We start from the raw sequence: 115,343 nt of genomic DNA on the forward strand, positions 1-115,343 counted from the left end.
AGGAACGTCATCACGAGCGCCGCCGCCCGGGCGGCGGGCGACCGGGGCCGCTCCTCGGTGGCGGTCTCGTAATAGGCGGAGACCGAGGTCTCCTTGCCGCTGATCTCCGGGCGGCGGACGAAGTTCGTCAGCGAGATCGCCGAGGCGATCACCGCGACCCCGACGACGCCGGCGAGCAGGAAGCGCGGATCTCCGCCGGGCCAGCGGCCGCCGTCCAGCCCGAGGCCGCCGGCGCTGAAGAGGCGCATCGAGAGCGCGCCCGAGAGGAGCACCGCCTTGAGCTCGTCCGTGAAGAAGTCGAAGAGGTGGCCCTCCTTCGACGCGAGCTGCTTGTGGCGCGCCAGCATCCCGTCGGCGCAGTCGAGCAGGTAGCTCAGCTCGAGCACGGCGATGGCGACGATGCCCCCCGCCGCCGTGGGCAGCGCGACGAGCAGCGCCGCCGCGACGACGAACACGGCGAGGTTGAGCAGCGTCACCTGGTTCGGCGTGATCGCGGTCCGCGCGAGGAGCGCGACCACGCCGCCGGCGAGCGGGCGCATCAGGTAGGTGTTGAAGAGCTGATCGTGCTTCTTCCGCGTGGCCAGGTAGATCCGCTTCGCTTCGCCGAGCATGGCCGGCGCATCTTAGCCGAGCGGCTCCCGTCTTGCTCGGGCGGCAGCGGCGCTTTCGCCCCGGCTGGCGGACCGCCCGCCGCCAGGTCAGCGCCGCGCCGGGCGCGAGGCGGGCGCGCCCGCGTCCAGCGGCTCGTCGCTCCAGTCGACGGCGATCGAGTCCTCCTTCGCGGCCTCGGGGCGCACCCACTCCTTGGTGATGGATCCGCCGCTCACGGGCGGCTCGTCGCTCCAGTCGACGGCGATGCCATCGAGGGAGATCGACACGCTCGCGGGGTGCACCGGGATCGTGGGGGGCCCGCCCTCGTCCGCGGCGCCCCGGGGCGACGGCTGCTCTCGCAGCGTGATCGCGTCCGGAGCGAGCGCGTGCGCGAACCGCGACGCGCGCGGCGGCGGCTCGCTGCGCAGGAGGGCGCGCACGTCCTCCAGCATCTGGCGCGCGTCGGGGTAGCGCTGGTCGCGGTCGAAGGCGAGCGCGCGATCGACGACGAGGCACACGTCGCGCGGCGCGTGCGGCGCGCGCTGCGCGAGCGGCGGCGCCGGCTCCCTGCCCATCTTCAGCAGGAGGTCGAAGTCGGTGCTCGCCTCGTGGACATGGCGGCCGGCGATCAGCCGGAACATGGTGGCGCCGACCGCGAAGAGGTCGGCGCGGGTGTCGATGTCGCGGCCCTTCGCCTGCTCCGGCGGCATGTAGGGCGTCGTGCCGAGCACCAGGCCCATCCGCGTGAGCTCCCCCTGGAGGCTGGAGTCCTGGCGGATCCGCGCGAGCCCGAAATCGAGGACCTTGATGCGCGGGACGCCGCCGCGCGCGGGCGTGTCCGCTGCGCCGTCGCCGACGACGTACAGGTTGGGCGGCTTGATGTCGCGGTGGATGATCCCCTGCGCGTGCGCCGCGGCGAGCGTGTCGAGCACCTGCGCGGTGAAGCGGAGCACCTCGGCCAGCGGGAGGCCGCCGAGGCGGCGCTCGCGCTCGGCGAGCGACTCGCCCTCGAGGAGCTCCATCACCAGGAAAGGCGCCCCGTCCTCGGCGACGTCGATGTCGCGGATCTCGACGGCGCCCGGGTGGCGGAAGCGGTTCGCGGCCTGGGCCTCGCGCTCGAACCGGTCGCAGATCTCCTTCGATTTCGCGGCCTGCGGGTGCAGGATCTTGAGCGCGTCCCGGCGGCCGATCCGGTGGACGCCGACGTAGACGGCGGCCATGCCGCCGGCGCCGAGCAGCCGCTCCAGCGTCCACTTGTTGCGGATCGTGGTCCCCACGCGTTGTGAGGCGGTTTCGCTGCTCATGGGATCCTTGCCTTCATGGAAGCGGCGCGGCCGCACGCGGTCAAGCGTATGCTCCCCGCGGTCGCGAGGAGAGCGATGGTGAAACCGGGCAAGCCGAGCGGGCGGCAGTACACCGAGGCCGAGGTGCGGGCCATCCTGGAGCGCGCCCTCCGGGATGCGCAGACGCGCGAAGTGAGCCATGACGAGCTGGTCGCGGCGGCCGAGGAGATCGGCATCTCCCGGGGCGCGATCGAGGCCGCGTCGCGCGACATCGAGCATGTCCGGGGCGAGGAGGCGGCGCGCGAGGCCATCCTCGCGCGCCGGCGCAAGGGGTTCCGCACGCACCTGTTCTCGTTCCTCCTCGTGCAAGCGTTCCTCTTCGCGGTGAACGCGCTCACGGACGGGCCGTGGTGGTTCTTCTGGCCGCTGCTCGGGTGTGGCCTGGGGCTCGCCTTCCACGCGCTCGGCGCGCTCTCCAGCGACGTGTCCCCTCGGCAGATCCGCCGGGAGCTCGAGCGCAGCGCCGCGCAGGCGCGGAAAGAGCAGCACCGGCGGCTGCAGGAGCAGCGCCGGGCCGAGCGCCTCGAGCGCAAGCAGCGCCTCGAGCAGAGCGCGGCGGACCTCGGGCACGCCGTCGAGGAGGGGGTCGCGACGGTGCTCTCGCGGATCGCGCAGGAGATCCGCGGGAGCGCGCCGCCGCCGGCGCCGGTCGAGGGCGCGTCGAAGAGGTCGCGGATCGCGCCGCTCGACGCGGACGAGGCTGAGTCGGAGGAGCTCGGCGAGGAAGAGGCGGATCGCGCGGCCCGGCGAGGCCGCGGCGGGCGCTGACGGCGCCGCACGGCTGGTGTGGCGGTAACCTTCGCGGCGCAGGCCGACGTACGTCACGGTCGTGCGCGCCAGGAAGCGGTGCGGCACGGTCGTCCTCGTGATCGCACCGGACGCCGGCGTGGCCGACTGGGCGGCGGAGAACATCGACCTCGGCCTGGGCCTCGGCAACGTCGAGCCGCTGGTGCTCGGTCCGGCCGTCGTACCCGAGATCACCGACCCAGCCGACGCGGAGAAGGACACCGAGCTGGCGGTGCTTTCGGCGGTGGCGCACGGCAACGGGCCGAACGGGCTCACCGTGGTCCGGGCGGCGCTCGTTGCCCTTGGCCGGCTCGACCAGGAGCACGCCATGGTCTATTTTCAAGTCATCTGGAGCGGGTCGCGTGAGCCCATGCGGCGGGCTCTGGAGGCCGTTGGTCATGGAACGGCAGATCGAAGGCGAGACGACTTTTCCGTTCGTGCGGGAGCTCATGGATCGCGTCAAACTCGCGGGCCTACGTGAGGGCAAGCTCGAGGGCCTGCGTGAGGGCAAGAGGGACACGCTGCTTCGGCTTCTTGCGCGTGCAGGGATCGTGCTCACCGAGAGCGAGAGCGCGCGCGTCCAGGCATGCACGGACATCGCGACCCTCGACCGCTGGATCGATAACGTCCTTGGGGCGAAGACCGCCACCGACGTGCTCTCGTGACCGTCGACGGATGCGGCCCAACAAAGCGATGAACCAAACGGGCTTTTCCCGCTGAACATCGCCAGGGCGTCCGGAGGGCAGACGTCGCGCCGAGGTCGGCTGGCGAGAGTGGTCACCGAACCACGAGAGCTCGCCGCCACGCTCGAAGCTGTTCCTCACGCGGAGCGTCTGCCGTCACCACGATGCGGACATACGGGCCATGGAGGCGCTCGTCATGGAGAGCGACACGGACTGGGCCGTGCTCCGCGCACCACGTCTCCTCAATAATCAGATCACGGGCGCTCGCGGAGGGTGAACTGCCCGCAGAGCATCTCTTTCTTGAAGCTCAGCTCGTCCAGGCCGATGGCAACCTCCAGGCCGGCCGATCTCGCGAGCTTGTTCATGTCGAACGCGACGAGCCGGATGTTGGAGGCGAAGCGCGCCACCTGGTCCAGCACGGCGTCCAGCAGGGCGTCGATGGTCTTGTTGAGCGACTTGCGGGCGAAATCGAGCGGGCCCCAGCTCCCATCGAGCTTGATGTCGATGTCTGAGCGCTTCACGTCGAGGTTGATGGCCACCTTCGCGTCTCCGTCCAGGCGCTCTAACCTCACGACGGGCCTGAGCACGCACTCTCCTTCCAGCTTGATGGACTCGCCGATGCCGGCCACTTTCCCCGAGACCTTGGCGTACGCCTTGACGCGGAGCGTGCACGTGGCCTTGCCCTCGGAGATCTCGAGGTTGGGGGAATAGACGGTCGCCTTCACCTCGGCTTCGCCCGAGAAGACCGAGTAGCTGGCCTTCTCCTTCTCCTTCCAGGAGGGGTCCTTGACCAGCTCCTCGAAGGCCACATTGATGGCGTCCTCGCGCACGACGAGCCGCACGCGCCCGGCCCCCTCGATCGGCGCGAGGTCCGTGCGCGGGATCGCCATTCCAGGTGCCGTGGCCTGGTTCCCGCCGAAGACCCGTGCATACCCGTTGATCTGATCGTCCTCCACCTGCGCGCTGATCAAGGTCGCCCGGATGTCGCCGAGCCCCTGCGTCAGCTCGGGGATCAGGAGGCGCTCAAGCCACTTGACCAGCGCCGGCACCACCACTTTGTCGAGCACCTGGGTCGCGACAGGATCCACCTGGCCCTGCGTGGTGGCCACGGCCTTGTCCACCTTCATGATCAGCCGCGGACCGGCCACAACGCACGTCGCCAGGATGTCGGCCCTGGCGATGAACTCCACCTTGCGGTCCGGGAAGGTGAGGGCGAGTCGGATCGTCTCCACCGTGCAGAGCGTGTTGGACCTGCCGGCCTGGACCTGGGGCGGAAGCGGCGCCAGGTTGAGCCTCGGCGACTCCGGGATGGAGTACAGATAGCTCACGCCGAGCTCCGGCAGCGTGCCCTCCTGCTCGAAGTACTCGTCATAACGCCGGTAGTAGTAGTCGACGACGAGCTGCATCAGCGACTCGTCGGCCGCGAGGTACACGGCCTCGGTGCGCTGGGGCTGGATGTTGGGGAGCTTCACTTCCGCGGTGGTAGGGGTAGGCATCGAGTTCTCCTCTCGGGGTTGGAGAGAGGCCTTCCGTGCGCCTCGCTCCGGCAGCATGAGCGGTCTCGGGGTGCGTCTCACCCCGCACTCCGCGCGCTTCACTCCTTCATCCGGAAGGCCAGAAAAGAACCCGACAGGCATCTGTCGATTTCTTTCGTCGAGCGCTCGCCCAGGTCGCCGCGGGCCTTCGCCCAGCGCCGCTCCCTCACGCCAACCGCCGCCCCTCTCGCTTCCGCCTCTCCCCCCGGCGGGCTACCCTCGACGGGATGTTTCACCCCGTCGTCGACCGGTGGTTTCGTGACCGCTTCGGCGCCCCCGCCCCCGCGCAGGAGCGCGCCTGGCCGGTCATCGCGGCCGGCCGCGACGCGCTGATCAGCGCGCCGACCGGCGCCGGCAAGACGCTCGCGGCCTTCCTCTTCTGCCTCGACCGGCTCGTCCGCGACGCGGCGCGTGGCGCGCTCCAGGACCGCACGGACGTCCTTTACATCTCGCCGCTGAAGGCGCTCTCCCACGACGTCCACCGCAACCTCGAGCAGCCGATCGCCGAGATCTCCGCGGCCATGGAGGCCGCGGGCCTGCCCGCGCCGGGCATCCGGGCCCTCGTGCGGACCGGCGACAGCCCCGCGCAGGAGCGGCGCGCCATGGCGGCCCGGCCGCCGCACGTGCTCGTCACGACGCCGGAGTCCGCGTTCATCCTGCTGACCAGCGCGTCGGGGCGGCGCGCGCTCTCCGGGGTGCGCACGGTGATCCTCGACGAGGTCCACGCGATCGCCGGCGACAAGCGCGGCGCCCACCTCGCGCTCTCGCTCGAGCGGCTCGAGGACCTCGTGGTCGGCCAGGGCGGCGCCCGGCCGCAGCGCGTGGGGCTCAGCGCCACGGTCCGCCCCATCGAGATCGCCGCCCGGCTCGTCGCCGGCGCCCGCGAGCTGCCCCAGATCGTCGACGTCGGGCAGCGGCGGGACCTCGATCTCGCCATCGAGGTGCCCCGCGACGAGCTCGGCGCGGTCTGTACGCACGAGCAGTGGACCGAGATCTACGACCGCATCGCGGCGCTCGCCGAGGGAGCGCGGTCGACGCTGGTGTTCGTCAACACGCGCCGCCTCGTCGAGCGGGTCGCGCACGCGCTCGGCGCGCGGCTCGGCGAGGACGTCGTGGCGGCCCACCACGGCAGCCTCTCCAGGGCCCGGCGCCTCTCGGCGGAGCGGCGCCTCAAGGCCGGGGAGCTCCGGGTCGTCGTCGCGACCGCTTCGCTCGAGCTCGGCATCGACGTCGGCGCGGTCGACCTCGCCTGCCTCGTCGGCTCGCCGCGGTCGATCAACGTCGCCCTCCAGCGCATCGGCCGCTCGGGCCACGCCCTCGCCGCGACGCCGCGCGGGCGGCTCTTCCCGCTGACGCGCGACCAGCTCGTCGAGTGCGCGGCGATCGTGCGTGCGGCGCGCCGCGGCGAGCTCGATCGGATGGCGTCGCGCGAGGGGCCGCTCGACGTGCTCGCGCAGCAGATCATCGCCGCGTGCGCCTGCGAGGAGCGGGACGAGGAGGGGCTCTACGCGCTCGTCCGCCGGGCCGCGCCTTACGAAGGCCTCTCGCGCCGCGACTTCGACGCGGTGGTGGCCATGGTCTCGGGCGGCGCCGCCGCGGCGGACGACGGCGCGTCCGCGGCCCGTGGCGCGCGGCAGCGGGCCGGGTCGCTCGTCTACCGCGACGCGATCGGCGGCCGGCTGCGCGGGCGGCGCGGCGCGCGGCTCGCGGCGCTCACCTCGGGCGGGGCGATCCCCGACATCGCGGCCGTCGATGTGGTGCTCCAGCCCGACGGCACCAAGGTCGGCACGCTCGACGAGGATTTCGCGATCGAGTCGTCCGGGGGCGACGTCTTCCTGCTGGGCAACACCTCCTGGCGGGTGCTCCGGCTGGAGGGCGGCCAGATGTGGGTCGAGGACGCCCACGGCGCCGCGCCGACGGTGCCGTTCTGGCTCGGGGAGGCGCCGGCGCGCACGCCGGAGCTCTCGGCCGAGGTCGCCGCGCTCCGCGCCGAGGTCGCCGCGCGCCTCGACGAGGAGCGGGCCGATGGGCCGCGGCCGGCGGCCGAGCGGGGTCAGGGCGGCGAGGAGGCGCGGGCGGCGTGGTCCCGGGCGGCGCGCTGGCTCATGGAGGCGTGCGCGCTCGACGCGCGCGGGGCGCTGCTCGTGCGCGACTACATCGAGGCGGGGCGCGCGGCGCTCGGCGCGGTCCCGGGCGGCGCGACCGTCGTGGTCGAGCGCTTCTTCGACGAGGCCGGGGGGCAGCAGATCGTCGTGCATACGCCGCTCGGCGGCCGCGTGAACCGCGCGCTCGGGCTCGCGCTGCGCAAGCGCTTCTGCCGCTCGTTCGACTTCGAGCTCCAGGCGGCGGCGACCGACGACGGCGTGCTGCTCTCGCTGTCGGCGGAGCACGGGCTCCCGATCGACGAGGTGCTCGATCTGGTCCGCCCCGAGGGCCTCGAGGAGGTGCTCGTCCAGGCCGCTCTCCAGGGCCCGATGTTCCGCACGCGCTTCCGCTGGGCCGCGTCCCGCGCGCTCGCGCTGCTCCGGTTCCGCGGGGGCCGGCGGGTGCCGCCGGCGCTCCAGCGCATGCGCGCCGACGACCTCCTGCTCTCGATCTTCCCCGAGCAGCAGGGCTGCCAGGACAACCACGGGCTCTTCGCGCACGTCGATCCGCCGGATCACCCGCTCGTCCGCGAGGCGCTGCGCGACTGCCTGACTGAGCTGATGGATGTCGAGGGGCTGCGCGCGCTGCTCGTCGGCCTGCGCAGCGGGGCGATCCGCGTCGTCGCGCTCGACACGCCGGAGCCGAGCGTCTTCTCGCACGAGATCCTGAACGCGAACCCCTATGCGTTCCTCGACGACGCCCCGCTGGAGGAGCGCCGCGCGAGGGCGGTCCGGGTGCGGCGCGGGCTCCCGGCGGAGGTCGCCGAGCGGCTGGGCGGGCTCGATCCGGCGGTCGTCGCCGAGGTGGTCGCCGAGGCGCGGCCGGACGTGCGCGACGCGGACGAGCTGCACGAGCTCCTGCTCGACCGGGTCGCGCTCCCCGCGGAGGAGGGGATCCGGAGCGGCCTCGCGAGGCACTTCGAGGCGCTCTGCGCCGCCGGGCGCGCGGCCGAGGTGGGCGCTGCTCCGGGCGCGGGGGCCGGCGCGCCGCGCGCGCCGCGCTGGGTGGCGACCGAGCGGCGGCCGCTGGTCGAGGTGATCTGGCCGGAGGCGGTGTTTGCGCCCGACGTCGCGGTGCCGCCCGCCGTGCGCGGGGCCGCCGGGGCGGTCGATCGCGGCGCCGCGATCACGGCGCTCGTCCGCGGCTTCCTGAGCGCCGCGGGGCCGATCTCGACCGAGGATCTCGCGTCGCGGCTCGACGTGCCCGCGTACGAGGCGCTGTCCGCGCTCGCGCGGATCGAGCTCGCCGGCGGCGCGCTGCGCGGGCGCTTCCTCCCGAGCGCGCCGTCGCGGCCGGCGCAGCCCGCCGCGGGCGGCGCAGGCGATCTGTCGACGGAGTGGTGCGACCGCCATCTCCTCGCCCGCATCCACCGCCGCACCGTCACCGGCCTGCGCAAGGCGATCGAGCCCGCGACCGCGGCGGAGCTCCTCCGGTTCCTCCTTGCGTGGCAGGGCGTGCGGCCGGGCACGCAGGCGCGCGGGCCGGGGGGCCTCGGGCGGGTGATCGAGCAGCTGCAGGGCTTCGAGCTCGCCGCCGGCGCGTGGGAGCAGGCGGTGCTGCCCGCGCGCGTGGCCGGCTACGACGAGGGGTTGCTCGACGCGCTCTGCCTGTCCGGCGAGGTGGCGTGGGGCCGCGTGGTCCCGCGCGACGCGGCGGCGCCCACGCGCGCTGCGCCGATCACGCTGGCGCTGCGCCGCGATCTCCCGTGGCTCCTCGCGCCGCGGGAGGCCGAGGGTGCGCCGCCGCCGGCGTCGCTCTCCGAGGCGGCGCAGGGCGTGCTGTCGTTCCTGACGCGCGCGGGCGCGTCGTTCTTCGACGACCTCGCCGTCGGCGTGGGCGGCGTGGGCGGCGCGGGCCGCTCCCGGGACGAGGTCGAGGAGGCGCTCTGGGAGCTCGTCGCCGCGGGGCTCGTGACCGGCGACGGCTTCGCGGCGCTGCGCTCGCTGCTCGGCGGCGGCGCGGCCGTCGCGCTGGGCGCGGGCCGCCTGCGCGGCGGGGCGCGCCGGGGTGGCCCCGTCGCGTCGGGCAGGTGGTCGCTCCTGCGAGCGCGCCCGGACGCGTTCGCGCCCGCTGCCGGTGAGGGCGCCGAGGGCCCCGACGCCGTCGAGGCGCTCGCGCACCAGTACCTCCGCCGCTACGGCGTGGTCTGTCGCGAGCTGCTCGCGCGCGAGCCGCGGCCGCCCGCGTGGCGCGACCTCCTCCGGGTCTACCGGCGGCTCGAGATGGCGGGTCAGCTCCGGGGAGGGCACCTCGTCGCCGGCTTCGTGGGCGAGCATTTCGCGCTGCCCGAGGCGCTCGACGCGCTCCGCGCCGTCCGGCGAGAGCCCCTGTCCGGCGAGATCGTGCAGCTCTCGGCGTGCGACCCGCTGAACCTGGTCGGCATCGTCACGCCGGGGCCGCGGGTGCCGGCCGCGCTCGGGAACGTGGTCATCTACCGCGACGGCGTGCCGCTCCTGCCTGTGACTGCGGCCGCGCCGGGCGGGCCGGGACAGGCGATGTCCGCTCCCGCGGGAGCAGCGATGTGAGGGCGACGGCCCCAGCTCTCTCGTCTCGAGCAAGGAAGCCTGGGATGGACTCCGTTCACCTTTCGATCGACGACGCCAGGGATATCCCCTCTATCCGGACCAGCCATCATCGCTGCGGGAAGTCGGGCGACGAAGCGAACCGCCATGACGCCGAGGGCGCCAGGGAACGAGCGGAGTAGGCGCGGAAGACGCCGTGACGGGATCTTCCCCTCTTCTCTTGGCGGCCTTGGCGTCATGGCGGTTTTCTGCTGCACCGGGTGTAGCCGGCGCCCTCGGCAGGCCGGCAGCACGCGCCCTTGACGCTCGACCGCATGGCGCGAGCTGCCGTACGCTCACGCCGATGGCCAGCGAAAAGAAGAAGAAGAAGTCACGAACCGAGGCCGCCTCGGACGCGGACCCGCAGGGCGAGAAGCCCTCCGCGGAGCCGCAGCGCGGCGGCAAGAAGAAGTCGACGCTCACGGCCGCCCAGCGGCAGGAGCTGCTCGATCTCGATCCTGCCTATGAGGCGCCGATCGACCACCCCGTCTCCGATACGTTGCAGGAGGCGCGGGAGCTCGAGGTCGCCTTGAGCAAGCTCGGCAAGGAGATCTACAAGAAGAGCAGGCTCTCGAAGGAGGTCGGCACCTCGATCTCTGCCCGGCGCGACCAGCTCGCCGCCGCCGAGTCCGCCTGGACCGAAGTCCGCACGCTCCCGCTCTCCTCGGACCTGCGGGCGCAGCGCAAGGACGCGGAAGCCCTCAAGCGCGACGCCATCGCGGCGCTCCGTTATTTCCTCGCGGCGGACGAGGACGTGGAGCGGCGCGTCGACGGGATCGTCCTTGGCGCCGGCGTCGCCGATCTGGTGAGCGATCTGAGCCAGCTCGCCGAGCTCCTCGAGCAGCACCGCGACGCGCTGGCCAGGGCCGATCTTCCGAAGCGCGCCCCGGAGCGCGCCCGTGAGCTCGCCGCGGCGCTCAGCAGCGGCGCGGCGGAGCGCGCCGTCGATCCCCACGGCGACGCCGCGATGGCACTCCGGAATCGCGCCTTCTGGTGGCTGCGCGAGGCCATGGACGAGATCCGCGCCGCAGGCCGCTATGTCTACCGCGACGAGCGCAAGGTGCTCGCGCTCTTCCGCACGTCGAGCGCGCGTGCCCGCGCGCGTCGGCGCGCGGTGAAGCAGGATGAGCCCGAAACGACTGTATCGAGCCCGACACCGGCAGCGCCTGAGCCTGAATCGACCTGACGGCAGCGCGATCGGACATGCCGGTAGCCCGATCCGACATGGCAGGAGCGCGATCGGACACGCCGGGAGCGCGATCGGACACGCCGGGAGCGCGATCGGACACGCCGAGAGCGCGATCGGACACGCCGAGAGCCGATCCGATAGGACGGCAGAGCGATCCGACACGTCGAGAGCCCGATCCGAGCCGCTTTCGCGAAGCGGACACCGCTGCGGCGTGCCCGCGCGCACGTTGCGCTCCAACCCTGATGCCGTCAGTATCCTGCGGCGAACACGCGCTCGGGGGGGCGTTCCTGGTCATCTGAGGCCGCCGCCATGTGGACTGTCCTTCCCGAGCTTCGCCAGCCCGAAAACTCCCGTCACCGCGCCTCCGGCCCGCCAAGGGTGCTCTGGACATCGGCGGTCGCGTTCGCGGCCGCTCTGCAGTGCCTCGCGTGCAATCAGGGAGCGTCCCAGCCCGGCGGCGCGAAGGCGGAGAAGCCTGCGGCCAGCGTCAAGGAGGTGACGCTCGCCCCCGTGACGGAGCTCGTCATGGAGCAGGCCGTCGACATCTCGGGGACGCTCGACGCCGACGAGCAGGTGACGCTCGGGGCCAAGGTGGCCGGGCGCCTCGCCTCGATCTCGGTCGACCTGGCGAGCCCGGTCCAGCGAGATCAGGTCATCGCTCAGCTGGAGGCGCGGGACTACGAGCTGCGCATCGAGCAGGCCACGGCCGCGCTGGCGCAGAGCCGCGCCCAGCTCGGTTTGCCCCCGGACGGGCCTGACAGCGAGCTCGATATCGAGGGCACGGCGGTGGTGAGGCAGGCCCTCGCGACGTTCAAGGAAGCGCAGGCCAACCAGGTCCGGGCGCGGGGGCTCGCCAGGGAAGGGCTGATGTCGGGCATGGACCTCGACGCGGCCGAGGCGGCGGCGGTCCGCGCGGAGACCGCCGTGCAGTCGGCGCGGGAGGAGGTGCGCATCCGCGAGGCCGCCGTCCGCCAGCGGCGCTCCGAGCTGCGCATGGCGCGGCAGCAGCTCGCCGACACCCTGGTGCGGTCGCCGCTCGATGGCGTCGTCCAGGTGCGGAGAGCGAACGTCGGCCAGTACCTCGCCGCGGGGGCGTCGATCGTGGACGTCGTCCGGATCGACCCGCTGCGGCTGCGCGTGGCCATCCCCGAGCTCGAGGCGGCCAGCGTGCGCGCGGGCCAGCCCGTGCGCGTGACCCTCCAGGGCGACAGCGCCACCTATCCGGGGACGGTCGCGCGCCTCGCGCCCGCGATCGACCCGCAGAGCCGCACCCTGCTCGTGGAGAGCGACATCAAGAACCCCGGCCACCTGCGGCCGGGGAGCCTCGTCAGCGCGCAGATCGTCGTGAGCTCGAGGCCGGTGCCGACCGTGCCGGCGACCGCCGTCGTCCGGTTCGCCGGCCTCGCGAAGGTCATCACGGTCGAGGACGGCAAGGCGAAGGAGAAGCTGGTCACCACCGGAAAGACGTCGGGGGATCGGGTCGAGATCGTGTCCGGCGTCGCGGTGGGGGAGTCCGTGGTCGCCCGGCCCGGGTCGCTCCAGCAGGGGCAGCCGGTGCGCGTGGTGGAAGGGGGCTAGGGTGCAAGCGCTCGCCAGGATCTGCATCCAGCGCCCAGTGTTCGCCGCCATGCTGACGCTCGCCCTCGTGGTGGTCGGCGCCGTGGCGTACTTCAAGCTGGGCGTGGATCGCTTCCCCGCCGTGGACCTGCCGACGGTCTCGGTCCGCACCACGCTCCCCGGCGGCGCGCCCGAGGACGTCGAGTCGGAGATCTCCGAGGAGATCGAGGAGGCGGTCAACACCGTCGAGGGGATCACCGAGCTCCGCTCGATCTCGACGAGCGGAACCTCCGTCGTCGTCGCCACCTTCAACCTCGACCGGGACATCGACTCGGCGGCGCAGGACGTCCGCGATCGCGTGCAGGCGGCGCTGCGCCGGCTCCCGGTGGGCACCGAGCCGCCCGTCATCGCGAAGCAGGACAACGACTCGACCCCGGTCATGTCGATCGCCCTCTCGGCCGATCGCTCGATCCGGGAGCTCACCGAGGTGGCCGACAAGCTCGTGCGGGTGCAGCTCGAGCGGTCGTCGGGCGTCGGCGAGGTGCGCGTCGTGGGGGGGCAGGAGCGCGCCATCAAGATCTGGCTGAACGCCGACCGCCTCGCCGCGTACGGCCTGCCGATCACCGCCGTCCGCGACGCGATCGTGCAGCAGAACGCGAACATCCCCGCGGGGAACGTCACGGGGAAGGAGGAGGAGCGGACGCTGCGCACGATGGGCCGCATCGAGGACGCGGGCGCGTTCAACGATCTGGTCGTCGCCACCGTCGACGGGCGGCCCGTCCGGGTGCGCGACATCGGCCGCGCCGAGGACGGCACCTACGAGCAGCGCTCGCTGGCCCGCCTCGACGGCAAGCCCACCGTCGTCCTCGACGTCGTGCGGCAGTCGGGCGCCAACACCGTCGCGGTGATCGAGGCCGTGAAGGCCAACCTGGCGAAGCTCTCCGAGCAGATGCCCGAGGACGTGCGACTAGAGGTGATCCGCGATCAGTCGGGCTACATCTACACGGCGCTGCACGAGATCAACGTGCACCTCGTCCTCGGCAGCCTCCTCGCGTGCGCGGTCGTCCTGCTCTTCATGCGGTCGTGGCGGTCCACGATCATCGCGGGCGTCGCCATCCCGACGTCGGTCGTCGCGACGTTCGGCATGATGTGGCTGCTCGACTTCACGCTGAACAGCGTGACGATGCTGGCGCTCGTGCTGATGGTGGGCATCGTCATCGACGACGCCATCGTCGTCCTCGAGAACATCTTCCGCTTCGTCGAGGAGAAGAAGATGGACTCCTTCGAGGCGGCCAGGGCCGCGACGCAGGAGATCGGGCTCGCCGTGCTCGCGACGACGCTGTCGCTCGTCGTCATCTTCGTCCCCGTCTCGTTCATGTCGTCGATCTCGGGGCGGTTCCTGTTCCAGTTCGGGATCACGGCCACGGTCGCGATCCTCGTGAGCCTGCTCGTCAGCTTCACGCTGACCCCGATGATGAGCGCGCGCCTGCTCCGCGAGGAGGGCGCCCGCGCGCACGGGCCGGGCGGCGGGGGCGAGGCGGCGACGCGGGAGGGCTTCTACGGGAGGCTCGAGGCCAGGTACACGCGCGCCCTCGCGTTCGCGATGCGGCACCGGGCGCTCGTCGCCGTCTCGGGCGCGCTGGTGATGGCGTCGGCCGTGCCGCTCTACGGGCTCGTGAAGCAGGAGTACATCCCCTCGGGCGCGGACGACGCGCAGTTCGAGATCCGCGTCACGGCCCCGCTCAGCGCGAGCATCGGCGCGATGGACGACGTGATGCGGCAGATCGGCGACGACGTCCGCGGGGTGCGCGGGGTGCGGAGCGTGCTCGCCACCGCGGGCGGCGGCTTCGTGGGCGGCGTCAGCGCGGGCGAGGCCTTCGTGCGGATCGCCCCGCACGACGAGCGCACGTTCTCCCTGACACGGCTGCTCCGGGAGACGTTCTCCGGCCATCCATGGCGCGCCTTCAAGGACAACTACTCGCAGAAGGACGTGATGCAGGAGGTGCGGCGCAAGCTGCGCAAGTACTCCGATCTCCGGATCTCGGTGCGCAACGTGCCGTCGTTCAACATCGGCGGCGGGAACTTCGAGATCGACTTCGCGATCCAGGGCCCCGACATCGAGCAGCTCGAGCGTTACGCGAACGAGCTCCGCGACCGCTCCGCGCAGCTCGGCGGCATCGTGGACGCCGACGTGACGCTGAAGATCGACCGGCCGGAGCTCCGGGTGCTCATCGAGCGCGATCGCGCGGCGCAGCTCGGGGTCCGGACGCAGGACATCGCGACCGCGCTGCGCCTGATGGTGGGCGGAGATCAGGCGGTCTCGCGCTTCCGGGACGAGGCCGAGAACGAGAACTACGACGTGCAGCTGCGCCTCATCGAGGAGGATCGCGATCGGGTGGCGGCCGTCCGCCGCCTGTACGTGCCCCGGACGGCGCGCTCGCCGGCCGCGCCGTCGCCGGGCGGCGCCGGCGGCGTGACGGCGCCCTCGGCCGGGACGCCGCTGCTCCGGGGCGACCTTGTGCGCCTCGACAACCTGGTGCGCATCGAGGAGGCGAGGAGCCCGTCGCGCATCGACCGGCTCGATCGCCAGCGGGTGTCGAGCCTGCGCGCCGGCGTCGCCCCCGGCTACGCGCTCGCCGACCGGCTGGAGGCGCTGCGCGGGGCCGCCCGGGAGATGGACATGCCCGCGGCGTACACGACCAGCGTGCGCGGCCGCGGCGCGGAGCTCGAGCGGACGTTCGGCGAGTTCATCTGGGCGTTCCTCCTGTCGATCGTGCTCATGTACATGATCCTGGCGTCGCAGTTCGAGAGCCTTGTGCACCCGGTGACGATCCTGCTCTCGCTGCCGCTGTCGGTGCCGTTCGCGCTGCTCAGCCTGTGGGCGACCGGGAACACGCTGAACCTGTACTCTGCGCTCGGCTTCCTCGTGCTGTTCGGCGTGGTGAAGAAGAACTCGATCCTCCAGGTCGATCACATGAACAAGCTGCGGGGCGAGGGCGTGCCGCGCGAGGAGGCGATCCTCCAGGCGAACCGCGATCGGCTGCGGCCCATCCTGATGACCACGCTGGCCCTGGTCGCGGGCATGCTCCCGCTCTGGCTGGGCACGGGGCCCGGGGCCGAGGAGCGCCAGACCATCGCCGTGGTGGTCATCGGCGGCCAGTCCCTGAGCCTGCTGCTCACCCTGATCGTCACGCCGGTCTCGTACTCGCTGCTCGACGATCTCGCGCGCAGCGAGCGCTGGGGGCGGGTGCGGTCCCGCGTGGCATCCCTCCGCGAGCGCGCGTCGGCGCGGTTCGGCCGGCTCTTCGCGCGCAGGACGACGTAGGCGCGGCGGCGCCCGCTGCCGGGCGCCTCAGCCCTTCGCCATCCCGAGCGCGGCCACGGCCACCGCGCCCCAGCCCGCGAGCAGGAGCAGCCCGCCGAGCGGCGTGACCATGCCGAGGACGCGGACGCCGGTCACGGTCATCACGTAGAGGCTGCCAGAGAAGAAGAGCACGCCGCCCGCGAAGCAGAGGCCGGCGACCGTCGCCGCGACGCCGCCGGTGCGCGCGGCGAGGTGGGCGGCGAGCGCCAGCGCGAGCGCGTGGGCGAGGTGGTACTGGGCGCCCGTTTGCCACCAGGAGAGGCGCAGCGCGCCGTCCGGCGCCGCGTCGAGCGTCGCCTTGAGCCCGTGGGCGCCGAAGGCGCCGAGCGCCACCGCGAGGAACCCGTAAACGCCCGAGAGCAGGAAGAAGAGACGTTCCATCGGGCGCGGAGCTTAGCCGATGGCCGGAGCGCGTCACGGGGGCGCTCGGCCGAGCGCGCCGCGCGTCAGCCGCCCGCCGCCCTTCGCCGCGGGAAGATCGTCCCCCGGATCTCCGCCATCGACGCGCCGAACGTCGTCGCGAGCCGGCCGAGGACGAGGCGGTTCAGCCGGCCGTCCGGCGGCGCCTTGACCGCGATCACGAACGCGACGTCGACGGGGGTGCCGGCGTGCCTCGCCGCCCGCTCCGCGAGCGCCGCCGCGGCGACGTCGGACAGCTCCTCACGACGCGCGACGCGGATCTTCACGTAGAGCGCCGCCCGCATCAGCGCGTGATAGCCGTGCATCCAGGCCATCCAGCGCTCCTCCGGGCCCCCGGCGAGGGCCCGTGAGAGCGCGTCGCGGCGCCGCTCGATCTCGTCGAAGGGCAGGTTGTCGAGCTCGTTCAGCGCGCCGGGGAACTCCCCCGCGAGCGCGCGGAACACCTCCTTGCCCGGGATCGGCTCCCCGGCCGCCCGCGCGCGCCGGAGCTCCGCGAGCGTGAGGTACTTGCGGGCAAGCTGCGACAGGACCTCCGGTGAGAGGCGCGTGTCGTCGTCGGGGACCTCCGCGCCGGTCACAGCCAGCCGTGAGGGAACGCGAGGACATCGCCGATCGACGCGGCGCCGAGGCACAGCGCGACGAGGCGATCGACCCCGAGCGCGTTGCCCGCCGCGGGTGGCATCCCCTCCTCGAGCGCGTCGAGGAAGCGCTCGTCGATCGGATAAACCGGCTTGCCCTGGGCGGCCCGCGCGGCCTGATCGGCGAGGAGCCGCGCGCGCTGCTCGACCGGGTCGGTCAGCTCGCCGAAGCCGTTGCAGAGCTCGACGCCCGCGACATACAGCTCGAACCGCTCGCAGACCCGCGGATCGCTCGGCTTGAGCCGCGCGAGCGACGCGAACGGCGCGGGGAAATCGACCAGGAACACCGGGTGGGGCAGCGCGGCGATCGCCGGCTCCACCGCGTCCACGAGCAGGCGGAAGAACCGCTCCTCGTCGCTCGACGCGAGCGCGATCGCGTCGTCCGCGGGCACGCCCGCCCAGCGCGCGAACGCCTCGCCGATCGAGATCCGCGGGAACGGCCGCTCCAAACGTACCTGCTTGCCGGACGTCGAGATCGTGCCATCCGCGCCGAGCGCGCCCGCGACGCGCTGCACGATCGCCTCGGTGTCGGCCATCACCTCGTCCACGCCGGCGAAGGCGCGGTACCATTCGAGCATCGTGAACTCCGGGTTGTGCCTGTCCCCGAGCTCTCCGCGCCGGAAGCAGCGCGCGAGCTGGAAGCAGCGCGGGACGCCCCCCGAGAGCAGCCGCTTCATCTGGTACTCCGGGCTCGTGATCAGGAACGTCGGGCGCGCCGCCTGCACCGCGAACGCGTCGAGGTGCAGATCGAGCCCGGGGGAGGGGACCATGCTCGGCGTCTCCACCTCGAGGAAGCCGCGCTCGGCGAACAGCGCCCGCACCGCGGCGAGCGCCGCCGCGCGCTGCGCGAGCGCCGCGCCGCGCCCGCGATGGATCGCGCGCTCCGTCTCGCTCGACGGCGGCGCCGCGGCGCCCGCGCGCGCCCGCGGCGGCCTCCGGGGCGTGATCCGCTCGACGAGCCGCGCGGACGCGAGCGTGCAGTCGGTCGGCGTCGGCGCCGGCGCGCCCTCGATGATCGCGAGATCGCCGACCTCGAGCGGCGGCGCGGGCGCGCCCTCGAGCGCGACGCGCAGCGCGCCGAACGCGTCGCCGAGGACGACCGCGCCCTCCGCGACCTCGAGCACGCGGCCGCCGACGCGAACCCTGCTGGGCAGCGGCGCACCGGAGGGACCGGCGGGGCGCGGGGAACAGGCGGAGACGATGTCGCTCGGGGCGAACGTCGCCGGGAATCCAATGGAGGTGTTTGTTTCAGAGAGAGCCACGGCAGCCTGCGTTGAAGGTGCCGGAGACATACCACGCAGGTTGACCAGGGAGGTCACGTAACGAGGCAATCGCGGCCACAACTCCTTGATTTTCCGCGAGGACGCCGCGTCGCTTCTCCTTGATGAGCCAGCGCAACTCGTTACGTTGGTCGCGCTCGTCGGTCCGGCCCTGCCGCGCCTCACGCGAGCGCTGCTTGCAGAAAGCCAGCAGAAATCCAGCCGGAGAGATGAACCCATGAGACGACTGCCGCTCTTGCTTCCGTTGACCGCACTCGCAGCCTTGGCCGCTGCGGGGCCCGCCGCCGCGTCGGAGTGGCACACGCTACCGAAGGGCTCGCCAGCAACGGCGCTGTCCTTCCGCGGCACGGATGGCGCGCGGGGCGCGGCGGAGGCGGCGCTGAAGCACGCCGCTTCAGACCTCCGCCTCCAGGGCGTCTCGCTGCGTTACCAGAGCGAGCTCGTGGATGGCGATCACCGCACTGTCCGGTTTGCGCAGGTCCACGCCGGACTGCCCGTGCTCGGCGCCGCGGTGGCGATCGATCTCACCCGGGAGAACCGCGCGGAGGTCGTGGTGCTCGACGTGGCGCGGGACCTGTCGGTCGCGACGACGCCGACTCACGGGGAAGAGGCCGCGCGGCGCGCGGTCGAGGCGACCTACGGAATGACGCTCGCGGAGCGGCCGAACGCGGCGCTCGCGGTGTTTCCCGAGGCGGAGACGGGCGGTAAGCTCGTCTGGGTCGTCGATGTCCGGTCGGATCGCGGCGGGGAGCGCTACCTCGTCGACGCGCACACTGGCAAGCTCGTCCACAGGCGCTCGCTGGCCGTGCACGCGCGAGGGCGCGTTTACCCCATCAGCTCGGCGGTCACGCCCGAGGTCCAGGATCTCGAGCTCAGCAGCCTCGACGCGGCGGATCCCCAGACCTTGAGCGGCTGGAACGGCAACTTCAAGGTGGTGAATTACGTGGACGGCGACCTCACCGCCGGCGTCCCGCTCACCCTGGAGCAGAGCGTCGAGCCGAACACAGGGGAGGACTTCCTCTACGATCCGCCCACGAGCGCGGAGGATGCGCACGACCAGTTCGCGCAGGTCGGCATCTATTACCACCTCACCCGGATGCGCGATTACTTCGTGTCGACCCACCAGATCGACATGGGGGCGCCTGGCTGGAAGCTCGTCGCGGTCGCCAACATGCTGGAGGCGGGCCGGCCGATGGACAACGCGTTCTTCTCGGGAGAGGGCGTGGGCGAGCCCTTCCGCGCGCCGAACCTCATCGCCATCGGCCAGGGCTCGTTCTTCGATTTCTCGGACGACTCCGACGTGTTCCTCCACGAGTTCACCCATTACGTCTCCGCCAACGCGGTCGGCTACAATGGAGGCCAGTTCGCGATCAACGAATACGGGCTCTCCCCCTGGGCCGGCAGCATCGATGAGGGCATCGCGGACTATTTCGCCTGCACCGTGAACGGCGACTCCACGCTCGGCGAGGCGACGCTGGCGCCCTTCGGCATGGCGCGCGACCTCGCGAAGGACACCAAGACGTGCCCCGGCGATCTGGTGGGCGAGGTGCACGAGGACGGCGAGCTGATCGGCAGCCTCGCGTGGTCCTTGCGCGAGAAATTCGGGGCCAAGGTGGGCGACAAGCTCGTCTGGGGCACGGTGACGCTGCTGACCCCCAACGCCTCGTTCGGCGATTTCGCCAAGGCGCTGAAGCGGGCGACCGGCAAGCTGGTGACCGCCGGCGAGCTCACGGAGGCGGACGCCGGCGCCGTCGACGCGCTGATCGAGAGCCGGGGCCTCGACGACTGCGAGGAGGTGCTCGATCTGAGCGGGGGCAAGTCGCAGACGACGAACATGTTCGGGATCGACTCGCTGGTCTTCGGCTCGGGGGCGTCGTGCGCGGATTACCGCTCGCAGCTCAGCCTGCAGAGCCTCTTCCACTTCAAGAGCAAGCCGGATCGGGCCGCGAAGGGCGTCCGCTTCACCGTGGAGCTCGATCCCGACCGCGGCAACGACGTCGAGTGGAGCATCTACGTGAGGACCGGCCGGCACGTCGGCTTCACGCTGGGCGAGCTGCTGCCGGAGGCCACGAACTACGATTACAGCGTCGAGGGGATCACGGAGACGAGCGGTGAGCTCGTCATCGACGAGACCTCCGATCCGCCGTTCGATCCCACGCAGACGTACTACCTGGTGATCGGTCACAAGAACTGTCCGTCCTCGTCCGTGACGGTGGAGAGTGACGATCTCGGGGTGGAGCCGCCGGTCGATCCGACGGAGCCCGTCGAGCCGGAGCCCGCCGGCTCCACGGGCGGCGCGACGCCGGATCCGACGGATCCGGTCGAGGATCCCGAGCCGGAGGCGACGGTCGTGGGGTGCGCTTGCCGCGCTGGTGAGCCGAGCGCGCCCGTCGCGCCGTGGACGGCGCTCGCCGGGGTCGCGCTCGCCGGAGCTGCCGTGCTCAGGCGGCGTGCGCGGGCGCGTCGCGCGCTGGGCTGAAGTGACGGCCTGAGGGCCTGATGCCGCCGGCGTCACGCGGCGGGCGGCGCATCGACGCGCGCCGCTTGCCCTCCACGCGAGCGCGAGGCCTGGAGCGCTCGCGCGTGTCGCTTCCGTGGGTGTGATGCGGGGGGGCGGGCGCTGCGCTAGCGCCCGCCCGCGCCGCCGGTGCCGCCCGCGCCGCCGGTGCCGCCTGCGCCGCCGGTGCCGCCCGCGCCGCCACCGCCTCCGCCCGTACCACCGGCGCCACCGGTACCGCCCCCGCTTCCGCCCTCGCCTGTACCGCCGCCCCCGGCCGTCCCGTTGCCGCCGTCGCCACCGCCGCCGCCCGTGCCGCTCGCGCTGGTCGTGCCGCTCGCGCTGGTCGTGCCGCTCGTCGTCGGATCCTGGTTGGGATCGCAGACCTGCGTGATCGCATTCGGCCTGCAGCAACGGTGTTGTTGCTGCTGCTGACCGATGCCCATGCACTCGAGGCCATCGGCGCAGTCATCGTTGCCGTTCGCGATCTCGCAGGGCTCGCCCTCTTGCTGCCGGCTGCAGCTCGCGGCTGAGGCGACGATCGCCGCGGCGAGAGCGGCCAGGAGGAGCGCGGGGCGCAAGGCGTTGCGCGATGTCTTCGGGGCTTTCACGCGCGCTGGTCTAGCAGAACCAGGCGGGCTTGCCTATTGCCCATCTACTGCGGAGGGGCCGGCCGGTTCTTGGCGTCGATGGCGTCGATGAACAGGCCCATGTACTGCGCGGCGCTCGTGATCGAGAAGACGAGCGATAGATAGATGAGCAGCCGTCCGACGTGCACCACGTCGACCTCTCCGAAGTCGACGCCGAGGTGGATGTGGTACGGGTAGCCGAGGATCAAGCAGACGATCCCGATCATCTGCAGCGCTGTCTTGATCTTCCCGCCGTCGCCCGCCGCGATGACGAGCCCCTCGGTCGAGGCGATGGATCGGAGCGCCGTGATCGTGATCTCGCGCGAGATGAGCAGCACCACCGCCCACGCCGGGATCCGGCCCATCGGCACGAGCCACACGAGCGTGGCGGCGACGATGAGCTTGTCGGCGAGCGGATCGAGGAACTTGCCGAGCACGCTCACGAGGCCCTGCCGCCGCGCCAGGTAGCCGTCGAGCATGTCGGTGATCGCCGCGAGCGAGTAGACGCCCGCGGCCCAGAAGCAGTCCCGCGGTGCGCCCCTCGACAGGAGCACGAGGACGGCCGGGATCATGAGGACCCGGGCGAACGTGAGCAGGTTCGGGAGGTTCCGCGCGTCTTCCCAGAGCGTGCGCCGCCGCTGCGCCTTGGTGCCCCGCAAGGACGTGCCCGCGCTAGCGACCATCGATGAGGACCATCCCCTCTCCGCCGAACGTCACGAAGCCCTGCATCCCTCCAGGCGCCTCGGAGGCGGGCAGCGTGCGCGGCAGGAGCCGGCCCATCCACCCGAGCACCGCGGTCGCGCGCGTCGACGTCGGCCGCGACGGGGTGATCTCCAGCGCGGCGGCGCGCTCGGGCACCGACAGGACCATGTGGCCGCGGCCGCGGAGCTGCACCATCGCGACCGCCTCGCCCTCGCCGGCCGGCAGGCGGCCGTTCTCGTAGCCGATCGGCAGATCGAAGCCGACGAGGACGTCCTCGCGCAGGTAGATGGACTCTTCCCCGAGCGTCACCGGGTGGAGCCGCCGCCCCTCCGGCGCGCCGAGCACGAGCTCGCAGCGCCCGCCGATCTCGATGAAGGGCGTGCTCGGCCCGCCGAGCGGCTCGTCGAAGATGCGCCCGCGCGCCTGCCGCTTCAGCACGTGCGTGGCGGTCCCGGAGTGCACGCTCATGGTGCGCAGCGCGTCGAGCCGGGCGACGAAGCCCTTCGTCGACTGCACGAGCACGACGCCGGTCGGGTGCCGCGTGACCGCGGCCTCGCGCGGGAAGACGAGCAGCCGCTCGCGCGCGAGCGCCGAGAGCGTCTCCAGCGGCGGCGTCGCGGCCGGCGGCGTCGCGGCGGGCGCCGCCGTGGGAGGCGGCAGCGAGGACGACGACGGCCGCCCCGCCGCCTTCTTGCTCGCCGCCGCCGCGTCCGCCGCCGCGGGGACGGCGATCGCGAAGCGGCCCGTCGCGGAGGGCTCCTCGGGCGCCACCGTGCTGCGGCGCACGGTCGGGGCCACGCTCCCTCCCGGCGGCGCCTGCACCGCCGGCATCGACGGGACCGTCGGCGCCGCGCCGACCCTCGGGCCGGGAGCCTTGCCCGCGCCGAGCGGGTTCGTCGGGCCTCCCGCGCGGCCGTCCGCCCCGAGGCTCTTGAACGACGGCGGCGCCGGGATGGTCGGCATCATCTCGCGGCCAGGCTCGATGGCCGACCATGTCCCTGACGGGATGCGCGGCAGATCCGAGTCGTGCCGGAAGCCCGCGCCGGCGCGATCGAGCGCCTGCACCGCCTCGCCTGCGGCGCGCTGCACCTCGGCCTTGGCCTCGACCGGCGGCTGATCCTCGGTGTCGGGCGGCTCCATCGAGTAGCGGCCCGTGGTGCTGCCCGTCATGTCGAGAAGGCGGCGCGCCATCGCGTCGTGGCCGCCCGCCGCGAACGCGTGGCTCGCGCGCTCGTAGTCGCCCATGCGCTGGAACGCGAGCCCCAGGTAGCCCCACGCGCGCTGGTGCTTCGGGTTCTGCTCGAGCGCCTTCTCGAGCTCGGACCGCGCCTGCGCCGGCTGCCCGGTCTTGAGGTACGAGAGCGCGAGGTTGATGCGCGGCTCGACCGCCTCCGGGTGGGCCTGGATCAGCCGCTCATAGATCGCGATCGCCCGCGGGTAGAGCCCCAGCCGGAAGTAGACGATCCCGAGCAGGTCTTGCCCCTTGGGATCGCTCGGCTGGAGCGACAGCGCGCGCTCGAGCTCCGCCTTCGCGGCGTGGACCCGGTTGTCCTGCAGGAGCTCGCTGCCCCGGTGCAGGTGAAACAGGAACTCCTCCGCCGCGACTTCGCGTGTGGAGGGCCGTGGGTCGTCGCGCTCGTGCATTGTCGGGGGGATCGTACACGAAAACGCACACACGCCGTCAGGCGCTCGCCGCCTCGATCGCCTCGGCGAGCGTGAAGGCCCCCTCGTAGAGCGCGCGGCCCACGATGACGCCGCTGACGCCGGGGATCTGCGCGAGCGCGCGCAGGTGAGCGAGCGATCCGACTCCGCCGGAGGCCAGGACGGGGAAGCCGCACGAGGCGGCGAGCTCGCGGGTGGCTTCCAGGTTGGGGCCGACCTGCGTGCCGTCGCGGGAGACGTCGGTGTAGAGGAGCGCCGCGACGGGGGCGCCGGCCAGCGCGCGGGCGACGTCGAGGGCGGTGACGGAGGAGACCTGCTCCCAGCCCTGCACGGCCACGCGCCCGTCCTTGGCGTCCACGGCGACCACGACGCGCCCCGGGAAGCGGCCGGCGAGGTCGCGTACGAGCGCGGGATCGTTCACCGCGGCGGTCCCGAGCACGATGCGATCGGCGCCCAGCGCGAGGTAACTCTCGGCCGCGGCGGCGGAGCGGATGCCGCCCCCCACCTGCACGCTGCCGCCCTCCGCGCCGAAGGCCGCGATGACGGCGCGGACGGCGTCGGCCTGGACGGGCAGGCCGGCGCGGGCCCCTTCCAGGTCGACCACGTGCAGCCGATCGCAGGCACGGCGGAGGCGAGCGGCGAGCGCCGCCGGGTCCTGGTCGTAGACGGTGACCTGATCGTAGCGCCCTTGATGGAGGCGCACGGCCTGGCCTCCGAGGAGATCGATGGCGGGGATGAGCTGCACGCGGCGGGTCTAGCGCGCCTCTGCGCCGGTGGGTAGAGGCGGCGAAGGCGGCGAAGGTCCGTTGCCCCGCCGCGTCACCACGACCCGCTCGCCCCGAGCACGACCCCTTCCGGGCCTGCCGCGAGCACCCCTGCGCGGATCCGCCTTGACGTCGTGCCGGCGGTCATGTCGCTCTGCTTCGGCTCGGTCAGGTAGAGGACCGCCGCCGCCCCGAGCCCGGCCAGCCCCACGCCGAAGCCGATCGTGCTCACGAGCCCGGTGGTGCTCGCGCTCTCCGCCGCGTCCAGGCCCGTCTGGTCGCAGGCCGTCGGGTCGCTCAGGCCGATCCCGCTGCCGCAGTGCTCGCGGACGACGCTCTTCTTGCCGAGCGTGAGCGCGCCCGTCACCCCGCCCAGCACGAGCCCCGCGACGCCGACGCCGCCGGCCGCGTACACGGCCGCCCGCCGGCCTGAAAGGCTCTCGGCGGACGGCGCCGGGGCGCCGCTCACCTGCAGATCGACGCGCTTCTTCTCGCCGTGAGCGAGGTGGATCCGCGTCTCCTGGACAGGCCCTCCCGGCGCCTGCGTCGACACGACGTGCTCTCCCGGATCCACCGGCACGCTCGCGCCCAGCGCGGCGCCCTCCACCGCGCGACCGTCGCGCTTTACCACCGTCCCTGTGGGGGCTCCGGGCGGGAGGGAGAGCGCGAGCTCCGGCACGAGCGGGGCCAGCTTCTCGCGCTCCTCCCGGGCGACCTTGGGCCGCTCTCCTTGCCGGCGCTTCTGCTCCGGCGTCAGCTGCTCGTGGAGCGCAAGGTACTCCCCGAAGTGGGCGAACGCGCTCGCGACGCGGCCCCACCTCGACTCGCAGATGGCCAGCGTGAAGAGCGCCCCCGGCTTGGGCTCGAGCCGATGGCTCTCGGCGATCGCGTTGCAGCCGGTCTCGTACTGGCCCGCCTCCATCTCGGCGAGGCCCCGGTTGAAGAGGGCTTCCGCGGCCGCGCTGTCCTGCGCCGCGGCGGGCGTCGCGGCGGCGAGCGGCCAGAGGACGAGAGCGAGAGCGAGAGGAGCCATCCGGCGCAGGCGACGTGTCATGTTCTGGGGTATCCACAGGCGAAGGTGTCGACCGGTGTCGGCGAGGGGCGGACCGGCAGCGCGGCGGACATCGGTCTCAATCTCGTCCGAGCAAAGGGACTTTGGGGCGAGCGGCGGCGCCTGTTCGCCCGGTCGGAGCGGGCCTCGGCGTCGCCTTCGGGGGAGCGCCCGCCGCCCCGCGCGCGGCCGGCCTCGCGCTGGCGCTCGCGCTGGTCGCGGGCTGGGTGGGCTCCGCGGCGAGCGCTGGCGCGGAGGCGCTGGGCGTCGGCGCGGACGGCTCTGCCGGCGGCGTCGCGCTCGGCGCAGCGGTGGCTGCGGCGCTCGCCGAACCGGCGTCCGGCGCAGCGGCCGAGGGCGGCGCAGGGGCCGAAGGCGGCGCGGCCACCGCCGGATCGGCCTGGGCCCCGGCGCGGATCAGGAGCCAGGTCCCTGCGCCAAGCACCCCGAGCCCGAGGACGACCGCGGCGGCGACGAGCGGGGCTCGGCTTGGCGCGATCGGTGTGATGTTCCCTGAAGGGACGGACGTCACCGACGTCTCCATGGTCGCCGCGAGGGGCACGACCGGGGAGCGAGACGGGTGCTCCGGCCCCATCGGGCCGATGCTCGTCGCCACCGGCGGCATCATCGAGGGCGCGGTGATCGCCGGCACGGTGAGCGCTGGCGCGGTGAGCGCGGGCGCTGGCGTGGCGAGCGCGTGCGCCGAGGGGCTCGCCAGGGCCCAGGGCGGCGTGGTCGGGCGGGGCGAACGCCCGCTGCTGGACGGGGCGAGGACGAGCAGCTCGGAGAGCGCCTGCGCCGCCTCGCTCGCGAGGCGGAACCGCGTCGCTGGATCGACGGCCGTGGCCCGAGCGAACCAGCCATCGAAGCTCTGCGGCAGCACCACCCGCTGCGACATCGCCCGGTGGACCGGCGGCTCCTGCGGCCCGTGGACGACCACGAGCGCGAACGCGATCACGTCGTTCGCGCTGAGCGCCTCCGGGCTCCAGTACGGCGTCCCCACGAGCAGCGTGTACGCGATCATCCCGAGCGCGTAGATGTCCACGGCGCTGGTGAGCTTCGTGTCGGTGCGGAACTGCTCGGGCGCCATGTAGATGGGCGTCCCGAGGCTCCGCGTGATGCCGGCCGCCGTCCCGCCCTCGGCGAGCAGCTTCGCCACGCCGAAGTCGAGGATCTTCATGCGGGGCGTCCCGTCGTCCCGCTGGGTGACGAACAGGTTCTCCGGCTTGAGATCCCGGTGGATGATGGACGCCGCGTGGGTCCGGTCGAGGGCCGACGCGGTCTGCTGGAGGTACGTCGCGACCTCGCCGGGAGGCAGCCTGCCGAGGCGCTTGAGGCGCTGGCCGAGCTCCTCGCCGCGGAGCAGCTCCATCACGAGGAACGGCATGCCCGTCGCCTCGTCGATGCCCGCGTCGAAGACGTCGACGATGTACTCGCTCTCGATCTCCGCCGTGATCTGCGCCTCGCGCTTGAAGCGGCTGCGCATCTCCTCGCTCTGGAAGAGGTACGCGTGCATCACCTTCAGCGCCCGGCGGCGGTTCGTCTCGATGTGCACCACCTCGTAGACGGACCCCATCGCGCCCACGGCGAGGAGGCGCGCCACGCGATAGCGGTGCGCGAAGACCGTTCCGTCCGCGAGCGTGCCCGACACGGCGGGAGGGTCGCGCGCGGCGGCTGTCGCGTCAAGGTTCCAGGGACGCCCGAAGGGCGGCGCGCGCTGCGCGGAGCGGCGGCCGCGACGCCGCGACGCCGCGACGGCCAGCTGCGCGCATCACCGCGCCCGTGCGCACCGCAGCCCCGCGCCGGCGAAGTGGCCGTTCGGCGGGCGCTCCTGGAAGGCGGAGGTGAGCAATGTCTCCTTCCCGCTGCGCCAGCCCCCGCCCCAGATCATGTGGTTCGTGTCGGGGGTGAGGACGGCGCAGTCATCGCACGCGATCGGGTCGTCCGCCGCGAACGAATCCAGCACCCACTCCCACACGTTTCCCCCCAGATCCGCGTGTCCCCACCGCCCGTCTCCCCGCGGCGACCTCGACCCGCCGGGCTGGAGGTCCGCGATCTCGCACGACCCGTCGAGGCCGCAACCGTACACCGCGTAGCTCTCGTCGGGCTCCGGCGCGCTCTCCGGGCTCGACCATGGATGCGTGCGCTGCTCGTCCCCGCCGGCGGCCGCGTAGCGCCGCTCTGCTGACGTGGGCAGCCGACCGCCGTCCCACGCGCAGAACGCGAACGCCACGTACCAGCTCACGCAGGCCGCGGGCAGGAGCTCGTGCTCGCCCACCTCGTCGGTCCACGAAAAATAGGGATCTTCGCAGTGAAGCGACGCCGACAGCGCCGCCCGGTCCACGGGCAAGTTGGCGTCCCACGCGGCGCGCCACCCGCTGTCCGGAATCTTCGGGTGTGCTCCTGCCCCCACCGCTGGCCAGCTCGCCGGGTACTCGGACAGGAACGCCCGGAACCGCCCCACCGTCACCTCGAATCGATCCAGCCGGAGGTCGCTCACCGTCGCCAGCCGCGGCTCGGCGTCGCCCCGATCGAACGTGCCTCCGGGCACCACCAGGCTCCCGCAGCAGCCCTCGTCTCCGCGCGGCCCGCAGATCGCGTCCATCTTGGCGCAGCTCCGAGGGACGATGCAGCGCCCGTCGTCACACAGGGGCGCCTCCGCCGGGCACTCGGGTTCGTCCTGCCACGCTCCGCCTTCGTCGCACGTCTGCGGCCTGTTCTGCGCGCACCGCACCTCCTCTGGCGTGCACGTCTCGGCTCCACCTCCACCTCCGCTTCCTCCCCCCGCCAGGTGGTACGGCTTGTCCACGCCCACGATCGCCGTGCAGCCCCCGATCACGAGGCATGCCCCCGTCCACATCGTCACGGCAGACGCTGCGATCTGCATCAGCGCCACGCTCCGAGGCGCTCGACCAGCGCGGACCGGACCGCGCGCAGCGGACGCCAAGCCTCCATCCCAAGAATCTCCATGCGCGGGATTCTACTGACATTTCGCCTCGCGAGAGGGCCCGCTCGACGCCGCTCTGCCGCCGTTGGGGAGGGAGGTGCGACCGGCGCCCTCCTCCGCAGCGCCGGGCTCTGCCGCGCGTGTCCTGATGCATCGCGGCTTCTGTCCTTGCGCGCCGGCCGACATCCGCGCCGACATCCGCTCGGGGCGAGGCGCTCCGGCCCGGCGGGCGCTGGTTGCGCGAGGTCGTCGGGCAGATACCATCGCTCGCTGAAGATGGCTGTACTCACGCTCGAGCAAGCGGCGATCCCGCTCCGGCAGGCGTACCGGGAAGGTCGCCTCATTCCCTTTCTGGGCGCGGGCTTCTCTGCCCCGCTCCGGCTGCCGATGTGGAAGGAGCTGATGGGGTGGATGGGCGCCGCGCTCGGGTTCGAGCCAGCGCTCTTCGAGCTGCACGGCTTGCCCCCGCAGCTCGCCGGCTTCTTCGCCCGCGAGTGCGCGGGCGGCCTCGACAGCTTCATCGCCGAGATGCGCGCGCGCTTCCACGCGCGCGAGGTCGACGAGCGGCGCAGGAGCTCGTGCCAGCACAAGGCCCTGGCGCGCCGCGACTTCTCGACCATCTACACGACCAACTTCGAGCACCACATCGAGGAGGCGCTGCGGGACGCGGGAAAAGAGGCCGTGGCGCTCGCCAGGTTCGACGACTTCGCGCGGTGCCCGGCGCAGGGGGCGTGCCACGTCATCAAGTTTCATGGAGATCTCGACTGGCCCGAGACGGTGGTGCTCACCGAATCGCAGTACTTCGGCCGCCTCCGGCTCGAGGCGGCCCCCGATCAGCGCCTGCGGGCCGATCTGCTCAGCAACAGCTTCCTCTTCCTCGGCTACAGCTTCGGCGACGTCGACATCCGGTACATCTGGTACCGCATGGAGCAGATGCGCATCGAGGGCAGCCCGCAGCTCGCGAGGCGCGCGTCGAACCGCCGCGGTTACTGGGCGACCTTCGGCGCCGGGCTCGTCCAGCCGGCGCTGCTCGAGGACTGGCACATCGACGTGATCGAGCTCGACCCGAACGACAAGACGAAGAGCGTCGTCGACCTGCTCGACGCTTTGGACGCGTGAGGGGACGGGTGAGGGCGATGGTCATGGTCTATTTCGTCTCCTCGAACCACCGCAAGCTCGCGGACATGACCTATGTGTGGAGGGACGCCCCGACGCCGCTCCGCGTCCTCCGGCTCGACGTGCCCCAGATCCTCTCCTCGGATCTCGACACCGTCGTACGCGAGGAGGCCCTCGCCGCCTACCGGCTCTCCCTCGTGCCGCTCTTCGTCGAGCACGGCGGCCTCTTCATCGAGCACCTGAACGGCTTCCCGGGCCCGCTCGTGATGCCGTTCTGGGAGCGGCTGCAGGACCGGATTTGCTCCCTCATCCCTCCGGGGCAGTCGCGCGCGGCGCACGTGGTCCAGAAGGTGTGTTATTGCGATGGCCGGACGCTGCGTGTCTACACGGGCAGCGTCCCCGGCGAGATCGCCGTCGAGCGGCGGGGAGACGAGGGCATCCACTGGGAGCCGATGTTCATCCCGGCCGGGCACACGCGCACGCTCGGGCAGATGCCGCGTGACGAGCGCCTCCGGTGCTCTGCGAGCGCGGAGGCGCTGCGGGCGTTCCGGTTCGATCTCGGGCTGTGATCGCGGAGCGCGGCGCTCGCGCTCGTCGACGCGACGCGCGCGGCCGCGGCGCCCCTCCGGCGGCGCCGGCTCCTCCTCGCGCCGCCGGGACCTCGCGCCAGACGGGCCGTGCTGGCGGGCCGCTGCGACGCTCCCCGCAGCTCCGCGCGCTGGCCACGGTGGTGCTTGACTTCCGGATCGCTTTGGAGTTCCTAACCGTCCACGACCGCGGCAAGGGGGCGAGAGCCTGATGTCCGGCGCTCCTCCCCCCGCGCTCAGAGGTTGTCCCCATTTGGCGCGGAGGCGATTCATGGAGTTCAGACAGCTCGGCGGGTCAGGGTTCAAGGTACCGGTGCTGAGCCTCGGGACCGGGACGTTCGGTGGCTCCAACGAGTTCTTCCGGGGGTGGGGCGCGAGCGACGTGGCCGAGGCGACTCGGCTGGTCGACGTCTCGCTCGAGGCCGGGATGAACATGTTCGATTCGGCCGACATCTACTCCGACGGGCTCGCCGAGGAGATCCTCGGCCACGCGATCAAGGGCAGGCGCGACAAGGTCATCATCTCCACCAAGGCGACCTTCCGGAGCGGCAAGGGCCCCAACGACGTCGGCTCGTCGCGGTATCACCTGATCCGGTCGATCGAGGGGAGCCTGCGCCGGCTGCAGACGGATCATATCGATCTCTTTCAGCTGCACGGCTTCGACGCGGTCACGCCGCTCGAAGAGACGCTCGGCACGCTGGACGATCTCGTGCGAGCGGGGAAGATCCGCTACCTCGGATGCTCGAATTTCTCCGGCTGGCACCTGATGAAGTCGCTCGCGGTGTCGGAGAAATATGGTCTCTCTCGGTACGTGGCGCACCAGGCGTATTATTCGCTGGTGGCGCGCGACTACGAGTGGGAGCTGATGCCGCTGGCGCTCGATCAGAAGGTCGGCGCGGTGGTCTGGAGCCCGCTGGGCTGGGGGCGGCTCACGGGGAAGATCCGGCGCGGGCAGCCGTTGCCGGAGGTCAGCCGGCTCCGGAACAAGCTGTCTGTCGAGGGGGGGCCGCAGATCGACGACGAGTACCTCTATGGTGTGGTCGACGCGCTCGACGCGGTGGCGAAGGAGACGGGCAAGACCGTCCCGCAGATCGCGCTCAACTGGCTGCTGCAGCGGCCGAGCGTCGCGAACGTGATCATCGGCGCTCGTAACGAGGAGCAGCTTCGACAGAACCTCGGGGCGGTCGGCTGGAACCTCGCGCCAGAGCACATCGCGAAGCTGGATGCTGCGAGCAAGACGAAGCTGCCATATCCCTACTTTCACCAGGTCGGCGCGTTCACGGAGCGCAATCCGTTCCCTGTCGCGCTCTGACGGTCGCGGCTTGGCCGCGGCCGGCGGCTGATCCTCCGCGGAGGCCCGGCTCGGGGGCGCGCACCGCACCCGAGCCGTGGATGGCGATCCCGTGGCGAGGGCCGGTCAGGGCAGCACGCCGGTGGCGTCCGGCGTGGCGGCGTGCAAATCAGCGGTCGTGCTCATTCTTTGCGACTTCGACGGGACCATCACCTGCGACGACCTGACGAACCGGATCTGGGACGCCCACCTTCGCTATGACTGGCGGCAGGCGCTGCTCGCGCCTGCCGCCTCCGGCGAGCTCACGCCGTTCGAGCTCCTCCGCCGCGGCTACGCCGACGTGGATCGCCCGGCCGCCGAGCTCCTGGCCGAGCTGCGCCCGCACGCCGAGCTGCGGTCGGGCTTCGCGGATCTTCTGGCCCTGTGCGCCCGCCGGTCGTGGGTGTTCCACGTGATCAGCCACGGCCTGCCGTTCTACATCCGCGAGTTCCTGCCGCCGGGCACCGCGTTCTCTTGCTTCGATGCCGCCTTCGATGGGCGCTGGCGCGTGACCGTGCCGGAGACGGTGCGGCTCGGTCCCGGCGAGGACTTCAAGATCCGCGTGCTCGACCAGCTGAAGGCGGCCACCGGCGAGACCTCCACGGTCTACATCGGCGACGGCCGGCTGGACTACCCCGCGGCGCGGTGCTGCGATCGCGTGTTCGCGGTGCGGGACAGCGCCCTCGACGTGCTCTGCTCCCGCGACGGGATACCGTGCACACCCTTTGACGGCTTTGCCGAGATCTGCGCGGCGCTCGAGAGCAGCGGCACCCCTGACGGGGAGCGCGCGCAGCGCGCGGCCGACGCTACGCCGACACCTGGCTGATCCATCCGAGGTTCATCCAGCCCAAGGACCCTCTCGCCTCGGGTTGCGCCTGCTCGATCGCCGCCATAAGCGCGGCGTGGCTCAGATGTGCTTCGGCGGGTTCAGCTTGTCTTCCGCCGACCTCCGCTGGACGAGCGCCTTGGCCTTCTCGTAGAGGACCCGCAGCCGCCCGCCCTCGGGCTCCCAGTACTCGGCGCGCTCGACATAGAGCTTCAGGAGGGCCGCGTGAGGGTGGGTGGGGCCGGCCGGCAGCCACGCCTTCCACGAGGGCTTCCAGAGGCTCCGGATCTTCTCCTCGTTCCTCTCGATCGTCGCGCGCGCCGAGATCGAGATGTACGCCCGATCCCGCGGCCTGTAGCAGCAGACCGCCACCTGGTGCTCGCGGGCGATCTCGCCTGTCTTCGCCGCCTCGTCCTCCGTCACGAACCAGAGATCGCAGTCCATCAGCTCGGCCGGCTCCTGGATCTCCATCGGCCGCCCCCGCATCAGCCCCTCGGGGGTCATCGTGACGAGCATGGCGGTGTCGAACTCCCTGAGGAGCGCGTGCAGCTCGCTCATGGAGCCGCGGACCTGAGCCCTGGCCCCCGGCTCCACACTCCGGTGTTGCTCTCCACTCTGGTGTTGCATGCGGACAAAGCTGCTCCGCGGACCCTGGCCCGCAAGCAGGGGTGCGCCCTGACCCGTGTACCGCAGCAGCCTGGCGGCGCTCCGGCGTGACCCGAGGCGCCGCGCGCTGCAGAACGGTCCAGGCGGCTCGGCTCAGACTCGCGGGGTTTTGCGCAGTGGACGGCGCGATGCGACGCCTTGACGCGCGTCCGCTCGGCAGATCGGGCGCTCTCCTGCCGCCAGAAGTGCCAATCTGCGGGCCCTCGCGGGCGGCACACTCCATGCGTTTGCGGGCGCGGGGGCACACCACAACTCCGCCCAGCAGGCTCTGCCATGACCGCGTTTTTGGACGACGTCGACCCTCGTATCCCCGCTGTCCCGATCCGGGACGACACCGCCCGGATCCGGGAGGATTTCCTCGTGCTCGCCGCGCACGAGATCAGGACGCCCGTGACCTCGCTCCTCCTGCAGCTCCAGCTGACGAAGCGGATGAGCCAGCGGGAGCCGGAGAAGACCCCGGCGTGGGCGGCGGCGATGCTGGCCGTCTTCGACCGTCAGCTCGGCCGTCTCGCCCGGCTCTGCGACGACATGTTCCAGGCGAGGCACGGCGGCCTGGCCCGCGGCGCCCCGACCCGTGAGCCGGTCGAGCTCGTCGGGCTCATCCGCGAGGTGCTCGCGACGGCGGTCGCGCACCGGCCGGCCGCGTACGGCGCCATCTCGGTCGCGGCCGAGGGCCCGGTGATCGGCTGGTGGGACCGGTCTCACATCGAGCGCATGGCGTTCCACCTGATCAAGAACGCGCTCACCTTCGGCGAGGGCAAGCCGATCTCGATCGAGGTGCGCGCGACGCGCGCGCGGGCGCGGCTCATCGTGCGCGACCGCGGCATGGGGATCGCGCGGGAGGACCAAGAGCGGATCTTCGCGCGTTTCGAGCGGGCCGTCCCGGTGGAGCGCTTCGGCGGCCTGGGGCTCGGCCTGTACATCGCGCACGTCGCGGCGCGCGCGCACGGCGGCGCGATCCGCGTCGAGAGCGAGCTCGGCTGCGGCGCGGCGTTCATCGTCGATCTCCCGCTCGCCCCGCGGCGGCCGCAGCGGGTGCGGGCGGCGCGGCGCTCCTCGTCGATCTCCTCGCCGATTCCCCCCTCGCGCCCGGCGCGGGCGCGGCGCGGGCGCGGCGCGGGCGGGGCGCGCGCGCCCGAGCTTCCCCTGGGCGCGCACCTCAAGCTCGCGCAGGTCAAGCAGGTGCACCAGCGCCTGCTGCGCCCGCACTGACGCGCGCGCGGGCGGGTCAGCCCTCCAGGAAGCGGGCGAGCAGGCGCAGGCCGGCGGCCTGGCTCTTCTCGGGGTGGAACTGCGTCGCGGTGACGTTGTCCCGCTCGATCGCGGCGGTGATGCGGTGCGGGCCGTGCTCCGTCGTCGCCGCGACCAGCGCGGGATCGATCGGGACGGCGTGGTAGCTGTGGACGAAGTAGACGAAGGGGCGCTCGCCAGCGAACACGCCGAGCGGGCCCGCCACCTCGCGCGCGAACGCGATGCGGTTCCAGCCCATGTGGGGGATCTTGATCCCGACCCAGGGCTGGCCGGTGACCGCGTCCGCCTCGGCCGCGCTCGGCTGTGGGGTGAGGCGCTTGACGGTGCCGGGGAACACGCCGAGCCCGCGCGCGCCCTCCGCCTCCTCGCTCCCGTCGAAGAGCGCCTGCATGCCGAGGCAGATGCCGAGGTAGGGCGTCCCCTTCCGGATCTGCGCGCGCAGCGCCTCGCCGATGCCGCTCTGCAGCGCCGCGGCGCAGTCGCGGAAGGCGCCCTGGCCGGGCACCACCACCTTGTCGGCCCGGCCGATGATCTCCGGGTCGCCCGTGCGCGTCACCGCGCACGGCGCGCCGGCGTCCTCGGCGGCCTTCTGGAGCGCCCGCTCCACGGAGCGCAGGTTGCCCATCCCGAAATCGACGAGCGCGATGGCTTGCATGGCTCAGAGGCTCCCCTTGGTGGACGGGATGCCGGCGACGCGCGGCTCGATCCGGGTCGCCTTCATCAGCGCCTTGGCGAACGACTTGAAGCAGATCTCGACGATGTGGTGCAGGTTGTCCCCCTCGATGAGGCGGACGTGGAGGTTCGCGCCGACGCCGCGCGCGAAGCCCTCGAAGAACACCGGGGCGAGCTCGACGTCCCAGGTGCCGAGCTTCGCCTTGGGCAGCGGCACCCGCCAGACGAAGTAGGGCCTGCCGGAGAGGTCCAGCGCGCACTGCGCGAGCGCCTCATCCATGGGGAGCGTCGCCTCGCCGTAGCGGGCGATGCCCGCCTTGTCGCCGAGCGCCTTCTGCACGGCCGTGCCCAGGGTGATGCCGCAGTCCTCGGTCGTGTGGTGGCCGTCGATCTCGACGTCGCCCTCGGCGTGGATGGCGAGATCGAACAGGCCGTGGCGGGCGATCTGATCGAGCATGTGCGTGAGGAAGGGGAGCGGCGTCTTGATCTCCGAGCGGCCCTGGCCGTCGAGATCGATCTCGATGCGGATGTCGGTCTCGCGCGTCTTGCGCTCGACACTGGCGATGCGGGGCATGGCGCGTAGGGTAGTCGCCCTTCGCGGCAAGGGAAGCGGCGTGATCCCGATGACGTCGCAGGTAACGCGGCAATGGCCTTGGACGCGAGCGCCGGATCGCATAAGGTGGCCCCTGGATAACGTGGCGGTGGTGGCGCCCTGGAGGCAGCCCCAGCGCGGGAGCGTTCGTGAGCTCACCGGTCACCGAAGGTCAAGTTCTATCGGGGAAATACCGGGTCGAGCGCATCCTCGGGCAAGGGGGCATGGGCGTCGTCGTCGCCGCGTTGCACGAGCAGCTCCAGCAGCGGGTCGCCATCAAGCTGCTCCATCCCGGCGCCAACGACGAGATGGTGGAGCGCTTCGTGCGCGAGGCGCGCGCGGCGGTGCGCCTGAAGAGCGAGCACGTCGCGCGCGTGCTCGACGTCGGGACGCTCGAGACGGGCGCGCCGTTCATGGTGATGGAGTACCTGGAGGGGAGCGACCTCCAGGAGACGCTGCGGCGGCGCGGCCCGCTCGATCTGGAGGAGGCCGTGGGTTACGTGCTCGAGGCCTGCGAGGCCATCGCCGAGGCGCACGCGGCCGGCATCATCCACCGCGATCTCAAGCCGGCGAACCTCTTCCTCACGCGCGCGGCGGACGGCAGCGGCATGGTGAAGGTGCTCGACTTCGGCATCTCGAAGGCGCTCGCGGACCCGTCGACGGCGGGGGCCGAGCCGGAGCTCGGACTGACGAAGACGGCGATGGTGCTCGGCTCGCCGCTCTACATGGCGCCCGAGCAGATGCGCTCGGCGCGCTCGGTCGACGCGCGCGCGGACGTCTGGTCGCTCGGCGCCATCCTCTACCAGCTGCTCACCGCGCGTGTCCCCTTCGACGCGAGCTCGCTGTCCGAGCTCATCCTGATGATCAACACCGAGCCGCCGCCGCCCCCGACCACGTTCCGGAGCGACCTGCCGCCGGGCCTCGAGGCGGCGATCCTGCGCTGCCTCGAGAGGGACGTCGCGAAGCGCTTCAAGTCCGTCGCCGAGCTCGCGGGCGCCATCGTCGATTTCGGGCCTCCGCTCGCGCTGGCCTCGCTGGAGCGGATCGAGCGGACGCTGGGGCTCGTCCCCGCGGTCTCCTTCCGGGACCGGGCGAGCTCCGTGCGCGAGCGCATGAGCACGCCGCCCCCCTGGCAGACGTCGCAGGAGCGCGTGAGCGGCGTCCCCGCGGCGACCGCGCGGCACAGCGCGGCGCCGCCTGCCGGCGCGACGGCGGGCGGCGCGGTCGGCGCGGTCGGCCACACGGCTGGCCCGGCGGGCACCGCGCCTGGCTGGACGGCCGGCGGCGCCGCGCCCGGGGCGCGCTCGCGGAGCGGCGTCGTGCTCGCGCTGGCCGTGGTGGGCGCCGCCGTGGTGCTCGGCGGGATCCTGCGCTTCGTCACGTTCCATGGCGGCGCGGACGCTCCTCCCGCCGACCCGTCGGCCGTTGCGGCGACCGCCTCCGCCGAGCCCTCGGCGCCCGCGACGGCGGCCCCGCCCCCGCCGGTCGCGCCTCCGGAGGTGACCGCGGAGCCGCAGCCGCCGGCGACCGCGGCGCCGTCAGCGACCGTGTCCCCGGTGGCGACCGCCGCGCCGGTGGCCACCGCGGCGCCGCTGTCGACCGCCGGGCCGAAGGCGCCGGCGAGCGCGACGCCGGTCGCCACGGGGCCTCGGCCGAAGCCCACCGCCGCGCCCTCGGCCCCACCGGCCGCGACCGCCGCGCCGACCGCGACCGCGACCGCGACCGCCGCGCAGCCGGGGAGCATCTTCGATGTGCTGAACGACAAAGGTAAGCCCAGATGAGTTGGCCAGGAAGCGAACGGCTCCCGCTGTGGAGCAGCAGGAGCCTGCGCGTCGGCGCCGCGGTCGCGCTCGGCGGCGCCGTGCTGACGGCCCTCGCGCCCGCGGGGGCGCAGCCGGCGCCCGCGGGGGCGCAGCCGGCGCCCGCGGGAGCGCAGCCGGCGCCCGCGGGGGCGCAGCCGGCGCCTGCCGCGGGCGCGCCTGCCGTCCAGGGGCCGCTGTCCGCGACGCTCACCGGCGAGGCCAAGGCCGAGTACGAGGCCGCGCGGATCCTCTTCAACGACGGCGACTACCGCAACGCCATCATCAAGTTCGAGCGTTCCTTCGAGCTCTCCGGCGACCCGCGGCTGCTCTGGAACATCGCCCTCTGCCAGAAGAACCTGAAGCGCTACGCGCGCCTCCTCGGGACGGTCGAGAAGCTCCTCAGGGACGCCGGCCCCCAGCTCGGGGAGCAGGATCGGAAGGACGCCGCTGCGCTCATCGAGGCGACGAAGGCGTACGTGAGCCGGCTCGATCTGAAGGCCAGCGAGGCGGGGGCCACGGTCTTCGTCGACGGCGAGGAGGTCGGCCAGACGCCGCTCCGCGAGCCCGTGCTGCTCGACGTCGGCACCCGGAAGATCCGGGTGACCAAGAAGGGCTTCAAGGACGTCGAGGTCTCCCAGCAGGTGGCGGGCGGCGGCGAGGTGACGGTCACGGCCACGCTGGAGAAAGAGGTCCATCAAGGGCGGCTCATCGTCACGGCGGCGCCGGACGCCGTCATCTCCATCGACGGTCGCGTGGTCGGCCGCGGCGGCTACGACGGCCCCGTGCCGAGCGGCGGTCACGCGCTCCGCGTCACGGCGTCCGGCATGGTGACGCACCAGTCCGAGGTGATGATCCAGGACAACCAGACGCGCCGCGTGCAGGTCACGCTGGTCCCGCAGCCCAAGCAAGGGAACGTCGAGACCTGGCTCTGGATCGGCGGCGGTGTGCTGGTGCTCGCGGGCGCGGTCCTGGTCGCCACGGGGGTCTTCGGCCCGGAGCCGCCGGTCGACGGCCGCACGTCGCCCGGCTCGGTCTCCCTGTCCCAAAAGGGCGGCGCCACGTTCACGATCCCCTTCGGGGGTGGCCGATGAGCGCCGTCGCCCGGGCGGCGCTCGCCGCGCTCGTCGCTGTCGCGGCCTGCGGGTGCTCTCCGCCGGACGAGATCATGCTCGCCGTCTCGACGGATCTCGAGATGCCCAAGGACTTCGGCGCCCTCCAGGTGCAGGTGTTCGAGGGCGGCACCCCCAAGTTCTCGGCGACCTACGAGCGGCTCGGCGAGTCCGATGCCGCCGCGCGCCTGCCGGCGACGATCGGCTTCTACTCCTCGAGCGGCGGGGGCGACTCGATCCGGATCAAGGTCAGCGCCCGCATCGGGAACGAGCTCGGCGCGCCGCGCGTCCTGCGCGAGGCGGTCACGAGGATCCCGAAGGACCGCGTCGCGCTGCTCACGCTGCCGCTCAACTTCCTCTGCGACGACTCGGGCGAGATCGAGGCGAACGGCGACGTGGTGAACAAGCACTGCTCGGAGGGGCAGACCTGCGTCGCGGGGGCGTGTGCATCGAGCGAGGTCGATGCTGGCGCGCTCCCCGACTACGCGCCCGCGGACGTTTATGGCGGCGGTGACGGCGACGGCGACGGCGATTGCTTCGACGTGACGGCCTGCTTCCAGGGCACGACGCCTGCGGAGGTCGACGCGGCGTGCTCGATCGCGGGCGAGGGCGGGGTCCCGCTGAACGTGGCGCTGGAGACCGCGGCGGGCGACGGGATCTGCGATGACGCCGAACGTTGCCTGGTGGCGCTCGACGCCGGCAGCGCGGATGGCTTCGGGGTAGCGGAGGACGGGCGGATCCAGCTGCCGACCGCCGTCTGTGATCAGGTGGCCGCCGGCAAGATCGCGGCCGTGGTGACGTCGCCGGTGACGGCCGCGTGCGTCCAGAAGACCGTGGGCCTGCCGACGTGCGGGCCGTGGTCGGCGTCGGGCTCCGTGAATCCGTGACGGAGCGGTCGCATCCCCCGGCGGGATGCGACCACCAGCGCCCGTTGCGGTCGTGGTCGTCAACGGCCGTGGATGTGAACGTGGACGTGGTCGTGGTCGTGGTCGTCAACGGCTCGATCGTGAACGTGAACGACTCGTTGGAATCCGACCGAACATCGCGCGGATGTCGACGCGACCCGGAGCTTGGTTGCGCGGAAGCAAACGGGGGCAGAGACGATCGTCGACCAAGGGACCGGCGGAACGTTCACGTCTACGATGGTGTCGTTGACGACCACGACCACGACCACGACCACGTTGGTGACCGCTGGGGGGGAGGGGGGCTTGGGGCCCTGAGCGCGACCGAACGAGCTTGGTTAACACCCATGCCACCCAACCGAGCGCTCGCCGTCCGGCGTTCCGGCAGGTCGCGATCTGGGCGAGCGCTCGATATCGACGTGCCGTCGAGAGCGTGACCTGACTTGACGCTCGTCGTCCGGCGTTCCGACAGGTCGCGATCTGGGAAAGCGGTCGATAACGACCTGCCGTCAAGGACGTGACCTGGGCTGACGCTCGTCGTCCGGCGTTCCGGCAGGTCGCGATCTGGGAGGACGCTCGAACTCGGGTGTCCCGTCGAGAACGTGACCTGAGCTGACGCTCGTCGCCAGGCGCTCGCCCAGGTCGCGATCTGCCCGAGCGTCGGAGCTCGACGTGCCGGCAAGATCGCGACCCTCCCAGGACCTTGCCGCGAACGCGGTGCCCAGGTCCACACCTGGGCTTCCCTTCAAAATTACGCTGCGCTCCAGATCGGGGCTGCCTTCCTCCGGCTCTTGTGAGCCTCGGCCCATGACGGGCGCTGGTGAGGGCCGTCACGTCACGTCGGTCACCCCGAGGCGCGCCCTGGGGCCGCGCTGCGCGCTCCGCGGTTGCTCCTGTAATCGGGTGTCATCGACAGGACACGAGACCGGCGCTTCCCTGGCACGACGCGCTGTCCCCCACGTGGAGGTCTGTCCCATGTTGAAACACCTGATGATTGAAGAGATGGTCGCCCTCGTTGCTCCGTGGATCGAGGATGCCCAGCGGAAGCGGCTGTTCCTGTCGATCCCGGAGATCGCCGGGCTGCACGACAAGGTGGCCGAGGTCCACGGCGCCGTGCTGGCGGTTCGCCCGAGCAGGACGGGCGTGTCGGCCGGGATGACGGCCTTGAACGACGAGCTCTCGAAGGTCGACGAGCGCCACGATCACCTGGCCAAGGCGGTCTCGTACGGCATCGACGCGCACCGCGAGCACTGTCTGGCGGAGGAGCCGCCGGACGTCGCGGGGGCGGAGGCGTGTGATCGGGCCCAGGCCAGCCTGTTCCCGACCGGGCTCGCCATCATCAAGGCGTCGCCCACCGCGGAGTCGGGCAACACGGCGCGGATCGCCCGGCTCCTCGACGAGGAGCCCTCGACCGCCGCGTTCCTCAAGGCGATCCCGGCGCCGGGCAAGACGACGCTGCTCCACACCGTGCAGCGGTGGATCGCGTCGGGCAAGGAGCTCTCGACGATCGAGCACCGGCGGGACGCGCTCGCCGCCAAGGAGAAGACCGCGCCGGTCGTGAACGCGACGATCCTGGCGGCGCGCAATCAATGGCTCCGCGTCGTCGCTGCGGTGCTCTCCAACCTGGAGATCTCCAGCGCTCCCGCGGAAGCCATCGAGACGATCCGCGGCCCCGTCCTGAAGGCGTCCGAGCGAGCCGGCAGGCGCTACGCCGGCGGCAAGGCCGGGAGCGCCGGCGCCGAAGGGCCTCGCCAGCCGGCGGCAGCGGGGGAGGGGGGCGCCGCCGCCGGAGGCGCGCCCGGGGTCAGCCCGCCTGTGGAGTGACGCGGCCGGGCGGCGCATATCGCATGCCGCAGGCCGCGCGCCGGGATCGAGCGCGGGCCGCCCTGGGGTCACTTCGCGCGAGCACGCGTCGCGCGTGGTCGACGGATCAGGCGCTCGAAACGACGGATCAGCTGGTCGTCGCCGAGCGCGACCTCGAGCTCGCCGAGCAGCTCGCGGACGCGTTCGAGGTCGAGGCGGAGCTGCTCGAGCAGCACCCCGCGCACGTCCTCCAGGTCCTTGGGCCTGCCGGCCAGGACCTTGGTGACGATCAGGTCTTCCGGGCTGATCATCGGCACACGCACGCCCCCGACGTCGACGAGCCTCCGGCGCGCGAGGAACTCCAGGTGCAGGCTGGAGCCCGCGAGCACGACGTCGACGGGCATGGCGGTCGAGCGATGCACCAGCGGCAGCAGGCGAGCGTCGCGCAGGAAGTCCTCGCCGAGGGCGACCCGGAGGTCGAATCCGGCACGCGAGAGCTCGTCGACGAGCGCGAGCGTGCCCAGCTGCTCGATGGCGACGGTGACGTCGACGTCCGCGGTCATGCGGGGTCTCCCGTAGGCCACCGCTGCTTGGGCGCCGAAGACATACCAGTCAAGGCGCCGCCTGCGCATCGCTGCGGCGAAGTCAGCGAGCAACGCGACGGCGGCGGGGCGGGAGGCGATCGAGCGCCTCGAGGACGCGGAGGTGCGTGGCGAGGTCTTCTTCGCGCTCTCCGTCGCTCGGCCACGCTGGCCTTTGCGCGAGGACTTGCTTGCGGAGCTCATCGGCGATCCGGACTCCAGCGGCGGGGCCGTGCTGCTTCTTCCAGTCGCGCCAGTAGAGCTCCTTGTCGCGCTGGGCTGCCGCCCAGTCCTGGCGAGCGAACCGGCGAAGCTCGTCAAGGTCTCGCACCGCGCTCACCGTACCACGGCAGGCAGCGCGCGCGGTACCCACGGGGCCGGCAACGAGGGCCGCAGGCACGCGTGGATCGGCGCATCGCGCGGTGTGCGCTGGCGCCGATCACGTGACGGACGGCCCGTCAGCGCGCGTCACCCGCGCCGCCGCCGCCACCGCGCGAGGAGCGCCGCGGCGGCGAGCCACGCCGCTGCCGAGCCCGCCGCCCCGTCGGCGCCCGCCGCGAGCCCGCAGCCGTTGCCGTGCGCCCGGGGGTCGCCGCGCAGCGGCCTGGGGGTGGCGCCCTCGCCGCCCGAGCCGTCTTCGCCGCCGTGGCCTCCGACGCCGCCCGCACCGGGGTCGCCGCCGCCCGAGCCCGGGTCGCCGCCGCCCGAGCCCGGGTCGCCGCCGCCCGCACCGTCTTTGCCGCCCGCGCCGCCGCCTCCGCTGCCGGCGTCATCGGGCACGCAGCCGCCAGCCACGCAGGTGCCGCCGGGGCAGCGGGCGCCCTCGTTGGGGAAGAGCGCGCACTCGCCGTGCCTCGGGTGGCACTGCGCGGAGGTGCAGGCGTCCCCGGAAGGCGCGCACACGACCGGATCGGCGCCCTTGCAGACGCCGCCGTCGCAGGCGTCGGTCCGGGTGCAGGGGTCGCCGTCGTCGCAGGGCGTGCCGTCGGGCTTCGCCGGCGCGCTGCAGTCGCACGCGTCACCGACGTCGTCGCCGTTCGCGTCCTCCTGCCCTTCGTTCGAGAGGAACGGGCAGTTGTCGCCGGCGTCGGGCGCGCCGTCGCCGTCGTCGTCGTCGTCGCACCGGTCGCCGTAGCCGTCGTCGTCGCCGTCGCTCTGGCTCGGGTTCGCCGTGAGCGGGCAGTTGTCGCCGTCGTCGGGCGCGCCGTCGCCGTCGTCGTCGCCGTCGCACGCGTCGCCCTCGCCGTCGCGGTCGAGATCGGACTGGTCGGGGTTCGGGATGGAGAGGCAGTTGTCCACGCCGTCCCCCACGCCGTCGTCGTCCCTGTCCAGCGCGTTCAGGTCGCACGCGTCGCCCCGGCCGTCCGTGTCGGCGTCGGCCTGATCGGGGTTGGGGACGAGCGGGCAGTTGTCGGCCTCGTCGCCCAGGCGGTCGTTGTCGTCGTCGTCGTCGCACGCGTCGCCGCTGTCGTCCGGCGGCGACTCGTCCTTGTTGTTCTCCTGCGCCGCGTTGGGCGTCGACGGGCAGTTGTCGACGTCGTCGGGCACGCCGTCGCCGTCGTCGTCGGGATCGCAGGCGTCGCCCGCGCCGTCGCCCTCGAGGTCCGACTGATCGGCGTTCGGCGTGAGCGGGCAGTCGTCGTCGCCGTCGAGGACGCCGTCGCCGTCGTCGTCGGGATCGCAGACGTCGCCCGCGCCGTCGCTGTCGGCGTCGGCCTGAGCCGGGTTCGGCGCGGACGGGCAGTTGTCGTCGAGGTCCTTCACGCCGTCGTCGTCGCCGTCGCCGTCCACGTCCCAGTTGACGACGAAGGCCCGCTCGGCCACCGACATCCCGGCGAGCGCCGGCGCCGGGAGCGCGTCGAGGCGGGCCGCACCCGCGTGGGAATCGGCCCGGCTCGCGCGCTGGCCGCCGAAGTGCATGACGACCCGCGTCTCTCCGGGCGGCAGCTGCAGGGTGAACTCGATGACGGGCCCCTGCGTCTCCGCGCAGTCGAAGGTGGCCATCCCGACGCTCCCCGGGGCGATCACCGCGGAAGGCCCGTAGAAATTGAAAAAGAGGCTCGGATCCCCCGCCATGTCGACGGCGTCGTCGGTGGCGAGCCATCGATCCGCCGGCGTGAACTCCAGATCGCCGGTGTGCGACTGCGTGATGGTGGTGGCGCGGTCGGATCCGACGTTCGTCTCGATCCGCACGACCGTTGCCCGCTCTCCGGCGGTGGGGTTGTGGAGGATCTCCAGGAAGCGCGCCCAGCCCTCGTCGGTCGGCACGTACACCTTCCGGGTGACCTCGAGATCGCCGACGAGCGCCGGCCCGTGGACGAACTGCCGCCCGTCCATCTCCTCCACCCGGGCCGAGGCAGGAAAGGCGACCCCGTCCACCCGAAGCAGCATGCCGCTGTCGAAGGCGTCATCGGTCCCGTCGCTGATCACCCCCTCCGTCCCGACGTCCCACCGGAAGTTGAGACCATCGACGAGCGCCTGAACGGGCCCTGTGACAGCGCACTGCGCCGCCGCGCTCCGCGGCGCCGCCGCGAGGGCCAGCGCGGCGCCGACTGCTGTGGCCATGACGGTTCGCTTCATCATCACTCTCTTGCTCCCCGGGCCGCGCCTGACGGCCTGACCGCGGACCGCGCTCGTCAGCGCTCCGACGTCGCCCGCCGGCTACCTCTTCTCCAGGACGAGGAGCTGCACGCGCCGGTTCTTCTCCCGCCCGGCCGCGCTCCTGTCGTCCGAGATCGGCTGGCTCGCCCCGTATCCCTTCGCGACCAGCCGCTCGGCCGCGATGCCCTTCCCGACGAGCCACCGGCGCACGGCCTCCGCGCGAGCGGTCGAGAGCGTCTCGTTGAACCTGGCGTTGCCGGCGCCGTCCGTGTGCGCGGAGACCTCGATCTTCACCCACTCCGGGTGCTGCTCGATGACGTCGCGCACCTCGGCGAGCACCGCCTCGCTCTTCGGATCGATCGGCGCCGGGTCATTCTTCAGCACGCGGAACACGACGGGCTCCAGCAGCACGATCTGCTCGCCCTGCACCCGCACCCGCGTCGGGCAGCCGCTCGCGGGCGCGTCGCCGCTCGCCGGGCCCTTCTCGCGCGGGCACGCGTCGGCGTCGTCGGGCAGGCCGTCGCCGTCCCGGTCCGTGGGCTGGCGAGGACCAGGGGGGCAGCCAGGGCGCGTCGCGCCGCCCGCTGCGTCGCCCTTCTCCGCGGGGCACGCGTCGAGCGCGTCGGGCAATCCGTCGCCGTCCTGGTCCGCGGGGCAGCCGCGCCGCGACGGATCGCCGCCCCCGGAGCCCGCGGCCGCCCGGGGGCAGAGGTCGTCCGGATCGGCGACGCCGTCCTCGTCCTCGTCCTCGACGGGGCAGCCGTTCCTCTTCGCGTCGGCGCTGGCCGGGCCGTGCGCGTACGGGCACGCGTCCCGCGCGCCGGGGATGCCGTCCACGTCCGGATCCGCGTTCGCGCCGGCCTCCGCCGCCGCGCCGGCGGGCGGCGGCGCCGGGGGAGCCCACGCCACCGTCCCCATCGCGCGGAACGACGGCGTGCCGATGGCGTCGCCGATGCCCGGACCGGCGGCCGCCCCGACGACGAGGCCAGCGAGGGGGCGGAGCCGAGCGCCGAGCAGGAGCTCGGCGCTCGTCGTCCTCTCCACCTCGACCCGCTCGCGCGCGGTCAGCGACAGGGAGCCGCCCTGGAGCATCGTCTCGGCGTACACCTCCGGGCCGAGCTGCAGCCGCTCGTCCCAGAGGAGCACGCCCGCGCCGCCGCCATAAGCGAGCGTCGAGGGGCTCTCGGAGCTCCGCATCACCGCGCCGGCCGCGACGCTCCACACGACGCGCGCGATGCGCCCGCCGAGCAGGAGCTGCGGCGTGACGCGGACCGCGCCCTCGCCGACGTAGGCGTCCGAGCTGCCCGTGGGCAGGTGCAGGGACGCGCTCGTGCCGAGCTGGAAGGGGTCGCCGTCGTCGCCGAGCAGCCGGACGCGCACGCCGAGGCGCAGATCCCCGAGCTCCGGGGAAGACGGCGCCTCGGGGGCGCCCGCGCCGGCCGCCGCCGCGGCGCCGTCGCCGCTCTGGGCGAGCGCGAGCGGCAGCGACGCCGAGACGAGCAGCCGATCCCACAGCGAGAGGGAGCCGCCGACGTGGAGGAGCGACTGGCTGCCGACGATCGCCCGCTCCGGCGATGTGCCGCCTCCGAGCGTGAGCGGATCCTCCGCGTGGTCGAACAGGGCGAGCCCGCGCGGGACCAGGTGCCCTCCGATGAACGGCGACGGCACACCGAAGAGCGGATCACCCGCGGGTGTCGGCTCGAACCGGCTGAGCGCGACGGCGCCAGGCCCCTCCGCGCGCGCGGAGGACGGGCCGAGGGCGATGCCGATCAGCGCGCCCGCGAGCGCCGCGCCCACCGTGATGAAGCCTCTCATGGGCGCCGGATGGTATCCCCGCCACCGCAAGCGGAGCAAAGGCGATTTGTCCGAGACGTTTCCAACAGTTGCTCGTGCGGCGCGTGCATCGGATAGCATCGCGGTAATCCGAGGTGGAGAGTCGGAGAGTCGGAGCGCGGCCATCGCGGCGTGCCTCCGCCAGCAAGGAGCATCGATGCGAGGGAAGCACCTGGGCCATTGGGGGCGCGCCATCGCGGCCGCGCTCGGCGTGTGGCTCGCGGCGGGCGTCGCCGCGGCCCAGCCAGCGCCCGCCGTGCCCGCCGCGACGCCGCCCGCGGAGACGCCGCTCGCGGAGTCGCTGACCGGGATGGCCAGGGCGGAGCACGGGGCGGGCGCGGCGCTGTTCGACGACGGCGACTACGCGGGCGCGCTCGCGCGGTACGAGCGCGCCTACGAGCTGTCGCGCGATCACCGGCTGCTCTGGAAGGTCGCGCTCTGCCAGAAGAACCTGCGGCGCTACGCGACGATGCTCGCGACGCTGCGCCGGATCGAGGCCGAGGCGGGCGCCGCGCTGTCGGCGCGCGACAGGCAGGACATCGCCGATCTGCTCAAGGCCGCCGGGATCTTCGTGTCCCTCCTCGATGTCAGGGCGAGCGAGCCGGGGGCCACGGTGTTCGTGGACGACGAGCCGGTCGGGACGACGCCGCTCGCCGCGCCGGTGCCGATCGACATCGGCGAGCGCCGCATCCGCGTGTCGAAGCCGGGCTTCGTCGATTTCGTCCGGCAGGTGAAGGTCGTGGGCGGCGACAGCGTCGCGCTCGTGGCGCGGCTCGACCGGGCGGTGAACCGGGGGCGGCTCGCCATCGCGGCGGGGCAGGACGATCTCATCGCGATCGACGGCAAGGTGGTGGGCAAGGGCCGCTGGGAGGGCTCGGTGCAGAGCGGGACCCACGCGCTGCGGGTGACGGCGCCGGGGATGACGCCGCACGAGGCGCAGATCCTGGTCCGCGACGACGAGCGCCGCCGGATCGACGTGTCGCTGGAGCGCGCCGCGCAGCGGGGCGGCGCGAGCAAGTGGCTCTGGATCGGCGGCGGCGCGGCGATCTTCGCGGGCGCGCTCGTCGCCGGCTCGCTGCTCTTCGAGCCGGGGACGCCGGCGGAGCAGGGCAGCCTGGGCACGGTCCCGCTCGGCTTCGGAGGGAGACGTTGATGCGGATGAAACGGACGAAGCGGACGAAGCGGACGGGACCGATGTCGGCGGTGTTGCTCTCGCTCGCGGCGGCGGCGGGTTCGGCCTGCGGCGGGGAGAAGGGGCAGCTCATGGTCGTCTTCCAGACGGACATGTCGCTGCCGAAGGACATCGATACGGTCCGGATCGAGGCGACGCTCGACGGGTCCGTCGTCTACGACGAGACGTTCGAGCGGCTCGGGAGCGAGGGGTCGATCCTCCTGCCGGCGACGCTGGGCTTCCTCACGCCCGACGACCCGTCGCAGGCGCTCCGGGTGCGCGTCATCGCGAGCCGCGGCGGGAAGGACGGGGTGCGCCTGCTCCGCGAGGTGCTGACGACCGTGCCCGAGGGGCGCACGGCGACGCTGCACATGCCCATCCAGTTCCTGTGCGACGGCTCGGCCGAGGTCGAGCGCGACGAGCAGGGCAACGCGCTGCGCGACGCGGAGGGCAACGTGCTCGTCAAGAACAGCTGCCCCGAGGGCCAGAGCTGCGTCGCGGGCTCGTGCGTGCCGCGCGAGGTCGACTCGCGCGAGCTGCCCGATTACGAGGCGGTGGCCGTGTTCGGCGGCGGGGCAGGCGACGGCGACGGGCTCTGCTTCGACACTCTCCAGTGCTTCGCCGCCGCCACGTCGGCGCCGGTCGATCTCGAGGCGTTCGCCGCGGACGGCACCGTTTGCCGGGCCGCCGCGCCGAGCGGCGACGTGAACGTCGCGCTGCTCACGCAGGGCGGCGGGATCTGCGGCGAGAGCGCGTGTTTCGTGCCGCTCGACGCGGAGAGCGACGCGGGCTTCCGGGTGGAGGAGGGCAACGTGCTCCGGCTGCCGGTCGAGGTGTGCCGGCGGGCGCAGAGCGGCAAGCTCGCGGGGCTCGCGATCGCGGCGGCGGGCGAGGGGCAGTGCCGCAGGAAGGGCACGGATCTGCCGACGTGCGGCCCGTGGTCGGCGCTGCTGGGCGGCGAGTCCACGGAGCCCGACGCGTCGGCGCCCGTCCCCGTGGCGGTGGCGCAGGTCCACCCGGTGTCGCTGCAGGTGGCGGCGGGCGGCGTGACGTGGATCGCGGGCGCCACGTTCGACGGCGAGGGGATGGCCCAAGAGGACGGGGCGCTGAAGACGGCGCCCGTGGACGGCGGCGAGCCGCTGATCCTCGGCGCGACGCAGGCCTCGCCGCGGGATCTCGCGATCGACGAGGTGCGGCAGGTGGCCTTCTGGACGAACGCGGAGGACGGCACGCTGAGGGTGGTCCCGCTCGCGGGCGGCGAGCCGCGCGTGCTGCTCGCGGATCTGGAGCAGCCCGAGGGGCTCGCGCTCTCGGGCGGCGCGCTCGCGTGGACCGAGCTCTGGGGAGGCGGCGTGTTCCGGGCGCAGCTGAGCGGCAGCGGCGCGGAGGTCGCGCTCGGCGCGCCGGAGGAGCTGACGCCGCCCGGCACGGCGTTCTCGTCGCCCTACCGCGTGGCCAGCGCGGGGGACACCGTGTGCTGGACGTACCAGGGCACGCTGGGCAGGACCGACGGGGCGGTGGCGTGCCGCGTGGGAGAGGCCTCGGTGACGATCGCCGCGGAGCAGCTCACCCCGCGGGAGATCGCGCTCGACGTGGACGGGGAGGGGAACGCGGCGGCGGTCTACTGGGCGAGCTTCGAGGGCGGCAGCGTCTTCCGGGCGGATCTGAGCGGGGCGGAGGCCGGCGCGCCCGAGGAGATCGTGTCGGATCAGGGCCAGCTGAACGGCCTCGCGGTGGACGAGGGGCACGTGTACTGGACGCGGCGCGACGCGGGGACGGTCGTGCGCATGCCGAAGGGGGGCGGGGAGCAGGAGGTGCTGGCCTCGGGGCAGGCGCGGCCGGGCGACATCGCGGTGGACGAGGCGACCGTCTACTGGATCAACGAGGGATCGCCGGACGGCAGCGACGGCGCGCCGGTGAAGGACGGGGCGGTGCTGAAGCGCGCGAAGTGACGGGGACGGCGGCGAGCGCAGGGGGCGGCGGCGCGCCGCCTGCGCGCTCGCCGCCGCGTGTGCTATGGCGCGATCCGTGAAACGCACGGCGCTTCTCCTGTTCGCCCTCGCGCTCCCCGCGTGCGGATCGAGCTACGCACAGCAGGGCCCGAGCGACACGCTCCGGGCCTACGCGCAGGCGCTCCAGGAGGGGCGCGTCGACGCGGCCTACCGGCTGCTCTCGGACGAGGCCAAGCGGTCGATGTCGCTCGAGGCCTTCCGGCGCGCGGTGCGGGACAACCCGGACGACGCGCTCGAGATCGCCCGCGCCATCGCGCGGCCCGCGGCCGATCCGGTGGTGACCGCGACGGTCACCATGCCGAACGGCGAGGAGCTCCTGCTCGTCTTCGAGGGGGGCCGCTGGCGGCTCGACGCGGCGGCGGTCGATCTCTACGGTCAGGCGACGCCCCGGCAGGCGCTGGTGGGGTTCCTGCGGGCCTTCGAGCGGAGGCGCTACGACGTGATCATGCGCTACGTTCCCGACGCCGAGAGGGAAGGCCTCGTCGAGCCCGCGGGCGCCGCGCCCGATGAGGCAGGCGCGCCCGGCGAGGCGGGCGCTTCGCGCGCCGGCGGCGAGGGCCCGGCGCAGCCCGCCGGACCTGGAGCCGCGCCGGGGACCGCGGGAGCTGACGCGGCGCAGAAGCCTGGCGGTCGGCCCGGGACGGTCAGGGCCGCGGCCGCCGCGGCGCAGCTGACGCCCGAGAAGCTGAAGAGCGCCTGGGAGGGGCCGCAGAAGGAGCAGATCAACCGGGTCGTCCAGGCGATCAAGGCGGCGCTGCCGACCGCGACCATCGAGGAGACCGGGGACAGCGCGTCCATGGCCTATGGCGCCGGCGGCACGGTCGCTTTCACGCGCGAGCACGGGGTCTGGAAGATCAAGGACTTCTAGCGGCGCGCCCGCGTCATGGCTTCGAGAAGAGCGCTGTACTAGGGTTGTCTGCATGCCGACCGGCGATCCTTCTTCGCGAACGCCCCCCTCGCCCGACGCGGATAGCGTCCCGATCCTCCCGCTGCGCAACTCGGTGCTGTTCCCGATGTCGGTCGTGCCGATCAACGTCGGCCGGCCGCGGAGCGTGCGCCTCGTCGAGGATCTCCTCGGCCGCGAGCGCGCGCTGGTCGGCGTGATCAGCCAGAGGTCGCCCGACGTGGACGAGCCGACGTTCAAGGAGCTCTACTCCGTCGGCACCGTCGCGCGCGTCGTGAAGGTCATCCGGCTCGGCCCGAACAACTACTCGGTCGTGCTGAACGGGCTCGGCCGCTTCCGGGTGAAGTCGGCGTTCTCGCTGGAGCCGTACATGCGCGCGCGGATCGAGCGCATCCCGGAGTCGCTCGTGCGCGACGTGGAGCTCGAGGCGCTCGGCGCGGGCCTGCGCGAGGCGACGCGCGAGGTGCTCGGCCTGATGCCGAACCTGCCGCGCGACACGGCGGGCATCCTCGACAACGTGCGCGAGCCGGGCGCGCTCGCCGATCTGATCGCCTCGAACTTCCCGCAGGCGCAGGCCTCGGTCGGCGACAAGCAGGAGATCCTCGAGGCGTTCGACGTGAAGGCGCGCGTCCGCCTCGTGCTCGCGATGGTCGGCCGCCAGCTCGAGGTGCTGCGGGTCAAGAAGGAGATCTCCTCCATGGTGCAGGAGGAGATGGGCAAGTCGCAGCGCGAGTACATCCTCCGGCAGCAGATGAAGTCGATCAAGGAGGAGCTCGGCGAGGGCGGCGACGACGACGAGATCGAGGAGCTCCGCGAGCGCATCCGGCGCGCCAAGGTGCCGGCGGAGGTCGACAAGGTGGTCCGCAAGCAGCTCAGCCGGCTGCGCTCGATGGCGCAGCAGTCGGCCGAGTTCAACGTGACCAAGACGTACCTCGAGTGGATCGCGGATCTGCCGTGGTCCAAGACGACGGTGGACAAGCTGAGCGTCGAGAGCGTTCGGCGCTGCCTCGACGAGGATCACCTCGGGCTGGAGAAGGTGAAGAAGCGGATCGTCGAGTACTCGGCGATCCGGCAGCTTCGCACCGACAAGAAGGGGCCGATCCTGCTCTTCATCGGGCCGCCCGGCGTCGGCAAGACGTCGCTCGGCAAGTCGATCGCGCGCAGCATGGGGCGCCGCTACGAGCGGATCGCGCTCGGGGGCGTGCGCGACGAGGCGGAGATCCGGGGGCACCGGCGCACGTACGTGGGCGCGCTGCCCGGGCGCATCCTGCAGGCGCTGAAGAAGGCAGGGACCAAGAACCCGGTGCTCGTGCTCGACGAGGTCGACAAGATGGGCGTCGACCTGCGGGGCGATCCGGCGGCGGCGCTCCTCGAGGTGCTCGATCCGGAGCAGAACTCGACGTTCCAGGACCACTACCTCGACCTGCCGTTCGATCTGTCGCAGGTGATGTTCCTCGCGACGGCGAACAACTGGGACGGGATCCCGGGGCCGCTCGTCGACCGCATGGAGGTCATCGAGGTGCCCGGCTACACGCGGACGGACAAGCTGGGGATCGCGCGGGAGTTCCTGGTGCCGAAGCAGCTGTCGGCGCACGGGCTCACGGACGAGCGCCTGGAGTTCACGGAGCCGGGCATCGAGGCGGTCGTCGACCACTACACGCGCGAGGCGGGCGTGCGCGGCCTGGAGCGGCAGATCGCGGCGGTGTGCCGCGCGACGGCGGTGAAGGTCGCCGAGGGCCACGACGTGCGCGAGGTGGCGACGCCCGAGCACGTGGAGCAGGTGCTCGGCCCGCACAAGCACCGCCCCGAGATCGCCGAGCGGACGCTCCAGCCGGGGGTCGCGACCGGCCTCGCGTGGACGCCGGCGGGCGGCGAGATCCTCTTCATCGAGGCGACGAAGATGCCGGGCAAGGGCAACGTGGTGCTCACCGGCAACATGCGGAACGTGATGCAGGAGTCGGCGAGCACGGCGGTGAGCTTCGTGCGCAGCAAGGCCGATCGGCTGCACCTCGATCCGGAGTGGCTCAAGGAGATCGATCTGCACGTGCACATCCCGCAGCACGGCACGCCGAAGGACGGGCCGAGCGCGGGCGTGACGATGTTCGCCGCGGTGGCGTCGCTGCTGCTCGGGGCGCCGGTGCGCAGCGACGTCGCGATGACGGGGGAGATCTCGCTGCGCGGGCGGGTGATGCCGGTCGGCGGCGTCAAGGAGAAGCTGCTCGCGGCCCACCGCGCCGGGATCCGGCACGTGCTCATCCCGGTGAAGAACCGGCGCGACCTCGAGGACGTGCCGCAGGACGTCAAGGAGCAGATCAAGATCACGATGGTGTCGTCGATGGAGGAGATCCTGCCGCTGGTGCTGGAGCCGCCGCGGCGCGCTCCGGCGCAGAACGCGTCGCAGGAGGAGCTCGAGGAGCAGGCGGGGGCGTAGCGGGAGGGCGCTCCACGAGCGCCGTCCCGCCTTCGTTCGATTTCGAGCGCGTTCCGGGGGCCGCGGCTAGCCGTGGCAGGCGCGCACGAAGCCGCAGCGCAGCTTGCGGCACGCCTCGACCGGGACGCCGTCGAAGCGATCCTCGGCCCTCGCCTCGGCGAAGCGCTCGGCTAGCCGGGCGAGCTCGCGCTCGAACCGCGCGTGGTCGTCGTCGATGAGGGTCCCCATGGGGCCCGAGGCCGCGAGCCACACGGGCTCGACCTCGGCGCCGACGAAGAGCACGCCTGCGCGGACGGGGCGGTCGGGGTGGCGCCTCCTGAGCGCGAGCGCACACGCGCGCAGGCGGAGCTCGTACGGCGAGAGATCTGCCCGGGGGCGCGCGCGCTTGTACTCGACGACGTCGATGAGGCCGCCCGGGTGCAGGACGGCGAGATCGATGGCGAGCGAGAGCGCGAGCCTCGCGCCGCGCCGCCGTCCGGCGCGCTGGGGCTCGACGTCGAGCACGAGCGCCTCCTCCCGGAGGAGCGACGCCTCCTCGCCGCGCACCTGCCGCGCGTAGGGGCCGTCCAGGAAGCGCGCGACGCGCTCCGCGGTGCGCAGCACGTCGGGGCCGTGCGGCGGGAACCCCTCGAAGGCGAGGCGGGCGACGACCTCCTCGGCCTCGGTCGGCTCACCCCAGCGCGCGCGCGGCCAGCGCTGGAGCACCCGGTGCACGGCGCGGCCAGGAGGGCGAGGGTCCGCGCCGTCCTCGAGCTCGACGCGCTCCTCGCCCGGGAGCTCGGGCGGGCCCTCGACGTCGAACAGGCCGAGCTGGCCCTCGCCGGCAGGCTCGCCGATCCCGAGGAGGTGGCGCAGCCGGAAGCGGCGCGGGCACGCCTGGAACGCCGCGAGGGACGCCGCCGCGACCAGCACGGTCTGCGCGCGGGCAGGCCCCGTGGCCGGCGGCGCCCGGGGGGCCGGCGCGGCGCGCGCGTACGCGTCGGTGCCAGGCGCGGGCGCCTTCGCCCCGGCGAGCAGCGAGCTGGCGTCGAGCGTCGCGCGGAGGGTGCCGGCGAGCGTGGAGGCCTCGATGCCGAGGTCACCCGCGGTGATGCGGGGCTCGGCGTCGACAGCGGCCGCGGCCCGGGGCTCGGCGTCGACCGCCGCCTTCAGCGTGAGCCACGCCGAGCCGCTCCGCGGCTTCGCCTCGGCGCCGACGAGCACGAGCTCGCGGCGGGCGCGCGTGATCGCGACATACGTGAGCCGCTGCCGCTCGGCGCGCTCCCGAGCCCGCACCTCGGCGCGCGCCGCCTGGAGCGCGGGCGTGCTGACGGGCAACGACGGCCCGCGCGCCGACGCCTCGGCGTCGTGGAGCGAGCCGGTCCGCGACCGCCCGTCGATGACCCGCGCGTAGTGGCGCACGAGCAGGGCGGCAGGCCGGTCCCCGGCGGCGGGGACGTAGCTCAGGCCAGGCTGAGCCGCGCGGGGCTCCGCGTTGAGATCCAGGAGCACGACGGCCGGGAAATCGAGCCCCTTGCTGGCGTGGATCGTCGTGAGCCGCACGGCGTCGTCCTCGGGCGAGAAGACAGCGGCCTCGGGCTCGTCCGCCTCGTCGCGGATGCGGCGGTCGAGCCAGCGGACGAAGCTCGCGAGCGAGCCGCCCCGGCGGCGGGCGATGGAGACCAGGCGATCGACGTTGCCGAGGCGGGCCTGGGCGCGAGGGAGCGCCGCGAGGACGCGGTCGAGATCGAAGGCGGTGACCGCGGCGCGGATCGCCTCGCCAGGCGTCGAGCGGAGCGCCGCGCGGCGCAGGCCGGCATAGCGGGCGCGGAACGCCTCGAGCCGCTCGCGATCCCCCGCGGGGAGGCGCGAGAGGACGGGGAGCGGGCGCCCGTCGTCGAGCTCGGCGTCGTCCGGGGAGGGCGACCAGACCCCCTGCGCCAGCGCGGCGGCGGGCCAGCGGCCGAGCAACGGGACCGCGAGGCCGCGGCCAGGAGGCGCGAGGAGCGCGAGCGACGTGTCGGAGAGCGCGACCACCGGGCCGCGGAGGACGGTCGCCAGGGCCAGGCGATCGCGCGGATCGAGCAGGAGGCGGAGGATCGCGGCCAGATCGCGGACCTCGGCCGCGTCGAAGAGCGCGCGGCCGGCCACCACGTACGGGATCTCGAGGCGCGCGAGCGCCAGCTCGACGAGCGGGATCGTGCTCCTCCGACGGGTGAGCACGGCGACGTCGCGGAAGCGCAGATCGCCGGTCGCGGCGCCGTCGCCGCCAGCGCCGCGGACGCGCCGCGCGATGTAGGCGGCCGCGATCAGCGCCTCGCGCAGCTGCCCGCGCGCGTCCCGGACGAGGGCGTCGACCCCGTCCGGAGCGCCGCCGCCGTCGCTGACGAGCACGACGTCCGTCGGGCCCTCCGCGGCCCTGCCCGGCGCCGCGACGAGGTGCTCGGCCGCGCTGTAGGCGATCTCGAACTCGCGCGGCCAGGCCGCGGGCGCGCCCGCGTCGCCGTCGCCCGCGCCGCGATCCTGGGCGAAATCGCGCGCGGAGAAGGCGTTGATGAACGCGAGCAGCTCGGGCGTCGACCGGCGGCTCTCGCGGAGCGCGACGAAATCGGCGCTCGGGTTCGGCGACCAGAGCGCGGCCGCGAGCTCGAGCGCGCGGCCCGCGGCGGCGCCGGCGAGCTCCGCGCAGACGCGGCAGAAGATGGAGACGTCGGCCCCGCGGAACCCGTAGATGGATTGCTTGCGATCACCGACGAGGAACAGGCCATGACCGGACAGGCTGGCCGCCGTCGGGGCCACGCCGGCCGGGCGCGAGAGGGCGGCGTCGTCCCGCTCGCGCAGGAGGTACACGAGATCGCGCTGCACCGCGCTCGTGTCCTGGAACTCGTCGACGAGCAGCACGTCGACCGAGCCGCGGACCGCCGCGCCGATCGCCGGATCGTCCCGCAGGCCGTCGCGGGCGGCGCGCAGGAGATCCCCGAACCCGAGGCCGCCCTCGGTGCGGCGGATCGCCGAGAGCCGCTCGCGGATCTCCTCCAGCAGCTCGACGATCCGCGCCTCGCGGCGCGACAGCGCCGGGGCCTCGCGGAGGAAGCCGAGCAGCTGCTGCGCCTTGTCGCGGTGGGTCTCGCCCGGCAGCGCCTCGCGGAAGGCGATGAGCGCCTCGTCGGCCGGCGTGGACTTGCTCTTGTGCGGCTTGCGCTGCGTGAGGAGCTCGATGAGCGGGGTGCTCGCTGCGCTCGCGGGGAAGGGCGCGCCGCCGTCCTCGCGGCCGAGCGCCGCCACGAGCGCCGCCGCCGGCGCGCGGAAGGCGGCGCTGCCGAGCGCGGCGCTCTCGGCGGCGAGGCGGCGGAGCTCCCGCGCGAGCGCGCCGGCCTCGGCGGCGTGGTCGGACACGGCGAGCCGGCGCGGCGCGAGGCCGTCCTCGTCGAGGCGGTCGAGCAGCCGCGTGACCTCGCTCCGCGCGGCCTCGACGCCGCCCGTCGCGGCGATGAGCGCGCGCGCGGCCTCGGCGCGCTCGCCCCCCTCGGCGAGCGCGCGGCTCAGCGCCTCGTCGACCGCGAGGTCGCTGAGCGCCTGCGCCTCCTCCTCGTCGAGGATCCGGGCCGAGGGCGAGAGCCCCATCGCGATCGCGTGCCGGTCCACGATCTGCTTGGCGACGCCGTGGAGCGTGTCGATGCGCGCGGCGGGGAGGCGGGCGAGCGCCTCCTCCGCGCGCTTGCGCAGCTCGGCGACGGGCAGCGACGCGCCGGGGAGGCCGGCGATGGCCGCCTGCCGCGCCCGGAGGATGTCGGCGAAGGGGATGTCCGCCTCGCCGTTCCAGCGGGCGATCTCGCGGAGCGAGCGCTCGACGCGGTGGGCGATCTCCCGCGCCGCGGCGCGCGAGAACGTCGTCGCGACGATGCGGTCCGGCGGCACAGGCGGCGCGGCGGACGCTGCGTCGGGCAGGCCGAGGGAGGTGAGGCCGAGCGTGAGCAGCACGTAGAGCGCCGTGAGGCGGTGGGTCTTGCCGGTGCCGGCGCTCGCGGCGACCACGACGTTGCGGCGAAAGGCGTAGATGAGCGCGTCGCCCTCGGCGAGCTCGGCGCCGCGCGGGGCGTCGCTCACGCGACCTCCTCCGCGGCCTCGTCGCTCGGCACGACCGCGGGGCGGCGGCACACGTCGCGCGCGTCGCACCGCGCGCACATCGTCGAGAGCGTCGGCCGCGGCGCGGCCTTGCCCTCCCAGAGCGCGACGACCGCGGCCCGCGCCGTGCGCGCGGCCTCGGCCCAGCCCTCGGCGAGCGCGCGCTGGTCCTCGGCCGTGCGCGGCCACAGCTCGATCAGCCCGCGCTGGCGCACGCCGATGTAGACGGCCCGCACCTCCTCCGCGCCCAGCGCGCGCGCCGCGATGGCGCTGTACAGCGGCAGCTGGAGCGCCCGCCGCCGCTCCTTGGCGTCAGGGAGCTTGCCGGTCTTGTAGTCGACGACCCGCACGACGCGCTGGTCGGTCGATCGATCGAGCCTGTCGATCTGGCCGTCGACCCACAGGCTCGGGCCGCCCTCCTCGTCGGACAGCGGGGGGAGCTCGAGCGGCTGCCAGGGGGGCGGCTCTCCGGCGCCGAAGCGCCGCTCGGCCAGGAAGAAGCGGAGCTCCGGCGACGCGTCCTCCCCGTCTCCGTCGAGCGTGCGGGCCACGACCTCCATCACGTCCGCGATCGCCTTCTCGACCGCCTCGCGGCGGAGCGGGGCCATGGGCGCCGAGGCCCCGAGCGCCGCCTCGGCCGCGGCGCGCGCCGCCGCGAGCTGCTCGGCCGGATCGCGCTCCGGGCCGAGCTCGCGCAGCGCCTCGAACGAGGCCTGCAGGGCGCGGTGGATCAGCGTGCCGCGCTCGCGCGCGTCGGCCGACTCGGCGAGATCCTCGGCGCGGCGCACGTGCAGGACGCGGCGGGCGAACGCCGCGAAGGCGCAGCCCACGGCGCGCTCGATGTGGGTGACGGCGATCGGCCTGCCGGGGTGCGCCCCGCCGATCGCGGCCCTGAGCTGCGCGGCGAGCGCGGGATCGCGGTCGACGAGGACGCGGCCCGTGTGGAGGTCGATCGGCGCGCGCGGATCGAGGAAGAAGTCCGCGCGGGCGCGCTCGATCCGGATCCGCTCCGCGAGGTCCGCCGCCGGCCTCCCGCCGCCCGCGAGGGCGATGAGCTCCGCGTCGCGCGGGCCGAGGGGCGCCGCGTCCGGGGCGACGCGCGAGGCGGGCTCCGTCCGCTGGTGCGCGCCGGCCGCCGCGGCCGCGATGAAGAGCGGGTGCGGCTCGTTCGGCTCGCTGTCGTCCCCGCGCGTGAAGCAGAGGGCGACGCGCCGGGCGCCGGCGAGCGCCCAGCCGAGCTCCGCGCGCTCGGCCGCCTGGCGCTCGCGCCCCGTCGCGGGGCGGCTCGGCGCCGGCAGCCTCCCGCGGAGCGCCTCGCCGAGCAGCGTCTCGTCCGCGCCCGGGCTGCCGCCGTAGGCGCGCGCGTCGAGCCCGGTCACCACCACCACGTCGTGCTCGAGCGCCGTGAACCCCGCGGCGACGTCGATGCGCACCGCGCCGGCGCGGCCGGCGTCGCCGCGCGGCCCGGCGCCCTGCTCGGCCGCGGCCCGCTCGAGCTCCGCGTAGATCTCGGCCGCGGTGGCGGGGCGCTCCTCGCAGCCGAGGTCGTACGCGGCCCGCGCGAGCGCCTCGGCCTGCTCGCGGATCGCGCGCGCGGCCCGCGCGCCCTGGCCCATCGCGCCCATCGCCTCGAGCGCGAGCGCGCCGCCGCTCCGCCGCTCGCCGCGCAGCGCGGCGCGGAGCTCCTCGATCCCGGGCTCGCCGAAGCCCAGCTTGTCGAGGAGCGACAGGAAGCGCCGCACGATCTCGGGCCGCGTCGTCGCCTCGCCGATCCAGCGGGCGCTGGCGAGCAGCCGCTCCAGCGCGTGCGGCATCCACGCCTCGTCGTCGCCGTCCTCGTCGCCGTGCGCGCCGCCTAGCACCGAAAGGCCCAGGGCGAGCTCCGCGTCGCTCAGCGCCTCTTGCGCGGTCGCCGGCGGCGTCCGCGCCGTCCCTGCGCGGCGGTCCGCGCGGCGGGCCGCCACGACCGAGATGAGGCCGTCGATGAGCAGCCGGCCCGTGCGATCCACCTCGACCGGCACGTCGCGCAGCCGGTGGGCGAGGTCGGTCGAGCGCCGCTCCGCCTCGGCGGCGGACGTGCGGTCCATCCAGGCGCCGGCGTGGACCCCGGGGGCGCGGAGGATCTCGATCGCCTGCTCGCGGCGCACCGGCCCGACGGCGAGGCGCAGGATGGCGAGCGCGACGCGCCCGTCGGGGCAGCTCGCGGCGGCGCGGCCGCGCGGCTCCGACGAGCGGACGCCCGCGTCGGCGAGGGCGGCGCGGAGGGGCTCGAGCGCGGCGTCGTCGAGCGCCGGCACGATGAGGGCGATCCGCTCGGGCGGGATTCCGCGGCCGAGCGCGGCGGCCACCTCGGCGGCGGCGGCGCGCGCCTCGCCCTCCGGGGTCCTCGCCGCGATGGCGGCGAGCGGCTCCGCTCCGCCGTCGGGCACCCACGCGATCTCCGGCGCGTCCTCGAGCGAGGCCCAGCGCCGCTCCAGGGCGTCGGCGACCGGCGCCGCGCCGTCGTCCGGCAGCGCGGGCAGCTCGACGGTGACGCCCGCGCCGCCGCGGGCGCGGACCGCGGCGTGGAGCGCCTCGACCCAGGCGAGATCGTCGGGCTCCCAGGCCACGGCGCCGCGGATCGCGACCTTGCGCGGGAGCGGGAGCGCGGCGGACCCGCCGGCCGAGCGGAGCGCCCGCGCGAGCAGGAACCCCGCGCAGCGCGGGTCGACGAGGCGCGCTGCCCGCAGGGCGGCGTCCGCCCGATCGAGGACCTCGGCGATGGCGATCGCGTACGGGGTCCCGAGCGCCCGCAGCTCCGCCGGGGAGGTCCCTGCGCGCCGGAAGCTCCCGAGGGCGCGGTCGAGGGCGTGCGCTAGCGCGACGCGCGCGGCAGGCTCGGCCGGCTGCCGCAGCCGATCCGGCGGCAGGGCGTCGAGGGCGAGCCGGGTGGCGAGGCGGGTGGTGTGAGGGCTCGCTATGGCGGCGTCCGGCGCCAGCAGGGCGAGCGCCTCGGAGACGAAGCTCCACCGTGAGCGGATTTCCTGGTTCGCGGTGCGCGCGTCGCGCAGATCGAGAGAGGCGAGCTCGCGTTCAACGTGCCGCTCGGTCGGGACAATGAGGAGCGATGTTCTGCTCACCACCGCGAGACGGCCGAGCGCCGCTCCCGGGAAGCGCAGGCGCCCGCCACGGCAGGAGGCTGAGAGGGCGCCGGCGCATCTGAATGCACGTCCAGCAAGGGGTACCTCACGGCAGACGCTTTACTTCATGCATCCGTCCCCTCGCAACCTCCGCCGGGGGCGCGCCTTGTTGAAAAAGTCTCGCGGAATGTGGGAATTCTTGTGGGGAAATCGGAATGCGTGTTGAAAAACCTGTTGGAAACCCTGGACGATCTGGGCCGTAGCCTCCGTAGATCTGCGGAATTGCACCCAGCGAGCGCGCGCCGGAGCACGCCCGGGGCGCTCCGGGGTTTTCAACAGGCTCAGCGGTGGGCGGCGGCGATCGGAGGCGACCGGGCGTCACGACGGGGGCGTGAGCCGCCTCGGTAGACCGAGCGGGGAAGGGTGGACGGAAGGAGAGAAGGGGAGGAGGGGTGGCTGGGCGCTCTGTCGCGAGGCGCCCTGTCGGTTGCGTCGGTTGCGGGGGAGAGCTAGCGGCGCGCCACGTCCTTGTCGCGGCGGACGCTTGTGTCGTCGGCCGGCGGCAGATCGGCCACGCTCGCTGGCAGCAGGGCGGGGGCCGCCGTCACGCTGCTCTGGTCGTCGCCTCGCGCGGCGGGAGCGACGCCAGCGGACGCGGCGGCGGACGTGCTCGCTGCGGCGCCCGGCGGAACGTCGGTGGTGGCGGCGGTGGTCGCCCCAGCGCCGGGGGGCGCCTCGGACTGTGCGCGATTCCGTACAGCGGTCACCGCCTTGTCGGCCGCCTTGACGAGCTGTGTCGTCACGACCGAGGGCGGGAAAGGGAGCTTCGGGGCGACGAAGAGCTCGAGCTTCAGGATCGTGTGATGCTCGTCGACGGCGCGGAGCCGCCAGCGGGCGCGGAAGTCGGCGACGTTGCCGCGCTTGTGGCGGCCGGAGATCACCTCGTCGGCGCCGTCCTTGGTGGGCGGCGACATGTCGGCGACCGTCCAGATGTGCGCGGCGCCGTTCAGGATCGGCACCTGGAGATAGACCTCGCTCGTGCCCTTGCGCTTCGTGAGCACGCGGCTCTGGTCGAAGGGGCCGATGAACGTCTTGTAGTTGCCGTAGGAGGTGACGATCTTCCGGACCGTCGGCAGGGGCGCTTTCACGAGGATCGCCGCGCCCCCGGTGTCGATCGCGGCGACGGGCCCGGTGGTCTTCAGCGTGTACCGGAGCGCCTTCCCGAGCGACGCGAGCTTCTCCGACTCGGCGTCGGCGGCGCGGGCTGCGCGCGGCGAGAGGGAGAGGGCGAGGACGGCGAGCGAGAAGGCGATCAAGGACAGGGACCACAGTTTCTTCATGGACTCTCCTGTTCGAGCGACGTCCGTCAGCGCGGGCTCCCCCCCACGTCGCGGACATGCGCCTCGGGCGGCGAGACCGCAGCCCCTCGCTAGATGTAACTCCGTCAGCACGCGGCCGCACGCCTGCGCACTACAGAAAACATGCTTTCTTCGGGCGAGGTCGGAATTCAGCGGTCGGCGTCGGCGCGCTTGACGCTCACCGCGCGCGTTGCGCGCTGTCGTCGGTCGTGGGCGTCGTGGGCGCGGCGCTCGCGGCCTGGCCGGCAGCGTCGGCGTCGGGTTCGGACGATGCCGTGGGCGGCCGCAGGGGCCGCTCGCCTGGCTCCTCGTCGAGCGGGGCCATCTTGCAGGAGCCGTCGAACTGCACGCCACGGTCGATGAAGATGGCGGGCGCGTGCAGGGCGCCGGTCACCTTGGATGGAGCGTAGAGCTCGATGGCATCGCGGGCGCGGATGCTCGCCTGGACCTCGCCGCCCGTGACGATGCACGTCACGACGTGGATCTCCCCGATCACGAGCGCCCCTTCGCCGATCACGAGCACGTCCTCGCCGCGGATCTCGCCGCGGAAGCTGCCGTCGATGCGCACGCGGCCCTCGAAGAAGAGCTTGCCTTCGAAGTGCGTACCGCGGCCTAGGAGGGCGTTGATCTCGGTGGGCCGGTGGCCCCCGCCGTCGTCGCCGCGGGGGCTTCCTGGGGATCGCGGCGAGAGGGGCGAATCCCTGTCGCCCGGGAAGGACATCGGCTCCATCGCCCGCTGGCTTACTTCAGGCATCGTCACATTCGCAACGGGGGTGCGCGTCAGCCCCGTAACGGGCGCGCGGTGGCGGTCATTGTTATTCAATGATTACCAATGCTTGGGCGATGTTTGCGGCAGGGTACGTTTTCTGCACAGGGGGCGGACCGAGCAGGTGCCCCGGCGGGCTGACCGCCGGGGGGGCGCGCGGAGTGTGGCCGACGTTTGGCCAAGCGCGCGGTGGAGCGTGAGGGTCCGAGGCGACCAGGAGAGGGAGTGGAGATGACGTTCCGATCGTTGCTTGTGGCTGCCGGTGTCCTGGGCAGCATCTCGGTAGCGTCCGCGCAGACGCCGCCCGCCCCGCCGACAGCTCCGCCGGTCGATCCCACGCGGCTCCAGCCGACCGAGCAACCGGCCGCCCCGGCGCCGGCGGCGCCCGGCGCTCCCGCTGCTGCGGCTCCCGGCGCTCCTGCTGTGGCTCCCGGCGCGCCGGCTGCTGCGCCGGGCGTCGCTGCTGCGCCGGCTGCCGCTCCGCCCGCGGAGCCAGCGCCCCCCGCGCAGCCTCAGCCTCCGGCGGAGCCGCCGTCACCCCCGGAGCCTCCGCGGCCGGATGCAGCGGCGGTCTCCCAGGTGGTGCAGTGGAATCAGGCCACCGCGGCGGACGCCGTGCAGGAGGAAGACGAAGAGACGAGCCTGCGCTGGCGCGGGACGAGCTTCACCTGGAACCAGGCCGGCAGCACGACCCTCTTCGGCGTCGGCGGCGAGTACACGCCCGACATCCAGGTCTACGGCTGGGATTTCACGCTGCGGCCGAGCTACTACCTGCTCGATCGCCCCAAGGAGAAGGTGTCGCTATCGGCCGAGGTCGGCTGGCTCGTCGAGCTCACGAACAGCGACACCACCGCCACGTACCGGGAGCCGCAGCTCAAGGACATGTCGCTCGGCGCCCGGTACAGCCGCGCGCTCTGGGAGAGCGGCGGCGCGAACAAAGGCGAGTACAAGACGGACGCGGCCATGCGGCTGCGCGTGACCCTGCCGACCTCGCCGCAGAGCTGGAACTCGGGCGATTACTTCACCCTGTCGGTGGGCCCGCAGGTGATCCAGAAGATCAAGTTGCTCGGTTCGAAGGCCGACGGGCTCAACCATGTGACGGCGACGCTCGGCGTGACGTACGCCCACCTGTTCTCCAGATCGATCATGCGGGTGAACCCCGACATCCGACGACTCCGGCAGAACCCGAGCGGTGAGGTCGCGCGCGACGAACAGCTGAGTGGGTATGCTCAGGTCCTCAATCGCCTGACCACGAGCCTCGATCTCGACGTGCCGCTCTACAAGGACCTCTCGCTGGGGGCGAGCTTCGGGCTGCTCAGCCGGTTCAAGCCCGAGCTCGGAGAGGGATGCGTCGAGATCAGCACCGGCTGCGCCCGGTATGGCTCCGACGGGACCACCTACCTCCCGAACACGGCGTTCGACATCAACGTCAGCTACCCGGTCTACGAGGTCGTCGACCTCACGCTCGGCTACAACAACACCACGGGGCAGCTCGGGGAGGACGGCCAGCGCAGGAACTTCTTCTACAGCCCTGACGCTCAGTTCTATCTCGACATCAACGCCAACCTCGACGTCATCTACTCGAAGGTGACAGGCCGCGGGAAGAAGGCCGAGAAGGCGGGCGCCGCCAGCGCTCCGCGCCGGCAGGCGCTCTGACGCGCGCGAGCCGCCTCGGCTCGTCAGCGGCTCGTCAGCGTCCCGTTACGCGCGCCCGCGGCTCTCGCCGGTGGTCAGCCCGCCGGCGATGAGGTGCGCGGCGCGCAGGGGCTCGGGGAGGTGGCCGTTCACCGAGAGCCGCGCGATGAGCGCGCTCGCGTCGTCCAGCGAGATCCCGGCGCGCTGCACGTACACGCCCGCGACCGGCTCCATCGGGCCGGCGCGCTGGATGAGCGCCCACTTGCGGCGCCCCCCCCGGATGCGCGAGAGCAGCGCGTCGCGGATCGCGTCGAGGTCCGGGAGGCGCCGCGCCACCACCACGACCGGCAGGGCGAGGGCGTCGTGCAGCGCCGCGAGATCGACGACGTTGAAGCCCGCCACCGCGATGCCCTGGAGCATCACCACCTGCGCCTGGGCGTAGAAGCGCGAGCCGCGGATCATCGCGGCGATCGCGGGCGTGGCGTTCCGCCCGTCGCGCCTCACGCGGGTGGCGAGGACGCCCTCGAGGCGCAGCCCCGAAAAGACGGTCCCGACGACCTGCACGTCGCCGCGGTGGTCGCGGGCGAACGGCGCGTCGTCGACGCCGATGACGTGCGAGAAGCGTGGAGCGCGGGCCGGCACACGAAGAGCTTACCGTGCTGCCGCCTTTGCCGGGCCAGGCGGTCGTGCTGTACTGCCAGGATGCGACCTTCCGGGCACCTCTCGCTGAGCCTCTCGCTGGCCGTCGGCCTCGCCTCGTCGCTGGCCCTCGCGCAGGGCGCCACGGCCCAGCCGGCCCCGAAGGCCGCCGCGGCGCCGGAGAAGGCCGCGGCCCCGCAGAAGGCGGCGGTGAACAAGCCGCGCGGCGGCAGCGCCGGCGCGCCGAAGCGCCCCGGGCGCGCGCGCAAGCCCAAGAAGGACGCGCAGGCGAGCCTCACCGGGCGGCCGGTCGCCACTTTCCCCGGCTTCCGCATGCTCCCGACCGGCGGCTCGCGCGTGTTCGTGCAGATCCACGGCGGCAAGGTCGACGTCGCCGAGTCGAAGGCCGCCGGACGCCTCGTCTACCGGCTGAAGGGCGCGGGGGCGATCCAGACGAACCGCTTCCCGCTCGTGACGTCGTTCTTCGCGACCCCGGTGACCCAGGTGCAGCTCGTCGGCCAGGGCAACGACCTCGACATGGTGATCGACCTGCGCACCCAGGCCGACGCGACCTACCGCGTGCTCGAGACCGATCAAGGGATGGTGCTCCAGGTCGACTTCCCCCCGTCCGTCCCCGAGCAGCGCTCCGCGGCGCCGGCCGAGGGAGCGCGCAAGCGCTCGGAGCGCCGCACGATCTCGCAGGACCCCGGGAGCGACGAGGAGAGCTCGGATCTCTAGAGCTCCGGCTGGCCGCGGCGGGGGCCCGGGCCGCGGCCGAGCTCACCGCTGGAGGACAACTAGATGGCGACCGCCTCCCGCCGGGCCTTCTCCCCGGGCGGGCCCGCGTCCGCCGCCGAGGCCGACTCGCTCATCGCCGCCGCGGCGAACGTGACGAGGACCATCCACAGGAGATCGGCGAGCAGGAGGTGGACGAGCTGCATCCACACCGGCGCGAGCAAGAAGAGGTTGAGGAGCCCCGCGCCGATCTGCAGCAGCACGAGCGCTCCGGTCGCCGCCGAGAGCCGCGCGACCTCGGGCGAGGGGCGCCGGGCAGCGACGGCGCCGCGGGCGAAGAGGAGGTAGACGCCCACCGCCGCCGCCACGGTCGGGTGCAGCACGCGCAGCTGCAGTAGGAAGTGCGCCGCGGGCGAGAAATCCTGCGCCAGGCCCTCGCGGAGCGACGCCGCGGCGAAGAGCGTGTCCCCGAGCGCGGCGATGGCCCCGGTCACGCCCACCGCCAGGACCCCCGCGAGCCCGGCGCCGAGCAGCGCGCCCGTCACCCCCTGGCCGCGCAAGCGCACGCGCCGGCCCCCGCGCGCCCAGTAGAGGGTGCAGGTCATGGCGCCCACCAGCAGGAACGTGTTGATGAGGTGCACGGCCATCCAGATCGCGCGGGCCGCCGACGCGTCGTGGGCGACGTACTCGAGCAGGACGATCCCGGCGCCGACCGCCGCCTCGGTGATCATGAACAGCATCGACGCGGCCGCGCCGCCGCGCACGGGGTGGCCCGACGGATACGCGACGAAGGCCCAGACGAGCTGCAGCGCGACGAGCAGGAACGCGACGCCCGAGGTGGCGCGGTGCGTGAACTCGATGAAGGTCGCCGCGCTCGGAGCGCGTGGGATGACGTCGCCATTGCACGTCGGCCAGTGGCTGCCGCAGCCGGCCCCCGAGCCGGTCGCGCGCACGAACGCGCCCCACAGGATCACGCCGAGCGTGAAGGCCAGCGCGAGCGCCGCGAGCTTCCAGAACCGCGCCTGAGTCATGCCGGGTCCTTACCGCGAAACCAGCGCGACGGCAGCCCGCGAGAGATCGGCGATGCATGGGCAACTTGCCCGGGCAACTCCTGCGATTGCCTTCGTGATTGCGCGCGACCGCGCGCGACCTTCGGCGAGGCGGCGTCCGCCGCAGCGCGATCTCGTTGCGCCCGGCCCCGGCTGAAGGGAGGATGTGCCGGTGCCGAACAGCGACGAACTCCGAAGCGCTCCGCTCTCCGCGCCGATCGAGCTCCCGAGCGGTCGACCGGCCAGGATCGTCGTCGCGGACGACGACCGCCTCGCGCGCCAGATGCTGGTGAGCATCCTCCAGAAGGCGGGCTTCCAGGTCGAGGCGGTCGACGACGGTCAGGAGGCGATCGAGCTGATCGGGCGGGGAGGGGTCGATCTCGTGCTCCTCGACATCGTGATGCCCCGGCTCACCGGCCTCGAGGCGTGCAGGCTGCTCAAGAGCATGACCTCCGAGTCGTTCCTCCCCGTCGTGCTGGTCACCGTGAAGAGCGACACGGCGAACCGGGTCGAGGGGCTCAAGATCGGCGCCGACGACTACGTCTGCAAGCCGTTCGAGGAGGAGGAGCTCCTCGCGCGGGTCGGCGCGATGCTCCGGATCAAGCGGCTGCACGACCAGGTCGCGGCGCAGCGCGCCTACCTGGAGCAGCTCTCCATCCACGACGAGATGACGGGGCTCTACAATTACCGTTACCTCTTCACGCGGCTCAACGAGGAGTTCAAGCGCGCGGAGCGGTACCACGAGCCGTTCGCCTGCGTGCTCGTCGACATCGATCGGCTGAAGGCGATGAACGAGACCGGGGGGCGCACGCTCGGCGACGCCGTGATCCGGCGCGTGGCCGATGGGATACGCCGCTCCGTCCGGGAGGTGGACGTGGTCGCGCGCTACGGCGGCGAGGAGTTCCTCATCGTCCTGCCGAGCACCCATTTCGCCGGGTCGCTGACGGTGGCCGAGCGGATCTGGCGCGAGGCCGCCGGCAACCCGGTCGAGTTCGGCGGAGAGGCGAGGCCGTGCAGCGTATCGATCGGCGTCGCGCTCTATCCCTCGCGCGACGTCCGCTCCAAGGACGGGCTGATCCGCGCCGCCGAGAGCGCGCTCAACCAGGCGAAGCGCGAGGGCGGCAACCGGATCTGCGTCTTCCAGCAGCACGGCCAGATCTACACGCCGGCGGCGAGCGGCGAGCCGCAGTCCTCGCCGCCGCCAGGGAAGCTCCGCCGCTCCAGCGATCCCGCCTTCGCCGCGACGCACGCGGCGCACACGGCCGCGGACGAGCCGAGGGAGCCGCAGACGCGCCGGGGCACCGACCTCCCGCCCTTCGCCTCACGCAAGCCGCTGTAGCCCCGCCCCGCCGCTCCGCCTCGTGAACGCCGCAGATCGCGCCCGTATCCTCCTCGTCGACGACGAGCCGGCCCTGCGCCGCGGCCTGGCGCGCGCGCTCGTGCGCGACTTCGACGTCCTCACCGCGGAGGACGGCCCCGCGGCGCTCGGGCTGCTCGCGACGACCCGCGTCGAGGCGGTGCTGCTCGACCTCGCCATGCCGCGCATGAGCGGCGCCGAGGTGCTCGATCGGATCAGGGCGACGTACCCCGACGTCGAGGTCGTCGTGATGGCCGGCCACGCCGACCTCGACGCCGCGATCGCGGCCGTGCGCGCCGGCGCGTACGGGTTCGTGACGAAGCCCGTCGACGCGGAGGCCGCGGTCTCGATCGCGATCGAGCGCGCGATCGAGCGCCGGCGGCTCGAGGGCCGCGCGCGGGCCCTCGAGGAGCGGGTCGACGAGCACGAGCAGCTCGGCGAGGTGATCACGAGCTCCGCCGCGATGCAGGACGCCTACAGGAAGGCGCTCGGCGTGGCGGCCGTCGGCGCGCCCCTCCTGCTGATGGGCGAGCGCGGGACGGGCAAGGAGCTCGTCGCGCGCGCCGTCCACCGGCGCGGCCCGCGCGCCGCGCGGCCGTTCGTCGCCGTCGACTGCAGCGCGCTGCCGGGGTCGCGGGCCGAGGTCGAGCTCTTCGGCGAAGGCGGCGATGCCTCGCAGGACGGGCGCGCCCGCGGGGGCCTGATCGAGGCGGCGGACAAGGGCACGCTCTTCCTCGACGAGGTCTCGGCGCTGCCGCCCGCGGCCCAGGCCAGGCTGCTCCGGGTCCTCACGCACAGCGAGATCGCGGGCGAGCCGCGCCGCGTCGACGTGCGCGTGATCGCGTCGACGTGCGAAGACCTCCGCGAGCTCGCCTCCGCCGGCCAGCTCCGGGAGGATCTCGCGTACCGCCTCGGCGTCATCGTCGTCGAGCTGCCGCCGCTCCGGCGGCGCAAGGAGGACGTCGCGCTGCTCGCGAGCCACTTCCTGAACCGGTGCGCGCGCAGGCACGGGCGCGACGTCAAGCGGATCGGCCCCGAGGCGGCGCGCCTGCTCCGCGAGCACGCGTGGCCGGGCAACGCGCGCGAGCTCGAGAGCGCCATCGAGCACGCCGTGATCTCCGCGCGCGGCGAGGCGATCCTGCCCGCGGATCTGCCGCCCTCGGTGTCGGGGCGCTCCGGGCCGCCGCTTCGCCCTCCGAGGGACGCGCTCGTCTTGCCGGCCGAGCTCTGCGATCTCCCCTACGCGGAGGCCAAGGAGCGCGCCGTCGACGCGTTCGATCAGATCTACGTCGGGCGCCTGCTGGAGCGCACGGGCAACAACCTCAGCGAGGCGGCGCGGCAGGCGGGGATGGATCGCTCGAACTTCCGGAGGCTGAAGAAAAAGGTCGCGTCGCGCGGAGACGAGGCAGCGCAGGGGGAGAGCGACGGGGCGGGGCCGAGCAAGGGCGGCGCGGGCTGACGCGCGGGCACGTCGCGCGCGCACGTCGCAGAAGCGCGCGGCCGGCTCGTGCTACGTTGCGCCGAAAATGGCCCGACGCGCTGCACGAGCTGCCCTTGCTGCCGCCGCCGTTTCCCTCGCGGTCCGGCTCGCGCCGCTCCCTGCTGCCGCCGCCGACACCGGCGGGGCGCCCGGGCGGCGAGCGGCGGTGGTCCACGATCTCCCCGGCGTGCTCGCGCTCGCCGACCGCAATCACCCGAACGTCGCCGCCGCGCGCGCGAAGCTCGACCAGGTCCGCGCGCAGCTCGACGAGGCCCGGTACGCCCCGTTCTCGCAGTTCAAGCTGACGGGCGGCGTCGCGCTCGCGCCGACCGTCCGCGGGAACAACGTCTTCAGCCCGAACACCGACGTCTCGCTCACCTCGAGCCTCGGGGTCGGCTGGCGCGTGAACATCGACGGCGTCGTCCCGCTCTGGACGTTCGGGAAGATCACGAACCTCTGGGACGCCGCCGAGGCGAACGTCCGGGTGAACCAGGCGAGCGTCGAGAAGGAGCGGGACGCGGTGCGGCTCGACGTCCGCAAGGCCTATTTCGGCCTCCAGCTCGCGCGCGACTCGCGGAGCCTGCTCGTCGACGTGAGGGCCGAGATGGACAAGGCCCTCCGGCGCCTCGAGGAGCAGGTCGAGAGCGAGGAGGGTGATCCCATCGAGCTGCTCAAGCTGCAGACCTTCGGGGCCGAGCTCGAGGCGCGCGGGGCCGAGGTCGACAAGTACATCTCGGTCGCGCTGGCGGGGCTGCGCTTCTACACGGGCGTCGCGGATCTCGACATCCCCGACGTCCCGATCCGCCCGCCGAACCACCGGCTCGGCCACGTCACCCGTTACCTGACCGCCGCGCGCCTCTACCGGCCGGAGCTCGCGCAGGCGCGCGCCGGCTTCGACGCGAGGTCCGCGCAGGTGCGGCTCGCGCGCGCGCAGCTGTTCCCCGACATCGGCATCGCCCTGCAGGTCGGGGTGAGCGCCGCCCCGGAGGTCGCGGATCAGCTGAACCCGTTCACCAGCGACCCCGGCAACTTCTTCCACTACAGCGCGGCGCTCGCGCTGCAGTGGAAGCTCGACCTCTTGCCGCAATCGGCGCGCATCCGCGCCGCCGAGGCGCAGCTCGAGGAGATGGCCGCGACGCAGCGCTTCGCCATGGGCGGGGTCGCGACCGAGGTCGAGACCGCCTATGCCGAGGTCGTGGAGGCCCAGAAGCGGCTCGACGCCTACACCAAGGCGGCCAAGTACGGGAAGCGCTGGCTCGTGATGGTGCAGCAAGGAATCGACGTCGGCACGATGGCGGACAAGGATCTCATCGATCCAGCCAAGGCATATGCCACGAACCGATTTAACCAGCTGAACGCGACGATGGATCTCGACATGGCGATGTCGCGGCTCGCGAAGGCGACCGGCTGGGACGCCATCGCGCCGGACGGCACCTGAGCGAGGGGGCGGCCGCGCTGAGGCACGCGCCGCGTCGCTCGGCTCCGCGTCACCCCGGCTTGAACGCGACCGTCCTTGGCAGTACGGTGCGCGACAGCATGGGAGCCAACGTCAACGTCGAGCGGGCGCCGCACAAGGTGGCTTTGGCAGCGAACGGTGATGCGGCGCGGCGCGCGACGAGCGGCGCGTCCGCGGGCGCCAGCATCGCGTTTTACGTCCTGCTCGCGGCGTCGGCCCTCGCCGTCATCGGCACTCTCCACTTCGTGGCGTACGTCGTGCCGACCGAGGCCACGATGGGGATCGTGCAGAAGATCTTCTACTTCCACGCCCCCGCCGGGTACGCGATGTACATCGGCGCGACCGTCTGCTTCATCGGCTCCGCCGGCTACCTCGCGCGCGGCACCCAGCGCTGGGATTCGCTGGCGAAGGCCGGCGCCGAGGTCGCCGTGGCGATGGGGCTGATCGTCCTCGTCACCGGCCCGCTGTGGGCCGCCAAGGCGTGGGGCGTGTACTGGACGTGGGATCCGCGCCTCACGACGTCGCTGCTCAGCGTGCTTATCTACATCGCTTACGTCGTGCTCCGCGCCTTCACCGGCGACAGCGACGCCGAGCGCAAGTTCGCGGCGGCCCTGGGCGTCCTCGGCGCGGCCAACCTGCCGATCATCCATTATTCGGTGAAGATGTGGGGCGGTAACCACCCCACGGTCATCACGGGCAAAGGCGGCGGCCTCGGGCACCCTGACATGAAGATGGCGCTCGGCTTCGGCTTCCTCTCGTTCACCCTGCTCACCCTCGCGCTCGTGTGGGCGCGTTACCGCGTCGATCTCGCGTCCGCGCGGCTCGCGGAGCTCGAGCAAGAGGCCCTCGAAGCCGGCATCGGAGAGGACTGACAACGTGAAATCCAATCATTCCTTGTTCTCCCATGCGGCGTTGCAGCAGCCGACGAGCACCACGACGGACGACCGAGCGCAGGCGTTCCGCCCCGTTCAGGGGGGGAACGACATGCAGAGCGGAGAGAAGCTGCTGGTCGAGGCGTACGCCGCGATCTGGCTCATCCTCTTCGCGCTGGTCTTCGTCTCCTGGCGCCGGCAGAAGCAGATCGACCGGCGCATCGACGCGCTCGAGGCCGCCGTGCAGAAGGCGCGGGCTGGAGCGGGCCAGGGGGCGAGCTGATGCCGAACCTGGGGGAGATGACCCCGCAGCACGCGCTCTACATCCCCGTGGTGCTGATGCTTGGGCTGATCGTCGGCTACATTCTGGGCAGCCGCGCCGTGCGCGCCGAGCTCGAGCGACGCAGGCGCAGAATGAAGGAGTGACGGGGGCGCAGGCCCTCGTCCCGCGTAGCTGGCGGGCCCGGTGAGCGCCGTCCCCGCCCCACTAGCCGGAGGTCACAAGGTGGTCGATTTCTCTGTGAGCGAAGAGCACAAGGCTCTCATCGATACGGCGCGTCGCTTCACGAAGGAGCGCATCCTCCCGATCGCGGCCGAGTGCGATCAGAAATCGTACTTCCCGATGGATGTCTTCGTGGAGGGCTGGAACATCGGCCTCGTCAACCCGACCTGCCCGGCCGAGTACGGCGGCCCGGGGATGGGCGAGCTCGAGAACGCCCTCCTCGCCGAGGAGCTCTCGTACGGGTGTACCGGGATCCAGACGAGCTTCCTCGCGAACGGCCTCGCGCTCACCCCCATCAAGCTCGCCGGCAACGAGGATCAGAAGAAGAAGTACCTCGGCATGCTCACCGCCGAGCCGATCATGGCGAGCTACTGCACGAGCGAGCCGGACGCGGGCAGCGACGTCGCGGGCCTCAAGACGCGCTTCACGAAGCACGGGGACGACTACGTGCTGAACGGGCAGAAGTGCTGGATCACGAACGCGAGCTACGCGCGTTACTACGTGATCTTCGCGACGTCGAACCCGGAGCTGCGGCACAAGGGGATCGCGGCGTTCATCGTGGACCGCGACACGCCCGGCGTCCGCGTCGGCAAGAAGGAGGACAAGCTCGGCCAGCGGGCGAGCGACACCGCCCAGGTGTTCCTCGATGATGTGAAGGTGCCGAAGGCGAACCTGCTCGCGCCCGAGGGGCAGGGCTTCAAGCTCGCCATGGAGACCTTCAACCAGACCCGCCCCGACATCGGCGCGGCCGCGACGGGCCTGATGCGGCGCTGCGTCGACGAGTGCGTGGCCTACGCCAAGGAGCGCAAGACCTTCGGCCAGCCGATCGGCAACCACCAGCTCATCCAGTGGATGCTCGCGGAGATGGCGATCCGCGTCGAGGGGACGCGCCTGCTCTACCAGAAGGCTGCGTGGAACCTCGATCACGGGGTGCGCGACCCGATCGTCTCGAGCTTCGCGAAGGCCTACGGCGCTGACAGCGCCATGCAGACCGCCGTGGACGCCGTGCAGGTGTTCGGCGGCAACGGCTACGTGAAGGAGTACCCCGTCGAGAAGATGATGCGCGACGCGAAGGTGCTCCAGATCTACGAAGGCACGAGCCAGATCCAGCGCCTCGTCATCGCGCGCCAGCTTCTAGCGTAGCGCGCCGCGCTCCTCGCGGCGCGGCCTGGGGAGTGCGGTGCTTCGGCCGGACGTGCCGCACTTCGGGGATCGCCAGGCGTCTCGCCGCGAGGGCGGCCAGCGGACGCGACGCGCGGCCAGCGTGTCAGGTCTGCGGGTGCCAGATCAGCGTGAGCTCGGGGCCGAGCGTGAGCGCGAGGCCCTCGGCGGGCACCATCACGCGGCGGACCTTCTGGCCTGCGAACCTCGTCCCGTTCGTCGAGCAGAGATCGAGGGCCATGATCTCCGCGCCGTCCCGCAGGAGCAGCAGGTGGGTCCGCGAGATGTGCGTGCTCAGGACAGAGCGCAGGCCGCGGTCCAGGCAGTTGTCGGCGCGCCCGAGCAGCACGCCGTCGTCGAGCGCTTGCTGGGGCAGCTCGACCGCGGCGCTGCGCTCGCTCGATTGCAGCGTGAGCCGCACGTACCCGCTCTTCGCGCGCGGCGCCACCATCTCCTCGATGTGCGAGACGGGGCGCACCGACGTGATGTGCGAGATCTCCCCGCGGGCGAAGCGGTGGCTGGTCGTGATGCCCTCGGTCGCCGCCGGCGGCGCGGCGCCCTCGATGACGGCCTTGCCCGCGACGCTCTCGAGGCCGCGCGGCGGCTCGCTCATCCCGCACGAGCTCACCTCGAGCACCCTCGACGAGGCGCGCGGCCCGACCGGGAGCCCGCCGACCACGTGCTTGCCGATGCGCACGAGCAGCGGGCCGCTGACGACGATCGACCGCCGCGGCACGTCGTCGTCCACGAAGAAGGGGATCGAGGTCTGCAGATCCATGAGCCGCAGCCCGAAGGCGCCGTCGGGGAGGTTGCAGCAGGTGGCGACCAGGTGGCGCACGCAGACATCGTCGCCCGACGCGAACTTCATGTCGCAGCGCGGGTGCGAGCCGAAGACGGCATATGCGCCGCTGTTCGCGGGCAGGTCCATCCACGCGACGTCACCGCCTGACACCCGGAACAGCCGGTACCCCTCGCTCATCGGCGACTCGGGAGGGTTCAGCGCCATCACCGCCTCGGCGGTGGACAGCGCTCGCCGCATCGTGGCGACGTCGATCCGCGGTTCTACCGTCATCGCGCGCTCCACGAGCGGCGCGAGGTCGCGCGCCCCGCGGTCCGCGTCGGACCGCCGAGCTCGAGCGTGAATGGCCGAGTCGCTTCGCAGGCCTCTGGCAGAGCCGCGGCAGGAGCGAGCGTGGTGGATGTCAGACAGCAGCGAGGCCTCATGCGGTCGAGCCGAATCCTACCGGAATTTTTCGTCTGGGGCTCTTTCGCTGCGCGCCCCGAATCTGCTGTGGCCGGCGGGGCTCGGGTCCAGACGACGGCTGTCCGGTTCAGCTCACGCCGACGCTGACCTCCGCAACGAGCTCGCCGCCCCAGCGCCAGAAGGCCACCGAGCGGCTGAACAGGACGATGACCTCCAGCCCGAGCCCTCCGCCGAATTCGAGCCGAAAGCGCCCGACGTCCACCTCGATGAGTTGCATGCTCCCCGAAGACGCGAGAGTCGGGCCAACCGTGGATCCGTGCGCGTTGCACGCTGGTGTGTCCGCCGGGGGCACGGCCTCGCCTCGGCCGGTGCGCAGGGCGCGCCGGCCCGCGGGCGTCAGCGGGGCGGGGCCAGGGCGAGGCCCCGCTGCGCGCCGCCGCGCCAGGGGGGCAGCGGGGCGGCAACGTGGCGCGCGCTCGCGGCAGGGGGAGGGGCGAGCGCCGGCCGAGCGCCGGCCGAGCGCCGGCCGACGCAGGCGAGCGGGCGTGGAGCCGTCGCGCGGTCGCCGACAGACGCGCCATTTTGACGCCGCCCGCACGGTGTCTATCCTGGTCGCGGTGTCCCGGATCCTCCCACGCTTCGACTATCGCATCGAGTTCGCCGCATCGACCGATGTCGGCCTCGTCCGCCCGAGCAATGAGGACCGGATCCTCTGTTGCCCCGAGCTCGCCCTCTTCGGCATCGCCGACGGCATGGGCGGCCACGCCGCGGGCGAGGTCGCGGCTCAGATCGCCGTCGACACGGTGCGCGGCGAGGTGCTCCGTCCGCCCGCCGCCGCCATCCTCGACGCGTACGTGGCCGACCCGAACATCGAGGCGCGGCGCGAGGTGTTCGCGCTGCTCCGGCGCGTGGGCGAGGCCGCGCACGCGGCCATCCTGGAGGCGCGCCGCACGGAGCCGAGCTACCAGGGGATGGGCACGACGCTCGATTTCGTCGTGCTCGCGCACAGCCGGGCGTTCTTCGCCCACGCGGGCGACAGCCGCGCGTACCTGGTTCGCCCGACGACCACCGTCCAGCTCACCCAGGACCACGCCCTCTACGATACGCTCCGCGCGGCCGGCAACCCGACCCCGGCCAGGAAGCCGCAACGGAACCCGCTCGTGAACGCGATCGGGCTCGCGGGCACCGTCGCGGTCGACACCGTGTTCGTCGATCTGTCGCGCGGCGACCGCATCCTCCTCTGCACCGACGGGGTGCACAACGCGATCGACAGCGAGGCGTCGCTCTCGCGCTTCTGCTCGAAGGGCGGGCCCGAGGAGGTCGCCGCCGGCCTCCTCGGCCACGCGCGCGAGCGGGGAGGCCACGACAACGCGAGCGTGATCGTCATCGACATCAAGGAGCGCTTCGTCAAGCGCGCGGACGACGCCGGCCCGTCCTCGCGCGATCTGTCGGTGCTCTCCGCGTGCCCGCTCCTCGCCGGCATGAGCCCCGCGGCGGTGCTCGGGGCGCTCGCGGCCGGCGTGGAGGTGGAGCTCGGCGCGGGGGATCGGATCCCGCGCGACGTCGCCAGCGATCTGGTCGCTTACCTGGTGCTCGACGGGGCCGTGAATCTGCCGGACGGGCGGCGCGTCGGGTCCTCCGGCCTGCTCTTCCCGGAGTCGCTCGTGGGGGCGCGGCGCAAGGGCGATCTGCCCGTCGCCGCGGCGCGGACGCGGCTCATCCGGATCCGCAAGGACGATTTCGCCGAGGTCTGCGAGCACGACGCCGAGCTCGCGGCCGCCCTGTACCAGCGGCTCGCGCGGTACCTCGCGCTCGGGACCGGATGAGCGCGGCCGCGACGCAGCTCTCCCTGCTCCACCTGGACGATCGCGTCGCGGCCTTCGCGAAGCCGTCCGGGCTGCTCGTGCACCGCGGCTGGGGCGACGCGCCGGTCGTGTTCGTCGACCTCGCCGAGCGCGCGCTGGGCCGGAAGGTCTACCCGATCCACCGCCTCGACCGGGCGACGAGCGGCGTGCTGCTCGTCGCGCTCGACGCCGCCGCCGCCGCGCTGCTCTGCGCGCAGTTCGAGCAGGGCCTCGCGCGGAAGCGCTACCTGGCGCTCGTCCGCGGCGTGCCCCCCGAGCGCGGGTGCATCGATCACCCGATCCCGCGGCGCGAGGGGGGCCCGCGCGTGCCGGCCGTCACCGACTTCGAGCGCCTCCACGCGCTCGAGCGCTACGCCGTCGTCGAGGCGCGCCCGCGCACGGGCCGCCTGCACCAGGTGCGGAGGCACCTCAAGCACATCAGCCACCCGATCATCGGCGACGTGAACTACGGCAAGGGCGAGCACAACCGCCTGTTCCGCGAGCGGTATGCGCTGCACCGCCTCGCGCTCCACGCGGCCGAGCTCGCCGTCGCCCACCCCGAGACGGGCGCGCCGCTGCGCCTCGCCGCGCCGCTGCCCGACGACCTGCGGGGCCCGTTCGATCAGCTGGGCGTGCCGGCGTGGATCGGCGCCGTCGGCGACGCGGCCGCTAGCCCGCCCCTGGAGAGCGGCGCTTCGGGGTGACGCCGTGGCCGGCGCGGATCCCCTCGAGGGAGAGCGCCGGGCCTCGCTGGACGAAGCCGCCGTCGAACGGGTTCTCGGCGAGGAACATGGGCGTGTCGAGATCGACGAACGAGAACCCGCCGAGGCCGGCGGCGAAGCACGCCGACGCCGTCATCGCGAGCACCGACTCGACCATCCCGCCGATCATGAGCCCGAGCCCCGCGGCGCGGGCGACCGCCGCGATGTCGAGCGCCTCGGCGATGCCGCCCTTCATCAGCTTGATGTTGACCACGGTCGCCGCGCGCTCCGCCGCGACGCGGAGGACGTCCTCCGCGGAGGCGGCGCTCTCGTCGGCGGCCACGTCGACGCCCGCGCGCCGCGTGACCTCCTTCATGCCGTCCCAGTCGTCCCGCGGCACCGGCTGCTCCAGCAGCGCGACGTCCGCGCCGAGCCGGCGCGCGTGCGCGACGAGCGCGAGCGCCTCGCCCGCCGTGAGCCCGCCGTTGCCGTCGAGGATCAGCGACGCCCCGGGCGCGGCCGCGTGGATCGCCTCGATGCGCGCGGGGTCCGACGCGGCGAGGCGGCCGCCGACCTTCACCTTGAGCGCGCCGAAGCCCATGGCCGCGGCGCGCCGCGCGGCCTCCTCCGCGCGCTCCGGCGAGCCGGTGGTGATGGTGATGTCGGTCGTGAGAGCCGTCCCGGAGCCGCCGAAGAAGGCCCAGAGCGGCATGCCCGCGCGCTTCGTGAGCGCGTCGAGGATCGCGGTCTCGATCGCGCAGCGCGCCGCGCCGGCGCCGCCCCCGGACGCCTCGCGGAGCGCGCGCGCGACGGCGCGCCACGCGCGCGCGTCCGAGCCGACCACGGCCTCGCGCAAGGAGAGGGCGGCGGCGCGCGACCCGTCCTGCGTCTCGCCGTTGAAGGCGGGCAGCGGCGCCGCCTCGCCGAAGCCGAGCGTCCCGTCGGCGAGCTCCACGGTGACGAGGAGGTTCGCCGCGCGCTCCTGCGCGCCGCCGGCGATGCCGAACGGCTCGTGCAGGGGGATGTCGAGCGCCTCGACCGAGACGCGCCGGATCAGGGTGGGGGTCATCAAGACGAGCGTCGCCTCCTCGGGAGCGTCAAGGGGATCGGCGGCCGCCGTCGGCAGGCGGCGGAGCCGCCGGGCCGAGCAGCGCCTCGACCTCCCGGGAGATCTTGTCCTCCTCGCCGTCCTCGTAGCCCGCGTGGATATGGCGCACGACGCCGTCCCGATCGACGACGAACGCGGTCGGCATCCTCCGCGGCCTGTACGCCTTCTCCGCGCTCTGGTCCTTGTCCCAGAGGATCTTGAACCTGACGCCCGCCTCGTCCGCGAACCCCGCGAGCTGCTCCGTCGAGACGTCCTCGGGCGCATCGAGGGAGACGGCGAGCACGGCGAGATTGCCGCCGAAGCGGTCGACGAGCTCCTGGTACTTGGGGAACGATCTTCTGCAGGGACGGCAGTAGGTCGCCCAGAAATCGACGATCACCACCTTGCCGCGCGCCTCCTTGAGCGTGGAGGGCCCCTCGCCGCTCACGACCTCGGCCGCGAGCTCGGGCGCCGCCGAGCCGATCAGGCCGCCGCCCGTCTCGGGCGCCGGGGGCGCGACGGGCGCGGCGCCGCCGCAGCCGCCTGCGAGCGCGAGCGCGAGCGAGGCGCAGAGGGCCGCGAGGACACGGGCGAACGACGGCGACGGGCTGGGGCTCATGTCGAGATCTCTCTCTCCGTTCAGGGCTCACGATCGACGATGGAAGCGAGCATCTCTCCCTCGGCGCAGAGCGTCCCGTCGACGCTCGCCTCGCCGCGCAGCTTCCAGACGTTCGAGCGGTGGTGCAGCACCTCGGCGTAGAGATCGAGCCGGTCGCCGGGCGTCACGGTGTGGCGGAACTTCGCCTTGTCGATGCCGAGGAAGAACATGAGGTTCGACGTGGCGTCGAACGGATCCGACGCATAGGCGAGGATGCCGCCGAGCTGCGTGAGCGACTCCAGGATCAGCACCCCGGGCATGATCGGCCGCTGGGGGAAGTGCCCCTGAAACCAGGGCTCGTTGTAAGCGACGCACTTGTAGCCGCGGATGCACTTGTTGGCGGTGATCTCCGTCACCCGGTCGACCATCACGAGGGGGTAACGGTGCGGCAGGATCGACAGGATCTGATGGATGTCGAGCGTGACGGGCGCTTGGGTTCGCTCAGGCAAGGCCGGCTCCTTTCCGCGGTGTGGAGCGCGCGGGCGGCGCGCTACTTCGCGTCGTCCTTCTTCTCTGCCTTGTCGCCGCCCGCGTCGTCCTCGCCGCCGCCGGTGTTGTAGAGCTGGATGACCTGCTCCGTCAGATCGAGATCGGCGCGGACGTACGGGGCCGCTTGCTTGTCGAAGATGATCTCGTAGCCCGACTTCTTCGCGATCCTGCCGACGATGAGCATCATCTTCTTGAGGATGGGCCCGGTGAGCTCGCCCTGCTTCTTCTGGAGCTCCTTGTTGTAGTCGACGAAGACGGTCTGGAGCTCGACCATCTGGCGCTGCCAGTCCTCCATCCGCTTCTGGAGCGACTCGCGCGAGAGCACGCGCGACTGCTTCTCGATGTCCTCGCGCGCCCGCTGGAGCTCGGTCTGCTTCGCGTCGAGCTCCTGCTGCCGCCGGTCGAAGAGCTTCTTCAGCGTGGCCTGCGCTCGGATGCCGTCCTCCGTCTGCATGACGGCGTGCTGCACGTCGACGACGGCGATCCGGGTCTCGGCGGCGGCGACGCTCGGCACGGCGAGGGCGAGCGACACGGCGGCGGCGCGGGCGATCCGAGCGAAGAGCGGCGCGGGCCGATGCGCGGGCCGATGGACGGGAGAGCGGGAGACCATTGGAGGCGATTACCCGCCGCGTGACGGACGGTCAAGGTGTGCGGGGGATCAGAGGCACTTGCCCGAGATGCAGCTCTCGCCGTCGGGGCAAGGCTCGTCGAGCGAGCACTCCGGCGCGACCTCCTCCCGCGTCTTGCAGAACCCGTCCTCGCAGCCGACGAAGCGGCTGTCGATGAGCTGGCAGGCCCGGGTGTTCTCGCATGGGTAGTGGCAGTAGCCGTCCTCCATGCACTCCTGGCCCTGCGCCGCGCAGGCCTTGGCGCCGCAGCCGGGCTGAGGCGAGGGGTCGTCCATGCACGCGCCGGTGACCGCGTTGCACACCTCGCCGGGCGCGCAGTCCGCGTGCGTCGCGCAGCCGGTGGTGCAGGCGCCGTCGACGCAGACCGCGCCGCCCTCGCACGGGGCCGCGTCGCCGCACTCGGGGTTCGCGGGGTCGGGGACGCAGACGCCGCGGTCGCAGCGCGTGCCGGGCTCCGCGCAGGGCGCGGCGCTGGAGCAGCCATCGGCGCACTCGCCGTCCACGCACACCCTGCCGTCGCCGCACTCGTAGCTGAACTCGCACGCCGCGATGCAGAGCCCGTCGACGCACCGCGTGCCGTCCTCGCACGCGCTGTCGCCGTCGCAGGGACACGTGGTGAGCTCCGCGTCGCACTCGGCCTCCGCGCCCCCCGCGCCGCCTTGGCCCGCGCCGCCCTGGCCCGGGTCTGCCGGACCCGCGCCGCCCTGACCCCCACTGCTGGCGGCGTCGATGTCCGGCTCCACGGGGCGACACCCGTAACCGTCGCAGAGGAAACAGTTCTCACCATCGGGGTCGCACTGGAGCGACGCATCGCCACAGCCGCCGCAGCCCGTCGCGGTCGCGGTGATCATCAGGAACAGCGCGCCTCGACCCAGGATCTTCGCAAGGGGGGAATGAAGAAGCATCGAAGTCCTCCAGCGGCGGCCGGCACCGGCGCGGCCTTCCCGCACGACTACCATGACGCGCGCTAACACGCAGCGTGCCACGGGGCGGCAGGAGAGGAGCGCCGGGAAGCCCGACGAGGCGCTCATTTTGTGAACCCGCTTGTGAACCTGCGTTCACCTGCGCTCGTCGCGCGAGGTTCACTGATCCGCGGGGATCGTGCGGCGGTGAGGCGGGGGACGGCCGGCGCTCGGGGCCCGGGAGCGATGGGGAAGGCCGCAGCCGGCGCTTCCGGTCGGGGCGAAGGCGCGGGGGCGCTCCCTGCGAGCAGCCCGGCCGGTCACCCCGCGAGGATCAGGAGCGGTACCCCGCGTTCACGTCGACGTAGCCGTGTCCGAGATCGCTCGTGAGGTAAGCGAAGTCGCCGGGGCCGCCGCCGAGCACGAGCTCGATGACGTACGTGTCGCGCGCGAGCACCTCGTTCGCCTTGAGCTCGGCTTCCGCCCCGACCGGCGCGCCGTTCCGCACGATCGGGATCCCGCCGACGAGGATCTGGGCCTCGCGCGGGTCGAAGGGGACGCCTGCGCGGCCCGCGGCGGCGAGCAGCCGCCCCCAGTTCGCGTCCTTGCCGAACAGCGCGGTCTTCACGAGCATCGACGTGGCCACCGTGCGCGCGACGGCGCGCGCACCGTCGCGCGTCGCGAGCCCGCGGACGCGGATCTCGGCGACGTGCGTGCTGCCCTCGCCGTCGGCCACCATCGAGCGCGCGAGCTCGCCGCAGACCTCGGTGAGGCCCGCCGAGAGCTCGTCGCGCGAGACGCGGCGCTGGGACGCGCCGGAGGACAGGAGGAGCACCGTGTCGTTGGTGCTGGTGTCCCCGTCGACGCTGCACGCGTTGAACGTCACGTCGCACGAGGCCGCCAGCGCGTCGCTCGCCTCGCCGGCGTCGATCACGGCGTCGGTGAACAGAAAGACGAGCATCGTCGCGTGGGGCGGGCCCACGTCGGGGTGGATCATCCCGGCGCCCTTGCCGATGCCGAGCAGCGTCGCGCCGGCGCCGAGCTTGCGCTGCGCGAGCTTCGGCCAGCGGTCGGTCGTGCAGATCGCCTGGGCGAAATCGAGGTAGCCTTTCGGCGACAGGCGCGCCGACAGCTCGGGGACACGCTCGATGATCCGGTGCGCGGGCAGGACGGCGCCGATCACGCCGGTCGAGGCGGGGAGCACCTCGTCCTCCGAGGCGCCGATGGACTCGGCGACGGCGCGCGTCGTATCGAGCGTCGCCTTCCAGCCTGCCTCGCCCGTGCACGCGTTCGCGCACCCGCTGTTGGCGACGACGGCGCGAGCGCGCCCCGACCGGACGCGCTGCATCGCGATGTCCACCGGCGCCGCGCGCACCACGTTCCGCGTGAACATGCCGGCCACGATCGCCGGCTGATCGGCCACCGCGAGCGCGACGTCGATGCGCCCGTCTTTCCGGATCCCGGCGCTGACGGCGCCGAAGCGAAACCCTGCAACTGGCTCGAAGCTCATGAGGGCGCCGAGTCTACGCACGAACGCGCGCCGGGAGAAAGCGACAAGCGGAAGGCACGCGCCCCGGGGATGAGACGCCCGGAGGCGGCCGGGCTGAGCGCGGCATTTGCAATGCTCTGCCCCGATGATCGCGGTCCGGATTGTCGACATCAAGGGCCTGTATCTGCCGGGCTTTCCCGACAGCACGGCGCCGCCGGGGACGACGCGGGCGGCTGGATATAAGCCCGGTTACAAGAGCCTCGATAACCGGGGACGCGTCTACATCAACAGAGATCTCGATGGGCAGTGGGCAAAGAATACGCAGCTCGTCGAGATCACCGTCGAGGTGACGAGCTCCGAGGGCGAGCCGCCAGAAGGAGCCCGGATTCGCTGGAGCGCGCGCGATCCAGACGATCCATCGAATGAGCGGCCGGAGGTGCACCCGGACTGGGCTGCCACCCTCGACGAGAACGATTACGACGCCGCGGGGGACTATGTGGCGCCGGCTGAAGACGACAACGAGGGATCGCAGGACAGGGCGCCTGGCTGGGAAGAGGTGGAGGGCTATGCGCTGTCCGAAGCGACGGAGACCAGCGCGAGCACGGCGATCGCCGGGAGGAGGAGCAAGGTCCGGCGCCACATGACCGACATCGCCGGAGACAACCTGATCGTGAGCGCCGAGATCGACGCCGATGGCATCGCCGAGGCGGCCGGCGACGAGACCGGGATCATGACGCTCTGGCGACGGATCGACGTCGAGTACATCCGGATGGAGAGCGCGCCCCCGGTGCCCGTGGAGCAGGCGCCGGAGCACTTCGAGCCCGTCTTCACCCAGCTCGATTTCACCGAGGCCCGCGTGATCCAGGACCTGCAGCACATGGCGCTCGACGCGGGCACGCTCGGCGAGATGGCCTCGCGCTTCGTGAGCGAGCAATTCGAGCACGCCGGGGAGCCTGGCTGGTTCTGCCTGATCGCCGCGCTCGAGCCGCACGCCGTGCCCGAGGTCCGTGGCGAGCCGCTGTTCTCCGGCAGCGTCACGATCCTGGACGGCGGCGAGGGCGAGCGGCGCGGCGAGTACGTGGAGATCCCTGGCGCCCACCCGGACGCGAGCTACGTCACGTTCCGCTGGGACGGCTGGCAGATGAGCTTCTCGGTCGCGAGCGCGGCCATCCTCGGCGACCCGCCGCGGACCCGCCTCTGGATCGCGCCGCACGACATCCAGAACCAGTTCACCGCGGGCGACGGGTCGCTGGCGCACGCGTACGAGCGGCGCCTCTTCTTCTTCCCTCGGGCCCGCCGCAGGGACGGCGCGTGGGAGCCACCGGGCTACGGCATCCCCGCGCGCGTCGAGGCCGACGTGCGGGGCCCAGGGGCCACCTACACCGCCGGCTTGAGCCCCACGATCGACGTCGGGCCGGCGAGGTACTTCGCCGGCAGGACCATCCTGTTCACCCATCACAGGGCGTGGTGGGACCCCGAGGGGGCGCGGCCCCGGCGCGGGTACGAGCAAGCCACGCTCCACACCATCGTCCACGAGCTCACGCACGCGTTCGGAATGCCGCACAAATGCGGCTACTTCGATTACCGGACGCCGCGCCAGACGACGTGTTGCATGAACTATCGGTCCCACTGGATGGTGGACGCCGACCAGCAGCTCATCCCTGGAACCGACGGGCGGGTCGGCAACGACCTGTGCGGGCGCCACGTGAAGGAGACCCGGCGCGTGCGCCTCGAGAACAACAGGGGACTTCGATGGAGATGAGGGGCCGTCATGTCCGATGAACACGCGCGGAGCGCCGGGGACCCGGTCGGCCCGCCTGGGCTGGTGCTCCGTTCGCTCGATCACGATCGCCGCTATGTGCTCGGCTTTCCCCTGCACGTGGCCATCACGCTGTGCGCCGACCGCCCTCGGGCCTGCATCCTGCGGTTGCCGCGCCCGAGCTGGGCGGGCAACGCCGGCGCGATCGGCGTCCGCCTCGCGCGGGCGGGCACCGGCGAGGAGGTCGTGAGGACCGAGCCTGCGCCGGTCGTGCTCCCCGACCACGGCACGCCGGTGTTCCGCCTGTGCCCGGGCGAGTGCAGGCGCATGCTCATCGACGTCTCGTCGTACCTCCCGGCGGGGCTCGAGCCCGGGCAGTACGCGCTGGCGATCGTCTACGTCGGGCCGCCGGACCGCGCGGAGAGCGCGCCGGCGCCGATCGAGCTCGCGGCGCCGAGCCCCGAGGAGCAGCGCGAGCTCGGTCGCCTCGCGCCCGAGGCCGCCCGCGCGGGCTCCTGGGGCCGCTGGACGAGCCTCCCTCCGGACAGCGGCGCGGCGGTCACGAGCCGCGTGGAGCCGGGCGACCCGCTCCGCTTCGACCGCATCCTGCGTTATCTGATGTACGGGCCGCAGCCGCTCGGCGACGTGGACCCGGCCCTCCTCGACGTGCTCCGCGGCGTCTACGAGCCGGAGGCCCACGTGCTCCGCGCCGAGATCTACGCCGCGCGGGGAGACACAGCGCGCTTCGCGGAGGCGGCGGCGTTCATCCGGGCCACCTATCCGGGGCTCACCTGGTGGATCGAGCGGATCGAGGCGGGGCAGAGCGAGATCGGCTTCGTCCGGGCATGCCGGGCGAACCCGTGCGGCGGGTGAGCGGCGGCTCCGGTCCACGCCCGCTCACGCCCTCGCCGCCGCGCCGGCTCCACACGCAGATCACGCGATTGCAACGCGATGTTCACGTTGAGCGGGTTCAATGGTCGCTGAGCGATGCTTGACGCGATGCGAGCCGTGGCGAGGTGTTTCTGCAGGAGGACGGGGGCATGAGCGCGCTGCCGCCCGACGCCGTGGCGTCGCTCCCGGGCGCCGAGGCCGCCGCCGTCTCGTGGCGCACGCAGGGCCAGCGCTACATCACGATCATCGTCAAGGCGAGCTTCGCGTTCACGCCCGGCGCGGCCATGTGGCGGACGGAGCCGCAGGAGATCCTCCGCGCCGAGGTCCATCACGGCAAGAACCCCGCGCGGAGCGTGCGGTTCACCGGCGATCTCGCGCCCTACCTGGGCCGCGCGGACGTGCTCTTCACGGGCGACGCGCACGCCCCTGACGGGGCGCATGTCGAGTGCTTGCCGGTGCGGCTCGCCGTCTTCGGCGCGGGCGGCTGCGCGCTCGACAAACGCCTCCTCGTCCGCGACAAAAAGCCGTTCCAGCGGATGCCCCTCGTGTACGAGAAGGCAGCGCGCGGCGCGAACGGGTGGGAGAACCCCTTCGGCATCGACGCGGGCGACGGTGAGGCCAGGGTCCTCGATCCCCAGGACCCCGCGCGGCCCGCGGGGCTCGGCCCGATCGCGCGCGCCTGGCCCGTGCGCAAGCGGCTGCTCGGCAAGACCCGGCGCGAGACGCTCGAGGGTCCGAACGCGGAGATCCCCGCTGGCTTCGACTGGTCGTACTTCCAGGCGGCGCCCCCGGACCAGCGGACCGAGTATCTGCGCGGCGACGAGTGGATCGTGCTCGAGAACCTGCATCCGGCCGCTCGCCGGCTGGAGATGCGCCTGCCCCGAGCGCGGGGCGTTGCGCGGATCCACGGGCTCGCCGCGCCTCCTGCGACGGGGGGCGACGTCATCGAGCTCAACGCGGACACGCTCCGGATCGACGGCGCCGAGCAGCGGTGCACGGTCGTGTGGCGTCAGATCGTCCCCGTCCCCGACGACCTCGCCCTCGGGGCCGTGCGGATCGCGGCCGGCGTCTCGGTCCACGGCGAGGCGCTCGCGTGGCCCGACCTGCGCCCCGGGCGGGCCTCGGGCGCCGCGGGAGCGGCTCCGGATGCGCTCCCGATCGGCCCGCGAGGGACGGTGCACATCGAGGACGCGCCCGGCCAGGCGCGCCAGCGGGGCGTGGATCCGGGGCGCACCATCCACCTCTCGGACGACGAGATCGAGCTCATCGACCTGATCCAGCCCCCGTCGCCGCTGCAGACGGTCGCGCTCTCCGACGAGCAGGGCGAGGCGGCGGTGCGCGCGCCGGCGCTTCCGTTCGCGCCCGCGCCGGGATCGGCGCGGCAGGGCCGGCCCGAGCCAGCGCGACCGCAGATCGATGCCGTCGCGAGCGCGACGCTCGCGCTGTCGAGCGAGGAGGAGGCGCGCGTCGGCGAGCGGCCCGCGATCCCGTTCTTCTTCGACCCGAGGCCGGCGCCGCGCGTCGAGCTCGGGGCGCCGATCCCCGGCGCGCCCTGGTCTGGCGCGCTCGCTTCACCGGCGCCCGGCCCGTCCATGGGGCTCGCGACCCTCGCGCTGGAGGAGGATGTTCCGCCGCCGTCCGCCGAGGTGTCGCCGCCGCCCATCGAGTCTTCGTCCTCCGCCGCCCCGGCCTCGGGCGTCCTCGCGCGCGAGCCCGAGCGACCCGCCGCGTCCCGCTTCTTTCACGTCCTCCGGCGCGAGGATGAATCGCCCTCCGCGTCGATCACGCCGCTCGGTGACGGCGAAGAGGTGAGCCTCGAGCGGTGCGCCATCGTCACGGCGGAGCTCGCCGAGAAGCCGGTCCCCCGCGCCGACGTGCTCAGGGCGCACGGCCTGTCGGAGGCGCGCTGGGCAGAGGCCGAGCGGCGGTGGAGGGACGCGATGACGGAAGAGACCAGGCGCCGCGAGCGGGCGCTCCGCGACAGGTTCGACGCCGCCTATGTCGGCGCGTGGGAAGCCATCTGTGGCCCGCTGCACGCGGCCGACTATGCCCGGCTGATCGTCGCGACCGAGCGCAGCGGGGGCGCCGCGGCGCTCGGCGACCGCGCGATCCGACGCACCGTGTGGGTGCGCATGAAGCGGCTCTGGGCCAGGCGCCTCGCCGACGATCCGCGCCTCAGGGCCCGCGTCGAGGCCGAGATCGCGAGGCTGCGCGAGGCGCCGCGCCAGCGCGCGCAGGCCGGCGCTCCCGCGGCGTACGCCGTCTGAGCCGCGTCGCGCGCCGTGCCCCTTGACCGCGGCGCCCGGGGTTCCGAACATCATCGCTGGTGCAAGCGATGGTCCGTTCATGATCGACGCGTCGACGCTGGGCAAGGAGCTCGCGGGCCGGTACAGCGTGGAGGGGCTGCTCGGCGTGGGCTCGATGGGCGCCGTCTTCCGCGCGCGCCACCTCGCGCTCGCGCGGGTCGTCGCGATCAAGGTGCTCACCGGGCACACGGATCCGAACGCCGGGGAGCGGATGCTGCGCGAGGCGCGCATCTCGGCGCTCATCAAGTCGCCGCACGTGGTGAGCTGCTACGACTTCGGCTTCCTTTCGAGCCGATCGCCGTTCATGGTCATGGAGTACGTGGGCGGCCCGTCGCTGGCCGCGCGGCTCCAGGATGGGCCGCTGCCGCTCGACGATCTGCGGCGCTACATGCTCCATGCGGCGCGGGGGATGGCCGCCGCGAACGAGCTCGGCGTGATGCACCGCGACCTGAAGCCGTCGAACATGCTGATCGCGCCGTCAGGGGAGCTGAAGGTCGCCGATTTCGGCCTCGCGCGCCTGACCGCCACGACGGGGCCCTCGGCGCTCCGGGAGCAGCCCCTCACCGCGATGGGCACCGTGCTGGGGACGCCATTTTACATGGCGCCGGAGCAGGCGTGGAGCCCGCAGGAGAGCGACACGCGCGCGGACATCTACAGCTATGGCGCGTCGTTCTACCACGCGGCCACGGGCCAGCGGCCGTTCGAGGAGCAGGAACTCCTGCCGCTCCTGCTCGCGCACCGGCAGGACATCCCGGCCCGGCCGCGGGCGCTCCGTCCCGAGCTCGACGAGGACGTGCAGGCTGTCCTGGAGCGCTGCCTGGCCAAGGACCCGAAGGACCGCTTCCAGTCCTTCGACGAGATCGACGCCGCCCTCGTGGGCGCCCAGAGCACCCGCTGGGGGGACCCGCACGATCTGACGCTCCGCGTGTACATGGAGCAGTACAAGCGCTTCCGGCCCGCCCTCCTGTCGGGCGGCCCTGCGGGGCCGGTCACGGCCTTCCAGTTCCACGGGGACAGGACGCTCTCGATCGTGCGCGCGAACATCGCAGGCGTGTCGGCCGACGCGCTCGTGAGCGCGGACGACGGGCAGCTCACCATGTCGGGCGGCGTGGCGCTCGCCCTGAACCACGCGAGCGGCGGCGTGTGCCACATGGAGACGCGCAAGTACGTTCCCGTGCGGCACGGCGGGGTGGTGGTCAGCTCCGCTGGGAGGTTGAACGCGCGGTTCGTGTTCCACGCGATCACGCTCGACTGGGATCACGTGGCGACCTACAGGCCGACGCGCGACCTCATCCTGCGGCTCCTGGAAGGGTGCTTTTATCACGCGGACACGATGAAGCTCCGGAGCATGGCGCTTCCGCTGCTCGGGGCGGGGAGGGCGGGCTTCTCGCCCGCCGAGTGCCTCGACACGATGGTCGAGTTCCTCGTGAAGGCGATGCTCCTCGGCGGGACAGGGCTGTCGCACGTGACGATCGTGCTCCGGGAGGGCGCTGGGGTCTGAGCGAGCGCCCTCCTCGCGGGACTCAGGCGGGTGCGGGGCCAGCGAGAGAATCGTCCGGGAAGCACCAGCAATAATCCACACCGGACGTCGTGGTGCAGCACCGGATCCCATGTAGCCCGTCCTCGACGATAAACGTTTGGGTCCGCACGGCGCTGCGCCGCGGGCCGCCGGTCGTCTGACCCGCCGCGCACGGCGGCGGGCCACGGTGAGGTCAGCCGATCAAACCGCGACGGGGAACGGGTTCCGCTCGTGGAACCCGGTCTGGTGAAAATAGGGGTACGCCAGTCTCGTCTTGCTGGCGGCATCCAGCTTTGCCGCCTGCTCCGGTGTCAAGCTCCACCCGACAGCCCCAAGGTTCTGCCGAAGCTGTTCCTCGTTGCGGGCACCGATGATCACGTTCGAGACGCTCGGTCGCTGCAGTAGCCAGTTGATCGCGATCTGCGGGACGGTCTTGCCCGTCTCCTTCGCCACCTCATCGAGCGCGTCGACCACGCGATAGAGAACCTCGTCGTCCATCTGCGGCCCCCCCTCGACAACCAGCTTGTTCCGGAGCCGGCTGACCTCCGGCAGCCGCTGCCCGCGCCGGATCTTCCCGGTCAGGCGCCCCCAGCCCAGCGGGCTCCAGACCACCGCGCCCACCTTCTGGTCGAGCGCAAGCGGCATCAGCTCCCACTCGTAGTCGCGCCCCACCAGCGAGTAGTAGGCCTGGTGCGCCACGTACCGAGAAAGACCATACTTCTCCGAAACCGCCAGCGACTTCATCAGGTGCCAGCCTGAGAAGTTCGAGCAGCCGAGATAGCGAATCTTCCCCGCTCGAACGAGATCGTCGAGCGTGCCGAGCGTCTCCTCGAGCGGCGTGAGCGCGTCGAAGCCGTGAAGCTGGAAGAGATCGATATGGTCCGTCTGCAGCCGTCGCAGGGCCCCCTCGACGGACCTCACCAGGTGGTACCGCGACGAGCCGACGTCGTTCGGCCCGGAGCCGCTCCGGAAGGTCGCCTTCGTGGAGATGATGACCTGATCCCGCCGGCCCTTGATCGCCTGGCCGAGGATCTCCTCCGCGAGCCCATTGGAGTAGACGTCCGCGCTGTCGAACATGTTCATCCCGGCCTCGAGCGAGATGTCGACCAGCCGGGTCGCCTCGGCCACGTCGAGCGCGCCGCAGCTGTCCCAGAACTCGTTGCCTCCGCCGAACGTCCCCGTCCCGAGGCTCAGCACCGGAACCTTGAACCCTGACCCGCCGAGCAATCTGAACTCCATCGATCTCCTCCGCTAACCTGGGGGTAACCGCGGAACGCAGGAGAGAGGAATGCTGGAGTACAGACTCTTGCTCCCTTGCCCCGGTCGAAGGCGGTAGGAACTTTAACGCGTTCCGAAAGTCAAGCGACTTCGTCGCGGTACGCCTGCGGTACAGCAAACTGGAAGCGGGAACCGCGCTGCACGTTTCGCTCATGTCGGCGAGCGTGCGTGCAGGGGCCGGCGATGGCGCGACCGAGCAGGACGGGCCATCAAGCCAGCTTCTGGATGGCGCGCTGTCGGATGCGCGGCGCGCCTCATCGAACGACGAGCCCGCGCGTCCACGCGTCGTGGGAAGCGCTCGCGTCGCCCTGGATGGGCACCGGCGGCCCCAGGAAACGCGGCCCGCGGCCTGACCAGGTGTCGATGAGCGTCAGCGCCGTGGCGAGGAGCTCGCGCCGCGCGTCGCGGTCGGCGTTCGCGTAGACGCGCCGGTCGGCGGCGTACCCCACCGCGGGGAAGCCCGCCGCGCGCGCCAGGTACAGGGCGCGCGGCAGGTGAAAGCCCTGGGTGCACACGACCGCGTCGCGCACGCCGAAGACGCGCGCGGCGCGCTGCATCGTGTCGAGCGTGCGCAGGCCCGCATGGTCCATGAACACGTCCTCGGAGGGCACGCCCCGGCTGACGAGCCACGCGCGCATGGCGTTGGGCTCGTCGTACCCGACACGCCCGTGGTCCCCGGAGACCAGGACGCGCCGCACCTTGCCGGCGCGGTACAGCTCGAGGGCCGCGGCGAGCCGATCTTCGAGGGCCGCCGACGGCGTTCCGTCCGGCCACACGAGCGCGCCCGGGACGATGGCCACCTCGCCCCGCGGTACGGCGTCGAGCTCGCGGTAGATGCGCGCCGACCGGAGGACCCAGAGGCGCGCGAAGGTCAGGGCAGCGCCCCCGACGAGCAGCAGCGACACCAGGGTCACGAGCGTGCGATAGGCGAGCCGTCGAGGGGTCGACGCGCCGAGGCGGGGCAGGGCCGGGCGAGGCTTCGGGAGCACGCCCGGCTCAACGCGCCGTCCGGCGCGCGTATTCTGGCGCGCCGGAAGGACGTGGCGCGCGATCACGGGTTCATGTGTTCACGCGATCGAAGACCCACGTCGCGCCGGAACGCCCGCACGGCCTCCGCGCTCGCGATGCCGCGCCTCGCACACGAGGCCGCCGTGGCGCTGACGACCAGCAACCTGCACGACCCGAGGACGAACGGAGTCGCGCCACCGGAGCACGCCGAGAAGCTGGCGCGTGGTCAGGTCGAGCTCAGCGAGGTGCAGAGCGCGAGGGCGCAGATGCGCGCGCACGCGGCGTCGAAGCTCTGCAACGTTCTCACCGCGGTATCGCCGAATCGCTTCGATGAGGGCCTGATGGTCAGCGCGCCGTCATTCCGCCGTCGACGCGGTAGTTCACGCCGGTCAACCACTTGCCGCGATCCGATACGAGCAGCGCGACGACCTCCGCGATGTCGTCGGTGGCACCCCAGCGGCCGAGCGGCACCGACTGGAGCCAGGCCTCGGCGGGGACGCCCATCGCGTCGCCGAACGTCTTCCGGAGCGCGTCCGAGCCCACCGACGCGATCGCGTTCACCCCTTCGCTGGTGCGGATGTCGCCGGCAACGAACGTCGCCGCCGCGGGCGTCTCCTCGTTGCGCGACCGCGCGGAGACGACGACCCTGGCGCCGGCGTCGAGAAGACGCTGCGCGATCGCCGCGCCGATGCCGCGCGAGCCTCCGGTGACGAGCGCGCGGCGACCGATGAGTTCCTTCGAGAGATCGAGCTTGCTGGACATGATGTTCCTTTCATCGAGAACGACGCGTGGATGGGCTATTCTTTCCGGAGCAGTGCTCCCTGTATTCGGAGCAGTGCTCCACATATGCGGAGCACTGCTCCTTTTGTCAAGAGAGTCCCATGCGTGCTGACGCCAAGAAGAACTACGACCACCTGCTCGCTGTCGCGCGCGCCGTCGTCAAAGAGCAGGGGGCCGACGCATCGCTGCGCGACGTCGCCCGCAGAGCCGACGTCGGCCTCGGCACGCTGTACCGTCACTTCCCGACGAGAGAGGCGTTGCTCGAGGCGCTGCTTCGCACGAGCCTCGACGACATGACGGCGCAGGCGTCCGAGCTCGAAACTTCGAGCGCGCCGGACGATGCGCTCGTGACGTGGCTACGCGATGCGGTCGCGTTCACGCGCAACTATCACGGCATCACGGCGTTGATGATCGCCGCCCTCGATGACCCGAAGTCCGCCCTCCACGCTTCGTGCGTCGCGGTGCGCGCGGCAGGCACGCGACTCCTCACCCGCGCGCAAGCTGAAGGCAAGGCGCGGAGCGACATCGACGGCACGGAGCTGTTCGCGCTGATCGCGGCCCTGGCGTGGCTCGGCGACCAACCGTCGATCGGCCGACGCGCCGATCATCTCTTCGAGATTGTCACGAGCGCCATCCTGACAGATCGAGCGAGCAGCGGTGGCCAAGCACGACGCCGGCCTCGGGCTCGGAGCTGAAACCTTCGAGCGCGCGTGCGACTCGGCCGACCACGTCCCAGTTCAGCGTGGCGGCGCGGGCCACCGCCCCCAACTCGGCGCGGCTCGCCCCGTCGCGGGCCAGAATCGACATGCGCTCTGGACCGCCTGCACGAAACGGGCGCGTGCGTGGACGTCGGGCGAAGCTGGAAGCTCGCCGCGGCCGGGCACTCGCCTCCGAGGGGGCGCGAGCGGCGCGCCGTCGCGCTCCACGCTCACGGCTACCGCAGCGCCGGACCCCGGCTTCGTCGGCCTGCTCTTCGGAGGTTTCGGCGATGCCCTCGTCGCGCTCGCCGCTTCGATGATGCTTCGATGATTGAACCCACGCATGCAGCGTGACTGTGATCTTGCAAGACTCCGCAGGACGAATCAACCGAGATGAAGAGAGCACCCTTGACTTTTGCCTCATGGTTGTAAGACTGTTCCAAACCGCCCTTGGCGGTCCGGACCTCTCTCAGCCGGGCGCCGCAGTCGGTCGCAGGATCGCTCAGGGGCCGACTCCGAGGGGGGCTACTGCCGGGATCACCTGCTTCTTGAGGCTGCGCGTCCGAGTTGCTCTTGCTTTCTGCGAGCTGGTGCCCGGCACCATCACACGGCGTATTCGCGTGTGAGCGTCTGTTTGACGAGCGTCGTGAGCGCCAGGCATGGGGTCGGCGTCGGCCCACGGGGGAATTCGTGAACACCGGGATCACGAGCGCCCTGGCCGGAAATTCTGAATCTTAACCAATGGATCGAGGGCAAACAGGCGTCTCGATGGTTCATGAATCCATCTCGAGCAGAGGCCCGCGACTCCACCGGACCCTCATGGAGAAACCTTCAATGCGCATCGCTCCCTTGCTTGGCTACTTCGCCGCCTCGATCGGATGCAGCCTGCTGGCGTGCAACGCCGAGCGCATCGTGGACGAGGACCTCAATGTCCTGGACTCCGCGTTGAACAGCTCGGACGGCACGATGTCCGCGGATCTCGCATTTCAGTCTCAGTGGCAGGGTGGCTACTGCGCGAACGTGACGGTCAAGAACACGAGCCAGCAGAACACCACCAGCTGGCGCGTGGTGGTCGGCCTCAACGGCGCCACGGTGGCCAACCAGTGGAACGCGACCTTCGCCTCATCGAACGGGCAGCTCACCGCCTCGAACCTGACTTGGAACGGAAATCTGCGGCCGAATGCCTCGACGACGTTCGGGTTCTGCGCGAACGGCTCCGGCAAGCCTTCGCTCGTATCGGTCGCCGGCAGCGGAGGCTCGAGCACTTCGTCGTCGAGCAGCAGCTCGAGCTCGTCGTCGAGCAGCAGCTCGAGCTCGTCGTCGAGCAGCAGCTCGGGGACAGGCGGCGCCGGCGGGGAGGGTGGGGCCGGCGGCGCACCCGACACGTGCACGACACCCGAACAGCCGGTATGCAGCAATCAAAGTGGCGGCCACTGCGATCTCTTCTATGAACTCTGGAAGGACCAGGGGACCGGATGCCTGACCAACACCGCTGACGGCTTCAGCGTGGAATGGAGCAATATCAATAATTTGCTGGGGCGTAAGGGGCTGAGGCCCGGGTCACGGAATCAGATCGTGACCTATGAGGCCGACTTTCAGCCAGGCGGCAATTCCTTCCTGGGTGTCTACGGGTGGACGAAGAGCCCGATGGTGGAATACTACATCATTGATAGCTGGGGCACCTGGCGTCCCCCGGGCGGACCGGGAACCATGGGCACCGTCACGAGCGACGGAGGCACCTATGACATCTACAAAACCCAGCGAACCATCGTGCTTGCGATTGATGGCATCAACGCCGCTTATCAGTTCTGGAGCGTCCGTAAGGCGAAGCGCACGAGCGGAACCATCACCGTCGCCAACCACTTTGATGCATGGCAGGCGCTGGGGATGAACATGGGGACCTTGAACGAGGTCTCGATGTTCGTGGAAGGATACCAGAGCAATGGGAAGGCTGATGTGAGCGTGTCAATGAGATGAGCCGTCTCCCCGCGCGGCCACGGACACCCGCAGCGCGCCGATCCCGCGCGCCTCGGCCGTGGCGCCGGCGATATCGATGACGAGCTCGTCGCCGGACACGAGCGGCCCCACGCCCTGGGGCGTCCCGGTCGCGATGACGTCGCCAGGCTCCAGGGTCATCACCCGGCTGATGTACGCGACCAGCTCGGCCACTCCCCAGATCATCTGCGCCGTCATGCCGTCCTGCCGCACCTGGGAGTTCACGACTGCCCGCACGCGGAGCGCCGCAGGATCGAGCGCCGTCTCGATCCACGGCCCCACGGGGCAGAACGTGTCGAACCCCTTGCCCCGCGTGAATTGCACGTCCTTCCGTTGCAGATCCCGCGCGGTGATGTCGCCCAGGCAGGTGTACCCGAGCACGTGGTCCAGCGCGTCCTCCGGCCGCACGGCCCGGGCGCGGCGGCCGATGATCACGCCGAGCTCCGCCTCGTGCTCGACCCGCTGGCTCTCCGGAGGGAGCACGATGGACTGGCCAGGACCGATGAGCGCCGAGGGCGGCTTGAGGAAGAGGAGCGGCTCGACCGGGACGTCGTTGCCCAGCTCCTGCGCGTGCGCGGCGTAATTGCGCCCCACACACACGATCTTCGTGGGGGCCACGGGGCAGGCGAGATCGATGTCGGTCCACGCCACGGCCTCCCCCGTGGTCTTGCCGCCGAGCCAGGGCGGAGCGTCCAGGACGAGCGCGGCTGCGCCGTCGAGGCGGGCGAAGAAGGGGGGGCGATCCTGATCGGGAGGCGCGAGGCGAGCGAAGCGCATGGCGCGAGCAAAGCGCGATCTTCGCGTCGCGGCAAGCGTTGGGGACCCTCGCACCGCGACGTACGCGCGCCGGGCGCCCGCCAGCGCGGAGCTCGTGCGTCTTGGTCGTCGCGCGACGTCGGCGGCGGGTCGCCGTCACCGAGGAGGCGCCGCGACGCCCCGACGTCGCGCGACGAGGCGAGCCTCGTGATGCCCTTCCTCGAGCCACCCTTCCTCGTAACGGACCACCTCGAGCGCGTCGCCGAGGAGCGCCGGCAGCTCGCCGTCATCGAGCAGCCAGCGCGCGCTCGGGTGCGCGTGCCGCAGCAGGTTCGACCGCGTCGGGTGCACGACGACGAGGTGGCCGCCCGGGGCGAGCTCCGCCGCGCAGGCCGCGAGCCTGCGCTCGAGGAAGTAGAAGATCAGGAGGAGGTCCCACGGCCCGGCAGGGAGCGGGTCGCGCTCCACGTCGAGCGCCACCGTGCGCAGCGCGAGCCCTTCTCTCGCCGCGGCGGTCCGCGCGATGCCGAGCCCGACCTCGGAGATGTCGGCCAGCGTCACGTCGAGCCCGCGCCGCGCGAGCCACAGGGCGTGACGACCCGCGCCGCCCGCCAGGTCGAGCGCGCGCCCGCGCCGGGGCAGCAGCGGATCGAGCGCCGTGAGCACGGCGGACGGCTCCCCCGGATCGCCGCCGCCCTCGCGGTAGCGGGCGTCCCACCTCGTGCGATCGTCGTCCGACACGCTGTCCTCCTGTCCTCCTGTCCTGTTGGCCGCGCCGGGGCGAACACCGGCGAGCGCCCCTCGCTGGCGCGGAGCGTACCATCCTCCAGCGGGGCCGCTTCGGCGCGGGGCGACGGCCGCGGCCGGCGTCTTCTGGACGCGCGGCATGACCTGGCCTAGCACGCCGGCGGTTTGCCATGCCCGAGTGCCTGACCCTGGCCCCGACCCCGGATCCCCGCCGCTTCCGCGCGCCCGACGGCGCGCTGCTCTCGCCGCCCGAAGGCTGGGTGTGCCTTCCCCCGGGCGACGCCGGGCTCACCCGCCGGGTGAAGCTCGCGGGCCCGTCCTGGATGGTCGTCGAGAAGCGCGGGAGAAAGACGTTCTCCCGGGGTCTCTGGGCGCCGGCCGCCACCATCGAGGCCGCCCGCGCGGCGCTCGAGGCCGAGCGCAGCACGCCCGCGTACGCAAAGAAGCGGGAGGCGGACGCCCGGCGGAGGGAGCGCGACCAGGAGGAGTACGTGCGCGAGTTCGAAGCGGCGGTGGCCGCGTTCCTCCGGTTCTCGCCGCGCTACGCGGCGCTCGCGCGGGCGATCGCGACCAAGGTGACGCTGCACGCCACGCCGGTCGGCAGCGGCACCGTCGCCCGCACCGAGCGGATCCCGGTCGCGCAGCGCGCCGAGTCGGCCGTGATCGCCTGGATGCGGCACCAGACCACGGCCTACGACGCGATGGTCATCCCGCGCGTGAAGGGGATGCGCCGCGAGGTGCGGCGCGAGCTCGCGCAGATCTCCCGCGCCATCCTCGATCTCCATCGCGGCGACGCGCCGCACGCGGGCGCGTCGTGCCCGCTCTGCGCGGCGCTCTGACGCGCGGGGCGGCGCGGGGCGAGCCCGTCACGCGCCGAGCAGCCCCTCGCCGACAAGCCGCGCGCGCAGCCCCGCGGCCCCGTCGAACACGTGCGCGCGCATCCCGACCGCGGCCGCCGCCTCGCAGTTCTCCGCGCGATCGTCGACGAACAGGCACTCGCCCGCGCCGACCCCGATGCGCGCCATGAGCCGATCGAAGAACTCGCGCGCCGGCTTGCGCACGCCCAGGTGATGGCTCGAATAGACCCCCTCGAACAGGACGTCGAGCGCGAACGCCTCGCGCACCTCCTCGACCCACACGGGGTAATTGCTCGCCACGAACCTGAGCGAGCGGCCCTCGAGCGACGCGACGATCTCCCGCACGCCCGGCAAGAAGCGATATCCCGCGCGGCGCACCCGGTTGAACGCGTCGAGGTCGAACGAGAACCCCTCGGCGCCTTCACGAAAGAACCGGCGAGCGAACTCGGCCTCATCGATCTCGCCGATCTCGAACGCAGGCCAGCACGTGGGGTCGCGGTGCTTTGCAATCTCGGGGGGCGCGGCGCGCGCGGCGGGCGCGGCGGACCGGATCGCCGCGGCGAGCGCCTCCCGGTACGGGTCGTAGAGGACGGTGTCCATCAGATCGAAACACACTGCGCGGACCATCAGGCGCGAACCGTAGCACCGGCGCGCGCCTGTGTGCGCATACAGGTCACACAGGCGCACAGGCGTTCGGCCACACGGGTGAGTTGCGCTGAGGGCGCGCGAGCCAGCGCGAACCAGCGCGAACCAGCGCGACCCGACACGATGTCACGAAACTGATACGAACTTTGAGCAAGCGCATCTCGCAATGCGCTGCGCGATGGCTTATACTCGGCATGGGTGGCGAGTTCTCAGGAGCGTGGTCCGGCGATGCGCCGGCTCCTGAGGTCGCGTGTGGCGGTCTGCTTTGCTACCGGCGCGCAGCGCCGGCACTTACTTAAAAAGGAGTCAGGCCATGAGATTGCCTGCGATGGGCATTGCCTTGTTCACGGTCGCCGTGGCCAGCGCGGCGTGCGGCGGCGGTGGTGACGACGCGAGTCTCGATCAGAGCGGCTCGGGCGCCGGGAACAGCTCGGGTAATGGGAGCGGAGGCGACGACAACGGCTTCGGTTCAGGGGGGGTGACCTCGGGCAGCGGCGCCGGCTCAGGCGACCCCAGCAGCGGCGCAGGCCCTTCGACCGGGGCCGGCGAGGCGTGCGCCACGCAATCGGCCCAGGCCGGGCTGCAGCCCGTGTACCTGGCTGTCGCGTTCGACGTGTCAGGCAGCATGGGGATGAACGACAGGCCCTCGCACAGCAAGGAGCTCAAGTGGGATCCCGTCGTCGCCGCGACCAAGCAGTTCTTCAAGGATCCGGCGTCCGCGGGGCTCACCGCCTCGCTCACGTTCTTCCCCGGCGAGCGGCGGATGTGCGACGCCAGAACTTACCGCACGCCGGACGTCGAGATGACGCCGCTGCCCTCCGAGGCGTTCGGCGAGGCGATCGACGATGTCACGCCCGCGCGCGACGAAGACTGGCGCACGAGCACGCCGACGGCGTTCGTGGTCGACGGGACGGTGACCTTCATCGAGGCGCAGCGCCAGGAGAACCCCGGGAAGTACGCGCTCGTGCTCGTGACCGACGGCTACCCGCAGCGCTGCGGCGGGGACGCGGACAGCATCGAGGCCGTCGTCGAGCGCGTCGAGGGGGCGCGCCAGGACAACGTCCCGACCTACGTGATCGGGGTGGCGAACCCGCCGGAGGACGAGCCGGGGAACGTCGACAACCTGCGCGACATCGCCGTGGCGGGCGGCACGGGGAAGGCGTTCATCATCGAGACCGGCAACCCCGACGCGACCGCGACCGCGTTCAGGGCGGCGATCGACGAGATCCGCGGCGCCTCGGTGTCGTGCACGGTCGCGATCCCGGCCGCTCCCGACGGGCGGACGTTCGACAAGCAGCGGGTGCGCGTGACGTACACGAGCGGAGGGGGCGAGCCGAAGGCCGTCGCGTACGATCAGGAGTGCGCGAGCGCCGACGCCTGGCGCTACGACAATCCGTCGAACCCGACGCAGATCGAGCTCTGCGAGAGCGTGTGCGGCGCCATACAGTCCGATCCCGAGGCGTCCCTGGGCGTCGACTTCACCTGCGAGGACGTGATCGACATCCCGCAGTGATCGGCGGCGGGGGCGCTCCCTGATCCGGGCGCGCCCGCCGCTGGCGTGGCGCGTGGCGCGTAGGCCCGCGTCGCGAGCGCTTCCCTCAGGGCGCGCAGGCGGCCTGTGGGCTGAAGAGCGCCGGGGCGAGGCCCCGGTAGTCTTCGTGGGGCACGCCGCCGCGGAGATCGCCGCCGAGCTTGTAATAAAAGCACCGCGAGGCGGGGATCCCGGCGGCCGTGTACGTCGCCACGTCGCTCGGCATGTTGCCGAAGCCGAAGGAGGGCACGATGCCCGTGCGCGCCTTGAGCCATCCGAGCTCGATCGTCTTGTACTCGGCCGCCGCGCCGCCGAACGCACCAGTGACGCCGATGGTGGTGTGGAGGATGCCCGGCGGGAAGCCCTGCTCTCGCAGCCAGACCCGCGTGCTGCCCACGAGCCACTCGGGGCGCGCGGTCACATAGAAAAGGTAGATCCCGCTCTCGGCGAGGGCGCGCATCGCCTCCGCCGCGCCGGGGTGGGCGGCCGGCGGGCCGCCGCCGACGAGCTCGCTCACGACCGCCACCTCGCTCGACGTGAGCGTCCCGTCGACGTCGGTCACGGCCACCTGCGCGCCGGGCGGGAGGATCTCGATGAACAGATCCGCGCTCGTGGCGTCGCCGGCCACGGCGAGGTGGACGCGGTGCCGGCCGACCTCGAGGCGCCGGCCCGCGGCGAGGTCGATGTAGACGCGCCCGCCGGTGTCCGGGATCCCCTCCGTGGTCGGGTGCGGGTGGTCGTCGTCGCTCGTCCGGAAGGTGCCGAGCCGCTCCCAGGCGCCGCTGCAGCCGCGGAGCAGATAGGCCTCGACGTCCTCGTCCTCGAGATCGTCGTCCTGCGGCCCGTACGCGAGCTTCGCGATGGCCCACTGAGGCCCGTCGGCGCGGGCGAAGAGGTCGCGCCCGCGGTGGCGCGGCCACCCGGCCGCGACGAGGCGCGAGCGCGTGTGTCTGAACCCGCGCGGCAGGGCAGCCGGCGGCGGCGCGTCGCAGGCCGGACGGGCCGGGCAGGCGCCCGCCCGGGGCCGCGGCGGCGCGGGAGCATCCGCCTGGCGCGGGGCACCGGCGCAGGCGACGAACGAGGCGGCGGCGAGGACCAGCGGGGCGAGCGGGGCGGGGCGCAACATGTCCACGTATACCGCGTTGGTCGTGGTCGTGAACGTGGTCGTGGTCGTGCGCCGGCCGACGTGAATCGTGGGAGTTGAGAGCGGCGATCTCCGAGTGACGTTCACGTTCACGATCGAGCCGTTGACGACCACGACCACGACCACGACGGTGATCGCTAAGGTTCAGGTCCAGAAGCCGGTCGGTTGCCCCAGGAGCGCGGCGCCGACCTGGCCGAACCAGCCCTCTGCAGCGGCGGCGTGCTGCGAGAAGGTGTGAATGTCCCGGAACCGCCGTTGCACGGGCGAGGCGTTCCGGGCGACTCCGCCTCCACCCGCCTGATAGCAGGCGTCCACGGCCCGGGCGGTCACCTCCGTCACCCAGGCGAGGGCGCCCGAGATCCGCGGCGCCATCGCGAGGGCGGCGCCAGGGTTGTTCACGCACGCGTCCCAGAGCTCGTCCCCCGTGTCGCGCAGCAGGGCGCGCGCCGCGCGGACGCTCGTCTCGGCGCGACCGAGGTTCACCTGGAACAGCGGAGAGTCCGCCAGCAGGGCGCGCGCATACAGCCGTTTTTTGCCCGAGCTCGCGAGCGTCACGACGTCGTCGAGCGCCCCCTGGGCGATCCCCACGGCCACGGCCCCCATGTGGAGCACGAAGTGCAGGACCGGCGCGACGAAGCCCGGCCCGGCCACCAACGGCTGGCCCCGGAAGATATCGAACGTGTTCGCCTCGGGGCAGAAGGCCCCTTCCAGCGCGATGTCGTGGCTGCCCGTGCCACGCAGGCCGAGCACGGACCAGGTGTCGATGATGCGCGCCTCGCTCGCCGGGAACAGCATGCCCCGCATCTCCGGCGCCTCGCCCGCCTCGCCCGCCGGGCCCATCCGCGGGCGGCCGCCGTCCATGATCACGCAGTTCCCGAACAGCCAGCTGGCGTGCTCGCAGCCGCTCGCGAAGCTCCAGCGCCCGGTGACCCGGTAGCCGCCGTCCGTCGCGTGGGCTTCCCCCTGCGCGTTGAAGCCGCCGCCGATGATCACGTCCGGCCCGCCGGCGTAGATGGCGTCGAAGCGCTCGCGCGGCAGGAGCGCGAAGAGGTTCGGGCTCTCCGAGCCGATCATCACGGTCCAGCCGGTGGCCCCGTCCGCCCGGGCGAGCGTCTCGAGGACGTCCATCCCCGTGCGCAGATCGACCTCGTGGCCGCCGTGGCTCCTCGGCACGAACATCCGGAAGCAACCCGCCGCCTTGAGCTGGCCGAGGAGATCCGCGGGGAGGCGCCGCGCCTCCTCGATCTCCGCGCTCCGTGAGGCGATCGCGGGGGCCAGGTCACGGACGGCATGCAGCACCTTCGCGGCGTCTTCGTTCTTCATCGCTCGCTCCTCGAGATGGGGGTGGCGGAGCCCGTGAAGGCTCGGCAAAACGGCTCATCGTACGGCGGTTCTGGCGCTCCGCGCGGACTTTCGGCCCCCCTCCGCCGGGAGGAACGTCATCGCGGGTCGGTCACGCGGCCCATGAACAGCACGGCGCCTGTCGCGACGTCGCGGATCAGGAACACGAACGGGTGATCCGCGCGGAACACCTGGGGCAGCGCCGGGGCCGACCGTGTCGTCATGACGACCCCCGTGGCCGCGGCGGCCTCGGTCCCTTCCTCGTTGACCTCCACGAACGCCTTGTGGCGGACCTGGGAGATGAAGAGCGGCTCCGCCCTCGTGATACCGGTAAAATCGGCCTTCTTGTCGTCGAACGCGAGCGGCATGCCCAGCGCGCTCAGGGTCGCCGACAGCTCGAGCTCGGCGGTCATCTTGAAGCGCGGGAGCGCCACGTCGACCCGCGCCGGATGGAGCGCCTCCACGTACGACTTGAGCTCCCCCGCCGCCAGGCGCTGCTCCACCTTCGCCAGCCCGTCCACCTGCTCGGGCAGGACGACGACCATGGCCAGCCGGCGCTCGGGGCTCTGCGCCTCGTACGCGAGCTCCAGCACCGACGCGTCAGCGGCCTTTCCAAAGCCCGCCAGGAGCGTCTTGCGCATCATCGGCACGGCCGGCGCCGTCCCGGGCTTGACCGTGAACGGCTCGTTCTTGGTGGCCTGCTTGTCGAACGGCGTCGCCCACTTCCCCTTGAAGTAGACGGCGTTCGTGAGGACGAGCCGTGTGAGACCGGTGATGCTGCCGGCGGGCATCAGGTCCTTGATCTTTCCGTTCGTCTGTTGTTCGACCCATTGATTGATGCGCCCCCGCGCCGGCTCGCTCCCGCCCTTGAAGTCGACGAGCTCGATCCCGGCCCCGTAGTGCTGCTGGGTGGTGCTCTGGAACGCGGGCTCGATCGGCAGCCCGGCCTGGCCCCACAGCCGGTTGGCGATCCGGAGCTCGGGCCCCTTGGGCCCGGTCGCCAGCGCCAGCTCCTTGAGGAGCCCGGCGAACGCGGGGTGGAGCGCCTCGGGCGGGAGGGTGAACTCGAGCGTCTTCGCCATCTGAGCCGCCGTCTCGCCGCGGGCGCCGGCGTAGGTCATGGCCAGCGCGGTCGAGATGCTCGCCGGCGAGAAGAAGAGCTTGTCTTTCGTGGCGGCGAGCTTGCCGTAGAGGCGCTGCGCGAACGCGGCGTTCGTGTCCGCGAGCGCCGTGGCCGGCGGCGGCGGAGCCGGCTGCTGAGCGTCCGGCGGGGCGGGCTCGCTCGGCCCAGGGGCCGCCGCCTCGGAGGCCGGCTTCGCGGCGGGACAGACGTGCTCCCACCGGCACGCCCCGCCCTCGGCGCGCGTGCACTGCGGGCTGCCGGTGGAGCCGTCGTCGCAGACGCGGGCGATCATCGCGAGGGGGCCGCAGTCGGCGGGCTGGCACGCGGACGCGCTCGGGGCCGGCGCGGCCGGCGGGACGCTATCCCGGGCCTGACATCCGAGCCCCAGCAACGTGCACAGCGCGGTCGTGAAGAACGAGATCGGTCTGGCCATGGCGCTGCGGTACCAGCGCCCGAGGCCGGTGGGAAGCTCGACCCGCCGCCGCGCGGCGCGCGTCGTCAGAAGTTGTGGATGAACGTGAACCGGCCGGCGAGCTTGTACTTCTCCTCGATCTGGCTCTCCTTCTGCGTCTCGTAGCCGACGTACAGGAGCAGCTTGTTTCCCGTGCCGTAGTTCAGCCCGATCACGCCGCCGACCTGCAGGCTGGCGAGGCCGCTCTCGTCGACGTCCGCACCGGCGGTCAACGGGTCGTCCTCGAGCGTGACCTCGTTGAGGTCGACCGTGGCCTCGAGGTGCGGGCCGATGCCGAAGTCGTCGATGGGGTAGTAGAGCAGGAAGTCCCGCGTGTAGACGTAGTTCTGGACGCTCTCGTTGAACATGCTGGAGAACGACCCCAGGATCCACGACTCGAAGTAAACGGGCTTTGAGTCGACGAAGGTGAACAGCTGCGGGGCGACCAGCGCCGCCGGCTGCATCGTCATGAAGTTGAACGAGAAACCCACCATCGGGTTGATGATGACAGGGCCCATCGTGAAGGCGGGGCCGATGTCGAACTCCGCGGTTCCCTGCGTCGTGAGGTAGATGTCGCTCGAGAGGCTGATGGGGCCGACCTGGTGCGTGGCGCCGGCCCAGAGCTGGAGACCGAGGCTGTCTGCGTCGAAGCGGAACCAGCTCGGGATCTGGCTCGCCTGCGGCGCCGGCGCGGCGGGCTCCGCCGCGGGCGTCGGCGCGGCCGTCGCCCCGGCCGCGGCCGCTGCGCCCGGATCAGCCGAGGGCGGCGCGGGATCCTGAGCCCAGGCGGCCGGCGACGCGAGCAACCCCACGACGCAAGCGAGCGCCGAGCAACATCTCCGCATATCGTTCTCCATCATCGAATTGCCTCCTCTGCGCAGCATGAGGTGAAAGCAACATGAAACGTGAGAGCAACATGAAACGTGAGAGCAACATGAAACGTGAGAGCAACATGAAACGTAGCGGCAGTCGGTCGACACTAACGTAATGGAGAGCGGTTAGGCAAAGCCGATGTGCACGGGAAGCCCCCGAGCGGCGCGCGCGGCGGCGTGGCCTGCCCGCGCCGGCGCACCTCGCTGGCCACAGGCGTCGATCGGGCAGGGGAGCGGCTTGAGCCGTCGGCGGCCTCGACCGGGCGAGGGTGCCGTTCGCCGAGGGCCGCGGGCGCGCAGGGGGAGAGGGCCTGCGCGTGGTTTGAGAGGAGGATCACAGGGGGATGTGCTGGATGCCCGCGGCCGCCCCGAGCGACGCCAGCGCGGCGGCCCCGACGAGGAGCAGCGTCATCTTCAGCAGCGTCCCCTCGATCTGGTCCGTGACGAGGCCGTCGACGCCCTGGGCGAGCTCGTCCCGCACCTTCAGCAGGTCGATGCCGCCTCCCTGGTTGGCCTCGTTGCGGAAGCGCGCCAGCGTCAGCGTCTCGATGGTCCCGAGCAGCTGCGCCTCGATCCTGCGCCGCAGGAACCCCCGCACGCCGCCCCCTGTCGGCGCGGCCTGCACCCTGTGGATCACGGCGAGGCGCAGGCGCTTCACCGCCTCGTTGAGCGGGACGCGCTCCACCGCCTGCGCCATCCGCCCGCCGCGGGCGCCGGCCTCGGCCTGCTCGGAGACGCCGAGCAGCCGCTCGAACACGGAGCTCACGAGCATCCCGCCGAGGCGCTTCGCCCGCACGATCTGCAGGATGCCGGTGCCGAGCGCCCGCTTCCACGACAGCGTGAAGCCGATCACGGCGGAGAGCGCGAGCGCCGCGACGGCCGCCAGCGCCCCGCGCAGCGCCGAGCCGTCGGCCGCGATGGCATACGACGAGGCGGCGAGCACGAGGGCCAGGAACGACATGGCCGCGGCGGTCAGGAAGAAAGAGCGGAGCGCAGGTCCCAGCGCACCGGCGACGCCTTGCGCGAACGGTCGAAGATCCATGACCGCTCAGCTGACCACGCCCGCCGCGCGGCGAAAATGCCGAACGTGGCGGGCGCGCGTCGATCACGTCGAGCGCGGGGAGCGGGCCCGGAGGGCGCTCCTCCCGGCTCACCGGCTCACCGGCTCAGATGACGCCGAACTTCTTGCCGACCTTCTCGAACGCCTCGAGCGCGTGATCGAGGTGCTTGCGCTCGTGGGTCGCCATGTAGCTCGTGCGGAGGACCTGCTGCTTGGGCGGGACGCCGGGCGTGATGAACGGATTCACGTAGAGCGAGTAGTCGTCGAGGAGCGACTTCCACATCATCACGGTCTTGAGATCGTCGCGGATGTAGATGGGGATGACGGCCGTCTCGGTCTTGCCGAGCTCGAAGCCGAGCCGCTGCAGCTCCGTGCGCATGTACGTGAAGTTCTCGCGGAGCTTCTCCTGGCGCCAGGGCTCCTCCTGCATGACCTCGAGCGAGGCCATGGCGGCGGCCACGCAGGGCGGCGCGGCGCTCGCCGCGAAGAGGAAGCTGTAGGCAAAATGCTGAATGTAATCGAGCACCTTTCGCTCACCGACGAGCCAGCCGCCGATCGAGGCGAGCGACTTCGAGAAGGTGCCGCCGATGAGGTCGACCTCCTTCTCGAGGCCGAAGTGCGCGGCGGTGCCGCGGCCCCCGGGGCCGATGACGCCGAGCGCGTGCGCGTCATCGACGAGGAGCCGCGCCTTGTGCTTCTTCACCACCTCGACGATCCCGGGCAGACTCGCGATCTCGCCCTGGGCGCTGAAGACGCCGTCGGTGATCACGAGGGCGCCCTCGGTGTCGGCGAGCTCGGAGAGCGCGCTGTCGAGCGCGGCGGGATCGCTGTGCTTGTAGCGCACCATCCGGGCGCCGGCCGCCTGCGCGAGCCGCACGCCGTCGTAGATGGATGCGTGATCGTCCTTGTCGATCATCGCGACGCTCCGCTTGTTGCTGAGGAGCGCCGAGATGGTCGCGATGTTCACCTGATAGCCCGTCGTGAACACGAGCCCCGCCTCCTTGCCGTGGAAGGCGGCGAGCTTCTGCTCGAGCTCGTTGTGGAGGCGCATCGACCCGTTCACGAGCCGCGAGCCGGTCATGCTGGTGCCGTACTTGTCGATGGCGTTCCGCGCGGCTTCCCGCACCTTCGGGTGGGTCGTCAGCCCGAGGTAGTTGTTCGAGCCGAGCATGATCACGGTCCGGCCCTCGAGCTGCGCCTCGGGGCCGTTGTTGAAGTCGAGCGGGCGGAAGAAGGGGTAGACGCCCATGGCGCGGGCGTTGTCCGCGGTCATGAACTTGTACGCCTTCTCGAACACGTCGCGCCCGCCGATCCGCGACAGCGACGTCCGCGCCGCCATCTGGGTCGCGAGCTGCTGCTCGGCCGCCGCGGCCACGTAGGTGCCGGCGCCGTTCGAGCCCACGCCGTTCACGTGTGTGCGGGCGGCGGCGCGCTCGGCGGTACGCTCGCGCAGCGCGTCGCTGCTCGCCGTGTCCTCCACGACGGACAGCCCCGCGCCCCCCGCGCCGGGCGCGGCGGGCTGGCGGGCCGCCGCGCGGGACGGCGTCGCCACGTGGACGCCGGCCTCGTCGTCGAGCGCGGGATCGATGTTCGGGAGCGCGTGCCCGTTGAGCAGGATGTCCCAGGCCTCCGCGGCCCGCTCCCGGGCGGCGCGCAGGCGGTTCTTCGCGTCCATGACCCCCGTGGCGAGCCGCATCACGCGATCGTTGCTGACGACACGGACGACCACGCCCGACGAGGTGAGCTTCTTTGCTTGGTCGACCAGACGATCCTTCATCCTCATGCCCTGGCTCCTCACGCGATCGAATTAAGGGGGCGCGGTCCCGTCCGCGAAAGCCGCTCCGGCGTGCAGGATCGAGGCCTCTCGGGCCCCAGCTGGTTCCCTGCGCGTGTCGCCGCTAAAGAGCAGCCTGCGCGGGCCGCGTCAACTGCCACCACCGCGTCGTCCTGGCGTGCCGCGAGCGCCGCGAAGCGCCGTCGCCGCGCACGCGCGTTCCGCGTCGCGCAGGGGTGTTCGCGTGGTGCGCGGCGACGTTCGCAGAGCTCGCCCGCCGGGGGCCCGCGCGCGCTGCACCCGACTCCCAAACACCGCGGATGACAGGCTGCGGCAGGGGCAAAGACGCAACTCGTTGCGGAGTGGTGCGCGCCGGTGTAGGAAAAGTTTTCAGGGTGTATGCGCCGTGTCCTAGTCGTTGACGACGAAGAAAACCTGCGCCTCGTGGTGCGCACCTTCCTCAAGCGGGATGGCTACGAAGTCGAGGCGGTCTCGAGTGGCGAGGAGGCGCTCGCGATGGTCGAGACGTTCGGGCCCGACGTCATCCTGACCGACGTGCGGATGCCCAGGATGGGCGGGCTCGATCTGCTGGCGACGCTGAAGGCCAAGGGCAACGAGGCCACGGTCATCGTGATGAGCGCCTACGGCAACGTCGACCTGGCGATCGAGGCGATGAAGGCGGGCGCCTACGATTATCTCCAGAAGCCGTTCAAGGCCGAGGAGGTGCTGCTCACGCTCCGCAAGGCCGAGGAGCGGGAGGCGCTCCGCCGCGAGAACCGCGTCCTGCGCCAGGAGATCCGGCGGGAGAACCTCTTCGAGGAGATCCTCGCGAAGAGCCCGCCGATGCAGGTGATCTTCAAGACGATCGCGAAGGTCGCCGACTACAAGACCACGGCGCTCATCACGGGCGAGAGCGGCGTCGGCAAGGAGCTCGTGGCCCGGGCGATCCACCGGCGGTCGAGCCGCCGCGGCGGTCCGTTCGTCGCGGTCAACTGCGGCGCCATCCCGGAGAACCTGCTGGAGAGCGAGCTCTTCGGGTACAAGCGGGGCGCGTTCACCGACGCGGTGAACGACAGGGCGGGGCTGTTCGAGCAGGCGAACCACGGCACGCTGCTGCTCGACGAGATCGGCGAGCTGCCGCTCCCGCTGCAGGTGAAGCTGCTCCGGGTGCTCCAGGAGGAGACGCTCCGCCGGCTGGGGGACAGCAAGGACGTCAAGGTCGACGTCCGCATCCTCGCGGCGACCCACCGCGACCTGATGGCCGAGACGCAGGCCGGCCGGTTCCGCGAGGACCTCTTCTACCGGATCAACGTGCTCCCGATCGCGATCCCTCCGCTCCGCGAGCGGCGGGAGGACATCCCGATCCTCATGGATCACTTCCTCGCGAGGAACAACGCGCGGTTCGGCATCAACATCCGCGGCTTCGAGCCCGAGGCGAGGCGGCTGCTCCTGGAGTACCGCTGGCCGGGCAACGTGCGGGAGCTGGAGAACACCGTCGAGCGCGCCATGGTGCTCTGCGAGGGCGAGCGCATCGGAGAGGCCGACCTGCCCGAGCGGATCCGCGAGGCGCGCGATCCGATCCAGATGCAGCTGACGAGCGGCGAGCTGTCGATCAAGAAGACGTCCCGCGTCATCGAGGAGATCCTCATCCGGCGCGCGCTCCAGAAGACGAAGGGCAACCGGACCAAGGCGGCCGAGGTGCTGGAGATCAGCCACCGGGCGCTGCTCTACAAGATCAAGGACTACCGGATCGATCTCTGACGACGACGGGCCGGCTGGGAATCGACGGGGACGACGCGACGACTGTATGTTCCAGATCCGGCCGAGTCGAAGGTCGGTATTCTCCAGATGTCCGGGCGAGGCCCGCGCCGATGCATGGGTCAACGCGTGACCGCGCGCGTGACGACAGCCAGGCGCGGGCGGCACAACAGCTCTCTTGCGCCCGTCGCTTCAGGCGGCTACGTCGTCCCGCTCCCCCATGAAGAAGAATTACGTTCTCGACGCGAACGTCCTCCTCCACGATCCGCACGCGATCTTCAGGTTCGAGGACAACGACGTCATCATCCCGATCTACGCGATCGAGGAGATCGATCAGTTCAAGCGGGAGGGCTCCGAGCGCGGGCGCAACGCGAGGACGATCGCCCGGCTGCTCGACGAGGTCCGCGGCGCCGGGACGCTCGCGACCGGGGTGCTGCTCGAGAGCGGCGGAACGCTGCGGATCGCGATCCCGGAGCGGCGGCCGGAGCTGCTCGTGGGGCTGGAGTCCGGATCGCAGGACAACGCTATCCTTCAGACGGCGATCGACATCCGCGATCGGTACAAGGATCGGCCGACCATCTTCGTGACGATGGACACGAACCTCCGGATCCGCGCCGACGCGCTCGGGATCCCGGCGGAGACGTACGAGAACCAGCGGGTGCACGACCCGGCGATCGAGCAGTCGGTGGTGGAGCTCGAGGTGCCCGGCGCCGAGGTCGACGCGTTCTTCCAGAACGGCTTTCTCGCCGGCGCCAACCTCGCGGATTTATTGCCGAATTCTGCGGTGCTGCTCCGCGACGCGGGGGCGCCGAGCCACACGGCGCTCGGCCGGTTCGACGCGGCGCGCGGGCAGATCGTCGCGCTCCGCGTCGGGCGGGAGGGGGTGATGGGGGTCCGGCCGCGCAACAAGGAGCAGGCGTTCGCGCTGGACCTCCTGCTCGACGATTCGGTCCGGCTGATCACGCTGATCGGCAAGGCCGGGACGGGCAAGACGCTCCTCGCGCTCGCGGCGGCGCTCAAGCGGACGACCGAGGACAACGCCTACAGCCGCCTGCTCGTGAGCCGGCCGATCATGCCGCTCGGGCGCGATCTGGGCTTCCTTCCGGGCGACGTGGACGAGAAGCTGAACCCGTGGATGCAGCCGATCTTCGACAACCTCGAGTTCCTGTTCTCGAACGGCGGCACGAGGCCGGGGCGCGACGCGCGCGGCTTCGTGGAGCTCCTGGAGAGCGGGCAGATCCAGGTCGAGCCGCTGACCTACATCCGGGGGCGCAGCCTGCCGCACCAGTACCTCATCGTGGACGAGGCCCAGAACCTCACCCCGCACGAGGTGAAGACGATCATCACGCGGTGCGGCGAGGGGACCAAGATCGTGCTGACCGGCGACCCTCAGCAGATCGACAACCCGTACGTGGACCACGCGTCGAACGGCCTGCTCGTGGTGGCGGAGCGGTTCAGGCGCGAGCGCATCGCGGGTCACGTGGTGCTCGCCAAGGGCGAGCGCAGCGAGCTCGCGGAGCTCGCGGCGAACCTGCTCTGAGGCGGGTGGCGCCGGGCGCGCGGCGCTCTCACGGAGCAGGGGCACACGGGGCGGGGGCGTACTTGGAAGGAGCGGCGGGCCGTGGCGCGGCGTCCTCGAGCTAGATCGGCCGAGCGGCCGGCGCCTCCGGCGTGGGTGCCGGACGCGGATCGGCTCCTCGGCGCCGCGGCGCGGCGGATCCGCGTCGTCGGGTCGAGCACGCCGGTGAACCTCGTCGAGGAGCTCGCGCGGCTCGCCGCCTCCTGGGCTCGGAGCGGCGGGGAGCTCCCGCGGTTCGCCTACGCGCCCGCGCAGGACCACAGCGATCTCCGGAAGGCGATGGAGGCGGCGGTCGAGCGCCTCGTCGGGCAGGGCGAGCTCGGCGCGGTCTACGCCGGCCGCGCGAGCGAGCTCGCCGCGGAGGCCGCCATCTGCGAGGCCGCGGGCGGGGCCGGGTGCTGGGCGGCCGCGCGCCGCCGCTACGCCGCGCGTGACACGTTCGACGAGCAGGCGGACGCGCTCGCCGCGGCCTGGGTCGAGCAGGAGGCGGGCGCCGCGTCGAGCGACGAGGAGCGGGTGCGGAGCGATGACGCGCGCTCGCCCCGGTCGCTCGTGTCGCGGATGCGCCGCGAGATCGGGGAGTGGCGCCTGCCCCTCCGGGTCGTGATCGCCGACATCGCGCCGCTCGCCGCGACGGGCGACGGGGTGATCCAGGTCGCGCGGGGGCGCATGCTCACGCGCGACGACGTCGAGCGCACGGTGCTCCACGAGATCGAGGGGCACGCGGCGCCCAGCGTGCGCGCCGCGGCGCTCCCGCTCGGGATCTTCGCGATCGGGACCGCGAACGGGGGCGACGATCAGGAGGGCTGGGCGCTCGCGCGAGAGCGCGCCGCGGGGTACCTGGTCGGCGCCCGCCGGATCGAGCTCGGGCTGCGCCACCTCGCCGCGCGGAGCGTCGAGCGCGGCGCGGGCTTCGTCGAGACCGCGCGGCTGCTCGAGGCGCGCGGCGCGCGCTCCACGGGGGACGCCCTGCGCATCGCGGCGCGTGTCCACCGGGGCGGCGGCCTCGCGCGGGAGGTCGTCTACCTGCCGGCGCTGCTGCGGGTCGAGGCGCTGCTCGTGGAGCAGCCAGCGCTGGGGCCGGTGCTCGCCTCGGGCCGGGTCTCGGTGGGCGCAGCAGCGTCGCTCTCGTCCTGGGCGAGGGAGAGGTGAGGGATCGTGGCTGCCCAGCTCGACCGGGGTTGCCCGCCTCGATCGGGAGGATGGGAAGCCGGGAACAAAAGTCCGATCCTCGCTGAACTTCGCACCTTCCTGTGAAGCCGATCCCATGAAATGAAGGCATCGCCGGCCGGGTGAGGAGCGGGCGAGAAAGGGGGCTGCGTGAAGGGAAGGATCACTCCAGCCGTGCGAGCACGGCATGGAACGCGCTTGACCTGGTGGCCGGCGGGCGGGCTGCCTCGCGCGTGTGGTCGCATCCGGGTCGACCGCGCGGCGTGCGGCGGCGGTCCTGGGCGCGGATGGGCCGGTGGGCGGAGGCGGGCATGAACTCGAAGAAGGCCATGGAAAGGGAACCCAGACGGCCGCCGAGGGGAGGCGAGGCCCCGACGGTTGTCCTCAAGGGTGACCTCCATGTCCTGGATCTCGGCGCGGGCCTGATGCTCGACGTGTTCATCAACGTCGAGGGGCGCCTGACGACCTTCGTCAGTTTGGATGGCCAGCTCATCGCGGAGCTCCGCGTCACGGGTCTCGCCTGAGGTCCCGGGCCGATCAGGGGCCCGAGAACTCCCGGACGACGCGGAGGATGCCGTCCCCGTAGCTCGAGATCTTCGCCTGCCCCATGCCGCGCGCGAGCGCGAGATCGTCGAGCGACGCGGGCCGGATCCGCGCGATCTCCCGGAGCGTCCGGTCGTGCGCGATGACGTAGGCGGGCAGCGACTTCTCCTTCGCGAGCGCGGCCCTGTGGGCCCGGAGCGCCTCGAACAGCGGCACGTCGCGCTCCTCTAGCTCGACGCCGGGCTCCGCTTGCGCGCGCGAGGCGGGGAGGGGGGCGCCCGGCGCAGGGCGCGCCGCGTCGTCGTGGGTCGCGGCGGACGAGAGCGCCTGCGGGGCCGGCTGCGTGCGCGCCCGCGGGGAGGGCGCGGCCGCCGGCGAGCGCGCGGCGGACGGGCCCGGCGCCGCGCGGCGCGGCCGCCGGCGCGCGGCGGGGACCGGGAGCCGCACCCGCGCGGGCACGTCTCCGCGCATCACGCGCCAGCCCGCCGGCGTGATGAGGGGGACGGGGAACTCGCCGGTCGTGAGATCGATCCACGCGTTGGCGAGCAGCGCGCGAAGGATCGACATCGCCTCGTCGTGGCTCTTCCTCTCGAGGACGCCGAACGTCGAGAGCCGGTCGAGCCCCATGCGTCGGACGCGCTCGTTCGACTCGCCGATCAGCATCGACGCGACCGCCTGCATCCCGGCGCCGCCCTTCACCCGCGCGACGCCGGCGAGCGCGCGGCGCACGAGGTCGTTGTCGCGGGCGAGCGCGGCCGGGTCGCTCGCCTCGAGGGCGTCGACCTCCAGGCAGACGTCGCAGTGGCCGCAGCCGCCGAGCGACTCTGCCTCGTCGCCGAAGTAGCGGAGGATGAAGTCGTGCCGGCACGTCGCGGCGTCGACGTAGCGGAGCAGCTCGCGGAACAGCCCCCAGGCGCGCGCGGCGTCGTCGGCGCTCGCCTCGACGCCCCCCTCGCCGAGCTGGCAGAGCCGGCGGCGCAGCGCGATGTCCGCGGGCGCGAACAAGAGGAGGCCGCGGGCCGGGGCGCCGTCCCGCCCGGCGCGGCCGACCTCCTGGTAGTACGCCTCGATCGACGACGGCGGCTGGGCGTGCACGACGAGGCGGACGTCGGGGCGATCGATCCCCATGCCGAAGGCGTTCGTGGCCACGACCACGGAGAGGCTGCGATCGGCGAAGCCCGCCGAGAGGCGGGCGCGGGACTCGGGGGCGAGCCCGGCGTGGTACGCTTCCGCGTTCCAGCCGGCGTCGCGGAGCGCCTCGGCGAGGCGCTCGGCTCCCTTGCGGGTGGCCGCGTAGACGATGCCCGCCCCGCGGGGCCGGCCGGGATCGCCGAGGGCCTCCAGCAGCGCGCGCGCCGTGCGGCGCCCGGCCTCGCGCGGGCCGTCGACCGCGGAGACCTGCAGGTGGAGGTTGGGCCGGGCGAAGCCGCGCAGGATCACCTTGGGCGGCGGCTCCTCGGGGCCGCGCCCGCTCACCGCATCGCCGCCGCCGTCGCCCGCGCCGTCGGGCGCGGGCAGCGGCCAGCCGAGCCGGCGGATGATCTCATCGCGCGCGTCGGGGGTCGCCGTCGCGGTGCAGGCGAGGACCCGGGGCGGCCGGAGCCGCGCGAGCGCGGCGCCGATGCGCAGGTAGTCGGGCCGGAAGTCGTGCCCCCACTGGACGATGCAGTGCGCCTCGTCGACGGCGACGAGCGAGAGGCGGCTCGCGGCGAGCGCCTCGAGGAACCCGTCGAGGGCGAGGCGCTCGGGCGCGGCGTAGACGAGCTTGTACTCGCCGCGGCGGAGGGCGGCGAGGCGGCGGCCGTTCTCCTCGCGCGCGAGGCTGGACGCGATGAACGTCGCCGGGATGCCGCGCGCCTCGAGGGCGCGGACCTGATCTTCCATCAGGGAGATGAGCGGGCTCAGGACGAGCGCCGTGCCGGGCAGGGCGACGGCCGGGAGCTGGTAACAGAGCGACTTGCCGCCGCCGGTCGGGGCGACCACGAGGACGCGCCCCGCGCCCCCGAGCAGGGCCTCGATCGCCTCGCGCTGCCACGGCCGGAACGCGGCGATGCCGAACCGCTCCGCGAGCACGGCGTCGAGCGACGGCGGCGGGCTCTCCGGCGGGCGCAGCGGGGAGGGGGCGAGGCGCTCGGTCACGATCGGCGAGGGGCGTTCAGCGAGGACCATGGCGGCGTCGTCGAGCGAGCGCCGTGCCTGCCGAGAGCCCTAGCATTTTCGCGCGCTTGCGTCGCCCGGTGGGTGGCGGCGCCATGGCGGTGATCAGGCCTGGACGACGCCGATGCCCTTGGCGAGCGCTTCCATGTCGTCGAAGTGATAGACGTGGCGACCGCCGCGCCCGTCGAGCGCGGCGGCGACCATCGCGCCGGCGACGGTCCTCGCGTCGATGGGCCGGTACCTGCGCAGGCCGCCCTTCATCGTGAACCGGAGCGTCTGCGCCGCCGCGACGCCGATGGCCTCGCCCTTCCTGACCTCGCCCCGCTCGCCGAGGAGCAGGCTCGGCCTGAGGACGTGGACCGCCGCGAAGCTCGCCGCCGAGAGCTCCTGCTCGAGCTCGCCCTTCACGCGCAAGTAGAAGCTGGTCGAGCGCGGGTCGGCGCCCACGGAGGAGACCAGGACGAACTGCTTCACCCCGGCCTTCTCGGCCAGCCTGGCGACGGTGATGGGGTAGCGATAATCGATCTCGTAGAAGGCCTCTTCGGAGCCGGCCTTGGCGATCGTCGTCCCGAGCGCACAGAACACGTCGCTCACGCCGGCGAAGTCCGCGCCTTCGAGCCGGTCGAAGTCGACGATGCGCTGCGAGAGCCGCGCATCCTCGATCGGGGCCGGGCGGCGGAGCAGGGCGACGACCTTCGTGTACGCTGGCTGTTGCACGAGGAGGCGCAGGCAGTGGCCGCCGACGAGGCCCGTTCCTCCCACGATGAGAGCTGTCTTGTCGACCGTCATGTCTTCCATGTCCGTGCGGAATCACCCGCGGAGAGCGCCGCCGCGGGGATCCACAGCCGTACCACGCAGCGTAACGCAAGCGGCGCGCGAACCATAGCGGCCGGCCGTGCAGGGCGCGCGCGGACCGACGGCGCGGCCCCCCCACGCTTCCTTTCCTGGTGTGTCCGGGCGCTACATGCTCTGTCCTTGAAAAGTCAGGCGCCAGTCACGCGCCGCGCTCGCCCGGAGCAGCATAGACGGACGACCGCAGCGCTCCATCGAGCTGCTGGCTCTGGAGATGGCCGTACCCTGAAGGGGGGACGATCGCACATCTCCTGTGATCCCGCGGGCGCCTCTCAAAGCGAGCGTGCGAGATGTGCCTTGAGCGGGGCGCCCGTCGACTGCGCCGCGGCGGCGCTGGGCCACCGCGCGGGTCCTCACGTGAGCGGCGCGCTGGCGACCTTCTGCGAGCGCTTCGCGCGCTGGGCGTGGAAGGCCTTGACCGCCATCGGGATGACCAGCTCCCGGTGCTTGGGTACCAGGTTGTTCGGCAGCTGCTCGACTGGCCACCAGGTGCCCGTCGCCGGGACCTCGGCGAGCTTCGCCTGATGGACCCGGGAGAGCATCCAGCCGCGCGCGGCGGCCGAGAAGTAGTCGCCGACGAACGTGAAGTCGGAGATCGTCATCCCGACCCGGTGGAAGACGTGCTCGGGCTGCTCGCCCGGCGAGAGGACGCTGCCAGGGCAGCACCACTCTCCAGGGCCTGCCGCCGACGCTCCGCGCTGTGTCAGGAGCACCTCGAGGGCGCCAGAGTCCGCGTTCCTCCGGAGGCATACGGCGTCCGCGGCGAGGTGGATGGGGAGCCGGGAAAGAGCGTTGATGAGCGAGCTGCCGAGCGGCTCCCGTGGATCGACGTACCCGAGGAGCCAGCCGGCCATCGACTTGATGAGCCTCATCTGGGCACCCTCCGCGAGCGCGTGCGGCGGGGCCGCTGGAGCACCGCCCGCCGGGCGTTCAGGCGAGCGTGTCGGCGCTGTTCAGGGCTGGACGTCGTGCCAGGATCG

Annotated in this window: 93 protein-coding genes (1 of these 93 cut by a window edge); 44 read left to right on the forward strand and 49 right to left on the reverse strand. The window is 72.6% G+C overall.

Features of this window, described 5'->3' with window-relative positions; genetic code table 11:
- Window positions 1–611, reverse strand: the 5' portion of a protein-coding gene (locus tag WME82_RS15705; protein WP_438043493.1) for a CDP-alcohol phosphatidyltransferase family protein. 148 nt of this gene lie to the left of the window's left edge; only the first 611 of its 759 coding nucleotides appear in the window; it begins with the start codon at window positions 609–611; its stop codon lies beyond the left edge, outside the window.
- An 87-nt stretch (window positions 612–698) separates the two neighbouring features.
- Entirely contained in the window at window positions 699–1,895 is a 1,197-nt protein-coding gene (locus WME82_RS15710; RefSeq protein ID WP_438043494.1) for a serine/threonine-protein kinase, read from the reverse strand.
- Window positions 1,896–1,970: 75 nt separating this feature from the next.
- On the opposite strand from WME82_RS15710, the gene WME82_RS15715 reads away from it, so the two are divergent.
- From WME82_RS15715 to WME82_RS15725, 3 genes are all read left to right on the forward strand, one after another.
- Window positions 1,971–2,702, forward strand: coding sequence for a 2TM domain-containing protein (locus WME82_RS15715; protein WP_438043495.1), 732 nt, complete (start codon window positions 1,971–1,973; stop codon window positions 2,700–2,702).
- Window positions 2,703–2,763: 61 nt separating this feature from the next.
- Window positions 2,764–3,201 (forward strand): hypothetical protein, encoded by a 438-nt coding sequence (locus WME82_RS15720; RefSeq protein WP_438043496.1) that lies wholly within the window; start codon window positions 2,764–2,766, stop codon window positions 3,199–3,201.
- Entirely contained in the window at window positions 3,170–3,385 is a 216-nt protein-coding gene (locus tag WME82_RS15725) for a hypothetical protein (protein WP_438043497.1), read from the forward strand. The genes WME82_RS15720 and WME82_RS15725 overlap by 32 nt, the downstream gene beginning before the upstream one ends.
- 272 nt (window positions 3,386–3,657) lie before the next feature.
- Here WME82_RS15725 and WME82_RS15730 read toward each other — a convergent pair whose 3' ends face one another.
- The gene (locus WME82_RS15730; RefSeq protein ID WP_438043498.1) at window positions 3,658–4,899 is read right to left on the reverse strand and encodes a hypothetical protein; all 1,242 of its coding nucleotides are present in this window, start codon (window positions 4,897–4,899) and stop codon (window positions 3,658–3,660) included.
- A gap of 266 nt (window positions 4,900–5,165) precedes the next feature.
- Between WME82_RS15730 and WME82_RS15735 the strand changes: the two genes are divergently transcribed.
- The 4 genes from WME82_RS15735 to WME82_RS15750 all read left to right on the forward strand — a co-directional run bounded on the left by WME82_RS15735 (window position 5,166) and on the right by WME82_RS15750 (window position 15,715).
- Window positions 5,166–9,608, forward strand: coding sequence for a DEAD/DEAH box helicase (locus tag WME82_RS15735; protein ID WP_438043499.1), 4,443 nt, complete (start codon window positions 5,166–5,168; stop codon window positions 9,606–9,608).
- A 340-nt stretch (window positions 9,609–9,948) separates the two neighbouring features.
- Window positions 9,949–10,830, forward strand: coding sequence for a hypothetical protein (locus tag WME82_RS15740; protein ID WP_438043500.1), 882 nt, complete (start codon window positions 9,949–9,951; stop codon window positions 10,828–10,830).
- Window positions 10,831–11,142: 312 nt separating this feature from the next.
- Window positions 11,143–12,411: an efflux RND transporter periplasmic adaptor subunit gene (locus WME82_RS15745; protein ID WP_438043501.1), complete on the forward strand. Its 1,269-nt coding sequence runs from the start codon at window positions 11,143–11,145 to the stop codon at window positions 12,409–12,411.
- Between the two features lies 1 nt (window position 12,412).
- Complete coding sequence (locus tag WME82_RS15750) at window positions 12,413–15,715, forward strand: efflux RND transporter permease subunit (protein ID WP_438043502.1); 3,303 nt, start codon at window positions 12,413–12,415, stop codon at window positions 15,713–15,715.
- A gap of 27 nt (window positions 15,716–15,742) precedes the next feature.
- Here the strand turns inward: WME82_RS15750 and WME82_RS15755 are convergent, their stop codons facing one another.
- From WME82_RS15755 to epmA, 3 genes are all read right to left on the reverse strand, one after another.
- Window positions 15,743–16,135 (reverse strand): DUF423 domain-containing protein, encoded by a 393-nt coding sequence (locus tag WME82_RS15755; protein WP_438043503.1) that lies wholly within the window; start codon window positions 16,133–16,135, stop codon window positions 15,743–15,745.
- A 65-nt stretch (window positions 16,136–16,200) separates the two neighbouring features.
- Complete coding sequence (locus tag WME82_RS15760) at window positions 16,201–16,752, reverse strand: hypothetical protein (RefSeq protein WP_438043504.1); 552 nt, start codon at window positions 16,750–16,752, stop codon at window positions 16,201–16,203.
- Window positions 16,749–18,074, reverse strand: a complete 1,326-nt coding sequence (epmA, locus tag WME82_RS15765) for an EF-P lysine aminoacylase EpmA (protein ID WP_438043505.1) — start codon at window positions 18,072–18,074, stop codon at window positions 16,749–16,751. Before epmA ends, WME82_RS15760 begins: the two co-directional genes overlap by 4 nt.
- Window positions 18,075–18,309: 235 nt before the next feature.
- Between epmA and WME82_RS15770 the strand changes: the two genes are divergently transcribed.
- The gene (locus tag WME82_RS15770) at window positions 18,310–20,571 is read left to right on the forward strand and encodes an MYXO-CTERM sorting domain-containing protein (protein WP_438043506.1); all 2,262 of its coding nucleotides are present in this window, start codon (window positions 18,310–18,312) and stop codon (window positions 20,569–20,571) included.
- A 146-nt stretch (window positions 20,572–20,717) separates the two neighbouring features.
- Here WME82_RS15770 and WME82_RS15775 read toward each other — a convergent pair whose 3' ends face one another.
- The 7 genes from WME82_RS15775 to WME82_RS15805 all read right to left on the reverse strand — a co-directional run bounded on the left by WME82_RS15775 (window position 20,718) and on the right by WME82_RS15805 (window position 28,284).
- Entirely contained in the window at window positions 20,718–21,200 is a 483-nt protein-coding gene (locus WME82_RS15775) for a hypothetical protein (protein WP_438043507.1), read from the reverse strand.
- 44 nt (window positions 21,201–21,244) lie between these two features.
- A complete protein-coding gene (gene pgsA, locus WME82_RS15780) occupies window positions 21,245–21,901 on the reverse strand; it encodes a CDP-diacylglycerol--glycerol-3-phosphate 3-phosphatidyltransferase (RefSeq protein ID WP_437746308.1) in 657 nt (218 codons plus the stop codon).
- The gene (locus WME82_RS15785; RefSeq protein WP_438043508.1) at window positions 21,891–23,564 is read right to left on the reverse strand and encodes a tetratricopeptide repeat protein; all 1,674 of its coding nucleotides are present in this window, start codon (window positions 23,562–23,564) and stop codon (window positions 21,891–21,893) included. Before WME82_RS15785 ends, pgsA begins: the two co-directional genes overlap by 11 nt.
- A 37-nt stretch (window positions 23,565–23,601) precedes the next feature.
- Window positions 23,602–24,327, reverse strand: a complete 726-nt coding sequence (hisA, locus tag WME82_RS15790) for a 1-(5-phosphoribosyl)-5-[(5-phosphoribosylamino)methylideneamino]imidazole-4-carboxamide isomerase (RefSeq protein WP_437746310.1) — start codon at window positions 24,325–24,327, stop codon at window positions 23,602–23,604.
- A gap of 74 nt (window positions 24,328–24,401) precedes the next feature.
- Window positions 24,402–25,379: a hypothetical protein gene (locus WME82_RS15795; protein ID WP_438043509.1), complete on the reverse strand. Its 978-nt coding sequence runs from the start codon at window positions 25,377–25,379 to the stop codon at window positions 24,402–24,404.
- Between the two features lie 97 nt (window positions 25,380–25,476).
- Window positions 25,477–27,048 (reverse strand): protein kinase domain-containing protein, encoded by a 1,572-nt coding sequence (locus tag WME82_RS15800; protein WP_438043510.1) that lies wholly within the window; start codon window positions 27,046–27,048, stop codon window positions 25,477–25,479.
- 120 nt (window positions 27,049–27,168) lie between these two features.
- On the reverse strand, window positions 27,169–28,284 hold the full coding sequence (locus WME82_RS15805) for a formylglycine-generating enzyme family protein (RefSeq protein WP_438043511.1): 1,116 nt from the start codon (window positions 28,282–28,284) through the stop codon (window positions 27,169–27,171).
- Between the two features lie 336 nt (window positions 28,285–28,620).
- On the opposite strand from WME82_RS15805, the gene WME82_RS15810 reads away from it, so the two are divergent.
- The 4 genes from WME82_RS15810 (at window position 28,621) to WME82_RS15825 (ending at window position 32,203) form a co-directional block, all read left to right on the forward strand.
- The gene (locus WME82_RS15810) at window positions 28,621–29,463 is read left to right on the forward strand and encodes an SIR2 family NAD-dependent protein deacylase (protein WP_044964899.1); all 843 of its coding nucleotides are present in this window, start codon (window positions 28,621–28,623) and stop codon (window positions 29,461–29,463) included.
- Window positions 29,464–29,480: 17 nt separating this feature from the next.
- Window positions 29,481–30,029, forward strand: a complete 549-nt coding sequence (locus WME82_RS15815) for a non-canonical purine NTP pyrophosphatase (RefSeq protein ID WP_438044896.1) — start codon at window positions 29,481–29,483, stop codon at window positions 30,027–30,029.
- A gap of 289 nt (window positions 30,030–30,318) precedes the next feature.
- A complete protein-coding gene (locus WME82_RS15820; RefSeq protein ID WP_437746314.1) occupies window positions 30,319–31,359 on the forward strand; it encodes an aldo/keto reductase in 1,041 nt (346 codons plus the stop codon).
- Window positions 31,360–31,450: 91 nt separating this feature from the next.
- Entirely contained in the window at window positions 31,451–32,203 is a 753-nt protein-coding gene (locus tag WME82_RS15825) for an HAD-IB family phosphatase (protein WP_438043512.1), read from the forward strand.
- A gap of 81 nt (window positions 32,204–32,284) precedes the next feature.
- On the opposite strand, the gene WME82_RS15830 is transcribed toward WME82_RS15825, so the two are convergent.
- Window positions 32,285–32,761 carry a pyridoxamine 5'-phosphate oxidase family protein gene (locus WME82_RS15830; protein WP_012235453.1) on the reverse strand — a complete coding sequence of 159 codons (477 nt, stop codon included), beginning with the start codon at window positions 32,759–32,761 and terminating at the stop codon, window positions 32,285–32,287.
- 381 nt (window positions 32,762–33,142) lie between these two features.
- Between WME82_RS15830 and WME82_RS15835 the strand changes: the two genes are divergently transcribed.
- Window positions 33,143–34,081 carry a sensor histidine kinase gene (locus tag WME82_RS15835; protein ID WP_438043513.1) on the forward strand — a complete coding sequence of 313 codons (939 nt, stop codon included), beginning with the start codon at window positions 33,143–33,145 and terminating at the stop codon, window positions 34,079–34,081.
- Between the two features lie 16 nt (window positions 34,082–34,097).
- Here the strand turns inward: WME82_RS15835 and hisH are convergent, their stop codons facing one another.
- The gene (hisH, locus tag WME82_RS15840; RefSeq protein ID WP_438043514.1) at window positions 34,098–34,775 is read right to left on the reverse strand and encodes an imidazole glycerol phosphate synthase subunit HisH; all 678 of its coding nucleotides are present in this window, start codon (window positions 34,773–34,775) and stop codon (window positions 34,098–34,100) included.
- 3 nt (window positions 34,776–34,778) lie between these two features.
- Window positions 34,779–35,366, reverse strand: coding sequence for an imidazoleglycerol-phosphate dehydratase HisB (hisB, locus tag WME82_RS15845; RefSeq protein ID WP_438043515.1), 588 nt, complete (start codon window positions 35,364–35,366; stop codon window positions 34,779–34,781).
- 167 nt (window positions 35,367–35,533) lie between these two features.
- On the opposite strand from hisB, the gene WME82_RS15850 reads away from it, so the two are divergent.
- The 4 genes from WME82_RS15850 to WME82_RS15865 all read left to right on the forward strand — a co-directional run bounded on the left by WME82_RS15850 (window position 35,534) and on the right by WME82_RS15865 (window position 41,021).
- Window positions 35,534–37,165: a serine/threonine-protein kinase gene (locus tag WME82_RS15850; protein ID WP_438043516.1), complete on the forward strand. Its 1,632-nt coding sequence runs from the start codon at window positions 35,534–35,536 to the stop codon at window positions 37,163–37,165.
- On the forward strand, window positions 37,162–38,277 hold the full coding sequence (locus WME82_RS15855) for a PEGA domain-containing protein (protein ID WP_438043517.1): 1,116 nt from the start codon (window positions 37,162–37,164) through the stop codon (window positions 38,275–38,277). The genes WME82_RS15850 and WME82_RS15855 overlap by 4 nt, the downstream gene beginning before the upstream one ends.
- Complete coding sequence (locus WME82_RS15860; RefSeq protein ID WP_438043518.1) at window positions 38,274–39,182, forward strand: hypothetical protein; 909 nt, start codon at window positions 38,274–38,276, stop codon at window positions 39,180–39,182. Before WME82_RS15855 ends, WME82_RS15860 begins: the two co-directional genes overlap by 4 nt.
- 990 nt (window positions 39,183–40,172) lie before the next feature.
- Entirely contained in the window at window positions 40,173–41,021 is an 849-nt protein-coding gene (locus tag WME82_RS15865) for a hypothetical protein (protein ID WP_438043519.1), read from the forward strand.
- 68 nt (window positions 41,022–41,089) lie between these two features.
- Here the strand turns inward: WME82_RS15865 and WME82_RS15870 are convergent, their stop codons facing one another.
- The 4 genes from WME82_RS15870 to WME82_RS15885 all read right to left on the reverse strand — a co-directional run bounded on the left by WME82_RS15870 (window position 41,090) and on the right by WME82_RS15885 (window position 45,997).
- Window positions 41,090–41,632, reverse strand: a complete 543-nt coding sequence (locus tag WME82_RS15870) for a nucleotidyltransferase (protein WP_438043520.1) — start codon at window positions 41,630–41,632, stop codon at window positions 41,090–41,092.
- A 13-nt stretch (window positions 41,633–41,645) separates the two neighbouring features.
- Window positions 41,646–41,912, reverse strand: a complete 267-nt coding sequence (locus WME82_RS15875; protein WP_438043521.1) for a hypothetical protein — start codon at window positions 41,910–41,912, stop codon at window positions 41,646–41,648.
- Between the two features lie 137 nt (window positions 41,913–42,049).
- The gene (locus WME82_RS15880) at window positions 42,050–44,146 is read right to left on the reverse strand and encodes a thrombospondin type 3 repeat-containing protein (protein ID WP_438043522.1); all 2,097 of its coding nucleotides are present in this window, start codon (window positions 44,144–44,146) and stop codon (window positions 42,050–42,052) included.
- A 96-nt stretch (window positions 44,147–44,242) separates the two neighbouring features.
- Window positions 44,243–45,997: an OmpA family protein gene (locus WME82_RS15885; protein WP_438043523.1), complete on the reverse strand. Its 1,755-nt coding sequence runs from the start codon at window positions 45,995–45,997 to the stop codon at window positions 44,243–44,245.
- Window positions 45,998–46,172: 175 nt separating this feature from the next.
- On the opposite strand from WME82_RS15885, the gene WME82_RS15890 reads away from it, so the two are divergent.
- From WME82_RS15890 to lon, 4 genes are all read left to right on the forward strand, one after another.
- Window positions 46,173–47,168, forward strand: a complete 996-nt coding sequence (locus WME82_RS15890; RefSeq protein ID WP_438043524.1) for a PEGA domain-containing protein — start codon at window positions 46,173–46,175, stop codon at window positions 47,166–47,168.
- Window positions 47,169–47,173: 5 nt separating this feature from the next.
- Window positions 47,174–49,138 (forward strand): hypothetical protein, encoded by a 1,965-nt coding sequence (locus tag WME82_RS15895; RefSeq protein WP_438043525.1) that lies wholly within the window; start codon window positions 47,174–47,176, stop codon window positions 49,136–49,138.
- A gap of 76 nt (window positions 49,139–49,214) precedes the next feature.
- On the forward strand, window positions 49,215–50,066 hold the full coding sequence (locus WME82_RS15900; RefSeq protein ID WP_438043526.1) for a hypothetical protein: 852 nt from the start codon (window positions 49,215–49,217) through the stop codon (window positions 50,064–50,066).
- A 52-nt stretch (window positions 50,067–50,118) separates the two neighbouring features.
- Window positions 50,119–52,533, forward strand: coding sequence for an endopeptidase La (gene lon / locus WME82_RS15905; protein WP_438043527.1), 2,415 nt, complete (start codon window positions 50,119–50,121; stop codon window positions 52,531–52,533).
- Window positions 52,534–52,599: 66 nt separating this feature from the next.
- Here lon and WME82_RS15910 read toward each other — a convergent pair whose 3' ends face one another.
- The 4 genes from WME82_RS15910 to WME82_RS15925 form a co-directional block, all read right to left on the reverse strand.
- Window positions 52,600–56,619: a UvrD-helicase domain-containing protein gene (locus WME82_RS15910; RefSeq protein WP_438043528.1), complete on the reverse strand. Its 4,020-nt coding sequence runs from the start codon at window positions 56,617–56,619 to the stop codon at window positions 52,600–52,602.
- Window positions 56,616–59,756, reverse strand: coding sequence for a PD-(D/E)XK nuclease family protein (locus WME82_RS15915; protein WP_438043529.1), 3,141 nt, complete (start codon window positions 59,754–59,756; stop codon window positions 56,616–56,618). Before WME82_RS15915 ends, WME82_RS15910 begins: the two co-directional genes overlap by 4 nt.
- 509 nt (window positions 59,757–60,265) lie before the next feature.
- Window positions 60,266–61,096 carry an SRPBCC family protein gene (locus WME82_RS15920; protein WP_438043530.1) on the reverse strand — a complete coding sequence of 277 codons (831 nt, stop codon included), beginning with the start codon at window positions 61,094–61,096 and terminating at the stop codon, window positions 60,266–60,268.
- 196 nt (window positions 61,097–61,292) lie between these two features.
- Window positions 61,293–61,868: a bactofilin family protein gene (locus WME82_RS15925; protein WP_437872191.1), complete on the reverse strand. Its 576-nt coding sequence runs from the start codon at window positions 61,866–61,868 to the stop codon at window positions 61,293–61,295.
- Between the two features lie 243 nt (window positions 61,869–62,111).
- Between WME82_RS15925 and WME82_RS15930 the strand changes: the two genes are divergently transcribed.
- Window positions 62,112–63,536 carry a hypothetical protein gene (locus WME82_RS15930; RefSeq protein WP_438043531.1) on the forward strand — a complete coding sequence of 475 codons (1,425 nt, stop codon included), beginning with the start codon at window positions 62,112–62,114 and terminating at the stop codon, window positions 63,534–63,536.
- Window positions 63,537–63,581: 45 nt separating this feature from the next.
- On the opposite strand, the gene WME82_RS15935 is transcribed toward WME82_RS15930, so the two are convergent.
- Window positions 63,582–64,157: a DUF99 family protein gene (locus WME82_RS15935; protein ID WP_438043532.1), complete on the reverse strand. Its 576-nt coding sequence runs from the start codon at window positions 64,155–64,157 to the stop codon at window positions 63,582–63,584.
- Between the two features lie 60 nt (window positions 64,158–64,217).
- Between WME82_RS15935 and WME82_RS15940 the strand changes: the two genes are divergently transcribed.
- Window positions 64,218–64,892: a hypothetical protein gene (locus tag WME82_RS15940; protein WP_438043533.1), complete on the forward strand. Its 675-nt coding sequence runs from the start codon at window positions 64,218–64,220 to the stop codon at window positions 64,890–64,892.
- 59 nt (window positions 64,893–64,951) lie between these two features.
- Here the strand turns inward: WME82_RS15940 and WME82_RS15945 are convergent, their stop codons facing one another.
- Window positions 64,952–65,920 (reverse strand): COX15/CtaA family protein, encoded by a 969-nt coding sequence (locus WME82_RS15945; protein WP_437746335.1) that lies wholly within the window; start codon window positions 65,918–65,920, stop codon window positions 64,952–64,954.
- A 190-nt stretch (window positions 65,921–66,110) separates the two neighbouring features.
- Here WME82_RS15945 and WME82_RS15950 point away from each other — a divergent pair, with 190 nt between their 5' ends.
- The 7 genes from WME82_RS15950 (at window position 66,111) to WME82_RS15980 (ending at window position 72,748) form a co-directional block, all read left to right on the forward strand.
- The gene (locus WME82_RS15950; RefSeq protein ID WP_437872200.1) at window positions 66,111–67,277 is read left to right on the forward strand and encodes a diguanylate cyclase; all 1,167 of its coding nucleotides are present in this window, start codon (window positions 66,111–66,113) and stop codon (window positions 67,275–67,277) included.
- Window positions 67,278–67,299: 22 nt separating this feature from the next.
- Entirely contained in the window at window positions 67,300–68,754 is a 1,455-nt protein-coding gene (locus WME82_RS15955) for a sigma-54-dependent transcriptional regulator (RefSeq protein WP_438043534.1), read from the forward strand.
- Between the two features lie 67 nt (window positions 68,755–68,821).
- The gene (locus WME82_RS15960) at window positions 68,822–70,213 is read left to right on the forward strand and encodes a TolC family protein (RefSeq protein ID WP_438043535.1); all 1,392 of its coding nucleotides are present in this window, start codon (window positions 68,822–68,824) and stop codon (window positions 70,211–70,213) included.
- Window positions 70,214–70,311: 98 nt separating this feature from the next.
- Window positions 70,312–71,103 (forward strand): cytochrome c biogenesis protein, encoded by a 792-nt coding sequence (locus tag WME82_RS15965; protein WP_437746339.1) that lies wholly within the window; start codon window positions 70,312–70,314, stop codon window positions 71,101–71,103.
- Between the two features lie 4 nt (window positions 71,104–71,107).
- Complete coding sequence (locus tag WME82_RS15970) at window positions 71,108–71,386, forward strand: CcmD family protein (protein ID WP_012235482.1); 279 nt, start codon at window positions 71,108–71,110, stop codon at window positions 71,384–71,386.
- Window positions 71,386–71,529 (forward strand): hypothetical protein, encoded by a 144-nt coding sequence (locus WME82_RS15975; RefSeq protein ID WP_012235483.1) that lies wholly within the window; start codon window positions 71,386–71,388, stop codon window positions 71,527–71,529. Before WME82_RS15970 ends, WME82_RS15975 begins: the two co-directional genes overlap by 1 nt.
- 79 nt (window positions 71,530–71,608) lie before the next feature.
- The gene (locus WME82_RS15980; protein WP_437552715.1) at window positions 71,609–72,748 is read left to right on the forward strand and encodes an acyl-CoA dehydrogenase family protein; all 1,140 of its coding nucleotides are present in this window, start codon (window positions 71,609–71,611) and stop codon (window positions 72,746–72,748) included.
- 124 nt (window positions 72,749–72,872) lie between these two features.
- Here WME82_RS15980 and WME82_RS15985 read toward each other — a convergent pair whose 3' ends face one another.
- Window positions 72,873–73,838, reverse strand: coding sequence for an FHA domain-containing protein (locus tag WME82_RS15985; RefSeq protein WP_438043536.1), 966 nt, complete (start codon window positions 73,836–73,838; stop codon window positions 72,873–72,875).
- 259 nt (window positions 73,839–74,097) lie between these two features.
- Window positions 74,098–74,247, reverse strand: a complete 150-nt coding sequence (locus WME82_RS15990) for a hypothetical protein (protein WP_157906681.1) — start codon at window positions 74,245–74,247, stop codon at window positions 74,098–74,100.
- A gap of 322 nt (window positions 74,248–74,569) precedes the next feature.
- Here WME82_RS15990 and WME82_RS15995 point away from each other — a divergent pair, with 322 nt between their 5' ends.
- Both WME82_RS15995 and WME82_RS16000 read left to right on the forward strand, forming a co-directional pair.
- Window positions 74,570–75,796 carry a protein phosphatase 2C domain-containing protein gene (locus tag WME82_RS15995; RefSeq protein ID WP_438043537.1) on the forward strand — a complete coding sequence of 409 codons (1,227 nt, stop codon included), beginning with the start codon at window positions 74,570–74,572 and terminating at the stop codon, window positions 75,794–75,796.
- Complete coding sequence (locus WME82_RS16000) at window positions 75,793–76,518, forward strand: pseudouridine synthase (protein ID WP_438043538.1); 726 nt, start codon at window positions 75,793–75,795, stop codon at window positions 76,516–76,518. Before WME82_RS15995 ends, WME82_RS16000 begins: the two co-directional genes overlap by 4 nt.
- Here WME82_RS16000 and WME82_RS16005 read toward each other — a convergent pair.
- From WME82_RS16005 to argJ, 6 genes are all read right to left on the reverse strand, one after another.
- Window positions 76,484–77,584, reverse strand: coding sequence for a dipeptide epimerase (locus WME82_RS16005; RefSeq protein ID WP_438044897.1), 1,101 nt, complete (start codon window positions 77,582–77,584; stop codon window positions 76,484–76,486). The genes WME82_RS16000 and WME82_RS16005 overlap by 35 nt on opposite strands.
- 28 nt (window positions 77,585–77,612) lie before the next feature.
- A complete protein-coding gene (locus WME82_RS16010) occupies window positions 77,613–78,221 on the reverse strand; it encodes a TlpA family protein disulfide reductase (protein WP_438043539.1) in 609 nt (202 codons plus the stop codon).
- A gap of 20 nt (window positions 78,222–78,241) precedes the next feature.
- Window positions 78,242–78,709 carry a 3-hydroxyacyl-ACP dehydratase FabZ gene (gene fabZ / locus WME82_RS16015; RefSeq protein WP_012235490.1) on the reverse strand — a complete coding sequence of 156 codons (468 nt, stop codon included), beginning with the start codon at window positions 78,707–78,709 and terminating at the stop codon, window positions 78,242–78,244.
- A 41-nt stretch (window positions 78,710–78,750) separates the two neighbouring features.
- Entirely contained in the window at window positions 78,751–79,359 is a 609-nt protein-coding gene (locus tag WME82_RS16020) for an OmpH family outer membrane protein (RefSeq protein ID WP_437746345.1), read from the reverse strand.
- 48 nt (window positions 79,360–79,407) lie between these two features.
- Complete coding sequence (locus WME82_RS16025) at window positions 79,408–80,283, reverse strand: hypothetical protein (protein WP_438043540.1); 876 nt, start codon at window positions 80,281–80,283, stop codon at window positions 79,408–79,410.
- Between the two features lie 331 nt (window positions 80,284–80,614).
- A complete protein-coding gene (gene argJ / locus WME82_RS16030; protein WP_438043541.1) occupies window positions 80,615–81,790 on the reverse strand; it encodes a bifunctional glutamate N-acetyltransferase/amino-acid acetyltransferase ArgJ in 1,176 nt (391 codons plus the stop codon).
- A 124-nt stretch (window positions 81,791–81,914) separates the two neighbouring features.
- Here argJ and WME82_RS16035 point away from each other — a divergent pair, with 124 nt between their 5' ends.
- From WME82_RS16035 to WME82_RS16050, 4 genes are all read left to right on the forward strand, one after another.
- Window positions 81,915–83,531, forward strand: a complete 1,617-nt coding sequence (locus WME82_RS16035; RefSeq protein WP_438043542.1) for a hypothetical protein — start codon at window positions 81,915–81,917, stop codon at window positions 83,529–83,531.
- 9 nt (window positions 83,532–83,540) lie between these two features.
- Complete coding sequence (locus WME82_RS16040) at window positions 83,541–84,401, forward strand: hypothetical protein (protein WP_438043543.1); 861 nt, start codon at window positions 83,541–83,543, stop codon at window positions 84,399–84,401.
- A 167-nt stretch (window positions 84,402–84,568) separates the two neighbouring features.
- Window positions 84,569–86,686 (forward strand): DUF2169 family type VI secretion system accessory protein, encoded by a 2,118-nt coding sequence (locus WME82_RS16045; RefSeq protein WP_438043544.1) that lies wholly within the window; start codon window positions 84,569–84,571, stop codon window positions 86,684–86,686.
- Between the two features lie 79 nt (window positions 86,687–86,765).
- Window positions 86,766–88,226: a serine/threonine-protein kinase gene (locus WME82_RS16050; RefSeq protein WP_438043545.1), complete on the forward strand. Its 1,461-nt coding sequence runs from the start codon at window positions 86,766–86,768 to the stop codon at window positions 88,224–88,226.
- A gap of 219 nt (window positions 88,227–88,445) precedes the next feature.
- On the opposite strand, the gene WME82_RS16055 is transcribed toward WME82_RS16050, so the two are convergent.
- The 3 genes from WME82_RS16055 to WME82_RS16065 form a co-directional block, all read right to left on the reverse strand.
- On the reverse strand, window positions 88,446–89,483 hold the full coding sequence (locus tag WME82_RS16055) for an aldo/keto reductase (RefSeq protein WP_438043546.1): 1,038 nt from the start codon (window positions 89,481–89,483) through the stop codon (window positions 88,446–88,448).
- 293 nt (window positions 89,484–89,776) lie between these two features.
- Window positions 89,777–90,511: a SanA/YdcF family protein gene (locus WME82_RS16060; RefSeq protein WP_438043547.1), complete on the reverse strand. Its 735-nt coding sequence runs from the start codon at window positions 90,509–90,511 to the stop codon at window positions 89,777–89,779.
- A gap of 364 nt (window positions 90,512–90,875) precedes the next feature.
- Window positions 90,876–91,292, reverse strand: coding sequence for an SDR family oxidoreductase (locus WME82_RS16065; RefSeq protein WP_438043548.1), 417 nt, complete (start codon window positions 91,290–91,292; stop codon window positions 90,876–90,878).
- 119 nt (window positions 91,293–91,411) lie between these two features.
- Here WME82_RS16065 and WME82_RS16070 point away from each other — a divergent pair, with 119 nt between their 5' ends.
- Window positions 91,412–92,005, forward strand: a complete 594-nt coding sequence (locus tag WME82_RS16070) for a TetR/AcrR family transcriptional regulator (RefSeq protein WP_438043549.1) — start codon at window positions 91,412–91,414, stop codon at window positions 92,003–92,005.
- A gap of 837 nt (window positions 92,006–92,842) precedes the next feature.
- Window positions 92,843–93,985, forward strand: a complete 1,143-nt coding sequence (locus WME82_RS16075) for a glycoside hydrolase family 11 protein (protein WP_438043550.1) — start codon at window positions 92,843–92,845, stop codon at window positions 93,983–93,985.
- On the opposite strand, the gene WME82_RS16080 is transcribed toward WME82_RS16075, so the two are convergent.
- Together WME82_RS16080 and WME82_RS16085 are read right to left on the reverse strand one after the other, a co-directional pair.
- On the reverse strand, window positions 93,974–94,780 hold the full coding sequence (locus tag WME82_RS16080; RefSeq protein ID WP_437746355.1) for a fumarylacetoacetate hydrolase family protein: 807 nt from the start codon (window positions 94,778–94,780) through the stop codon (window positions 93,974–93,976). The two genes, WME82_RS16075 and WME82_RS16080, sit on opposite strands and share 12 nt — an antisense overlap.
- Window positions 94,781–94,915: 135 nt before the next feature.
- Entirely contained in the window at window positions 94,916–95,500 is a 585-nt protein-coding gene (locus WME82_RS16085) for a class I SAM-dependent methyltransferase (protein WP_438043551.1), read from the reverse strand.
- 176 nt (window positions 95,501–95,676) lie between these two features.
- On the opposite strand from WME82_RS16085, the gene WME82_RS16090 reads away from it, so the two are divergent.
- On the forward strand, window positions 95,677–96,345 hold the full coding sequence (locus WME82_RS16090) for a DUF2293 domain-containing protein (protein WP_438043552.1): 669 nt from the start codon (window positions 95,677–95,679) through the stop codon (window positions 96,343–96,345).
- A 27-nt stretch (window positions 96,346–96,372) separates the two neighbouring features.
- Here the strand turns inward: WME82_RS16090 and WME82_RS16095 are convergent, their stop codons facing one another.
- Window positions 96,373–96,990 carry an HAD-IA family hydrolase gene (locus WME82_RS16095; protein WP_438043553.1) on the reverse strand — a complete coding sequence of 206 codons (618 nt, stop codon included), beginning with the start codon at window positions 96,988–96,990 and terminating at the stop codon, window positions 96,373–96,375.
- Window positions 96,991–97,321: 331 nt separating this feature from the next.
- Between WME82_RS16095 and WME82_RS16100 the strand changes: the two genes are divergently transcribed.
- Window positions 97,322–98,521 carry a vWA domain-containing protein gene (locus tag WME82_RS16100; protein WP_438043554.1) on the forward strand — a complete coding sequence of 400 codons (1,200 nt, stop codon included), beginning with the start codon at window positions 97,322–97,324 and terminating at the stop codon, window positions 98,519–98,521.
- Between the two features lie 85 nt (window positions 98,522–98,606).
- Here WME82_RS16100 and WME82_RS16105 read toward each other — a convergent pair whose 3' ends face one another.
- The 6 genes from WME82_RS16105 to WME82_RS16130 all read right to left on the reverse strand — a co-directional run bounded on the left by WME82_RS16105 (window position 98,607) and on the right by WME82_RS16130 (window position 106,313).
- Window positions 98,607–99,809: an LNS2 domain-containing protein gene (locus WME82_RS16105; protein ID WP_438043555.1), complete on the reverse strand. Its 1,203-nt coding sequence runs from the start codon at window positions 99,807–99,809 to the stop codon at window positions 98,607–98,609.
- A gap of 18 nt (window positions 99,810–99,827) precedes the next feature.
- On the reverse strand, window positions 99,828–101,006 hold the full coding sequence (locus WME82_RS16110; protein ID WP_438043556.1) for an acyl-CoA dehydrogenase family protein: 1,179 nt from the start codon (window positions 101,004–101,006) through the stop codon (window positions 99,828–99,830).
- A gap of 116 nt (window positions 101,007–101,122) precedes the next feature.
- Window positions 101,123–102,580 (reverse strand): serpin family protein, encoded by a 1,458-nt coding sequence (locus WME82_RS16115; protein WP_438043557.1) that lies wholly within the window; start codon window positions 102,578–102,580, stop codon window positions 101,123–101,125.
- A 65-nt stretch (window positions 102,581–102,645) separates the two neighbouring features.
- A complete protein-coding gene (locus WME82_RS16120) occupies window positions 102,646–103,458 on the reverse strand; it encodes a hypothetical protein (protein ID WP_437746363.1) in 813 nt (270 codons plus the stop codon).
- 346 nt (window positions 103,459–103,804) lie between these two features.
- Complete coding sequence (locus WME82_RS16125; RefSeq protein ID WP_438043558.1) at window positions 103,805–104,512, reverse strand: hypothetical protein; 708 nt, start codon at window positions 104,510–104,512, stop codon at window positions 103,805–103,807.
- Between the two features lie 124 nt (window positions 104,513–104,636).
- On the reverse strand, window positions 104,637–106,313 hold the full coding sequence (locus WME82_RS16130) for an aminotransferase class I/II-fold pyridoxal phosphate-dependent enzyme (protein ID WP_437746366.1): 1,677 nt from the start codon (window positions 106,311–106,313) through the stop codon (window positions 104,637–104,639).
- A gap of 390 nt (window positions 106,314–106,703) precedes the next feature.
- Here WME82_RS16130 and WME82_RS16135 point away from each other — a divergent pair, with 390 nt between their 5' ends.
- The 4 genes from WME82_RS16135 to WME82_RS16150 all read left to right on the forward strand — a co-directional run bounded on the left by WME82_RS16135 (window position 106,704) and on the right by WME82_RS16150 (window position 111,335).
- A complete protein-coding gene (locus WME82_RS16135) occupies window positions 106,704–108,065 on the forward strand; it encodes a sigma-54-dependent transcriptional regulator (protein WP_438043559.1) in 1,362 nt (453 codons plus the stop codon).
- A 217-nt stretch (window positions 108,066–108,282) separates the two neighbouring features.
- Window positions 108,283–109,602: a PhoH family protein gene (locus WME82_RS16140; RefSeq protein WP_438043560.1), complete on the forward strand. Its 1,320-nt coding sequence runs from the start codon at window positions 108,283–108,285 to the stop codon at window positions 109,600–109,602.
- A gap of 81 nt (window positions 109,603–109,683) precedes the next feature.
- Complete coding sequence (locus WME82_RS16145) at window positions 109,684–110,793, forward strand: tyrosine/phenylalanine carboxypeptidase domain-containing protein (protein ID WP_438043561.1); 1,110 nt, start codon at window positions 109,684–109,686, stop codon at window positions 110,791–110,793.
- 329 nt (window positions 110,794–111,122) lie between these two features.
- Window positions 111,123–111,335, forward strand: coding sequence for a hypothetical protein (locus WME82_RS16150; protein ID WP_437746370.1), 213 nt, complete (start codon window positions 111,123–111,125; stop codon window positions 111,333–111,335).
- Window positions 111,336–111,348: 13 nt separating this feature from the next.
- Here the strand turns inward: WME82_RS16150 and WME82_RS16155 are convergent, their stop codons facing one another.
- The 3 genes from WME82_RS16155 to WME82_RS16165 form a co-directional block, all read right to left on the reverse strand.
- Window positions 111,349–113,523: a RecQ family ATP-dependent DNA helicase gene (locus tag WME82_RS16155; RefSeq protein ID WP_438043562.1), complete on the reverse strand. Its 2,175-nt coding sequence runs from the start codon at window positions 113,521–113,523 to the stop codon at window positions 111,349–111,351.
- A gap of 93 nt (window positions 113,524–113,616) precedes the next feature.
- A complete protein-coding gene (locus WME82_RS16160) occupies window positions 113,617–114,309 on the reverse strand; it encodes an oxidoreductase (protein ID WP_438043563.1) in 693 nt (230 codons plus the stop codon).
- A gap of 407 nt (window positions 114,310–114,716) precedes the next feature.
- Window positions 114,717–115,235, reverse strand: a complete 519-nt coding sequence (locus WME82_RS16165; RefSeq protein ID WP_437746372.1) for an NUDIX hydrolase — start codon at window positions 115,233–115,235, stop codon at window positions 114,717–114,719.
- Window positions 115,236–115,343 lie beyond the last annotated feature (108 nt).

It is taken from the genome of Sorangium sp. So ce128 (assembly GCF_051525245.1).
Taxonomy (GTDB): Bacteria; Myxococcota_A; Polyangia; order Polyangiales; family Polyangiaceae; genus Sorangium; species Sorangium cellulosum_B.

Coding starts and splice junctions, on each gene's coding strand:
- WME82_RS16080 (WP_437746355.1), bottom strand. CDS start 94,780: ATGCGCTTCGCTCGCCTCGCGCCTCCCGATCAGGATCGCCCCCCCTTC.
- WME82_RS16150 (WP_437746370.1), top strand. CDS start 111,123: ATGAACTCGAAGAAGGCCATGGAAAGGGAACCCAGACGGCCGCCGAGG.
- lon (WP_438043527.1), top strand. CDS start 50,119: ATGCCGACCGGCGATCCTTCTTCGCGAACGCCCCCCTCGCCCGACGCG.
- WME82_RS15865 (WP_438043519.1), top strand. CDS start 40,173: ATGTTGAAACACCTGATGATTGAAGAGATGGTCGCCCTCGTTGCTCCG.
- WME82_RS16010 (WP_438043539.1), bottom strand. CDS start 78,221: ATGAGCCCCAGCCCGTCGCCGTCGTTCGCCCGTGTCCTCGCGGCCCTC.
- WME82_RS16135 (WP_438043559.1), top strand. CDS start 106,704: ATGCGCCGTGTCCTAGTCGTTGACGACGAAGAAAACCTGCGCCTCGTG.
- WME82_RS15815 (WP_438044896.1), top strand. CDS start 29,481: ATGGTCATGGTCTATTTCGTCTCCTCGAACCACCGCAAGCTCGCGGAC.
- WME82_RS16040 (WP_438043543.1), top strand. CDS start 83,541: ATGTCCGATGAACACGCGCGGAGCGCCGGGGACCCGGTCGGCCCGCCT.
- WME82_RS16110 (WP_438043556.1), bottom strand. CDS start 101,006: ATGAAGAACGAAGACGCCGCGAAGGTGCTGCATGCCGTCCGTGACCTG.
- WME82_RS16130 (WP_437746366.1), bottom strand. CDS start 106,313: ATGAGGATGAAGGATCGTCTGGTCGACCAAGCAAAGAAGCTCACCTCG.
- WME82_RS15985 (WP_438043536.1), bottom strand. CDS start 73,838: ATGACGGTAGAACCGCGGATCGACGTCGCCACGATGCGGCGAGCGCTG.
- WME82_RS15965 (WP_437746339.1), top strand. CDS start 70,312: ATGGGAGCCAACGTCAACGTCGAGCGGGCGCCGCACAAGGTGGCTTTG.
- WME82_RS16155 (WP_438043562.1), bottom strand. CDS start 113,523: ATGGTCCTCGCTGAACGCCCCTCGCCGATCGTGACCGAGCGCCTCGCC.
- WME82_RS16120 (WP_437746363.1), bottom strand. CDS start 103,458: ATGATGGAGAACGATATGCGGAGATGTTGCTCGGCGCTCGCTTGCGTC.
- WME82_RS15895 (WP_438043525.1), top strand. CDS start 47,174: ATGAAACGGACGAAGCGGACGAAGCGGACGGGACCGATGTCGGCGGTG.
- WME82_RS16140 (WP_438043560.1), top strand. CDS start 108,283: ATGAAGAAGAATTACGTTCTCGACGCGAACGTCCTCCTCCACGATCCG.
- WME82_RS16095 (WP_438043553.1), bottom strand. CDS start 96,990: ATGGTCCGCGCAGTGTGTTTCGATCTGATGGACACCGTCCTCTACGAC.
- WME82_RS16045 (WP_438043544.1), top strand. CDS start 84,569: ATGAGCGCGCTGCCGCCCGACGCCGTGGCGTCGCTCCCGGGCGCCGAG.
- WME82_RS15885 (WP_438043523.1), bottom strand. CDS start 45,997: ATGAGAGGCTTCATCACGGTGGGCGCGGCGCTCGCGGGCGCGCTGATC.
- WME82_RS15740 (WP_438043500.1), top strand. CDS start 9,949: ATGGCCAGCGAAAAGAAGAAGAAGAAGTCACGAACCGAGGCCGCCTCG.
- WME82_RS16100 (WP_438043554.1), top strand. CDS start 97,322: ATGAGATTGCCTGCGATGGGCATTGCCTTGTTCACGGTCGCCGTGGCC.
- argJ (WP_438043541.1), bottom strand. CDS start 81,790: ATGAGCTTCGAGCCAGTTGCAGGGTTTCGCTTCGGCGCCGTCAGCGCC.
- WME82_RS15860 (WP_438043518.1), top strand. CDS start 38,274: ATGAGCGCCGTCGCCCGGGCGGCGCTCGCCGCGCTCGTCGCTGTCGCG.
- pgsA (WP_437746308.1), bottom strand. CDS start 21,901: ATGGTCGCTAGCGCGGGCACGTCCTTGCGGGGCACCAAGGCGCAGCGG.
- WME82_RS15890 (WP_438043524.1), top strand. CDS start 46,173: ATGCGAGGGAAGCACCTGGGCCATTGGGGGCGCGCCATCGCGGCCGCG.
- WME82_RS16005 (WP_438044897.1), bottom strand. CDS start 77,584: ATGACCCCCACCCTGATCCGGCGCGTCTCGGTCGAGGCGCTCGACATC.
- WME82_RS15770 (WP_438043506.1), top strand. CDS start 18,310: ATGAGACGACTGCCGCTCTTGCTTCCGTTGACCGCACTCGCAGCCTTG.
- WME82_RS15945 (WP_437746335.1), bottom strand. CDS start 65,920: ATGACTCAGGCGCGGTTCTGGAAGCTCGCGGCGCTCGCGCTGGCCTTC.
- WME82_RS15810 (WP_044964899.1), top strand. CDS start 28,621: ATGGCTGTACTCACGCTCGAGCAAGCGGCGATCCCGCTCCGGCAGGCG.
- WME82_RS16035 (WP_438043542.1), top strand. CDS start 81,915: ATGATCGCGGTCCGGATTGTCGACATCAAGGGCCTGTATCTGCCGGGC.
- WME82_RS15930 (WP_438043531.1), top strand. CDS start 62,112: ATGACGTTCCGATCGTTGCTTGTGGCTGCCGGTGTCCTGGGCAGCATC.
- WME82_RS15940 (WP_438043533.1), top strand. CDS start 64,218: ATGCGACCTTCCGGGCACCTCTCGCTGAGCCTCTCGCTGGCCGTCGGC.
- WME82_RS15960 (WP_438043535.1), top strand. CDS start 68,822: ATGGCCCGACGCGCTGCACGAGCTGCCCTTGCTGCCGCCGCCGTTTCC.
- WME82_RS15975 (WP_012235483.1), top strand. CDS start 71,386: ATGCCGAACCTGGGGGAGATGACCCCGCAGCACGCGCTCTACATCCCC.
- hisH (WP_438043514.1), bottom strand. CDS start 34,775: ATGCAAGCCATCGCGCTCGTCGATTTCGGGATGGGCAACCTGCGCTCC.
- WME82_RS15715 (WP_438043495.1), top strand. CDS start 1,971: ATGGTGAAACCGGGCAAGCCGAGCGGGCGGCAGTACACCGAGGCCGAG.
- WME82_RS16115 (WP_438043557.1), bottom strand. CDS start 102,580: ATGGCCAGACCGATCTCGTTCTTCACGACCGCGCTGTGCACGTTGCTG.
- WME82_RS15990 (WP_157906681.1), bottom strand. CDS start 74,247: ATGCAACTCATCGAGGTGGACGTCGGGCGCTTTCGGCTCGAATTCGGC.
- WME82_RS15745 (WP_438043501.1), top strand. CDS start 11,143: ATGTGGACTGTCCTTCCCGAGCTTCGCCAGCCCGAAAACTCCCGTCAC.
- WME82_RS16070 (WP_438043549.1), top strand. CDS start 91,412: ATGCGTGCTGACGCCAAGAAGAACTACGACCACCTGCTCGCTGTCGCG.
- WME82_RS15925 (WP_437872191.1), bottom strand. CDS start 61,868: ATGCCTGAAGTAAGCCAGCGGGCGATGGAGCCGATGTCCTTCCCGGGC.
- WME82_RS15920 (WP_438043530.1), bottom strand. CDS start 61,096: ATGAAGAAACTGTGGTCCCTGTCCTTGATCGCCTTCTCGCTCGCCGTC.
- WME82_RS16075 (WP_438043550.1), top strand. CDS start 92,843: ATGCGCATCGCTCCCTTGCTTGGCTACTTCGCCGCCTCGATCGGATGC.
- WME82_RS15735 (WP_438043499.1), top strand. CDS start 5,166: ATGTTTCACCCCGTCGTCGACCGGTGGTTTCGTGACCGCTTCGGCGCC.
- WME82_RS15730 (WP_438043498.1), bottom strand. CDS start 4,899: ATGCCTACCCCTACCACCGCGGAAGTGAAGCTCCCCAACATCCAGCCC.
- WME82_RS16000 (WP_438043538.1), top strand. CDS start 75,793: ATGAGCGCGGCCGCGACGCAGCTCTCCCTGCTCCACCTGGACGATCGC.
- WME82_RS16050 (WP_438043545.1), top strand. CDS start 86,766: ATGATCGACGCGTCGACGCTGGGCAAGGAGCTCGCGGGCCGGTACAGC.
- WME82_RS16025 (WP_438043540.1), bottom strand. CDS start 80,283: ATGCTTCTTCATTCCCCCCTTGCGAAGATCCTGGGTCGAGGCGCGCTG.
- WME82_RS16055 (WP_438043546.1), bottom strand. CDS start 89,483: ATGGAGTTCAGATTGCTCGGCGGGTCAGGGTTCAAGGTTCCGGTGCTG.
- WME82_RS15880 (WP_438043522.1), bottom strand. CDS start 44,146: ATGGCCACAGCAGTCGGCGCCGCGCTGGCCCTCGCGGCGGCGCCGCGG.
- WME82_RS16090 (WP_438043552.1), top strand. CDS start 95,677: ATGCCCGAGTGCCTGACCCTGGCCCCGACCCCGGATCCCCGCCGCTTC.
- WME82_RS16160 (WP_438043563.1), bottom strand. CDS start 114,309: ATGGAAGACATGACGGTCGACAAGACAGCTCTCATCGTGGGAGGAACG.
- WME82_RS15710 (WP_438043494.1), bottom strand. CDS start 1,895: ATGAGCAGCGAAACCGCCTCACAACGCGTGGGGACCACGATCCGCAAC.
- WME82_RS15795 (WP_438043509.1), bottom strand. CDS start 25,379: ATGGCTCCTCTCGCTCTCGCTCTCGTCCTCTGGCCGCTCGCCGCCGCG.
- WME82_RS15820 (WP_437746314.1), top strand. CDS start 30,319: ATGGAGTTCAGACAGCTCGGCGGGTCAGGGTTCAAGGTACCGGTGCTG.
- WME82_RS15785 (WP_438043508.1), bottom strand. CDS start 23,564: ATGCACGAGCGCGACGACCCACGGCCCTCCACACGCGAAGTCGCGGCG.
- WME82_RS15855 (WP_438043517.1), top strand. CDS start 37,162: ATGAGTTGGCCAGGAAGCGAACGGCTCCCGCTGTGGAGCAGCAGGAGC.
- WME82_RS16165 (WP_437746372.1), bottom strand. CDS start 115,235: ATGAGGCTCATCAAGTCGATGGCCGGCTGGCTCCTCGGGTACGTCGAT.
- WME82_RS15835 (WP_438043513.1), top strand. CDS start 33,143: ATGACCGCGTTTTTGGACGACGTCGACCCTCGTATCCCCGCTGTCCCG.
- hisB (WP_438043515.1), bottom strand. CDS start 35,366: ATGCCCCGCATCGCCAGTGTCGAGCGCAAGACGCGCGAGACCGACATC.
- WME82_RS15870 (WP_438043520.1), bottom strand. CDS start 41,632: ATGCGCAGGCGGCGCCTTGACTGGTATGTCTTCGGCGCCCAAGCAGCG.
- WME82_RS15805 (WP_438043511.1), bottom strand. CDS start 28,284: ATGCAGATCGCAGCGTCTGCCGTGACGATGTGGACGGGGGCATGCCTC.
- WME82_RS16020 (WP_437746345.1), bottom strand. CDS start 79,359: ATGGTCTCCCGCTCTCCCGTCCATCGGCCCGCGCATCGGCCCGCGCCG.
- WME82_RS16125 (WP_438043558.1), bottom strand. CDS start 104,512: ATGGATCTTCGACCGTTCGCGCAAGGCGTCGCCGGTGCGCTGGGACCT.
- WME82_RS15725 (WP_438043497.1), top strand. CDS start 3,170: ATGGATCGCGTCAAACTCGCGGGCCTACGTGAGGGCAAGCTCGAGGGC.
- WME82_RS15755 (WP_438043503.1), bottom strand. CDS start 16,135: ATGGAACGTCTCTTCTTCCTGCTCTCGGGCGTTTACGGGTTCCTCGCG.
- WME82_RS16065 (WP_438043548.1), bottom strand. CDS start 91,292: ATGTCCAGCAAGCTCGATCTCTCGAAGGAACTCATCGGTCGCCGCGCG.
- WME82_RS15830 (WP_012235453.1), bottom strand. CDS start 32,761: ATGAGCGAGCTGCACGCGCTCCTCAGGGAGTTCGACACCGCCATGCTC.